Source organism: Azospirillum brasilense, assembly GCF_001315015.1.
Classification (GTDB): domain Bacteria; phylum Pseudomonadota; class Alphaproteobacteria; order Azospirillales; family Azospirillaceae; genus Azospirillum; species Azospirillum brasilense.
The window spans coordinates 392409-506884 of the sequence record NZ_CP012914.1 but is presented as its reverse complement, the minus strand read 5'-3'; the positions used below and the strand labels follow the sequence as shown (position 1 = coordinate 506884).

The 114476-nt window shown below is 68.5% G+C and carries 98 protein-coding genes and 1 tRNA gene (2 of these 99 cut by a window edge); 52 read left to right on the top strand and 47 right to left on the bottom strand.

Going from position 1 to position 114476, the window contains the following annotated elements; translation table 11 throughout:
• Positions 1-1269: the 3' portion of a DEAD/DEAH box helicase gene (locus AMK58_RS02295; RefSeq protein WP_059398561.1), read on the top strand. Its footprint begins 168 nt before the window's first position; 1269 of the gene's 1437 nt are visible here — the last part of the coding sequence; its start codon lies off the left edge, out of view; it ends in the stop codon at positions 1267-1269.
• 23 nt (positions 1270-1292) lie between these two features.
• Here the strand turns inward: AMK58_RS02295 and AMK58_RS02290 are convergent, their stop codons facing one another.
• From AMK58_RS02290 to AMK58_RS02245, 10 genes are all read right to left on the bottom strand, one after another.
• Positions 1293-1802 carry a hypothetical protein gene (locus AMK58_RS02290; protein WP_035669287.1) on the bottom strand — a complete coding sequence of 170 codons (510 nt, stop codon included), beginning with the start codon at positions 1800-1802 and terminating at the stop codon, positions 1293-1295.
• Positions 1803-2054: 252 nt separating this feature from the next.
• Entirely contained in the window at positions 2055-2684 is a 630-nt protein-coding gene (locus AMK58_RS02285) for a calcium-binding protein (RefSeq protein ID WP_051139976.1), read from the bottom strand.
• A gap of 446 nt (positions 2685-3130) precedes the next feature.
• Positions 3131-3565 (bottom strand): VOC family protein, encoded by a 435-nt coding sequence (locus AMK58_RS02280; RefSeq protein ID WP_035669290.1) that lies wholly within the window; start codon positions 3563-3565, stop codon positions 3131-3133.
• Between the two features lie 92 nt (positions 3566-3657).
• Entirely contained in the window at positions 3658-4263 is a 606-nt protein-coding gene (gstA, locus tag AMK58_RS02275; protein ID WP_035669294.1) for a glutathione transferase GstA, read from the bottom strand.
• Between the two features lie 102 nt (positions 4264-4365).
• Entirely contained in the window at positions 4366-5439 is a 1074-nt protein-coding gene (locus AMK58_RS02270; RefSeq protein ID WP_035669296.1) for a sn-glycerol-3-phosphate import ATP-binding protein UgpC, read from the bottom strand.
• Between the two features lie 3 nt (positions 5440-5442).
• Positions 5443-6315: a sn-glycerol-3-phosphate ABC transporter permease UgpE gene (gene ugpE / locus AMK58_RS02265; protein WP_104675446.1), complete on the bottom strand. Its 873-nt coding sequence runs from the start codon at positions 6313-6315 to the stop codon at positions 5443-5445.
• Complete coding sequence (gene ugpA / locus AMK58_RS02260; protein WP_035669298.1) at positions 6312-7196, bottom strand: sn-glycerol-3-phosphate ABC transporter permease UgpA; 885 nt, start codon at positions 7194-7196, stop codon at positions 6312-6314. Before ugpA ends, ugpE begins: the two co-directional genes overlap by 4 nt.
• 201 nt (positions 7197-7397) lie before the next feature.
• A complete protein-coding gene (ugpB, locus tag AMK58_RS02255; protein WP_035669300.1) occupies positions 7398-8735 on the bottom strand; it encodes a sn-glycerol-3-phosphate ABC transporter substrate-binding protein UgpB in 1338 nt (445 codons plus the stop codon).
• A 314-nt stretch (positions 8736-9049) separates the two neighbouring features.
• Entirely contained in the window at positions 9050-9442 is a 393-nt protein-coding gene (locus AMK58_RS02250) for a hypothetical protein (RefSeq protein ID WP_137165169.1), read from the bottom strand.
• A 205-nt stretch (positions 9443-9647) separates the two neighbouring features.
• Positions 9648-10778, bottom strand: coding sequence for a sensor histidine kinase (locus tag AMK58_RS02245; protein ID WP_059398560.1), 1131 nt, complete (start codon positions 10776-10778; stop codon positions 9648-9650).
• Positions 10779-10976: 198 nt separating this feature from the next.
• On the opposite strand from AMK58_RS02245, the gene AMK58_RS02240 reads away from it, so the two are divergent.
• Together AMK58_RS02240 and AMK58_RS02235 are read left to right on the top strand one after the other, a co-directional pair.
• Entirely contained in the window at positions 10977-11783 is an 807-nt protein-coding gene (locus AMK58_RS02240; RefSeq protein ID WP_059398559.1) for a M48 family metallopeptidase, read from the top strand.
• Positions 11784-11846: 63 nt separating this feature from the next.
• Complete coding sequence (locus AMK58_RS02235) at positions 11847-13031, top strand: multidrug effflux MFS transporter (protein WP_059398558.1); 1185 nt, start codon at positions 11847-11849, stop codon at positions 13029-13031.
• On the opposite strand, the gene AMK58_RS02230 is transcribed toward AMK58_RS02235, so the two are convergent.
• Positions 13015-13488, bottom strand: coding sequence for an MgtC/SapB family protein (locus AMK58_RS02230; RefSeq protein ID WP_035669305.1), 474 nt, complete (start codon positions 13486-13488; stop codon positions 13015-13017). The genes AMK58_RS02235 and AMK58_RS02230 overlap by 17 nt on opposite strands.
• A 442-nt stretch (positions 13489-13930) precedes the next feature.
• On the opposite strand from AMK58_RS02230, the gene AMK58_RS02225 reads away from it, so the two are divergent.
• Entirely contained in the window at positions 13931-15067 is a 1137-nt protein-coding gene (locus tag AMK58_RS02225) for a type III PLP-dependent enzyme (protein ID WP_035669307.1), read from the top strand.
• Between the two features lie 273 nt (positions 15068-15340).
• On the opposite strand, the gene AMK58_RS02220 is transcribed toward AMK58_RS02225, so the two are convergent.
• A complete protein-coding gene (locus AMK58_RS02220) occupies positions 15341-15559 on the bottom strand; it encodes a DUF1127 domain-containing protein (RefSeq protein WP_079285004.1) in 219 nt (72 codons plus the stop codon).
• 311 nt (positions 15560-15870) lie between these two features.
• On the opposite strand from AMK58_RS02220, the gene AMK58_RS02215 reads away from it, so the two are divergent.
• Both AMK58_RS02215 and AMK58_RS02210 read left to right on the top strand, forming a co-directional pair.
• On the top strand, positions 15871-16557 hold the full coding sequence (locus AMK58_RS02215; protein ID WP_014238562.1) for an HAD family hydrolase: 687 nt from the start codon (positions 15871-15873) through the stop codon (positions 16555-16557).
• A gap of 14 nt (positions 16558-16571) precedes the next feature.
• Positions 16572-16928 (top strand): cupin domain-containing protein, encoded by a 357-nt coding sequence (locus tag AMK58_RS02210; protein ID WP_051139979.1) that lies wholly within the window; start codon positions 16572-16574, stop codon positions 16926-16928.
• A gap of 150 nt (positions 16929-17078) precedes the next feature.
• Here the strand turns inward: AMK58_RS02210 and AMK58_RS02205 are convergent, their stop codons facing one another.
• The 6 genes from AMK58_RS02205 to AMK58_RS02180 all read right to left on the bottom strand — a co-directional run bounded on the left by AMK58_RS02205 (position 17079) and on the right by AMK58_RS02180 (position 20661).
• The gene (locus AMK58_RS02205) at positions 17079-17453 is read right to left on the bottom strand and encodes a hypothetical protein (RefSeq protein WP_137165168.1); all 375 of its coding nucleotides are present in this window, start codon (positions 17451-17453) and stop codon (positions 17079-17081) included.
• Between the two features lie 149 nt (positions 17454-17602).
• Positions 17603-18007, bottom strand: a complete 405-nt coding sequence (locus tag AMK58_RS02200; protein ID WP_035669310.1) for a gamma-butyrobetaine hydroxylase family protein — start codon at positions 18005-18007, stop codon at positions 17603-17605.
• Positions 18007-18243 carry a Trm112 family protein gene (locus AMK58_RS02195; protein ID WP_035669312.1) on the bottom strand — a complete coding sequence of 79 codons (237 nt, stop codon included), beginning with the start codon at positions 18241-18243 and terminating at the stop codon, positions 18007-18009. The genes AMK58_RS02200 and AMK58_RS02195 overlap by 1 nt, the downstream gene beginning before the upstream one ends.
• A gap of 48 nt (positions 18244-18291) precedes the next feature.
• The gene (locus AMK58_RS02190; RefSeq protein ID WP_035669314.1) at positions 18292-18981 is read right to left on the bottom strand and encodes an LON peptidase substrate-binding domain-containing protein; all 690 of its coding nucleotides are present in this window, start codon (positions 18979-18981) and stop codon (positions 18292-18294) included.
• 105 nt (positions 18982-19086) lie between these two features.
• The gene (locus AMK58_RS02185; protein WP_035669316.1) at positions 19087-20040 is read right to left on the bottom strand and encodes a thioredoxin family protein; all 954 of its coding nucleotides are present in this window, start codon (positions 20038-20040) and stop codon (positions 19087-19089) included.
• A gap of 54 nt (positions 20041-20094) precedes the next feature.
• Complete coding sequence (locus AMK58_RS02180; RefSeq protein ID WP_035669319.1) at positions 20095-20661, bottom strand: prolyl-tRNA synthetase associated domain-containing protein; 567 nt, start codon at positions 20659-20661, stop codon at positions 20095-20097.
• 149 nt (positions 20662-20810) lie between these two features.
• On the opposite strand from AMK58_RS02180, the gene AMK58_RS02175 reads away from it, so the two are divergent.
• From AMK58_RS02175 to AMK58_RS02155, 5 genes are all read left to right on the top strand, one after another.
• Positions 20811-20885: transfer RNA gene (locus tag AMK58_RS02175), tRNA-Gly, on the top strand.
• A 670-nt stretch (positions 20886-21555) separates the two neighbouring features.
• Positions 21556-22233, top strand: a complete 678-nt coding sequence (locus tag AMK58_RS02170) for an RraA family protein (protein WP_035669322.1) — start codon at positions 21556-21558, stop codon at positions 22231-22233.
• A 78-nt stretch (positions 22234-22311) separates the two neighbouring features.
• Entirely contained in the window at positions 22312-23241 is a 930-nt protein-coding gene (locus tag AMK58_RS02165) for an AEC family transporter (protein WP_035669325.1), read from the top strand.
• A gap of 546 nt (positions 23242-23787) precedes the next feature.
• Positions 23788-24771: a Bug family tripartite tricarboxylate transporter substrate binding protein gene (locus AMK58_RS02160; protein WP_035669327.1), complete on the top strand. Its 984-nt coding sequence runs from the start codon at positions 23788-23790 to the stop codon at positions 24769-24771.
• Positions 24772-24927: 156 nt separating this feature from the next.
• Complete coding sequence (locus AMK58_RS02155; protein WP_035669329.1) at positions 24928-26625, top strand: methyl-accepting chemotaxis protein; 1698 nt, start codon at positions 24928-24930, stop codon at positions 26623-26625.
• Positions 26626-26757: 132 nt separating this feature from the next.
• On the opposite strand, the gene AMK58_RS02150 is transcribed toward AMK58_RS02155, so the two are convergent.
• Both AMK58_RS02150 and AMK58_RS02145 read right to left on the bottom strand, forming a co-directional pair.
• A complete protein-coding gene (locus AMK58_RS02150) occupies positions 26758-27729 on the bottom strand; it encodes a Bug family tripartite tricarboxylate transporter substrate binding protein (protein WP_059399027.1) in 972 nt (323 codons plus the stop codon).
• 247 nt (positions 27730-27976) lie between these two features.
• Entirely contained in the window at positions 27977-29644 is a 1668-nt protein-coding gene (locus AMK58_RS02145) for an HD-GYP domain-containing protein (protein WP_035669331.1), read from the bottom strand.
• A gap of 219 nt (positions 29645-29863) precedes the next feature.
• Between AMK58_RS02145 and AMK58_RS02140 the strand changes: the two genes are divergently transcribed.
• The 6 genes from AMK58_RS02140 (at position 29864) to AMK58_RS02115 (ending at position 39460) form a co-directional block, all read left to right on the top strand.
• Positions 29864-34720: an NAD-glutamate dehydrogenase gene (locus tag AMK58_RS02140; RefSeq protein WP_059398556.1), complete on the top strand. Its 4857-nt coding sequence runs from the start codon at positions 29864-29866 to the stop codon at positions 34718-34720.
• A gap of 129 nt (positions 34721-34849) precedes the next feature.
• Positions 34850-36484 (top strand): tetratricopeptide repeat protein, encoded by a 1635-nt coding sequence (locus AMK58_RS02135; RefSeq protein WP_035669334.1) that lies wholly within the window; start codon positions 34850-34852, stop codon positions 36482-36484.
• 68 nt (positions 36485-36552) lie between these two features.
• Entirely contained in the window at positions 36553-36780 is a 228-nt protein-coding gene (locus AMK58_RS02130; protein ID WP_035669337.1) for a hypothetical protein, read from the top strand.
• A 100-nt stretch (positions 36781-36880) separates the two neighbouring features.
• The gene (locus AMK58_RS02125) at positions 36881-37654 is read left to right on the top strand and encodes a hypothetical protein (RefSeq protein WP_051139980.1); all 774 of its coding nucleotides are present in this window, start codon (positions 36881-36883) and stop codon (positions 37652-37654) included.
• Between the two features lie 174 nt (positions 37655-37828).
• Positions 37829-39139 (top strand): MFS transporter, encoded by a 1311-nt coding sequence (locus tag AMK58_RS02120; protein WP_035669340.1) that lies wholly within the window; start codon positions 37829-37831, stop codon positions 39137-39139.
• 81 nt (positions 39140-39220) lie between these two features.
• Entirely contained in the window at positions 39221-39460 is a 240-nt protein-coding gene (locus AMK58_RS02115) for a hypothetical protein (RefSeq protein ID WP_035669342.1), read from the top strand.
• 132 nt (positions 39461-39592) lie between these two features.
• Here the strand turns inward: AMK58_RS02115 and purH are convergent, their stop codons facing one another.
• From purH to htpX, 6 genes are all read right to left on the bottom strand, one after another.
• Complete coding sequence (gene purH, locus AMK58_RS02110; RefSeq protein ID WP_035669346.1) at positions 39593-41197, bottom strand: bifunctional phosphoribosylaminoimidazolecarboxamide formyltransferase/IMP cyclohydrolase; 1605 nt, start codon at positions 41195-41197, stop codon at positions 39593-39595.
• 217 nt (positions 41198-41414) lie between these two features.
• The gene (locus tag AMK58_RS02105) at positions 41415-43046 is read right to left on the bottom strand and encodes a heparinase II/III family protein (protein WP_103040417.1); all 1632 of its coding nucleotides are present in this window, start codon (positions 43044-43046) and stop codon (positions 41415-41417) included.
• Between the two features lie 148 nt (positions 43047-43194).
• Positions 43195-44511: an RsmB/NOP family class I SAM-dependent RNA methyltransferase gene (locus tag AMK58_RS02100; RefSeq protein ID WP_059398555.1), complete on the bottom strand. Its 1317-nt coding sequence runs from the start codon at positions 44509-44511 to the stop codon at positions 43195-43197.
• An 87-nt stretch (positions 44512-44598) separates the two neighbouring features.
• Positions 44599-45363, bottom strand: a complete 765-nt coding sequence (locus AMK58_RS02095; protein ID WP_059398554.1) for a hypothetical protein — start codon at positions 45361-45363, stop codon at positions 44599-44601.
• Positions 45364-45371: 8 nt separating this feature from the next.
• On the bottom strand, positions 45372-46304 hold the full coding sequence (locus AMK58_RS02090) for an exopolyphosphatase (RefSeq protein WP_035676730.1): 933 nt from the start codon (positions 46302-46304) through the stop codon (positions 45372-45374).
• A gap of 324 nt (positions 46305-46628) precedes the next feature.
• Complete coding sequence (gene htpX, locus AMK58_RS02085) at positions 46629-47519, bottom strand: zinc metalloprotease HtpX (RefSeq protein WP_035669376.1); 891 nt, start codon at positions 47517-47519, stop codon at positions 46629-46631.
• A gap of 168 nt (positions 47520-47687) precedes the next feature.
• Between htpX and AMK58_RS02080 the strand changes: the two genes are divergently transcribed.
• From AMK58_RS02080 to AMK58_RS30225, 3 genes are all read left to right on the top strand, one after another.
• A complete protein-coding gene (locus AMK58_RS02080; RefSeq protein WP_035669379.1) occupies positions 47688-47885 on the top strand; it encodes a DUF1674 domain-containing protein in 198 nt (65 codons plus the stop codon).
• Between the two features lie 162 nt (positions 47886-48047).
• Positions 48048-48545: a thermonuclease family protein gene (locus AMK58_RS02075; protein WP_079285398.1), complete on the top strand. Its 498-nt coding sequence runs from the start codon at positions 48048-48050 to the stop codon at positions 48543-48545.
• Between the two features lie 80 nt (positions 48546-48625).
• Positions 48626-48982, top strand: coding sequence for a hypothetical protein (locus AMK58_RS30225; RefSeq protein ID WP_035669381.1), 357 nt, complete (start codon positions 48626-48628; stop codon positions 48980-48982).
• Between the two features lie 68 nt (positions 48983-49050).
• Here AMK58_RS30225 and acs read toward each other — a convergent pair whose 3' ends face one another.
• Positions 49051-50991, bottom strand: coding sequence for an acetate--CoA ligase (gene acs / locus AMK58_RS02065; RefSeq protein WP_035669384.1), 1941 nt, complete (start codon positions 50989-50991; stop codon positions 49051-49053).
• Positions 50992-51302: 311 nt separating this feature from the next.
• Here acs and AMK58_RS02060 point away from each other — a divergent pair, with 311 nt between their 5' ends.
• Positions 51303-51638, top strand: coding sequence for a hypothetical protein (locus AMK58_RS02060; RefSeq protein WP_035669387.1), 336 nt, complete (start codon positions 51303-51305; stop codon positions 51636-51638).
• A gap of 45 nt (positions 51639-51683) precedes the next feature.
• Here AMK58_RS02060 and AMK58_RS02055 read toward each other — a convergent pair whose 3' ends face one another.
• From AMK58_RS02055 to tsaD, 5 genes are all read right to left on the bottom strand, one after another.
• Positions 51684-52097, bottom strand: coding sequence for an EVE domain-containing protein (locus tag AMK58_RS02055; protein WP_035669391.1), 414 nt, complete (start codon positions 52095-52097; stop codon positions 51684-51686).
• A 16-nt stretch (positions 52098-52113) separates the two neighbouring features.
• Positions 52114-52398, bottom strand: coding sequence for a YciI family protein (locus AMK58_RS02050; RefSeq protein ID WP_035669394.1), 285 nt, complete (start codon positions 52396-52398; stop codon positions 52114-52116).
• A 379-nt stretch (positions 52399-52777) separates the two neighbouring features.
• Positions 52778-53788, bottom strand: a complete 1011-nt coding sequence (locus tag AMK58_RS02045; RefSeq protein ID WP_059398553.1) for an NAD(P)H-dependent glycerol-3-phosphate dehydrogenase — start codon at positions 53786-53788, stop codon at positions 52778-52780.
• An 83-nt stretch (positions 53789-53871) separates the two neighbouring features.
• Positions 53872-54339, bottom strand: a complete 468-nt coding sequence (locus tag AMK58_RS02040) for a GNAT family N-acetyltransferase (protein ID WP_035669413.1) — start codon at positions 54337-54339, stop codon at positions 53872-53874.
• A gap of 13 nt (positions 54340-54352) precedes the next feature.
• Positions 54353-55426 (bottom strand): tRNA (adenosine(37)-N6)-threonylcarbamoyltransferase complex transferase subunit TsaD, encoded by a 1074-nt coding sequence (gene tsaD / locus AMK58_RS02035; RefSeq protein ID WP_059398552.1) that lies wholly within the window; start codon positions 55424-55426, stop codon positions 54353-54355.
• A gap of 75 nt (positions 55427-55501) precedes the next feature.
• Here tsaD and AMK58_RS02030 point away from each other — a divergent pair, with 75 nt between their 5' ends.
• The 5 genes from AMK58_RS02030 (at position 55502) to AMK58_RS02010 (ending at position 61455) form a co-directional block, all read left to right on the top strand.
• Positions 55502-56353 carry a class I SAM-dependent methyltransferase gene (locus AMK58_RS02030; protein WP_035669410.1) on the top strand — a complete coding sequence of 284 codons (852 nt, stop codon included), beginning with the start codon at positions 55502-55504 and terminating at the stop codon, positions 56351-56353.
• Positions 56354-56408: 55 nt separating this feature from the next.
• A complete protein-coding gene (gene hemC, locus AMK58_RS02025; RefSeq protein ID WP_059398551.1) occupies positions 56409-57335 on the top strand; it encodes a hydroxymethylbilane synthase in 927 nt (308 codons plus the stop codon).
• A 12-nt stretch (positions 57336-57347) separates the two neighbouring features.
• Positions 57348-58103 carry a uroporphyrinogen-III synthase gene (locus AMK58_RS02020; protein WP_035669407.1) on the top strand — a complete coding sequence of 252 codons (756 nt, stop codon included), beginning with the start codon at positions 57348-57350 and terminating at the stop codon, positions 58101-58103.
• 62 nt (positions 58104-58165) lie between these two features.
• On the top strand, positions 58166-60049 hold the full coding sequence (locus AMK58_RS02015) for a mitofilin family membrane protein (RefSeq protein WP_059398550.1): 1884 nt from the start codon (positions 58166-58168) through the stop codon (positions 60047-60049).
• Positions 60046-61455, top strand: a complete 1410-nt coding sequence (locus tag AMK58_RS02010) for a heme biosynthesis protein HemY (RefSeq protein ID WP_035674191.1) — start codon at positions 60046-60048, stop codon at positions 61453-61455. The genes AMK58_RS02015 and AMK58_RS02010 overlap by 4 nt, the downstream gene beginning before the upstream one ends.
• 87 nt (positions 61456-61542) lie before the next feature.
• On the opposite strand, the gene AMK58_RS02005 is transcribed toward AMK58_RS02010, so the two are convergent.
• A complete protein-coding gene (locus tag AMK58_RS02005) occupies positions 61543-62781 on the bottom strand; it encodes a pentapeptide repeat-containing protein (protein WP_236778160.1) in 1239 nt (412 codons plus the stop codon).
• Between the two features lie 43 nt (positions 62782-62824).
• On the bottom strand, positions 62825-63802 hold the full coding sequence (locus AMK58_RS02000) for a hypothetical protein (RefSeq protein WP_059398549.1): 978 nt from the start codon (positions 63800-63802) through the stop codon (positions 62825-62827).
• A 393-nt stretch (positions 63803-64195) separates the two neighbouring features.
• On the opposite strand from AMK58_RS02000, the gene AMK58_RS01995 reads away from it, so the two are divergent.
• Positions 64196-65296, top strand: a complete 1101-nt coding sequence (locus AMK58_RS01995) for a Do family serine endopeptidase (protein WP_059399026.1) — start codon at positions 64196-64198, stop codon at positions 65294-65296.
• A gap of 34 nt (positions 65297-65330) precedes the next feature.
• Positions 65331-66068: a hypothetical protein gene (locus AMK58_RS01990; RefSeq protein WP_236778159.1), complete on the top strand. Its 738-nt coding sequence runs from the start codon at positions 65331-65333 to the stop codon at positions 66066-66068.
• A 10-nt stretch (positions 66069-66078) separates the two neighbouring features.
• On the opposite strand, the gene AMK58_RS01985 is transcribed toward AMK58_RS01990, so the two are convergent.
• Both AMK58_RS01985 and AMK58_RS01980 read right to left on the bottom strand, forming a co-directional pair.
• Complete coding sequence (locus AMK58_RS01985) at positions 66079-66348, bottom strand: DUF2934 domain-containing protein (protein WP_059398547.1); 270 nt, start codon at positions 66346-66348, stop codon at positions 66079-66081.
• A 77-nt stretch (positions 66349-66425) separates the two neighbouring features.
• On the bottom strand, positions 66426-67091 hold the full coding sequence (locus AMK58_RS01980; protein WP_035683090.1) for an NnrU family protein: 666 nt from the start codon (positions 67089-67091) through the stop codon (positions 66426-66428).
• 204 nt (positions 67092-67295) lie between these two features.
• Here AMK58_RS01980 and AMK58_RS01975 point away from each other — a divergent pair, with 204 nt between their 5' ends.
• From AMK58_RS01975 to AMK58_RS01960, 4 genes are all read left to right on the top strand, one after another.
• The gene (locus AMK58_RS01975) at positions 67296-67826 is read left to right on the top strand and encodes a hypothetical protein (protein ID WP_059398546.1); all 531 of its coding nucleotides are present in this window, start codon (positions 67296-67298) and stop codon (positions 67824-67826) included.
• Between the two features lie 229 nt (positions 67827-68055).
• Positions 68056-68541 carry a DUF4398 domain-containing protein gene (locus tag AMK58_RS01970; RefSeq protein WP_079285278.1) on the top strand — a complete coding sequence of 162 codons (486 nt, stop codon included), beginning with the start codon at positions 68056-68058 and terminating at the stop codon, positions 68539-68541.
• A 26-nt stretch (positions 68542-68567) separates the two neighbouring features.
• Positions 68568-69308, top strand: a complete 741-nt coding sequence (locus tag AMK58_RS01965) for an OmpA family protein (protein ID WP_035669448.1) — start codon at positions 68568-68570, stop codon at positions 69306-69308.
• A gap of 274 nt (positions 69309-69582) precedes the next feature.
• Entirely contained in the window at positions 69583-70890 is a 1308-nt protein-coding gene (locus AMK58_RS01960) for a methyl-accepting chemotaxis protein (protein ID WP_236778158.1), read from the top strand.
• Positions 70891-70911: 21 nt separating this feature from the next.
• Here AMK58_RS01960 and AMK58_RS01955 read toward each other — a convergent pair whose 3' ends face one another.
• A complete protein-coding gene (locus tag AMK58_RS01955) occupies positions 70912-72489 on the bottom strand; it encodes a phospholipase D-like domain-containing protein (protein ID WP_035669437.1) in 1578 nt (525 codons plus the stop codon).
• 327 nt (positions 72490-72816) lie between these two features.
• Here AMK58_RS01955 and AMK58_RS01950 point away from each other — a divergent pair, with 327 nt between their 5' ends.
• A complete protein-coding gene (locus AMK58_RS01950) occupies positions 72817-73236 on the top strand; it encodes a hypothetical protein (RefSeq protein WP_137165167.1) in 420 nt (139 codons plus the stop codon).
• 78 nt (positions 73237-73314) lie between these two features.
• Here the strand turns inward: AMK58_RS01950 and AMK58_RS30220 are convergent, their stop codons facing one another.
• The 4 genes from AMK58_RS30220 to AMK58_RS01930 form a co-directional block, all read right to left on the bottom strand.
• On the bottom strand, positions 73315-75621 hold the full coding sequence (locus tag AMK58_RS30220; protein ID WP_051139984.1) for a sensor histidine kinase: 2307 nt from the start codon (positions 75619-75621) through the stop codon (positions 73315-73317).
• Between the two features lie 122 nt (positions 75622-75743).
• A complete protein-coding gene (locus tag AMK58_RS01940) occupies positions 75744-76457 on the bottom strand; it encodes a gamma-glutamyl-gamma-aminobutyrate hydrolase family protein (RefSeq protein ID WP_035669442.1) in 714 nt (237 codons plus the stop codon).
• A 10-nt stretch (positions 76458-76467) separates the two neighbouring features.
• On the bottom strand, positions 76468-77466 hold the full coding sequence (locus tag AMK58_RS01935; RefSeq protein ID WP_035669444.1) for an amidoligase family protein: 999 nt from the start codon (positions 77464-77466) through the stop codon (positions 76468-76470).
• A gap of 52 nt (positions 77467-77518) precedes the next feature.
• Positions 77519-79192 carry a sensor histidine kinase gene (locus tag AMK58_RS01930; protein WP_158283124.1) on the bottom strand — a complete coding sequence of 558 codons (1674 nt, stop codon included), beginning with the start codon at positions 79190-79192 and terminating at the stop codon, positions 77519-77521.
• Between the two features lie 233 nt (positions 79193-79425).
• On the opposite strand from AMK58_RS01930, the gene AMK58_RS01925 reads away from it, so the two are divergent.
• Both AMK58_RS01925 and AMK58_RS01920 read left to right on the top strand, forming a co-directional pair.
• A complete protein-coding gene (locus AMK58_RS01925) occupies positions 79426-79608 on the top strand; it encodes a hypothetical protein (RefSeq protein WP_035669446.1) in 183 nt (60 codons plus the stop codon).
• 326 nt (positions 79609-79934) lie between these two features.
• Positions 79935-82895, top strand: a complete 2961-nt coding sequence (locus tag AMK58_RS01920; RefSeq protein WP_059398543.1) for a PAS domain-containing protein — start codon at positions 79935-79937, stop codon at positions 82893-82895.
• Positions 82896-82919: 24 nt separating this feature from the next.
• Here the strand turns inward: AMK58_RS01920 and AMK58_RS01915 are convergent, their stop codons facing one another.
• Positions 82920-83141 (bottom strand): hypothetical protein, encoded by a 222-nt coding sequence (locus tag AMK58_RS01915; protein WP_035669461.1) that lies wholly within the window; start codon positions 83139-83141, stop codon positions 82920-82922.
• A 289-nt stretch (positions 83142-83430) separates the two neighbouring features.
• On the opposite strand from AMK58_RS01915, the gene AMK58_RS01910 reads away from it, so the two are divergent.
• The 3 genes from AMK58_RS01910 (at position 83431) to AMK58_RS01900 (ending at position 86160) form a co-directional block, all read left to right on the top strand.
• Positions 83431-84381: an ABC transporter substrate-binding protein gene (locus tag AMK58_RS01910; protein WP_035669463.1), complete on the top strand. Its 951-nt coding sequence runs from the start codon at positions 83431-83433 to the stop codon at positions 84379-84381.
• A gap of 192 nt (positions 84382-84573) precedes the next feature.
• The gene (locus AMK58_RS01905; RefSeq protein ID WP_035669468.1) at positions 84574-85362 is read left to right on the top strand and encodes an ABC transporter permease; all 789 of its coding nucleotides are present in this window, start codon (positions 84574-84576) and stop codon (positions 85360-85362) included.
• Between the two features lie 9 nt (positions 85363-85371).
• Positions 85372-86160, top strand: a complete 789-nt coding sequence (locus AMK58_RS01900) for an ABC transporter ATP-binding protein (RefSeq protein ID WP_059398541.1) — start codon at positions 85372-85374, stop codon at positions 86158-86160.
• Positions 86161-86238: 78 nt separating this feature from the next.
• Here AMK58_RS01900 and AMK58_RS01895 read toward each other — a convergent pair whose 3' ends face one another.
• Complete coding sequence (locus AMK58_RS01895) at positions 86239-86613, bottom strand: hypothetical protein (protein WP_137165165.1); 375 nt, start codon at positions 86611-86613, stop codon at positions 86239-86241.
• Positions 86614-87031: 418 nt separating this feature from the next.
• Here AMK58_RS01895 and AMK58_RS01890 point away from each other — a divergent pair, with 418 nt between their 5' ends.
• Entirely contained in the window at positions 87032-87259 is a 228-nt protein-coding gene (locus AMK58_RS01890; RefSeq protein WP_014238634.1) for a YMGG-like glycine zipper-containing protein, read from the top strand.
• Between the two features lie 299 nt (positions 87260-87558).
• Positions 87559-88842 (top strand): tyrosine-type recombinase/integrase, encoded by a 1284-nt coding sequence (locus tag AMK58_RS01885; RefSeq protein WP_059398540.1) that lies wholly within the window; start codon positions 87559-87561, stop codon positions 88840-88842.
• A gap of 360 nt (positions 88843-89202) precedes the next feature.
• Here the strand turns inward: AMK58_RS01885 and AMK58_RS01880 are convergent, their stop codons facing one another.
• The gene (locus AMK58_RS01880) at positions 89203-91260 is read right to left on the bottom strand and encodes a DEAD/DEAH box helicase (protein ID WP_035669476.1); all 2058 of its coding nucleotides are present in this window, start codon (positions 91258-91260) and stop codon (positions 89203-89205) included.
• Positions 91261-91653: 393 nt separating this feature from the next.
• Positions 91654-92631 carry a HamA C-terminal domain-containing protein gene (locus AMK58_RS01875; RefSeq protein WP_035669478.1) on the bottom strand — a complete coding sequence of 326 codons (978 nt, stop codon included), beginning with the start codon at positions 92629-92631 and terminating at the stop codon, positions 91654-91656.
• 350 nt (positions 92632-92981) lie between these two features.
• Between AMK58_RS01875 and AMK58_RS01870 the strand changes: the two genes are divergently transcribed.
• Genes AMK58_RS01870 through AMK58_RS01815 form a run of 12 tightly spaced genes read left to right on the top strand, consistent with a single transcriptional unit; the run spans position 92982 to position 110523 of the window.
• Positions 92982-94367 carry a restriction endonuclease subunit S gene (locus tag AMK58_RS01870; RefSeq protein ID WP_035669481.1) on the top strand — a complete coding sequence of 462 codons (1386 nt, stop codon included), beginning with the start codon at positions 92982-92984 and terminating at the stop codon, positions 94365-94367.
• Positions 94364-94744: a hypothetical protein gene (locus AMK58_RS01865; protein WP_051139991.1), complete on the top strand. Its 381-nt coding sequence runs from the start codon at positions 94364-94366 to the stop codon at positions 94742-94744. Before AMK58_RS01870 ends, AMK58_RS01865 begins: the two co-directional genes overlap by 4 nt.
• Before the next feature lie 16 nt (positions 94745-94760).
• Positions 94761-96827, top strand: a complete 2067-nt coding sequence (locus tag AMK58_RS01860) for an HsdM family class I SAM-dependent methyltransferase (protein WP_035669487.1) — start codon at positions 94761-94763, stop codon at positions 96825-96827.
• Positions 96828-96833: 6 nt separating this feature from the next.
• Positions 96834-98348 (top strand): restriction endonuclease subunit S, encoded by a 1515-nt coding sequence (locus AMK58_RS30215; RefSeq protein WP_144026804.1) that lies wholly within the window; start codon positions 96834-96836, stop codon positions 98346-98348.
• The gene (locus AMK58_RS01850) at positions 98345-99535 is read left to right on the top strand and encodes a hypothetical protein (protein WP_059398538.1); all 1191 of its coding nucleotides are present in this window, start codon (positions 98345-98347) and stop codon (positions 99533-99535) included. The genes AMK58_RS30215 and AMK58_RS01850 overlap by 4 nt, the downstream gene beginning before the upstream one ends.
• Positions 99532-100602, top strand: a complete 1071-nt coding sequence (locus AMK58_RS01845; RefSeq protein WP_137165163.1) for a hypothetical protein — start codon at positions 99532-99534, stop codon at positions 100600-100602. Before AMK58_RS01850 ends, AMK58_RS01845 begins: the two co-directional genes overlap by 4 nt.
• A complete protein-coding gene (locus AMK58_RS01840) occupies positions 100599-104837 on the top strand; it encodes a hypothetical protein (RefSeq protein WP_051141020.1) in 4239 nt (1412 codons plus the stop codon). Before AMK58_RS01845 ends, AMK58_RS01840 begins: the two co-directional genes overlap by 4 nt.
• A complete protein-coding gene (locus tag AMK58_RS01835; protein WP_035683411.1) occupies positions 104834-105652 on the top strand; it encodes a hypothetical protein in 819 nt (272 codons plus the stop codon). Before AMK58_RS01840 ends, AMK58_RS01835 begins: the two co-directional genes overlap by 4 nt.
• Complete coding sequence (locus AMK58_RS01830; RefSeq protein ID WP_035683413.1) at positions 105649-106797, top strand: hypothetical protein; 1149 nt, start codon at positions 105649-105651, stop codon at positions 106795-106797. Before AMK58_RS01835 ends, AMK58_RS01830 begins: the two co-directional genes overlap by 4 nt.
• Before the next feature lie 12 nt (positions 106798-106809).
• Positions 106810-108495 (top strand): ATP-binding protein, encoded by a 1686-nt coding sequence (locus tag AMK58_RS01825; protein ID WP_035683415.1) that lies wholly within the window; start codon positions 106810-106812, stop codon positions 108493-108495.
• A 1-nt stretch (position 108496) separates the two neighbouring features.
• Positions 108497-109066 carry a hypothetical protein gene (locus AMK58_RS01820; protein WP_059398536.1) on the top strand — a complete coding sequence of 190 codons (570 nt, stop codon included), beginning with the start codon at positions 108497-108499 and terminating at the stop codon, positions 109064-109066.
• A complete protein-coding gene (locus AMK58_RS01815; RefSeq protein ID WP_035683419.1) occupies positions 109063-110523 on the top strand; it encodes a serine/threonine-protein kinase in 1461 nt (486 codons plus the stop codon). The genes AMK58_RS01820 and AMK58_RS01815 overlap by 4 nt, the downstream gene beginning before the upstream one ends.
• Positions 110524-110849: 326 nt before the next feature.
• Here the strand turns inward: AMK58_RS01815 and AMK58_RS01810 are convergent, their stop codons facing one another.
• Positions 110850-111953, bottom strand: a complete 1104-nt coding sequence (locus AMK58_RS01810) for a M48 family metalloprotease (RefSeq protein ID WP_035683420.1) — start codon at positions 111951-111953, stop codon at positions 110850-110852.
• On the bottom strand, positions 111950-114476 hold the 3' portion of the coding sequence (locus AMK58_RS01805; protein ID WP_051141022.1) for a UvrD-helicase domain-containing protein. The gene runs 161 nt beyond the window's last position; only the last 2527 of its 2688 coding nucleotides appear in the window; its start codon lies beyond the right edge, outside the window; it ends in the stop codon at positions 111950-111952. Before AMK58_RS01805 ends, AMK58_RS01810 begins: the two co-directional genes overlap by 4 nt.

The following is a 114476-nucleotide window of genomic DNA, read 5'->3' as shown; positions in this document are numbered from 1 at the left end:
ACCCTGCCGATCCTGCAGCGGCTGTTCCAGAACAAGAAGCGCGTGCAGGCCAAGGCGCCGCGCACGCTGATCCTGACGCCGACGCGCGAGCTGGCGCTGCAGATCGGCGAGAGCTTCCGCACCTACGGCCGGCACCTGCCGATCCGCCGCACGGTGATCCACGGCGGCGTCGGGCAGAGCCCGCAGGTCGCCGCTCTGGCCCGCGGCACCGACGTGCTGGTGGCGACGCCGGGCCGCCTGCTCGACCTGATGGCCCAGAAGCAGTGCGTGCTCGACCAAGTCGAGATCTTCGTCCTGGACGAGGCCGACCGCATGCTCGACATGGGCTTCATCCGCGACGTGCGGAAGGTGGTCGCGGTCCTGCCGAAGCAGCGCCAGACCCTGCTGTTCTCCGCCACCATGCCGGAAGCCGTGGTCGAGCTGGCGCACAGCATCCTGACCGACGCCGAGCGGATCGAGGTGGCGCCCCAGTCCACCACGGTGGAGCGCATCGCCCAGCGCGTGCTGTTCGTGGACCGCGCCGACAAGCGCCGCCTGCTCGCCGACCTTCTCCAGGAGGGTGCCATGGAGCGGACGATCGTCTTCGCCCGCACCAAGCACGGCGCCGACCGCATCGCCGACCATCTGAAGAAGGCCGGCGTCCCGGCCGACGCGATCCACGGCGACAAGTCGCAGTCGGCCCGCGTGCGCGCCCTGGAGTCCTTCCGCAGCGGTGACCTCAAGGCGCTGGTGGCGACCGACATCGCGGCGCGCGGCATCGACATCGACGGCATCACGCACGTCATCAACTTCGACCTGCCGAACGAGCCGGAAAGCTACGTCCACCGCATCGGCCGCACCGCCCGCGCCGGTACCGACGGCAGCGCGGTGTCCTTCTGCGACGCGGAGGAGGTGGCCTATCTGAAGGCCATCGAGAAGACCATCCGCCAGCCGGTCCCGGCCGACCACGACCATCCCTACCACGCGTCGGTGGTGGCGGCGATCCATGCCTCTTCGGCCAAGCCGCCGAAGCCGGCGCCCAAGCAGCCCCGTCCGGGCCGCGGCCAGCCGCAGCAGCAGGCGGGCGGCAACAAGCCGCAGGGCCAGAAGCCGCAGGCGCCGAAGGCCCAGGGTGCGAAGCCGCCGGCGCCGCAGGGCGCGCGGGTTGCCGGCGCCACCGGCGACCAGCCGCTGAAGGCCAAGGTGTCGGCCAACCAGCAGAACCGCCACAACCGCCGCCCCGCCCCGCACGGCGGCCAGCCGGGCGGGAACAAGCGGTCCGCGGCCTAAGGTCTGTTCGATGCGCGGCGGGATCACCGCCCGCCGCGCACCGCTTGGTTTGCCGCAGCCTGCTCGTCGATCACCGCGCCACGGGTCGGCGCGGCGCCGCTGTCGCCGTAGCGCTGGACCTGGATGCCTGCGCCGAGCTGTTTGGCGATGGCCGCGGCGATCACGTCCCGCCGCTGCGCTTCGGACATGGCGGCGGTCTGCCGCTCCAGCGCGGTCCAGTCGAGCCGCGACGCAAGCCCGTTGCTCATTTGCGTCTGGCCGTCCCGCCAAACGGCGGCGACGACCTGACCGCCCTGCCGGAACACGGTGTGGGCCTGCACGGCGCGGCTGCGCGCCGCAACCGCCGGGTCCACGGCGTTGGGATCACCGGCGATCCTCATCTGCTGCTGAAAGGCGGAATCGCCGACCCCGACCCGCGCCATCATCTCCGGCGTGGCCTTGGTCGCCGCCGAAAAGCGGGTGACCCCGCCACCGTTCAGCGCGTACGCGCCTGACGGGCCATATCCCGGCGCGGAAACGGACAGGCTGCTCATGAAACACCTCCTGGTTGATCTTTCGCCTCCCTTCGGCAACCCACCCCTTAGCAGTTTCCATGCCATCACCGGCGGCGCCTGATCGCAGGCAACCGCCGCGGCGGAAGTGGGCGGCTGAACCGGATGCGCAGGGCTGAATTTTCCCAGCGAGGGTGAAAGAAATGCCGATGGCGTCGAACCATTTCCTTGCCCATCAAAGAAAAGCCGCCGCGATGGCCGCGGCGGCTTTGCCGTTTCGTGACGATGGGCCGGTCAGAGCAGCGTCGTCAGATTGAACGCGTAGGAGTCGGAGCTGTACAGATACTCGATGGTGTTGTTGCCACCGAGATAGAAGTCCTGGATGATCACGCCATCATTCAGATAGCCGTCGCTGAAGTCAGCCACGCTGGAGATCCACAGGTCGTTGCTTCCCGTCGGACGGAAGAAGGCAAGATTCGCCATCGTCACATCGGTGAAGTACACGACGTCGGACGTTCCGCCGCCGTAGCCCGGCATCCCGGCTTCCGACTTGTCGTCGTTGATGAGATCGACGCCGCCATTCGCCGAGTGATAATAGACGTCGTTGCCCGCCCCGCCATACAGCGTGTCGTCGCCGGCTTCGCCCAGCAGGTGATCGTTCCCCGCGCTGGCCAGGAGGCTGTCGTTCCCGTTGCCGCCGTACAGCGTGTCGTTGCCGTCGTCGCCGACCAGAATGTCGTTTCCGTTGAAGCCGTAGAGAAGATCGTTTCCGCTCCCGCCCTGGATCACGTCGGGATAGCTGCTGCCATACACGGTGTCATTGCCGGCACCCGCCGCGGAGCCGTTGCCGGTCTCGTACGGCCCGGGGACCAATCCCCGCAGATCGATCACTTCGGACGCGGACGTTCCATTGATGACGCTCATGTCGAATCCTCACTTATTTTATGCATCTTCGAATGAATGCTCGGAAGGTTTTCTTGTTTGGTCGACCGCGCTGCTTTCGCCGGATCGGCCGATCATGTTTTCCGAACAGAGGCCCTTCAGGTGCGCTTGCCCATGCACACCACAGCATGCGGTTGAGCGCAACATCTGAAATGCTCTCAAAGCGAGATCTGTCATGGGAAAAGCAAACAGTCAACAACAATAAAATACACACGAAAGCATTAACTTCATTACTTATCTATCTAGTCAAAAACAAAGCAGAAACTGAAGCGGCGAAAACCACATTCGGCCCTGCGCCTTTCATCCGTGTTTCTATTGACACACGAACAGAACAGGGTAGAGGGTGCAGATCGACAGGAAAAGCCCCTCCACCCGGTGAGGAGGAGGGGCAATATTCCCTTGAAAGACAAGCCGTCCCTACGCGCCCATCACCGCGCGAAGATCTGCCCCATGTCCTGGAAGCTCTTGAACTCCAGGGCGTTCCCGCTCGGGTCGAGGAAAAACATGGTGGCCTGTTCGCCCGCTTGGCCCTTGAAGCGGATCTGCGGCTCGATGAGGAATTTCATTCCCTCCGCCTTCAGCTTGTCGGCCAGCGCGTGCCAGTCGCCCCAATCCAGGATCACGCCGAAATGGCTGGCCGGCACGTCCTCGCCATCGACCGGGTTGGTGGCGCGGGTTCCGGCCTCCTCGGTCACATGGGCCACCACCTGATGGCCGTACAGGTCGAAGTCGATCCAACGGTCGGATTCCCGTCCCACCCCGCAGCCCAGCAGGCCGGCGTAGAAGGCGCGCGCCTCTTCCTTGTCGCGGACGGGGAAGGCGAGGTGGAAGGGCGGAACGGGTTTGCGGTCGGTTGCGCTCATGCTCACGGGGGCTTGAGCCCCCCTCCCTGCTGGTGATTGCCCGAGCAGTCTACTCGGGCAATCACCAGCTGTCCCGGGATCGAACAGGTGAGTCAGGCGATCCCTTCCGCCGCCAGCGCTGCCGCCACAGCCGGACGCCCGGCGACGCGGGCCATGTAGGCGGTGATGTTCGGGTAGCCGTCCAGCGGCAGGCCGACCCGCGGCGCCCAGCGCAGCACCGTGAATCCATAGGCGTCGGCCACCGTGAAGCGGTCGCCGGTCAGATAGTCCTTGCCGGCCAGCCCGGCCTCAACGGCCGCGAACTTGGCCGTCAGCGTCTGCTTGGCGATATCCTTGTAGGCGTCCGGCGTGGTCGGGCGGAACAGCGGGCTGAAGGTCTTGTGCAACTCCGTGCCGATGAAGTTCAGCCACTCCAGAACGCGGTAGCGCTCCATCGTCCCGACGGCCGGCAGCAGACCGGTCTCCGGCACGCGGTCGGCGACGTACTGAACGATGGCGGCGCCCTCGGTCAGGATGGCGCCGTCGTCGAAGGCCAGCGTCGGCACTTGGCCCTTCGGGTTGACGGCCAGGAAATCGCTGCCGTCCTCCAGTTTCTTGGCGGCGAGGTCGACGGCCGCGACGTCGAAGGCCAGACCGCTTTCGCGCAGGACGATGTGCGGCGACAGCGAGCAGGCGCCCGGCTTCAGGTAGAGCTTCATGACGTTTCTTATCCTTGTTTTCGGCGGGACATGACGGATCGACAGTGGGACACGTGCCACGGGCGATTGCAACCGCCCCACCCCGTTCAATCCGGCACCCAATCAATCTGACAGGCGCCGTCCGCTCTCCGAGTCGAACAGGTGCAGGGCGTCGGATGGCGCGCCGACGCGCAGGGTTTCGCCCTCGCGGCAGAACGGCAGGCCGGCGACTCGGACCACCATCCCCTCCCCGTCCGGCAGGCGGCCGTAGACCACCGTGTCGGCACCCAGCGCTTCCACCAGATCGACCGTGACGATCAGCGGTCCGTCGCCGGACGTGACGGCCAGATGCTCCGGCCGTACGCCCAGCTTGACCGGCCGCCCGGCCATGTCGGGCCGCGGGCGCGGCAGGGCGAAGGCGGTGCCGCCGGGCAGCGCCACCGCTTGCCCGGCACCGTCGAACCGCGCATCCAGAATGTTCATCGGCGGCGACCCGATGAAGCCCGCCACGAACAGGCTGGCCGGACGCTGGTAGACCTCCAGCGGCGTGCCGACCTGCTCGGCCACTCCGTGATTCATCACCAGGATGCGGTCGGCCAGCGTCATCGCCTCCACCTGGTCGTGCGTCACATAGAGGCTGGTGATGCCCAGCCGGTCCTGGAGCCGCTTGATCTCGACGCGCATCTGGGTGCGCAGCTTGGCGTCCAGGTTGGACAGCGGCTCGTCGAACAGGAAGGCGGCGGGCTCGCGCACGATGGCGCGGCCCATGGCGACTCGCTGCCGCTGCCCGCCCGACAGCTGGCTGGGCCGGCGGTCGAGGAAGCGGTTCAGCTCCAGGATTTCCGCGGCCTTGGCGACGCGGGCCTGGATATCCGCCTTGGGCAGGCCGCGGATCTTCAACCCGTAGGCCATGTTGTCGAACACGCTCATGTGCGGGTAGAGCGCGTAATTCTGGAACACCATGGCGATGTCGCGGTCCTTGGGCTCCAGCCCGTTGACCACCCGCCCGCCGATGGCGATCTCGCCGCCGGTGATGCTCTCCAGCCCGGCGACCATGCGCAGCAGCGTGGACTTGCCGCAGCCCGAGGGGCCGAGCAGCACGAGGAACTCCCCGTCCGCGACGCTGATGTCGATGCCCTTGATGGCCTCGACGGCGCCGTAGGACTTGCGGACCCGATTCAGATCGACCGTTGCCATTTCTTATTTCTCGCTGTCCACAAGGCCTTTGACGAACCAGCGCTGCATCAGCACGACCACCCCCACCGGGGGCAGCATGGCCAGCACCGTCGTCGCCATGATGAGGTTCCAGTCGGTCGCGGCCTCGCCGTTGCCGATCATCTTGGTGATGCCGATAACCACGGTCTCCATCTCCGCGCTGTTGGTGATCAGCAGCGGCCAGAGATACTGGTTCCAGCCGTAGATGAAGAGGATGACGAACAGCGCCGCGATGTTGGTGCGCGACAGGGGCAGCACCACGTCCAGGAAGAAGCGCAGCGCCCCCGCCCCGTCGATCTTCGCGGCCTCGACCAACTCGTCCGGGATGGTCAGGAAGAACTGCCGGAACAGCAGCGTCGCCGTGGCCGACGCGATCAGCGGGATGGTCAGCCCGGCGTAACTGTCGATCAGGCCGAGGTTGGCCACCACCTCGTAGGTCGGGATGATGCGCACCTCCACCGGCAGCATCAGCGTGATGAAGATCATCCAGAAGAAGACCATGCGCAGCGGGAAGCGGAAGAAGGCCACCGCGTAGGCCGAGATGATCGAGATGGCGATCTTGCCCAGCGCGATGACCAGCGCCATGACGAGGCTGTTCCACATCATGATGCGCACGGGCGTGTGCATGACGCGGTTGCCCTGCGACTCGCTCCAGGCCGAGGCGTAGTTGTTCAGCATCTCCCCGCCCGGCGTCAGCGGCAGGTTGCCGCGCCCGATGGTGGCGGCGTCCCAGGTCGAGCCGATGATCGTCACGTAGATCGGAAAGGCGAAGATCAGGACGCCCAGCATCAGGATCAGGTGCGGGACCATGTCCATCAGGCGCCCGCCGGAGCGCGGGGTGTCGCGGTCGCGGGTCATGAGTAATGCACCTTGCGCTCGACGAAGCGGAACTGGATGGCGGTCAGCGCGATGACGATGACCATCAGGATCACCGACTGCGCCGAGGAACCGCCCAGGTCGTGGTTGACCACGCCGTCCTGGTAGACGCGGAAGATCAGCGTCTCCGTGGCCTTGCCCGGTCCGCCGTGGGTCAGGGCGTGGATCGTGCCGAAGGTCTCGAAGAAGGCGTAGACGATGTTCACCACCAGCAGGAAGAAGGTGGTCGGCGACAGCAGCGGGAAGGTGATCGTCCAGAAGCGGCGCACCGCCCCCGCCCCGTCGATGCTCGCCGCCTCCAGCACGGAGCGCGGGATGGCCTGCAGCCCGGCCAGGAAGAAGATGAAGTTGTAGGAGACCTGCTTCCAGCTCGCCGCCAGGATGACCATGGTCAGCGCCTGCCCGTCGTTCAGCCGGTAGTCCCAGGCGTAGCCGAGGTTGTTCAGCGCGCGGCCCAGGATGCCGATGTCCGGGTTGAAGATGAACATCCACAGCACCGCCGCCACCGCGGGCGCCAGCGCGTAGGGCCAGATCAGCAGCGTCTTGTAGGCCGCCGCCGCCCGGATCTTCGAATCGGCCATCACCGCCAGCCCCAGCGCGGAGGCCAGCGACAGGACGGTCACCGACGCGCTGAAGACGATGGTGGTCTTGACCGTCTCCAGATAGTTCGGGTCGCTCAGCACCGCCTGGAAATTCTCCAGCCCGACGAACTGGCTGCGCAGGCCGAAGGCGTCCTGGAGATGCACCGACTGCCACAGCGCCTGCGCCGCCGGCCAGATGAAGAAGATCAGCGTCACCGCCACCTGCGGCGCCAGCAACAGGTAGGGCAGCGCCCTGTTGTCGAAAATCACGCGACGTTGCATGGAACCCCTTTCAACCCTCTACCCTCCGCTCACGCGCAAACGAAGTTTGCGCTGACGCGACAGGCGGACCTTCGGTCCGCCGAAAGCGGGGAGAGGATGCCCGCGAAGCGGGCGGTGAGGGGGGTGCGCGTTCTGGCACGTCCGGCACAAGCGCATCCCCCTCACCCCTGCCCTCTCCCCAGAGGGGAGAGGGAGTTACGCTCAGTTCTTGTTGGCGCGCTCGAAGTTGCGCAGGACCGTGTCGCCGCGCTTCACCGCGTTGTCCAGCGCCTGCTGGGCGGTCTGCTGGCCCTGGAACGCCTTCTCCATCTCCTCCTGGATGATGTTGCGGATTTCCGGCAGGTTGCCCAGCCGCAGCCCCATGGTGTTCTCCGTGGTGGCGGTGCGGGTGAGCTGCTCAGCCGGCACCTCGGCGCCGGGGTTCTTCTCGTAGAAGCCTTCCTTCTTCGCCAGCTCGAAGCCCTGCAGCGTCACCGGAACATAGCCGGTGTCCATGTGCCACTTGGCGTCCACCTCCGGACGGGCGAGGTAGCTGAAGAAGGCGGCGACGGCCTTGTACTCGTCGGCGGTGCGCTTGGGCGAGGTCATCACCCAGAAGGCGGCGCCGCCGATGATCGAGTTCTTCGGCGACGCGATGGCGTCCGGCCAGTAGGGCAGCGGGGCGGCGCTCCAGCTGAACTTGGCCTCCTTGATGATGCGCCCGCGCAGGCCGGAGGAGGCCTGGATCATCGCGCATTCGCCCGACGGGAACAGCGAGTCCGCGGCGTTGTCGCGGCCGCCGTAGCGCAGCGCGCCTTCCTTCTGCAGATCGATCAGCGTCTGGAGATGCTTCACGAAGAACGGGTCGTTGATCTTCAGCGTGGCGTTCAGCCCGCCGAAGCCGTTGGCCTCCGACGCGAAGGGCTTGTCGTGGAGCGCGCCGACCTGCTCGAACTGCGTCCAGGTCGGCCAGGAGAAGGTCATCGGGCAAGTCACGCCCGCCGCCTTCAGCTTGCGCGCCGCGTCGGCCACCTCCGGCCAGGTCGCCGGCGGCTTGTTGGGGTCGAGGCCGGCCTTCTGGAAGGCGTCCTTGTTGTAGAAGGTGATGGTGGTGGAGCTGTTGAACGGCAGGGCCATCATCTTGCCGTCCTTGGAGCTGTAATAGCCCCGCACCGCCGGGATGTAGGCCGCGGCGTCGAAGCCCGACCCCGTCTCGCTCATCAACTGGTGCACCGGCTTGATGGCCGGGCCGGCGGACAGCATGGTGGCGGTGCCGACCTCGAACATCTGCACGACGTGCGGGGCGTTGCCGGCGCGGAAGGCGGCGATGGCCGCCTGCATCGTCTCCGGATAGCTGCCCTTGAAGGTCGGGTTGACCTGGACCTTGTCCTGGCTGTCGTTGAAGCCCTTCACCACCTGCTCGAGCTGGCCGCCGAGCGGCTGGGGCAGGCCGTGCCAGAATTCGACGACGGTCTTCTGCTGGGCGTAGGCGGCGCCGGTGAAACCGGCGGCGAGCGCGAAGGCGGCCGTCGAGACGGCGAGCTTGCGGCGGGTCAGCATGGTGGTCTCTCCCTGGAACCAATCGATTGCGTGATGTGCTGACATGCAGGGCGCGGGTTGCGGTCCCGCGACGGTCTTGTGAAGATTTGGTGACGTGTCCGGAACACGCGCGCAGGGGCGCGCCGCATCCGCTCCTCGCGGTTGCAACGTCGGTCCTGCGTAAGGCATGGAACGGGACTTAAGTCGGTGGCGGATGTTGCGCCGGCATCGATGGTTTTCCTCCCCGCATGCGTGTTTCTTTTTTGCAAGCCTTAAGGATAGAGGGGGAGGCTGTCAATCAGCCGTACGTATCAGTACGGACTATCACCATAACGTCATCTCTCGGGGTGCCATGTTTGGGCGAGCGCCCACAGCGCGGCGTCGTCGCGGCACAGGGACCCGGCCAGTTGCGACAGGCTGTCCCCCATCAGGCCGGAGGAGCGCAGCAGGCAGTATGACCGGCTCGGCGCCGACAGATAGTGCGACGCCGTCGGGGCCGCGACCGGCGGCGCGGGGTACAGCGCGGCGGGCGGCGGGCAGTAATAGGGCTGCGCACCGGGGTTGTAGCCGGGCACCAGCCGGTCCAGGCCGGGCCGGGGACCGAAGACGCAGCCGCGCTGGTCCCAGTCCAGGCTCGTCGTCTGCGCGGCGGCGGGCAGGATGACAAAGGCGGCCATCATCATCCCCGCCAGACAACCGGCCAGCCGGCACCCTGCTTCGCGATGCATGCTTCCCTCCGATCCCAGGCAGCGCCCATGGCGCACCCGGACCATGACGCCGGGGCCGGCGTGCCGTGAACGGCCCCGGCCTTCGGAGGAAGTATGCGCGCTCCATCGACGTCCGGCGCGGCGCCAATGGACGGGTCGGCCAGCGCAAGCGAGGACGGCGCTCTCTGTTCGTTCGGTTGGAAGGAGGAAACGCGCCCCCGCCCTGTCACGCCGCGCTGCTGCTCTCGACCGGCAGTTCCGCGGCACTCGCCGCCGCCAGCGGGACGTCCACCGCGAAGACGGACCCCTTGCCGGGCACCGAGCGCAGCGAGACCGGCAGGCCCAGCAGCGTCGCGAGACGCCGCACGATGGCGAGGCCGAGCCCCAGCCCATGCCGACGGTCACGGTTCGGGTTGCCGAGCTGGCGGAAGTCGTCGAAGATCGCCGACTGGTCCGCGGGGGCGATGCCGAGGCCGGTGTCCCACACCTCGATGCGCAACGCGCCGCCACGCCGCCGCGCCGCCAGCAGCACGCCGCCCGACTCGGTGAAACGCAGGGCGTTGGACAGGATCGGGCGCAGAAGCTGCTCCAGCAGCACCGGGTCGGTGCTCACCTCCGCGTCCGCAGGGCGGACGTTGAAGCGCAGGGCCTTGGCGTCGGCCTCCGGCGCGAACTCGTTGAGCAGGCGGCTCAGCGTCTCGTCGATGGGGAAGGTCTGCACCTGCATCCGGACCAGCCCGGCCTCCAGCTTCGACACGTCCAGCAGGGCGCGCAGGAGCGTCTCCGCCGCCTCGATCGACATCTCCAGCTTCTCGCCCAGATCCCGCGCGCCGGGATCGGTCAGGCGCCCCATCAGCAGATGGTGGAACAGATGCATGGCCTGGAAGGGCTGGCGCAGGTCGTGGCTGGCCGCCGACAGGAAGCGCCCGATGGCGGTGCGTCCCGTCTCGGCTTCCTGGCGGACCCGCTCGGTCTCGGCCTTCGCCCGCTCGGCCTCGGCGCGGGCGGCGGCCAGAGCGGCGGCGTTGGTGTCGGCGATGGCGGCGACCGCGGTGACGACCCCGTCCGCGTCGCGCACCGGGCTCAGCACCATTTCGCCACGGGGCAGCAGGCCGAAGGCCGACACCGGGGTCCCGGTGAGGACGACACGGCGGACCTGCGCCTCGACTTGGGACACGATGGCCGCCGGAACGCCCAACTCGGTCAGCTCCTTGCCATCCGCCTCCTCCGGCAGGCGGCCGAAGGCCGCGGCAAAAGCTTGGTTGACCACGAGAAGCCGCGCGTCCAGCCCAAGCAAAGCGTGAGCGGCGCCGTTGGCGGAGACCAGAGCCTCAAGCCAGATCGCACGATCAGTCATATGACCTTCGGTTGAGTTCTTCTGGGTATACTCGGCCACAACTTCACCGCAAAAACTGAGATTACAGCACACTTATCCGGCCACTTGGGCATCGGAGTCAAATATCACATGCAAAACTCACTTGGGACAAATTCCGTTTGAATGTAAACGAGAATGGGCCCATTGGCCCAGGCCGGCCATGCGGGCTATAAGTCAGGTATGCTCTTCCGCCGCAAATCCCAGCCCTCCAAAACCCAGTCTCCACGTCCCAAGGCCCCGCGCGCCCTGGCGGTCGCCGGCCTGCCCGTGCCGCTGGAGCTGCGGGAAAGCGCCCGCGCCCGCCGGATGACCCTGCGGGTGGACGCCGGGCGTGGGCTGATCCAGGTGGTGATCCCGGTGGGCGTCCCGGAAGCCGAGGCGCTGCGCTTCGTCGGGCGGCACGACGGCTGGGTCCGGGCGCGGTTGGCCGCCCTGCCGCCGCAGCTTCCCTTCACCCACGGGGCGGTGGTGCCCTATCTGGGAATCGACCATGTCATCCGGCACGCCCCGGACCTGCGCGGGGCGACCCGGCGCGAGGACGGCGCGATCCTGGTCGGCGGCCGGGCGGAGCATGTCGCCCGCCGGGTGCGCGACTTCCTGATGGCCGAGGCGCGGCGCGAACTGGCCGAGCGGTCGCGCGCCAAGGCCGCGCTGATCGGCGCGCGGGTCGCCGCCGTCACCGTGCGCGACACCAAGAGCCGCTGGGGAAGCTGTTCGGCCACCGGGCGCCTCTCCTTCTCCTGGCGGCTGATCCTGACGCCGGAGTCCGTGCTCGATTACGTGGTGGGGCACGAGGTGGCGCATCTGCGCGAGATGAACCACTCCCAACGTTTCTGGACGCTGTGCGCGCAGCTGACCGGCGACGTGCGCACGCCGCGCCTTTGGCTGAAGGCCAACGGCGCACGGCTGCTGCGCTACGGCGAGGGCGGCTTTGAGGGGACGGAAATGGTTTCACCTGCAAATGACGGTCATACCGAAACGCCGTGACGGGGTCGCGCCGAGCCTCTGCTAGAGTGCGCCTCCCCCATCGCTCCCGGCCCGACTCTCTCCATGCCCCGTCCCGATTCCCTGACCGTTCGCGTGCTGCTGACGGCGCTCGTCGCCTTCGGCCCGCTGTCCACCGACCTCTACCTGCCCTCTCTGCCGACTCTGGTCAGTGTGTTCGACACGGACATCGCCACGGTGCAGCTCACCCTGTCGGTCTTCCTCGCCGGCTTCGCGGTGTCGCAGCTCGTCTACGGGCCGGTGTCCGACCGCTTCGGGCGGCGGCCCGCCCTGCTCGGCGGCATCCTCATCTATCTGGTGGCGAGCGCCGCCTGCGCGCTGACCGACGACATCGAGACGCTGATCGTCGCGCGCTTCTTCCAGGCGCTGGGCGCCTGCTGCGGCCCGGTGGTGGCGCGGGCGGTGGTGCGCGACGTCTTCGGACGCGACCGGGCGGCCACCGTGCTGGCCTACATGGCGATGGCCATGACCCTGGCCCCCGCCGCCGGCCCCATCCTGGGCGGCGTCCTGACGGAGTGGTTCGGCTGGCGGAGCAACTTCCTGCTGCTGACCGGCTTCGCCGCGCTGATCCTGGCCGCCACCTGGACCTTGATGGGCGAGACCAACGCCAACCGCGACGAGACGGCGCTGCAGCCCGGCCGGCTGGTCGCCAACTACGCGCTGTTGCTGCGCGACCGCGGCTTCGTCGGGCAGATGCTGACGGTGGCCTTCGCCTACAGCGGCATCTTCGCCTTCATTTCCGGGTCCAGCTTCGTGCTGATCGGGCGGCTGCACCTGACGCCCGCGCAGTTCGGGGGAAGCTTCGCCGCGGTGGTGCTGGGCTACGCCGTGGGCTCCTTCCTGGCCGGGCGGCTGAGCGCGCGGCTGGGCGGGCCGCGGATGATCCGCACCGGCACGGCGGTGTCGCTGGCCGGCGGGCTGCTCGGGGTGGGGCTGGCGCTGGGCGGGGTGCTGCATCTGGCGGCGGTGGTGGGTCCCGTCTTCCTTTTCATGCTGGGCGCCGGACTGACCCTGCCCAACGCCATGGCCGGGGCGGTCGGCCCCTATCCGATGATGGCCGGGCTGGCCTCTTCGCTGGTCGGCTTCGTGCAGATGACCGTGGCGGCGCTGATCGGCGTGGTGCTCGGCCACACCCACGCCGACAGCCAGCTTCCCATGATGACGGCGATCGGGCTGGTCGCCCTGGGTGGCGCGCTGGCCCACCGGCTCCTCGTCAGTCCTCGGACTTGACCGAGTCCGGCATCCAGCGCAGGGCGTAGGAGAAAACGATGGTGACGGCGAGGCAGAGCGCCAGCGCCATCCCCGCCAGCAGGTAGAAGCCGGCCCCGCAGGCGATGCCCAGCGCGCCGGCCATCCAGATCACCGCCGCGGTGGTCGCCCCGCGCACCGTGGTCCCGGCACGGAACATCACCCCGGCGCTGATGAAGCCGATGGCCTGGGCGATGCCCTGGATGACGCGGGTGGGGTCCATGTCGCCCCCGCCCGTCCCCTTCCCGGCCATGCCCCAGTAAAGCTCCAGCGCAACCAGGGTGGTCACCGCCGCGCTGATGGCCACCAACGTGTGGGTGCGCAGCCCCGCCGCCTTGCCCCGGATCTCGCGGTCGAGTCCCAGCGCCGCCCCGCAAACCGCCGCCGCGGCCAGCCGGGCCGCCATGTCCCAGACCGGAATGGCCGTACTCAAGTCCATGTTATTCCTCCCTATTTTTACCTTTGCGTAACGCTTGCTACTTTTTTGCGCCCGGTCGCATTTTTCACTTTAAAAGGCGGCCCGTTCGATCTATGTAACCGCAACTCGCAAGCGCACGTGCCGCTGGCCCGCCCCTCGTCCTTTTCGAGATGTGGTTATGCAACGACGTAACGCGTGATCCCCGACCGTCCCTTAAGCAAGGCGGCGTCTTGGAGGTTACGATGGTTCATGTTGTTGTGGGTGGGCGCCGGCTCACCCGTCTCCGACTCTTTCCGGTTCTGTCCCGTTCAGCTCTTCCCCGCAAGGCAACACGGCAGTCCAGTATGGGCGGCCTGAGCGCCTGACCGTCTTTTCTTTTTGACCGGTCAGCAGCGCGCGGCCGCTCCGCCCCTGCTTTTTCACAATTCGTCCGACACCTTCATCTTGCGTCCGGGAGACTGAGATGACCGATAAGATTGCGCGCTTTTTCGAAGAGCAGCGTCCGCAGACCCCGTGCCTCGTCGTCGATCTGGACGTCGTGGAAGCGAACTACCACGACCTGGAGGAAGCGCTCCCGGACGCCAAGATCTTCTACGCCGTGAAGGCCAATCCGGCGCCGGAGATCCTCGGCCTGCTGACCCGTCTGGGCTCCGCCTTCGACACCGCCAGCGTCCCGGAAATCCAGATGGTGCTGGCCGCCGGCTGCGCGCCGGAGCGCATCTCCTACGGCAACACCATCAAGAAGGAAGCGGACATCCGCCGCGCCTTCGAGCTGGGCGTGCGCCTGTTCGCCTTCGACAGCGAGGCGGAGCTGGAGAAGATCGCCCGCGCCGCCCCCGGCGCCCGCGTCTTCTGCCGCATCCTGACCTCCGGCGAGGGCGCCGAGTGGCCGCTGTCGCGCAAGTTCGGCTGCGATCTCGCCATGGCGCGGGAACTGCTGCTGAAGGCCAAGGGCATGAACGTCGTTCCCTACGGCGTGTCCTTCCACGTCGGCTCGCAGCAGAAGGACCTGATGCAGTGGGACCACGCCATCTTCCAGGTGGCGCAGCTGTTCCGCGAGCTTGAGGTGCTGGGCGTCGACCTCGGCATGATCAACCTGGGCGGCGGCTTCCCCACCCGCTACCGCACCGACGTGCCGGAGACCACCGCCTACGGCCAGGCCATCTTCGAGTCCCTGCGCACCCACTTCGGCAACCGCCTGCCGGAAGCCATCGTGGAGCCGGGCCGCAGCATGGTCGGCAACGCCGGCATCATCGAGAGCGAGGTCGTCCTCGTCTCCCGCAAGTCGGCCAACGACGTGAAGCGCTGGGTCTATCTGGACATCGGCAAGTTCAGCGGTCTCGCCGAGACGATGGACGAGGCGATCCAGTACCCGATCCAGGTGATGGGGGACGACGGGGAAGGCGACACGGAAGCGGTCGTGCTGGCCGGCCCGACCTGCGACAGCGCCGACGTGCTCTACGAGCGCGCCGAGTACAAGCTGCCGATGGACCTGAAGGCCGGCGACCGCGTGCGCATCCACGCCACGGGCGCCTATACGACGACCTACTCGGCGGTCTGCTTCAACGGCTTCGCCCCGCTCCAGCAGATCTGCATCTGATCGGGCGGCGTTTCGGCTAAGCAAAAGGCCACTCTTCCTTCGGGAAGAGTGGCCTTCTTCATTTCCAGCTTCTGCTGCCCCCTCCCTAACCCTTCCCCTCTTCGAGGTGGAGGGGTCTGGCCGCCGCTTCGCAGAAGGCACCATCTCCCTCGCAGAGGGGGAGGGCCGGGGAGGGGGCAGACGCCGAAAACGGGACCCGAATGCGAAAAGGGCCGCTCCCTTACACGGGGGCGGCCCTTTTCCTTGCGGTCTCCCGCAGCCGTGACGGCGGCATCAAGCCTTCCAGAACGGCTTGCTGATCTCGTCTTCGACGTCGAACTGGGAGATGCCGATGTCGTGCAGCATCCGGTCGTCCAGCCGAGCCAGCTCGCGGCGGGTGATGGTGCGCTGCCGCCACAGGGCGAACGTGTCCAGAACGCTGTCCAGCACATACGCCACCGGAGCAGGGCGCAGGGTACGGCCGGCGGGGGCCGCGCGCAGAGCGATTGCCATGGTGGTCATCCTATCTTTGAAGGTCCCGAGGGGGCCTGCCGAAAGTGGCCGCCGCGCCCTCGCTTTGTGAGAAAGAATATTGCTCATCCCGCGCAAACCCGCCACCGCCATGTGGGTATGCGAGCCGTGAGCTTTCTCGATAGCTGTCGTAGGAATATCACCGATGCAAGAATAATGGACGAATGCACAGCTTTTGGGCGTCACAAATTGTGCAACCCACCAACAAACCGGGTTCGGAACGAAGCGCTGGACAGCCGCCGCGGCGCGTCCTACCTCTGGTTCCGACCGTCGTCCGACACCGAGTTCTTCCCATGATCGACACCATCGCCTTCGACGGCGACGACACGCTGTGGCACAACGAGTCCCTGTTCTCGATGACGCAGGACCGCTTCCGCGCGCTGCTCGCCAACCACTTGGCCGACCCGGCGGACATCGACCGGCGGCTGCTGCAGGCCGAGCGCGAGAACCTCCGCGTCTACGGCTACGGCATCAAGGGCTTCGTCCTGTCGATGATCGAGACGGCGGTCGACCTGACCGACGGGCGCATCGGCGGGCGGGACATCCAGAGTCTCGTCGAGTTCGGCAAGGCGATGCTGGAACACCCGGTCGACCTGCTCGACGGGGTGCAGGAGGTGGTGGAGGGGCTGGCCGGGCGCTACCGGCTGCTGCTCGTCACCAAGGGCGACCTGTTCGACCAGGAGAGCAAGATCGCCCGCTCCGGCCTCGCCGGGCGCTTCGACGCCATCGAGATCGTCAGCGAGAAGGACCCGGCCACCTACCGCCGCCTGCTCGACCGCCACGGGGTGGACCCGGCACGCTTCGTCATGGTGGGCAATTCCGTGCGGTCGGACATCCTGCCCGTGCTGGCCGTCGGCGGCCACGCCGTCCATGTGCCCTACCACGTCACCTGGGCGCACGAGGTGGCCGAGCCGCCCACCGAGAATTATCGACGCATTGACAGCCTGCACGGCCTGCCGCCGCTGCTCGCCGCTTGGTGAAAGGGAGACGTGTGATGAGCTTCGCCCTGCTGACCGACCCCGCCCGCCCCGCCGTGGAACCAGAAACCGGCGGTCCGGCCCCCGACCGCGTCCTGTCCGGCGCCCCGGTCTTCACCACCTGGAACGAGTACGAATCGGCGGACGGCAAGCGCTTCGCAGGGGTCTGGCGCTCCACCCCCGGTTCCTGGCGGATCGTCTACGACGAGTGGGAGTATTGCGAGATCCTGGAAGGGAGCAGCGCCATCAGCCACGCCGACGGGCGCCGCTGGCTGGTCGGCCCCGGCGACCGCTTCACGCTGGAGCCGGGCTTCGACGGCGTGTGGGAGGTGCTTGAGACCACGACGAAACGCTACGTGGTCATTCTTCCCTGAGCAGATCACGCCATCCTTAGCCCTCTCCCCTCCGGGGAGAGGGTGGCCCGAAGGGCCGGTGAGGGGGGTGCGCGTGGCGGGAAGTTCGGCAAAAGCGCAACCCCCTCACCCTAACCCTCTCCCCAGAGGGGAGAGGGAACATCAAGCGCTTCAGTCGCGCTCCCCGAACAGATGGACAGCGCCCAGGTCGGCGCGGTTCAGAACGACGACGGCCTTGCGCCCGATCTCCACGGCCAGCGCGGCGAGCGCCATGATCGACACCACCAGGACGATCCGCGCGATGTCACGCGCCCAGGCGCGCCGCTTGCGGCGGCGGGCCGCCAGATGCGCGGCCAGCTTCTGCCGCAGGGCGCTGCCGCGCCGCCCGTAGCCGCCCGCCCAGCCCCAGCCGCCCGTCGCCGGCGGCGCATCGTCCGGCGCGGGGGTGGTGGGAACAGGCAATCCGACGCCACCCGTGGGCGGCGAATCGGCGTCAGGACCGGTGGTCGGGCTGGCGGTCGCGCCGGTCGGGTCGGTCGCGGTCACGGCGGTCATCCTGCGGCGGAGGAACGGTCGATGAGCCGTTATCTACGCCCTTTTCATGAATGCGCAACACGTCGCACCCGAACGCCCGGAAAGGCGACACGAAAAAAAGCGGGGCCATGACCGAATGCCATACCCCGCCGCTCGTCCCGTCAGCGCCGGCCGCGCGGATCGCGGCTCAGGCCCTTGGCCTCCAGTTCCGCCAGATACTCCGCCCACAGGCGATCCTGGTCCTCGCCCAGTTCGTACAGCAGCTTCCAGGAGTAGATGCCGCTGTCGTGCAGGTCGTCGAAGACGATCCGCAGGGCGTAATGGCCGATGGCCTCCAGGCTCATGATGCCGACATGGCGACGGGCCGAGACGGTCTGCTTCTGGCCGGGACCGTGGCCCTGCACCTCGGCGCTCGGGCTGTGGACGCGCAGGAACTCCGCCGGGTAGGAGAAGGTTTGGCCGTTGTCGAAATCGACCTCCAGCCGCTTCTCCTCCTTCTTCAGCCGGACTTCCACCGGCCAATGCCTGGTGCCGAAGGCGTCCGACGCGAATTGCTCGTCGGACATCAGGCGGCCCCCGGCTTCCCGTCGAGGCTGCGGGCCTCGTCGATCAGCATGATCGGAATGCCGTCGCGGATCGGATAGGCCAGCCCGGCGCGGTCGCTGATCAGTTCGGCGCGCTCGGCGTCGTAGCGCAGCGGCCCCTTGGTCAGCGGGCAGACGAGGATCTCCAGAAGCTTCGGATCGACGCGCGCCTGCGTCTTGCCGTCGGCGGGCGTGTCGTCGTGGGAATGGGCGCTCATGGATCGGGCCTCGCAGTCGGAAAGTGCAGTGTCGGTCGAAGGAAACGGTCAGTGACGCAGCGCGTTGCCGCCGTCGCCCTCATGGCCGTCGAGAATGGCCATCTCGACCAGGGCGATCAAGAGCTTCGCGCGCTCCGGCAAATCCGGCGTTTCAAGAAGGGCCTGCTTTTCGCTGGGCGAGAAGGGGCAGATCATCGCCAGCGAGGTGACCAGCCGCTCGTCCGGCGTGCCGTCGATGGCCTTCCAGTCCACCGACAGCCCCTGCATCCTGAAATAGCCTTTCAGCCCGGCCAGCAGACGCGCGCGATCCAGCCCGCAGCCGTCGGCCCCGCCGCGCTCCAGCGGGTCGATCAAGTCGCCGGAGAAGCGGTCCCAATCCGCGGCGACACGGCGGTAGCCGCGCTGGCCCTCCAGTTCCCGCATGATGGCGAAGCGGCTGACTCCGGTCAGGGTGATGATGTAGCGGCCATCCTCGGTCTCGGCGAAGCTGGTGATCCGCCCGGCGCAGCCGGTGCCGTAGACCGCCGGCTCGCGCAGGCGGCAGGCCGGGTCGGTCGGCTGGACCATGCCGATCATGCGGTCGCCGGCCAGCGCGTCCTCGACCATCGCGAGGTAGCGCGGCTCGAAGATGTTCAGCGGCAGGCGCCCGCGCGGCAGCAGCAGAACCCCCGCGAGCGGGAAGATCGGGAGCTGCCGCGGGAAGCGGTCCGGTGACGGGTCGATGGGGTTCCGGCTCATGCGACGAATATAGAACCCCCGGACACGGCGAACAGAGCGCCTACGAACAGAGCGACGGGGAACGAAACGGCCGCGAACGAAAAAGGCTCGCGGCCGCCCCCGAAATCAGCGGAACAGGATCGAGGACAGCCGCCGGCGGCTCTGCACCGTCAGCGGGTCGGTCGGGCCGAAGGCCTCGAAGAACTTGACGAGCTGCTTGCGGGCAGCCTCATCGTTCCAGGCACGGTCGCGGCGCACCAGTTCCAGAAGCTCGTCCACCGCGGCCTCGCGCTTGCCGGCGGCGAACAGCGCGAGCGCGAGATCGAAGCGGGCCTCGTGGTCGTCCTGGTTGTGGGCGACCTTCTCCATCAGCTCCGGGATCGGGCCGGCGTTGGCGGCCTGCTCGGCGACCTCCAGCGCGCTGCGCACCGCGGCGATCTCCTTGTCCTTGGCGATCGGCTCCGGCACCTTGTCGAGCATCTGCTTGGCGCGGGCCAGCTCGTCGTTGACGATCAGGCAGCGGACCAGCCCGGCGTAGGCCACGGGGTTCAGGTTCTCCGGATCGGCCTGCAGGATCTCGCCGTAGATCTCCGAGGCGGTCTGGGTGTCGCCGGCCTCCAGCGCCTCCTTGGCCTGGGCCAGCGCCTCCTCCAGGATGTCGCCCTCGCCGCCGCCCGCGGCGCCGGCCAGCTTCAGCAGCTTCTCCACGAAGGCCTTCACCTGCGACTCCGGCAGGGCGCCCATGAAGCCGTCCACCGGACGCCCCTGGAAGAAGGCGTAGACCGCCGGGATCGACTGCACGCGGAGCTGCGAGGCGATCATCGGGTCCTTGTCGGTGTCGATCTTGACCAGCCGCACCTTGCCCTTCGCGGCCAGCACCGTCTTTTCCAGGATCGGGCCGAGCTGCTTGCACGGGCCGCACCAGGGCGCCCAGAAATCGACGATCACCGGCACGGACTGCGACGCCTCGATGACGTCGGCCATGAAGGCGCGGTCGCTGCTGTCCTTGATCAGGTCACCGGCGGCGGCGGGAGCGGCGCCGGCGGCGACGGGCTTGTTGGCGGGCGGAATGGAGAACATGGCGGTCACGTATCCCTTTGCGATCTCGCGTGATAGATGAGCGCACGGGGCGCGTTAAGCAAGCGTCGGCTGAGAGTCCGGCGGCTCCTCGCCGAAGGGCACGATCAGCGGCTCGTGCCCGCCGGCCCGGAGGAAGCGCAGCAGGTCCACGGCGGTGATGGCCGTGGTGCGATCGTTCAGCAGCGGATGGTAGTTCAGCGGATCGTGGGCCAGCATCTGCTCCTGCAGCACCACCCTCACCCGCTGCTCACGGTCGTTGACCACGGAGAAGGGCGTGACCGAGCCGGGCCGCACGCCGAGATGCCGCCACAGCCGGTCGGCGGAGGCGAAGGACAGCCGCGCCGATCCGATCACCTTGTCGAAGCGGTTCAACTCCACCCGCGCGTCCTCCAGCGCGACGACCAGCCAGTGCTGCTCCTTCTTGTCCTTCAGGAACAGGTTCTTGCAATGGCCGCCGGGGAGCGCGCCGCGCAGCGCCTTGCTCTCCTCCACCGTGTGCAGCGGCGGGTGACGGTGGGTCACGGTGCGAATGCCGAGCGCCGCGAGATGCTCCAGGAGCTGCTCCGGGCTCGTCGGCAGCGGCTCCTCGGCCCTGCCCTCGGGGGTGTCGCGGGTGTCCATGGCGCCATCTTTAGCGGTGCGGGGAAAATCTGTCGAGGCGCCCGAGAAAAGTGAAACATGACGCTTGCATTGCGCCGATCCATGAGTATAGTCCGCCGCACGCCGCCGGACGGCACCGAACAACGGTCCGAACGGCAGCGAAACGGAGCGCGGGCGTAGCTCAGGGGTAGAGCACAACCTTGCCAAGGTTGGGGTCGAGGGTTCGAATCCCTTCGCCCGCTCCATTCTCCCGACGAAGGCGGTGGTTCTTCGGAGGGAAACAGAACGGTTGATGGAAAGGCTGGACCCTCGGGTGCCGGCCTTTTTCGTTTTTTCCCCTCCCGACCGTCCCCTTCCCCGCGCGTTGCGAGTCCGCAACCGACGCCATCGCTTTCGAAGCCGAGTCTGCGCCGCAGCACTCCGCCGACCACAACCGATGCCTTGGCCCCCGACGTTCCCAACCTTGAACCAGCGCAGCCGTAAGGGCGGGCAATGCCAAAAATTCGCAACCATAAGGCGTTTCCCCCCGCAACCGACATGCCTTTGTAGGTCATTCCCGACGCACATACCCCATATGATGGCGTGAATAAATTTACTTCTTGGCAACCTACTTGCGTATGACCGTCCGAAAGACTAAGCTTCAAATACGAAACAAATAGAACTTCTATCCGGTTAGGGTTGTATGCACCATGGATGGTCTGGTGGCGTCGGACGGGCTGAGCCCGTGATTTTCCCGGACAGGACGTTCCTGTCCGGCCGGCGTCCGCCGTTCCGGCAACACCGGCCCTCCCCCGCCTGATCGTCATCGGCTCCGCTGTCGTCGCACTGCGACTGGCGGTGCCGCTGGTCGCGCTTCCAAGCCCCGCTTCGTACAGCCCAGACGGCAATCCGCCCAGACGACAAGAGGTCCTTCCCATGGCTATGCAACGCTACATCGTGAATTTTCCGCGCCTGTCCCCGGACATGCTGGAAATCTGGAAGACGGTCCCCAGCAGCATCGCGTCCGACGTGCAGAACCGCTGCCAGAGCATGGACGCCCGGATCAAGCCCTGCGCCCCGGGGATGCGCATCTGCGGGCAGGCCCGCACCGCCGTGTCGATGCCGGGCGACAACAGCATGCTGCTGACCGCCTGCAGCCTGGCCGAGCCGGGCGAGGTGGTGGTGGTCGCCGGCGCCGGCCTGGAGGAGGTGGCGCTGGCCGGTGAATGGGTGGTCCGCGGCTGCAAGTCGCGCGGCCTGGGCGGGCTGGTGATCGACGGCTCCGTCCGTGACCTTCAGGAAATCCGGACCATCGGCTTCCCGGTCTTCGCCAAGGGCTCGGTGCCGCGCGGCCCGCACAAATCCTTCGGCGGCAAGATGGACGTCCCGGCCGGCGTCGGCGGCATGGTGGTCAATCCGGGCGACCTGATCATCGGCGACGACGACGGGGTGACCGTGGTGCCGCTGGCCGTGATGGACGAGGTGCTGCGGCGCTGCCTGGAGCTGATGGCCAAGGAGAAGATCTGGTCGCAGCAGCTCGACGCCGGCAAGTCGCTGATGGAGGTGCTGGGCGTGCCGGAACCGGAAATCGTCGAGACGCCCACCCTGCGCTGACCCCCGGCATCCGCCGGACCACGCGAGCCGGCGAGCCGCACAGCCCTTCGAGCCGCCCCAAGACCGGTTTCCACCGCCATGACGCTCATCTTTCAAATCGTGCTGCCGATGTTCGTCCTGGTCGCGCTCGGCTTCTACGCCGGGAAATCGGGCAATTTCAGCAACACGGCGGCTCAAGGGCTGTCGCGCTTTCTCGGCATCTACGCCCTGCCGGCGCTGCTGTTCGCGGCGATGGCCAAAGCGAAGATCCCCGATCCCATCGAATGGGGCTTCGTGGCGTCGTTCTTCGTCGCGGCCTTCATCATCTTCGGGCTGGGCGCCGCCTGGATGCTGTCCATCCGGCGGCGGGACGAGGCGGCGATCGGCGGCTTCGCCCCCTCCTTCTCCTCCATCGGCCTGCTCGGCGCGCCGATCCTGATGGACGCCTACGGATCGTCGGTGGCCATTCCGGTGATGCTGCTGATCCTGTTCCAGTCGCCGCTCCTCTTCACCACGGCGACGATGATCGCCGAGGCGCAGCGGACGGCGGGCGGGCGGCCGGTGGTCGCCGCGGTCAACGCCGTCAAGGCGACCCTGCTCAGCCCGATGATCCTGTCGATCGTCGTCGGCATGGGCTTCAACCTGAGCGGCGTCCATGTACCGGACGCGGTCATGAAGGCGGCGGACTACGCCGCGGCCACCGTCCTGCCCTGCGCCTGCTTCACGCTGGGCACCTCGCTGTCCTTCGGGAAGCTGTCGGGCAAGTTCGGCCAGGCGCTGGTCCTGGCGGTGATGAAGACGGTCCTGCACCCGGTGCTGACCTGGGTGCTGGCGGTGGAGGTCTTCCATCTGCCGCCGGACTGGCTGGCCCCCGCCGTGACCGCGGCGGCGCTGCCCATCGGCGTCAACGTCTACGCCTTTGCCGAGCGCTATCAGACGGGGCGGGAGCTGGTGTCGATGTCGCTGCTGCTGTCCACCCTGATGTCCCCGATCTCGATTTCCGTCGCCTTCATGGTGGCGATGAGCTGACGCGGTCATTTCGACGCAGGCGACTTTCATTATGCGTCCATTTGACGCCCGTCACACACACCCGATCGCGCGGAACCCCAAGAAACCACGCCAGATAGAAAGCATTCGTCGAAAATCGCTGTGATTTCCGGATATTCAATTCGGTCAGCACGATTGATACACGAACAGAGACTCTGTATCTTCCACTTTGAAGCGTTAAAGCCGCTTCCATCGGGTCGATTTGACAGCGCTGGGCCTATGAACCGCTCTTTTTCGCGAGAATGGCAACCGAACTCCGCCGCAGTATCGGCAATGGGATCGGCCATCCACGAAGACAGACATACCGAAGTATGCGTTCATCCATTTCAAGGCGATGACGGATCCTCGTGTCGTTCATGACCCAAAATTTCAATGCTGCCAAAATCAATGACCATCGATCTTTACGAGAATTTCAGAAAAGGAGGCCCAGCCTGTGTCCGCATCGGGACGGGCGGGATCTCCCGGGACCCCACCGCGTCCGCGGCCAAGGGGGTCTTCCGCAATAACGCAGGAAAGAAGGGCATCCAGATGATCATTCGCAGCAAGTTCCTGGCGCTGGCGACCGGGACCCTGGCGCTGGCCATGTCGACGACCGCTCTGTCGACGGCCCGGGCCGCCTACCCCGAGAAGCCGATCACCGTGGTCGTCGCCTACGACGCCGGCGGTTCGACCGACGTGACCGCGCGCCTGCTGGCTCCCTTCATCGAGAAGCATCTGGGCGGCACCCGGATCGAAGTGGTGAACAAGCCGGGCGCCGGCGGCGAGATCGGCTTCGCGGCCATCGCCGACGCGGCACCGGACGGCTACTCCATCGGCTTCTGCAACACGCCGAACATGGTGTCGATCCCGATCGAGCGTCAGGCCCGCTTTTCGGCGGACCGGCTGGACGCGCTGGTCAACGTCGTCGACGATCCCGGCGTGTGGAGCGTTCCCGGCGACAGCGCCTTCAAGACGCTGAAGGACGTCGTGGAGCACGCCAAGGCCAACCCGAACACCGTCACCGTCGGCACCACCGGCGTGGGCTCGGACGACCAGCTCGCCATGCTGCTGGTGCAGCGCCAGGCGGGCGTGCAGTTCACCCATGTGCCCTTCTCCGGCTCCGCCGCCAACTACAAGGCGATGCTCGCCAAGAAGATCCAGATCAGCGGCCAGAACCTCGGCGAAGGGCTGCGCGGCCAGGCCTCCGACCAGATCCGCGTGCTCGGCGTGATGAGCAAGGACCGCTGGAAGGCCGCCCCGGACATCCCGACCTTCGCGGAGCAGGGCTACCCGGTGCTGATGGCCTCGCTGCGCGGCGTCTGCGCGCCGAAGGGCCTGCCCGCCGACGTCCGCGCCAAGCTGGTGGACGCCGTCACCAAGGCCGCGACCGATCCGGAGTTCGTGGCGAAGGCCGAGGCCAAGGAGACCTTCCAGCCGCTGCGCGTCCTCGGCCCCGACGCCTTCGCGGCGGAGCTGAAGCAGCTCGACACCGAGCTGAAGTCGCTGTGGCAGTCGTCGCCCTGGCTGAAGTGATCCGGGGCTGACGCGACCCGGGCGGGCTGGCCCGTCCGGGTCCGGCCCATCCGCGAAACCACCCGCCGCCGGCCGACCGGCCTGCGTCGGGTGCGGTTCAAGCCCCCCTGACCATCCGGCGCCAACGGACCGGCCAATGGTTGAAGCAGGTGCTCCATGACTTTCCTCAATCACCTCCACATTCCCACCAAAATGGGAATCCCGGCGGCGACAGCGATCCTGGGCATGCTTGCCATCGCGTTGCTCGGCGGCTCCGCCATCACGGAACAGTCACGCCTGCTGGACACGCTGTTCAACCGCTCCTTCACGCGGGAAGCGGATGTCCAGGCGTTGACCGACACGCTGACCGTCGCCCACGCCGGCCTCTACCGGACGGTGATCCTCAGCACCGCCAACGCCTCCCCCAAGGCGGTCGAAGATGAATCGAAGGCCCTGACCGAACAGATCACCAAGCTGAAGACCCAGGCGGACAAGATGAAGGGCCAGTCCGCCGCGACCGAGGAGGAGGGGCAGATCCTCCAGCGCTTCGGCTCCGACACCGCGGCCTATCAGGCGAAGGTGACCAGCTTCCTCGACCTGCTGAAGATGGGCGTCGATCCGCTCGACTTCCTGCAGGAGGTCCAGGCGGCCTACGGGCGCCTGAACGGCACCGCCCGCGACTACCTGACCTACCAGCGCCAGCAGTCGGCCGACGCCTACGCCAACGTGAACGCGTCGGTCGACGCGACCACCCAGGCCTTCATCGCCTCGGCGATCGTCGCCCTGCTCATCACGGTGGGCGTCGCGCTGTTCATCGGCTTCAACATCGCCCGTCCGGTGGTCCGCCTGACCACGGTGATGGAACGGCTGGCCCAGGGCCGGCTGGAGGACGAAGTGCCCGCCGCCGAGCGCGGCGACGAGATCGGCCAGATGGCCCGCACCGTCCGCGTCTTCAAGGAGAACGCCCTGCGCGTCCAGGAAATGGCGCGCGAGCAGGAGGCCATGCGCGCCCGCGCCACCGAGGAGCAGCGGCGGGCCATGAACAGCCTCGCCGCCGACCTGGAGGCGTCGGTCAAGGCGATGATGGGCGAGGTGGTGCGGTCCGCCACATCCATGCGCGGCGAAGCCAACGTCATGCTGGAGAACGCCCGCCAGACCAGCCACCACAGTGACTCCGTCGCCCACGCCGTGCAGGAGGCGACGAGCGAGGTGGAGAGCGTGGCCGCCGGGGCGGAGCAGCTCCGCGCCTCCATCGACGAGATCACCCGGTCCATCACCCAATCGACCCAGCTCGCCCGCGGCGCGGTGGACGAGGCCGGGCGGACCGACTCGATCGTCCAGGGACTCAGCGAGGCCAGCCGGAAGATCGAGGAGGTGGTCGGCCTCATCAACAACATCGCCGGCCAGACCAACCTGCTGGCGCTGAACGCCACCATCGAGGCCGCCCGCGCCGGCGAGGCCGGCAAGGGCTTCGCCGTGGTGGCGCAGGAGGTCAAGAGCCTCGCCAACCAGACTGCGAAGGCCACCGACGAAATCGGCGCGGAAATCGCGGCGGTGCAGGCGGCGACCACCGCGGCGGTCAACGCCATCCGCGCCATCGTCAACACCATCCGGCAGGTGGACGAATCGCTCAGCACCGTCGCCGCGGCGGTTGAGGAACAGGACGCCGCCACCCGCGACATCAGCGAGCGCTCGCAGCGCGCCGCCACCGACACGGTGGCCGTGCTCCAGGAGATGCGGCTGGTGCAGCAGGCGGCGGAGACCACCGGCCATTCCGCCGGCGCCGTCCAGACCACGACCGAAGAGCTGTCGCGCAGCTTCAACCGGCTGGACAACGAGATCGAAGCCTTCATCACCCGCATCACCGCGGCCTGACCCGGCCCGATGCGGGGAGGACGCCGTGGCGTCCTCCGGCACCGCCCATGAAAAAGGCCCCTCTTCCACATGGAAGAGGGGCCTTTTCTATACGGCCTGTCCCGTCCGCCTCACCCGATCACTTCAGCCCAATCACTTCAACCAGGGGAACTCGCGCCAGAGGTTGCGGAAATCGCCATCCAGCTCCTTCAGCTCCGCAGAGAAGGCTTCCGAATCGAGGATGCGCAGCGGCTGGTAGGTGTCGCGGGCCTTGCTCTGGAACTCCGGGTCGTTGGCGGCCTTGGTCACCGCATCGACCAATTTGGCGCGGATCTCCGGCGGCAGCCCCTTCGGCGCGCCGACGCCGCGCAGCGACGCCATGGTGATGTTGTAGCCCAGTTCCTTGAAGGTCGGCAGGTCGGGCGCCATGTCCCAGCGCTGCGTGCTCATCACGCCGAGGATGCGGACGTTGTCGCCGCCGGCCTTGCCGCGCAGCCCCTCGCCCAGGTTCTGGCCGCAGATCTGGGTGTGGCGGCCGAGCATGGAGCGGTAGTTCTCCGCGCTGCCGGGAAAGGGCACATGGGTGAAGCGGACGTTGGCCTGCCGCTGGAGCAGCAGCATGGCCAGATGGTCGTCCGACCCGACGCCGGTGGAGCCCAGCGTGATGGTGTTCGGATTGGCCTTGGCCTGGGCGACCAGATCCTCCACCGTCTTGTAGGGGCTGTCGCCGTGGACCGTCATGATGCCCGGATCGTCGACGACGTTGACCAGCGGGTCCAGCCGGTCGAGCGTGAAGCGGGCGTTGCGCTCGATCGGGATGGTGACGACGTTCGGCGTGTTGATGAAGCCGATGGTGTAGCCGTCCGGCGTGGCGTCGGCGATGGCCGCGAAGCCGATCTCCCCCCCGGCGCCGCCGCGGTTCATCACCACGATCCGCGCGCCGCCGCCCAGATATTTTTCGATGAAGGGCGCCAGCATGCGCGCGGTCACGTCGGTCGATCCGCCCGCCCCGTAGGCGACGATCATGGTGATCGGCTTGTCCGGGTAGGCGGCCTGGGCCGCTGTCGCGCCCAGCAACAAGGCACAGGAGGTCAGCAGGCTGGAAATGAAACGTCTGGCTTTCATGGTCGGCTCCGCCAAAAGCTGCCGCAAGATCACCACACCGGAGCGCCACCAAGGAACGCCTTTGTGGTGTCGGTTGCGCAATTCATAGTAACACGATTTTTTGTACACAATAGTATTTAAGACACAACCACAGTGAGAGGAACGGACACATTGCCGCGCCACCCATCCTCACCGAAAGGTGACGGCAAAACGGCCTTTCCACCAGGGAAAGGCCGCCCGGTCCCGTTCCGTCACGCGGCGACGGAATTCAGTTGATCGGCTCGGCGCGGTTGCCGAACAGGGCGCGCAGCTTGCGCCCGATGGCCGCCACCAGCATGCCCTGGTTGCCGCCCTCCGGCTTGGGGAACCAGTCCGGCTCCTCGGTCTGAATGCGGCGGATCACCGTCAGGAATGCCTCGACCACCAGCGGGTCGAAGTCCTTGCCCGCCCGCTCGGCGATCCAGGTGATGGCATGCTCCACCCCCCACGCCTTGCGGTACTGGCGGTCGGTGATGAGGGCGTCGAACACGTCGGCCACGGCCATGATCCGCGCCGACACCGGGATGGCCCCGCCGCGCAGCCCTTCCATGTAGCCCGACCCGTCGTAGCGCTCGTGGTGGTAGCGGGCGATCTCCGCGGCGATCGACAGCAGGCTGCGCCCGCGCAGGGGCAGCGCCGCCTCGCTGAGGATGCGGTGGCCGATCAGCGTGTGGCGCTGGATGGCCGCCATGTCGTTGTTCGCCAGCTCGCCGGGGATGCCCAGCGTCTCGTCCGACACGCTCAGCATGCCGACGTCGTGCAGAAGAGCGGCCAGCCCGACCTTCTCCACCAGCTCCTCGTCCAGCTCGTCGGCGAAGCGGCCGTGGACGCGCAGCTCGCGGGCGATGTCGCCGACCAGCCGCTCGATGCGCTGGAGATGGCCGGCGGCGGCGTTGTCCTTGTATTCGGCGAGCGACCCCATGGCCAGGACGGTGGCCTTCTGCGCGGTGTTCAACTCCTCGAACAGCAGGGCGTTCTCGAAGGCGATGGAGCATTTGTTGCGGAACAGCTCCAGCAGCTGCCACTCGCGGGCGGTGCCCTCGTTGTTGTGACCCTCGACGTAGATCATCCCGATGATCCCGCCATGGGCGCGCAGCCGCAGGGCGCAATAGCCCGGCTCCACGATGGTCTCGGAACTCGGGCTCAGCCGTTCCAGCGCGGCGGCCACGTTGGGCTCGCCCAGCTCGGCGACGTCCACGTCCTTCCACTTGGCGAAGCGCCCGGTGGAGGCGCGCACGCGGATGCGGCGGTCGCGCGGCAGCGTGTCGCCCTGGATGCACAACAGGGCGTGCCGCCCGATGCCCAGCAGCCCGACGACGCGCGGCAGGATGTTGGGGAACAGCACGTCCGGGGTGCGCATCTCCAGCAGGCCGGTGGTCGCCACCAGCATGCGGGCCAGCGCCTTGCGCCCGGCCGCCTGGGTCTGCAGGTTGAGGAAGGCGCGCAGCCGCGGGACCACCGCGGTGCGCAGCGTGCGCGCCGTCAGCCCGTCCTTCAGGCGGTAGTCGCTGACGTCGTGGCCCTCCACCACCACCTCCTCCGGCGCCCGCTCGGGATGGGCGGTGCAGACCAGGATGCGGGCGCGGCTGTTTCCCAGATCCTTGCGGATGTGGTCGATGAGGCCGAGCCCTTCCGGCACCCCATCCGCCGCGGGGTCCAGCACCGGCTCCAACAGGACGGCGGCGGTGCCGGGGTTGCGGTACAGCGCCTCGCGCGCCTCGGCGGCGGTCGCGGCGGTCAGCACCGTCACCGGCGCCCCGTCCAGCGCGAAGCCGTCGAGCGCGGTGCGCGTCAGCCCGGCCAGCGCCGGATCGGGATCGACCACGAGGACGTGCAGGCGGGGCTTGGCGGGCGGAACCGGGGTGGCCTCCGGCGGGCGGGCGTCGTCGTTGGGCATAACCGTCTCGATGGTTGCGCGCGATGCGCGCGCCTGCACAAAAAATACGCCCACTTCCCGATTCATTCAACTTTCATCGGTTTGGACACGAAGGGCTTCTCCGTAATAACCGCCTCTTCCGGTTACGCCCCTCCGCCTGTTGCCTGTGGCGGCAAATCGGCTACCCTCTGCCTACAACGGCGGCAAACCGCCGCAAAAAATCAGGGAAGGATTGGAGCGATGGCTCTCAGGGCCGAACAGCTCAAGGACGAGCTGACCGAAGAGGTCGTGCGGCAGGTTCGCGAGCGGCTGGGCCGCAGCCGCGCGGCACCGGCGGAGCGCTTCGTACGGCAGTTCTACGATAACGTCCCGCCCGACGACATCATCCAGGCTCCGGCGGAGCAGCTCTACGGCGCCGCCCTCGCCATGTGGCAATGGGGCCAGCAGCGTGAGGCGACGGACCGCGCCAAGGTCCGCGTCTACAATCCCCGGGTCGAGGAGCATGGCTGGCAGTCCCACCGCACGGTGGTGGAGATCGTCAACGACGACATGCCTTTCCTCGTCGACTCGGTGACCGCGGAGCTGAACCGCCAGGGGCTGACCGTCCATCTGGTCATCCACCCCGTGGTGCGGGTCAAGCGCGACGCCGACGGCCAGCTGGTGGAGCTGTACGAGCCGGCGGCGGCCCCCACCGACGCCGCCCCCGAGTCCTTCATGCATGTGGAGGTCGGCGCGGTCACCGGCGCCGCCGCGCTTGACCAGGCCCGCGAGGGGCTGGAACGCGTGCTGGCCGACGTGCGCGCCGCCGTCGCCGACTGGCGGGCCATGCGCCAGCAGGTGCGCGCCGCCATCGTGGAGGCCGACTGCGCCCGCGCCGCCGTCCCGGCCATCATCCCCGACGACGAGGTGGACGAGGCCAAGGCCTTCCTGTCCTGGGCCGACGACGACCATTTCACCTTCCTCGGCTACCGCGAATACCGCTTCGAGAGCGGCGCCGACGGGGTGGACTCCTCGCTGGGTCTGGTCGCCGGCAGCGGTCTGGGCATCCTGCGCGACGACTCCGTCACCGTCTTCGACGGGCTGCGCAACTACGCCACCCTGCCGCCCGACGTGCGCGACTTCCTGCGCAACCCGCGCGTCCTGATGGTGACCAAGGGCAACCGCCCCTCCCCCGTGCACCGCGCGGTGCCGATGGACGCCTTCCTCATCAAGCGCTTCGACGCCGAGGGGCGGATCATCGGCGAGCGGCTGGTCGCCGGCCTCTTCACCTCCGTCGCCTACAACCGCAGCCCGCGCGAGATCCCCTACCTCCGCCGCAAGGTCGCCGAGGTGATGGAGCTGGCCGGCTTCGACCCGCAGGGCCATGACGGCAAGGCGCTGCTGCACATCCTGGAGACCTATCCGCGCGACGAGCTGTTCCAGATCCAGGTGCCGGAGCTGCTGGACATCGCCGTCGGCATCCTGCACCTGCAGGAGCGGCAGCGGCTGGCCCTGTTCGTGCGCAAGGACCCGTTCGAGCGCTTCGCCTCCTGCCTCGTCTACGTGCCGCGCGACCGCTACGACACCACGCTGCGCCGGCGCATCCAGTCCATCCTGGAGGCCGCCTACGACGGCACCTGCACCGGCTTCACCACGCAGCTGACCGAAAGCGTGCTGGCCCGCCTGCATTTCATCATCCGGACCGAGCCGGGCCGCGTGCCCGCCGTCGACGCCACCGATCTGGAGGCGCGGCTGGTCCAGGCCTCGCGCGGCTGGGACGACCATCTGCGCGACGCGCTGGTCGAGGCCCATGGCGAGGAGCAGGGACGCACCCTGTTCCGCCGCTACGCCGACGCCTTCCCCACCGCCTACCGCGAGGAGTTCAACGCGGAGGCCGCCGTCTTCGACATCGACCGCATCGAGAAGGCGACGGCCCAGGGCACGCTCGGCATCAACCTCTACCGCCCGCTGGAGGCCGAAGGGGACGAGCTGCACGTCAAGATCTACCACGAAGGCCGACCGGTGCCGCTGTCCGACGTGCTGCCCATGCTGGAGCACATGGACCTGAAGGTGATCACCGAAGCGCCCTTCGAGATCGCCATTGCCGGCCACGCCGCCCCGGTGTGGATCCACGACTTCACCGCGCGCTCGCAGAACGGGCTGCCCATCGACTGCGCGATGGTCAAGGAGAAGTTCCAGGATGCCTTCGCCGCCGTCTGGGACGGACGGATGGAGGATGACGGCTTCAACCGCCTCGTGCTCCGCGCCGGCCTGACCGCCCGGGAGGTGACGGTGCTGCGCGCCTACGCCAAGTATCTGCGCCAAGCCCGCATCCCCTATGGGCAGGACGTGGTGGAAAGCACGCTGGCCGGCCATCCGGCCATCGCGCGCAAGCTGGTCGCCCTGTTCCACAGCCGCTTCGACCCGGCCCGCCGCCCGCAGAACGATCCGGGGCTGGCCGCGGAGATCGAACGCGCGCTCGACGGGGTGAAGAACCTCGACGAGGACCGCATCCTGCGGCGCTTCCTCAACCTGCTGTGCAATACGCTGCGCACCAACGCCTATCAGAACGGCGCGGACGGGCGGCCCAAGACCTACATCTCCTTCAAGATCGACAGCCGCCACATCGACGACCTGCCGCTGCCCCGCCCGATGGTCGAGGTGTTCGTCTACAGCCCGCGGATGGAGGGCGTCCATCTGCGCGGCGGCAAGGTGGCGCGCGGCGGCATCCGCTGGTCCGACCGCCGCGAGGATTTCCGCACGGAGATCCTCGGGTTGATGAAGGCGCAGATGGTCAAGAACACCGTCATCGTGCCGGTCGGCTCCAAGGGCGGCTTCGTGGTCAAGCGCCCGCCGCCGCCGTCCGCCGGGCGCGAGGCGGCGCTGGCCGAGGGCATCGAGTGCTACAAGACGCTGATGCGCGGCCTGCTCGACATCACCGACAACCTCGACGCCGAGGGCGCGGTGGTGCCGCCGCCCGAGGTCGTCCGCCACGATGGGGACGACCCCTATCTGGTGGTGGCCGCCGACAAGGGCACGGCAACCTTCTCCGACATCGCCAATTCGGTGTCGGTGGACCACGGCTTCTGGCTGGGCGACGCCTTCGCGTCGGGCGGCTCCGCCGGCTACGACCACAAGAAGATGGGCATCACCGCCCGCGGCGCCTGGGAATCGGTGAAGCGCCATTTCCGCGAACTGGGGCACGACACCCAGACGCAGGACTTCACCGTCGTCGGCGTCGGCGACATGTCGGGCGACGTGTTCGGCAACGGCATGCTGCTGTCGAAGCACATCCGCCTGCTCGCCGCCTTCGATCACCGGCACATCTTCATCGACCCCGACCCCGACCCCGCGCGGAGCTGGGAGGAGCGGCAGCGCCTGTTCGACCTGCCGCGCTCCTCCTGGGCGGACTACGACGAGTCGCTGCTGTCCGCGGGCGGCCGCATTTTTGACCGCTCCGCCAAGTCGCTGGAGCTGACGCCGGAGATCCGCCAGCGCTTCGGCATCGCCAAGGACCACGTCACCCCGCTGGAGCTGATGCAGACCCTGCTGAAGGCCGAGGTGGACCTGCTGTGGTTCGGCGGCATCGGCACCTACCTGAAGGCGGCGGAGGAGACCAACGCCGAGGTCGGCGACAAGGCCAACGACGCGCTGCGCATCGACGGGCGCGACGTGCGGGCCAAGGTGATCGGCGAGGGCGCCAACCTGGGCGTCACCCAGCGCGGCCGCATCGAGGCGGCGCAGCACGGGGTGCGGCTGAACACCGACGCCATCGACAATTCAGCGGGCGTCGACACCTCCGACCATGAGGTGAACATCAAGATCCTGCTGAACGACGTGGTCGTCCGCGGCGACATGACGCTGAAGCAGCGCGACCAGCTGCTCGCCGCCATGACCGACGAGGTGGCCGGTCTGGTGCTGGCCGACAACTACCTGCAGAGCCAGGCGCTGACCGTCGCCCGCGCCCAGGGCCCCGGCGCGCTGGAGGCGCAGGCCCGGCTGATCCGCTCGCTGGAGAAGGCGGGCCGGCTGAACCGCGCCATCGAGTATCTTCCCGACGAGGAGGAGCTGTCCGCCCGCATGGCCAACCGCGAAGGGCTGACCCGGCCCGAGCTGGCGGTGCTGCTGGCCTACGCCAAGATCACGCTCTACGACGATCTGCTGGCGTCGGACCTGCCGGACGATCCCTTCATGGCCGACGACCTCACCCGCTACTTCCCCAAGCCGCTGCGCAAGGCCCATGCGGAGGCGGTCGGGCGCCACCGGCTGCGGCGGGAGATCATCGCGACCAGCGTCACCAACAGCCTCGTCAACCGCACCGGCCCGACCTTCGTCAAGGAGATGATGGAAAAGACCGGCATGGGGCCGGGGGACGTGGCCCGCGCCTACACCATCGTGCGCGACGCCTTCGGCCTGCGCTCGCTGTGGACGGGGATCGAGGATCTGGACAACGTGGTTCCCGCCGCGCTCCAGACCAGCATGATCCTGGAGACGGTCCGCCACATGGAGCGCGCCGCCGCCTGGTTCCTGGCGAGCTGCCAGCAGCCGCTGGACATCGCCCGCGAGACGGAGGCCTTCCGGCCCGGCATCGAGACGCTTCTCGCCGGTCTCGACAACGTGCTGGACGCCGAGGAGACGGCCCGCCTGACCGCCCGCGTCGCCTCCTACCAGGAGCAGGGCGTTCCCGCCGAGCTGGCCCGCCGCATGGCGGCGCTGCCGGTTCTGGCCGCCGCCCCCGACCTCGTCCGCATCGCCGGACGCACCGGGCGCGGGGTCGCGGACGTCGCCGCGGTCTACTTCATGCTGGGCCGCCGCTTCGGCCTGGAGTGGCTGCGCGACAAGGCCGCCGCGGCGAAGGCGGAGAACCATTGGCAGAAGCAGGCGGTGGCGGCCCTGGTGGACGACCTGTTCGCCCACCAGACCGCGCTGACCACCCGCGTGCTGGAGGCGGTGGACCAGCTTCCCGCCGACGCCCCCGTGGAGGCCTGGATCGCCCACCGCCGCCCGGTGGTGGAGCGGGTGGAGCAGCTCCTGTCCGAGTTGCGCACCCAGCCCAACGTCGACCTGTCGATGCTGGCGGTGGCGAACCGGCAGCTCCGCGGCCTGACGGCGGGGTAAACGGCTTGAAAACCCCTCGTCCGGCCCCCTTCGGGCGGGTCCGGACGAGGGTTTCCCATGCGTCCCGCCCGCTTTCCGGCTATGGTGCGGCCAATCCAAGGATTGTCCGCCCAACCGGAGCCCGCCGCGATGACCGACCCCCAGCCGACCCTGAACGACGCCATCCGCCTGCTGCGGACGAACGATCTGGGCGGAGCGGAGTCGGCCTGCCGGGCGATCCTGGCGACCGACCCGCACAACGCGCAGGCCCTGCACCTGCTGGGCGTCGTCGCCGCCCACACCGGCCATCCCGACGGCGCGCTCGACCTCTTCGCCCTCGCCATCGCCGAGGACGGCAAGGACCCGTCCTTCCACAACAGCCGCGGCAGCCTGCTCTTCCAGCTCGGCCGCGCCGACGAAGCCGAGGCGGCGTTCCGCGCCGGCATCGCCCTCAACGACCGCCTGCCGGAGCTTCACGGCAACCTTGGCAACGCGCTGAAGGCGCTGGGCCGGCTGGAGGACGCCGAGGGCGCCTTCCGCGCCGCCCTGGCCCTGCGCGGCGACGCGCCGGAAATGCACAATTTCCTCGGCACCACCCTGCGCGAACTGGGCCGCCTGGACGAGGCGGAGGCCGCCTTCCGCGCCGCTCTGGAACGGGCGCCGGACTATCTGGAGGCCCGCTACAACCTCGCCGAGGCGCTGAGCACCCGCGGCGCCCTGGAGGAGGCCGAGGAGGCCTTCCGCGTGGTGATCGCGGCGGCGCCCCGCTTCGTCCCCGCCCATGTCGGCCTCGCCCACACGCTGCAGAGCCTCGACCGCGCCAACGAGGCGGTGGAGGCCATCGAGGCCGCCCGCGCCATCGCGCCGGACCATCCGCTGGTGCAGTTCACCCGCCGGCTGATCCATTCCAACGCCGTCCCCGGCTGGCACCTGCCGATGATCAACGACTTCGAGCGCAACGACGCCTACGAGGCGGCGCTGAAGCGCGCGGTGACCCCGGACTCGCTGGTCCTGGAGATCGGCACCGGCTCGGGCATCGTCGCCATGATGGCGGCGCGCGCCGGGGCGCGGAAGGTGGTGACCTGCGAGGTGAACCCGATCCTCGCCCGCATCGCCAGTGAGACCGTCGCCAACAACGGCTACGCCGACCGCATCGACGTGGTGCCGAAGCTGTCCACCCGCCTGTCGGTGGGCGAGGGCGGCGACCTGCCGGAGAAGGCCGACGTCTTCGTGTCGGAACTCATCAACATCGGCATGCTGGCGCCGCGCATGCTGTCGGTGCTGCAGCACGCGCGCACCCATCTGGTGAAGCCGGGCGGCGCGATCATCCCGCGCGCCTCGACCGTCTACGCCATGCTGGTGGAAACGCCGGAGCTGGCCCGCATCAACCCGGTGAAGCGCATCGGCGGCTTCGACATGTCGGCGTTCGACGTGTTCCGCTCCCCCGGCTACCAGCAGATCGACCTCGGCGCCGACACCCACACGCCGCTGTCGGCCGCCTTCACCGCGCTCGATTTCGACTTCACCCGCAACATGCCCGAGGAGGGCGCGCGCGAGATCGACGTGGAGATCACGGCGGAGGGCACTTGCCATGGCGTGGCCTTCTGGTTCGACCTGCAGATGGACGAGGAGGTCACCTACCGCTCCGAAAGCCGGGCGCGGACGAACCATTGGAAGCAGGCGATGACCTATCTGGAGACGCCGATCCAGTTGCGCCCCGGCGACCGGCTGACCATCGTCGCCCGCTACGACAACAACCAGATTTCGTTCGGCGTGGGCGGTTGACCGGACGCGAGCCTTCGGATTTTCCCGTTGGCCAAAGCCAGCCGATCGACGCCGAACCGGAGAGTCCCATGAGCACCGAAGAAAGCACCGGCGGCATTGCCGTCCCGCCGCCCGACCTGTCGGATCTTGAACGGCAAAAGGCGGAGATCGCGGCGATCCAGGCGCAGATGGCGCAATTGCGCGCCCGGATCGACCAACGGTTGGACGACGGACGTCCCACCATCGATCTCGTCCCGACCCACCTCGACGGCCCCCCGCCGGACGGGGCGCCTGCGGCCATTCGCCAAAAAGAATAGAACGCCCCGTTTTGACAACCCTGACCTGAACGCGTTACGCTGCCGTCAACGAACGGCGGCAACATAACGACGCCCGCCGGGATGGTCGGGAGGGCTCCTCATGTCGATCACGACGCCAAACGCGCAAGCGTCCGGCTTCAGCCTCGCCGGTTTCAGCCTCAAGGCGGCCTTGACCGTGCTGGGCGCCGACAAGGGAGCCCCGTCGCAGCCCGCCACCGGTCAGGCGGCGTCGGCTTCCGGCGGCTCGGCCGTCTTCGTCACCCTGTCCATCGAAGCCCAGGCCTTCATGGCCACCACCACCGCGTCCAAGGCCGGCAAGACCGGAAGCGGCGGGGCGGCGGCGGGCCCCTACGCCGCCTATTTCCCGACGCGCGACGGCAAGAACGCCACGGCGCTGGCCAAGGCGGTGTCCGATCCGGGGGCGGTGTCCAGCTCGGCGGGGCTGAGCGGGCCGGCCATCGCCAAGGACGCCCGCGCCCGCATGGACGCGCAGTACGAGGCCATGAAGGCCGGCGGCAAGCCCTTCGACTTCGACAGCTTCGAAGGCCGGGACTGGTACTCCCTGATGGGCGATCTCGACCGCCGCTCGCTGGAGGCGGTGCGCAGCAACGCCGGCGGCCAGTTCAGCAAGCAGGAGCAGGACATCGCCCAATCGATCATGGCGCAGCAGGAAGGACTCGCCATGGGACTCTACAACGGCCCGATCAGCCAGGAGGCCACCTTCACCGATCCGTTCCGCGGCGACGAGGCCGCGCGGCGCACGGCGAGCCTCGCCTTCCTGGACGCCGTGAGCGCGGAGGAGAAGAGTTCGACCGAATGGGCGACGCGATGGGCGGCGGTGCGGGGCGTCGACGAACCCATCATCGGGACATAGGGCGGGGAGCCGGCGCCCGAGCCGGGTGATTGCATCTGAAGTCCCCTCTCCCCCTGGGGAGAGGGCTACAGAGGCCAAATGCGATAACCCTGGCGCGGCGCCCCCCGGGTTGGCATTCCCCGCCGCTTTGCCTAGAGTGGGCCATCCCGGACAACAGACGGCCGAACCTTCAGCATGCCCCACACCGCCGAGGCGCCGAGCCGCCGTGCCATCGCGTCCTGGTGCCTCTACGACTGGGCGAACTCGTCGTACAACACCATCATCACGACCTTCATCTTCTCGGTCTATTTCGCCCGCGGCGTGGTCGGGGACGAGGTGGCGGGCGCCTCGCGCTGGAGCGCCGCGCTGACCGTCGCCGGGCTGATGATCGCCCTGCTCAGCCCCATGCTGGGCGCGGTGGCCGACCGGACGGGGCGGCGCAAGCCGTGGATGGCGCTGTTCACCGCCCTGACCGTGGTCTTCTGCGCCGCCCTGTGGTGGGTGAAGCCAGACCCCTCCCACGCGCTGTTCGCCCTGGTCTGCGTGGTCATCGGCACCGTCGCCTTCGAACTGGCGAACGTCTTCTACAACGCCAGCCTGACCGCGCTGGCGCCGCCGCGGATGCTCGGGCGGATTTCCGGCTGGGGTTGGGGCATCGGCTATTTCGGCGGGCTGGCCTGTCTGGTGGTCGCGCTGTTCGTCTTCGTGAAGTCGCCCACCCCGCTGTTCGGCCTGCTCGACACGGCGGAGCAGGCGCCGGTGCGCGCCACCGCCCTGCTGGCCGCCGCCTGGTACGGGCTGTTCGCCCTGCCCTTCTTCCTGTTCGTTCCGGACGTGCCGGCGACCGGCCTCGGTATCCGTCAAGCCGCGCGGGAGGGCATGGCGACGCTGCGCCGGACGCTGTCGGAGACGCGCAAGTACCGCAACACGTTGCGCTTCCTGATCGCCAGCGCGATCTACCGCGACGGCATCAACACCATCACCGCCTTTGGCGGCATCTTCGCCGCCCACGCCTTCGGCATGAGCTTCGAGGAGATCCTGCTCTTCGCCATCGCGCTGAACGTGGTGGCCGGCGTCGGGGCCATCGGCTTCGCCTGGGTGGACGACCGGATGGGGGCCAAGCCGACCATCCTGGTCAGCCTGATCGGCCTGACCGCCTTCGGCGTGCCGCTGCTGCTGGCGACGGAGAAGGCATGGTTCTGGGTGTTGGCCCTGGGGCTGGGCGCCTTCTTCGGGCCGGCGCAGGCGGCCGGGCGGTCGATGATGGCGCGGCTGGCTCCGCCGGGCATGGTGGGCGAGATGTTCGGGCTCTACAGCCTGACCGGCCGCATGGCCGGCTTCGTCGGGCCGCTCGCCTTCGGGCTGGCGACCACGCTGTTCGAGAGCCAGCGGGCCGGCATGGCGAGCGTTGTGGCTTTCTTCGTCATCGGTTTTGGGCTTATGCTGGCGGTTCGGGAGCCGGCACCGGGCGATGCGAACGGGGTGCGACAGTCCGCCGCGGCATGACGGCGGATTCACCCAGCGGAAGCTGCTAACTTGCCTTTTGCTGCGACGCACAACGAATTTTGCGCGGAGGGCGGAACGGACATGTTGCACATCAAGGACATCGAGGCCTTCGCGCACATCAACGAGGCGCTGGCCCGCGACCACGCCGCGGCGCGTGGGGAAAACGATTCGGCGCCCCATCACCCGGCGTTGCATCCGGCGATGCTGATCGCCATGGCGGCGACCGGGCGGCTGAAGCCGGACGACAATGCGGACGGGAATTCTCAAGCCGAAGCCGCCGCCTTGCTGGCGCGGCTGATGGGGGCGCGGCGGGGTTCGTAAGCGCGCTGGGGACGTCGGCGTATTGCCCCCACCCCGGCCCTCCCCCGCTCACGCAGGGGAGGGAGAATGGTCCCCTCCCCTGCGCAGCGGGGGAGGGTTAGGGAGGGGGCAATGGATGCGCCCCCACCCGTCTCAGTGCCGGAAGTGGCGCATCCCCGTCAGCACCATCGCCAGACCCTTCTCGTCGGCGGCGGCGATGACGTCGTTGTCGCGGATCGAGCCGCCGGGCTGGATCACCGCCGTCACGCCGGCCTCCGCCGCGGCCAGCAGGCCGTCCGCGAAGGGGAAGAAGGCGTCCGAGGCGACCACCGACCCCTTGGTCAGCGGCTCCGACAGGCCGGCGGCCTTGGCGGCCTCCGCCGACTTGATGGCGGCGATGCGCGCCGAGTCGACGCGGCTCATCTGGCCGGCGCCGACGCCCACCGTGGCGCCGTTCTTGGCGTAGACGATGGCGTTCGACTTCACATGCTTGGCAACGCGGAAAGCGAAGAGCAGGTCGGCCAGCTCCTGCTCCGTCGGGGCGCGCTTGGTCACCACCTTCAGATCGTCGAGCGTGATGCGGCCGTTGTCGCGGTTCTGCAGCAGGAAGCCGCCGGACAGCTGCTTCACCATCATCCCCGGCTCGGCCGGGTTCGGCACGTCCTTGGTCAGCAGGACGCGCAGGTTCTTCTTGGTGGCGAGCAGGGCGCGGGCCGCGTCGTCGGCGTCCGGGGCGATCACCACCTCGGCGAACAGCTTGGCGATCTCCTCGGCCGTGGCGGCGTCCAGTGGACGGTTGACGGCGATGATGCCGCCGAAGGCGCTGACCGGATCGCACAGCAGGGCCTGCTTGTAGGCGTCGAGCAGGTTCGCCCCCTCGGCCACGCCGCAGGGGTTGGCGTGCTTGATGATGGCGACGGCCGGACGCTCGAACTCGGCGACCAGCTCGAAGGCGGCGTCGGTGTCGTTCAGGTTGTTGTAGGACAGCTCCTTGCCCTGGAGCTGGATGGCCGTCGCCACACCCGGACGCTGCTCGCCGGTGACGTAGAAGGCCGCCTGCTGGTGCGGGTTCTCGCCGTAGCGCAGGGTCTGGCTGAGCGTGCCCGACAGGGTGGTGCGCGGCGGGAAGGTCTCGCCGAGCTGGCCGGCCAGCCAGGAGGAGATGGCCGCGTCGTAGGACGCCGTGCGGGCGTAGGCGCGCTGGGCCAGCGTGCGGCGGAGCGTCAGCGTGACCGCGCCGTCATGGGTCGCCAGCTCGTCCAGCACCGCCTCGTAATCCTCAGGGTCGGTGACGACGGTGACGAAGTCATGGTTCTTGGCCGCGGCGCGGATCATCGCCGGGCCGCCGATGTCGATGTTCTCCACGCAGTTGGCGTAGTCGGCGCCCTTCGACACCGTCGCCTCGAACGGGTAGAGGTTCACCACCACGAGGTCGATCGGCGGGATGTCGTGGGTGGTCATCGCCTCGGCGTGGATGTCGCGGCGGGCCAGGATGCCGCCGTGCACGCGCGGGTGCAGCGTTTTGACGCGCCCGTCCATGATCTCCGGGAAGCCGGTGTGGTCGGAGACCTCCTTCACCGGGATGCCGGCCTCGGCCAGCCGCTGGGCGGAGCCGCCGGTGGACAGGATCTCCACGCCCTTGGCCGCCAGCGCCTGACCGAGCGCGACGAGGCCCGTCTTGTCGGACACGGAGATCAGCGCGCGCGTGATGCGGACGAGATCGGGGGCGGGCGAGTGGGCGACGTTCGGCGGGCTCATCGGGGCATCCTGGCTGTCATGGAACCGGCTGCGGCGAACCGGGCATGGGAAGACGGGGCCTGAGAAGACGGGACCCGGAAAGCCGGAAAAGCGAAACACCCCGCTTCGTCACCCCCGCCCGGGCGGGGATCACGGTCGCAGGGCGAACACTCCACAGACTCTCGAAACAGGCACCGATCCGTATTCCCACGGCCTGTCCGCCGCGGATGCGCGCGGTTTACCCCCCCTTGCGCTCGCGGCGCAAGGCCCATTTCACCGTCTTGATGGCGGGACCGGTATGTCCGGAGACGGCGATCTGGGTGGTCCGCCGCGGCTCGTCGCCGCTGCCCAGATAAATGCTCTCCTCCAGCTCCAGCGTGGCGCCCGACGCGCGAAGCCGCCAGGCGGCCCCGCTCGGCAGCTTCAGCTGGACCTGCCCGCCCTGGACGAGGCTCGCCTGGACCGCGGGGTGCAGGTGGAAGCGGATGGTGAAGGGCCGCGGCTCCGGCGTGGCGCCGATCACCGGCTCCAGCATGTCCTCGCCGCGCAGGTCCTCGCCGTTCTCCGCCAGATAGACGCGGCGGCGGTGCAGATAGCCGAAGTTGCGGCTGTAGCCGTTGTGGGTGGCGACGACCAGCACCGCCCCGTCGTTCTCCTGCCGCTCGCAGCCGACATGGGAGGGGCGGCGGCCCAGCCCGCCCGCCTCGATCACCTCCGACGAGTTGGTCTCGGCCAGCACGACGGTGGAATGGGCGGCGGTGCCGGCCAGCGCGGCGCGCCAGGGGCCGGTCTTCACCGGATGGGCGCCGCAATTGACGATCAGCCGCTCCTTGCCGACCGACATCTCCAGCGACAGGGTGCCGGCGTGGGCGGTGGCGTCCAGTCCGGTGACCGGCGGAACGCCGGTGTCCATCAGCACCATGGTGCGCCCGGCGATCAGCCGCTCGAAGCCGGTGTGCGGCGCGCTCTTCAGCGGGCGCCCGCGGGCGTCGGCCTGGGCCAGCACCGTGTCGACCAGCGCCGCGTCCTCCTCCCGCCCGCCGTTGAACAGGGCGAGGCCACCGTCGCCGTGGCGGAAGAAGCGCAGGGCCGGGGTCATGCGGTCGATGGCGTGCTGCAGCGCCTCCGGCACATCGGCGCGGGCGGTGCGCAGGACCGACCGCATGTCGATCAGGTCGCGCAAGATGCGCAGCTGCACCGAGGGGCAGCGCTCGATATGGCCGCCGTCCGGCAGGATCTGGCGCGGCAGCTCGCGCTCCAGCAGCTTCAGCGCGTCCTGGCCGATCCGCTCATGCTCCGGCAGGCAGAAGCCGCCATAGACGAGGCCCTTGGCCGCGGTGACCAGCGCCTTGCCGTCCAGCGCTCCGGGCACGACGCGGGTCAGATGCTTGACCTGCCGGGCGAGGCTGTCGAAGACCGCGGCGCGGAACTCGTCGTCGGCGGAGGCGCAGTAGAAGTCGTGCAGGCCGATCCAGGCGGCAATGCGGGCGCCCAGCACCTCCGGCGCCCAGGTCTGGGCGTTCCAGCTTCCGTTGTTGTCCAGCCAGGACAGCACCAGCGCGCGGGCGCGCCGCCGCGCCGTGTCGCCGCCGACCGCGCGCAGGTCGCGCAGCCATTCGAAGCCGTGCAGGGCGTCCTGCCAGACGGCGCTGCCGGCCCGCCAGTTCGGCGCGCCGTGGGCGTCGGCCGCCGCGGCCTGCCCGCCGAAGCGGAAGACGCCGGCCAGGATCGCCGAACCGTCCCCGGCGTCGCCCGGCCAGGGGTCCGGCGGCACGGCGGACAGGGCGGTCGGCGCGCGGCCGCCCAAGGTCAGCTTGTAGATCGGGTTGCCGAAGGCGATCTGCGCGACGCCGTCCCGCAAGCGGCCCATTTTCCCACGCCCGGCGCTCATCGGCTCACCCCGTCACACGGCAGGGGGAGGCGATGGCCGGCGCTTCGCTGAAGGCATTCGGGCGATCGGGGGGATGCATCCTGTTGTCGTATCAAATTCGCCTCGACCCCCGCAAGCCGGTGGTGCCCTAATCGTGCAACCGTCGCAGCCGTGCCACGAAGAACCCGTCGATGCCGCCGAGGTCCCCGAGCATGCCCGGCAGGGATCGTACCTCACCGCGCTCGTTGATCAACTCGGCCAAATTGCCATCCCCCGCATGGCCGCCACCCAGATCAACCGGTGTGATGGGCAGGCGCTCGACCCGCTTGTCGCGGGCCAGGATGCGGTCGATCTGCGCCTCGCCCTCCTCCGGCTGGATGGAGCAGGTGCAGTAGACCAGCGTGCCGCCCGGCTTCACCAGATCGACGGCGTGGGCCAGCAGGCGGCTCTGCGCCTTGGCCAGCTTGCCGATGTCCTCCGGCGTCTTGACGCGCAGGATGTCGGGATGGCGGCGGATCGCCCCGGTGGCCGAGCAGGGGGCGTCGAGCAGCACCGCGTCGGCCGGCTGGTCGGGGGTCCAGGTGGCGGCGTCGGTCGCCAGCACCTCCGCCGACAGATTGAGGCGGGCCAGATTCTCCCGTACCCGCTCCAGCCGCTTGGCGGAGCGGTCGACCGCCGTCACCTGCGCGCCCTGCGCGACGAGTTGCGCGGTCTTGCCGCCGGGCGCCGCGCACAGGTCGTAGACGCGCTTGCCCGCCAGATCGCCGAACAGCTTGGCCGGCAGCGAGGCGGCGAGGTCCTGCACCCACCAGGCGCCCTCGGCGAAGCCCGGAAGCTCCGTCAGGTTGCCGCCGGCGGCGCGGCGCAGCGTGCCGGTGGGCAGCAGCCGGGCCTCCAGTCGCTCGGCCCAGGCCGCGGGGTCGGTCTTGACGGTGATGTCCAGCGGCGCCTCGTGCAGGTGCGCCTCGACGATGCCGCGGGTGCGGCCGATGCCATAGGCCTGCCGCCAGGCCAGCCACAGCCAGTCCGGCGTGTTCAGGCGCCCGGCGTCCTGCTGGGCGGCCAGCTCCACCCCCTCGCGGCCGATGCGGCGCAGGACGGCGTTGATCAGGCCCTTGTAGGGTTCGGCCCCCTTGGCCGCGGCCAGCTCCACCGCCGTGTCGACGGCGGCGTGGGCGGGCGTGCCGAGGAAGACGAGCTGGGCCGCGCCCAGCCGCAGGATGTCGTGCACGGTGGCCTTGGGCAGGCCCGGCTTGGCGAGGCTCCCCTGGATCAGCGCGTCGATCTGGCCGAGCCGGCGCAGCACCGTGGCGGTCAGCAGCCGCACGAAGCCGCGGTCGCGCGGGTCGAGCGCGCGCAACTCCGGATGCGCGTCGAACGCGTCATCGAAGGGGATAGACTTGCGCAGCACATCGCGCAGAAGGTCGAGCGCGGCGGAGCGCGCGGCAAGGGAGGCGTCGGACATGCCGCTGGATGTAGCGCGCCGGACGGCGGGTGTCGAGTAGCCGCTGCACGCGGCCGAGCGGAATCGGACGCTGTTCAGCAGAGCGCCTCAGCGGGCCAGCGCGCCGCGCCGTCCGCCCTCGTGGTCGGGATAGGGACCGACGTCCTCGACGAAGAAGCAGACGACACCCCGCAGCTCGCCCCGGCGCAGGATGAAACGGTTGCCGTTGCCGGCCTTCATCCCCCACAGCGCCGCCCCCTCCAACCCTGCCCCCTCCAGCGGGCTCAGCTCCAGCTCCGGCGGCACCGGGTCCTCGCCCAGCCGCTTGAGGAAACGGTCGGCGCGGACGCGGTCGTCCGGCGGCAGGCTGCGCGCCGCACGGGCGTCGTAGCGGTCGCTCTTGACGTAGCGGGTCCCCGTACCCTGGATGGGGCTGGACGGCCCGCCGGGGTCGGCGGCGGCGCGCTCCAGCATCAGCGCCCAGCGGGCGTCCCGCGCCATCGCCAGGGCGCGGCGGTGGACGGCGCGGCACCGCTCGGCCAGCTCGTGGAAGCGGGGCATCAGGTCGCGCTTGCGGAAGCCGACCTCCATCATGACGCGCTCCACCGCCCCGCCCGCCGCAGCACCGGACGCCGGGATTCCCCGCGCCTCCAGCGCCAGCAGGGCGTCGATGCGCCGGTCGCGGTCGGCGGCCGCACTGGAAGCCGGAAGTCCGCCCTGGGTCAGCGTTCGCCCAAGTTGCTCCAGCGCCGCCTCGGCGCGGCGTTCGGCCTCGGCGAGGCACAGAAGCACGTCGTCCCGGCTGGCGGCGGCGGACACGCCCAGCCACCCCGCGTCGAACAGCGGAGTCTTGTCGAGAAACAGGTCCGGCACGATTCCCGTCAGCCGTCGGCGCGCATGCGTCCGACGATCTCCTCCAGCACCGTTTCGGCCTTGTCGTTGTCCACCTGACAGGTGCCCGCCGCCTCGTGCCCGCCGCCGCCGTACTCCAGCATCAGCGGACCGATGTTGGTCCTGGAGCTGCGGTTGATGATCGACTTGCCGCAGGCCAGCACCGTGTTCTGCTGCTTCAGCCCCCACAGCACGTGGATCGACACGTTCGCTTCCGGGTACATCGCGTAGATCATGAAGCGGTTGCCGGCGTAGATGGTCTCTTCGCGCCGCAGGTCGACGACCACGACGTTGCCGCGGATCGTGCTGCAGCGGGCGAGCTGGTCGGAGAACTTCGCCTCGTGCTCGGTGTAGAGGTCCACCCGCTCCTTCACGTCGGGCAGGGCGAGGATCTCGTCGATGCCATGGCTGCGGCAATAGTCGATCAGCTCCATCATGAGCTGATAGTTGGAGATGCGGAAATCGCGGAAGCGGCCGAGGCCGGTGCGCGCGTCCATGATGAAGTTCAGCAGGGCCCAGCCCTGCGGCTTCAGGATGTCCTCGATGCCGTATTGGGCGGAGTCGGCCTGATCGACCGCGGCCATCATCGCGTCGGAGATGGTCGGGAAGCGCTCCTTGCCGCCGTAGTAATTGTAGACGACGCGGGCGGCGGAGGGGGCATCGGCCTCGATGATGTGGTTGTCGCGCTTGCCGACGCGGATCGTCTCCGACAGATGGTGATCGAAGGCGAGATGGACGCCGGGCACATAGGGCAGATTGGTGGTGATGTCGCGGTCGGAAATCTCGACCTTGCCGTCCTGCATGTCCTTGGGATGCACGAACTTGATCTCGTCGAGGATGCCCAGCTCCTTCAGGAGCACGGCGCAGACCAGCCCGTCGAAGTCGGACCGGGTGACGAGGCGGTATTTCGTGACGTCGGACATGCGGTGTTCCCCCTGAGCGCCCCACAATCGGCAAGCGGAGGGAAAGTAGACTTGCACCTTTCGGCGTGCAACCGCGAACCGCCCGGGCCGGAAACGCCCGCCTGAACGCAGCGTCCGGCGAACGCGGGCAAGATCGACACGGATTTCACGGATCAAAACCGGATTTCACGGAGCTGCTCGGCCCGGTTGCGGCTGGCCCGGTTGCGGCTGGAATGAGGCACGGATCGAGGATTCCGTGAAATCCGTGCCCAAATCCGTGAAATCCGTGTCGATCTTGTCACCCGCCCTCGCGGCGCATCGGGTTGCGCGATGGTCCTGGCCGGCTCACCCCCAGGGGCTGCGCGGCATGAAGGAGGGGCCGGCCATGCCGCGCAGGCGGCGGACCCGTTCCTCCATGTTCGGATGGGTGGAGAACAGGCTGTCCAGGCTGCGCCCGTGCAGCGGGTTGGCGATGAACAGGTGCGCCGTGGCCGGGTTGGATTCCGCCGCGTAGTTCGGGATCTGGTGGGCGTAGTTGTGGATGCGGGTCAGCGCGTCGGCCAGCCACAGCGGGCGCCCGCAGATCTCCGCGCCGATGCGGTCGGCCTCGTACTCGCGGGTGCGGCTGATCGCCATCTGGACGATCATCGCGGCGAAGGGGGCCAGGATGGCGATCAGGATGCCGCCGATCAGCCCCAGCGGGTTGCCGCCCTGCCCGTTCTGGCTGTTGCTCTGCGACGCGCCGAAGAACATGCCGAAGTTGGCGAGCATGGAGATGGCGCCGGCGATGGTCGCGGTGATCGTCATGATCAGCGTGTCGCGGTTCTTCACATGAGCCAGCTCATGCGCCATGACGCCGGCGATCTCCTCCGGGCTCAGCAGGCGCAGCAGGCCGGTGGTGGCGGCGACCGCGGCGTTCTCCGGGTTGCGTCCGGTGGCGAAGGCGTTGGGCTGGTCGTTCTCCATGATGTAGACGCGCGGCATCGGCAGGCCGGCGCGCTCGGCCAGTTGCTGGACGATGCCGTAATATTCGGGGGCGGTGTAGGCGTCGACCTCCCGCGCGCCGTACATGGACAGCACCATGTCGCCGGAGTTCCAGTAGCTGAACAGGTTCATGCCCAGCGCCATGACGAAGGCGATCATCATGCCGCCCTTGCCGCCGATCAGATAGCCGATGCCCATGAACAGGGCGGTCAGGCCGGCGAGGAGGATGGTGGTCTTCACATAGCTGGTCATGGCGGTGTTCTCTTGGCGATGTTCCGGGCGATCTTCTGGACGGTGTCACTGTTGGTTGGACAGGATGGCCCCGGCGGGGCTTTCCGCCGGGCCTGTCTGGTGATATGGGCTTGGCGGAAGGCATCGTTCAAGATGGCCAAGCACCGCACCCGACCCCAGAGGACGGCCATGACCGAGACGAAGACCACCAGCCCGGCACCGCAGGACGCTGCAAAGCCCGACGCCGCGAAGCCCGACGCCGACACAACCCCCGAATCCGGCGCCAAGGGTCCCGAGCAGATGCCCGGCGAGATCGGCGGACCGCAGGGGCCGGAGCCGACCCGCTTCGGCGATTGGGAGTTCAAGGGCCGCTGCTCGGACTTCTAAGCCAGCGCCCTTAGGATCGATTGCCTCTGCACTCCCGTTTGAGAATTGAACACATACGCATTCAGGACACAATACCTAGGTTGTGCTTGATGCGTTCTGGTTCGCGCGCTACTCTGTGACCGGTTCGCCGCTTCGCGAACCGGTGCCCGGAGAGGTCGCGCCATGGGATCGCCCAAGTCCATCACCCCATGCCCGCGCCGCACCGCCGGGCTGTGGCTGGCGCTTCTCTCCACACTGCTGGTCCCGCTGCTGGCCGGCACCGTCCAGGCCGCTCCGCCCGCCCTGCCCGGCCCGATCCCGGCGGAGGTGCTGGAGGTTCTGGACGGCGACACGCTGCTGGTGCGCGCCACCATCTGGCTGGGTCAGGTGGTGGAAACCCATGTCCGGGTGGACGGGCTGGACGCGCCGGAGATGCGCGCCCGCTGCCCCCGCGAGCGGGAACTGGCGGAGACCGCCCGCGACCACGCGCGCCGTCTGATCGGGGCCGCCCCGGTGCGGCTGCTCGACATCCAGCCCGACAAATACGGCGGGCGGGTGCGCGCCCGCGTGCTGACGATCGGGGGTGACGACCTGTCGGCCGCGCTGATCGAGGCGGGGCTCGCCCGCCCCTATCACGGCGAACGGCGCCAGCCCTGGTGCGACGGGACGGGCATGGGCTAACCCGGTTCCACCAACGGGTGAGCTGGGAACCCGCCGTCTCGCTCCGCTGTTGCCCCTCCCACCAAGGAGGAGAGCGAACCATGACGACCCAGGCCTCGTCTTACGTCCCCGGCGCCATCGCCTTGCTGGCCGCCAGCCTTGCCCTGACCGGTGCCGCCGTGGCGCAGGACGCCAAGACTATGGAGGGCGGTCTCGGCGCCGCACCGCCGTCCCAGGGCGAAGCCTGGATGGAATCGACCGGCGCCCAGGACCCGACGTTGGGCGAGCGACGCACCGAGAAGCAGAAGAACGCGGCGGAGACCCGCGCGCAGGGCCGCATCGGCGCCGTCCCCGACGCGGCGAGCGGCGAGTCCGGCCTGAAGCCCGGCACCGCCGAGTCCATGAAAAACCAGCCCGGCAGCGGCGCCTCCGACGGATCGGACGCCACCCCAAAGTAACGGCTCCAAAACGAAACCGGGGGCCACGAAGGCCCCCGGTCCGTAGACAGATCCGATGAACGCCGCGGTCAGGCGTTGTTCATGCGGTTCTCGATCAGGTCGGTCACGACGGTCGGATCGGCCAGCGTCGAGGTGTCGCCCAGGCTGTCGTGCTCGTTCGCGGCGATCTTGCGCAGGATGCGGCGCATGATCTTGCCCGAACGGGTCTTCGGCAGGCCCGGCGACCACTGGATCAGGTCCGGCGAGGCGATCGGGCCGATCTCCTTGCGCACCCAGGCCACCAGCTCCTTGCGCAGCTCCTCGGTCGGGCTTTCCCCGGCGTTGAGCGTGACGTAGGCGTAGATGCCCTGGCCCTTGAGGTCGTGCGGGTAGCCGACGACGGCGGCCTCGGCGACCTTCGGATGGGCGACCAGCGCGCTTTCCACTTCCGCCGTGCCCATGCGGTGGCCGGACACGTTGATCACGTCGTCCACGCGGCCGGTGATCCAGTAATAGCCGTCCGCGTCGCGGCGGCAGCCGTCACCGGTGAAGTAGTAGCCCGCGAAGGTCGAGAAGTAGGTCTGGACGAAGCGCTCGTGGTCACCGAACACCGTGCGCATCTGGCCCGGCCAGCTGTCGGCGATGCACAGGTTGCCTTCCGTCTCGCCTTCCAGCTCCTTGCCGTCGTTGTCCACGACGACCGGCTTGACGCCGAAGAAGGGCTTGGTCGCCGAACCCGGCTTCTGGCCGATGGCGCCCGGCAGCGGGGTGATCAGGATGCCGCCGGTCTCGGTCTGCCACCACGTGTCGACGATCGGGCAACGGCCCTCGCCGACCACGTTGTAGTACCACAGCCAGGCTTCCGGGTTGATCGGCTCGCCCACCGACCCCAGGATGCGCAGCGAGGAGCGGGAGGTCTTCTTCACCGGAGCCTCACCCTCGCGCATCAGCGAACGGATGGCGGTCGGGGCGGTGTAGAAGATGTTGACCTTGTGCTTGTCCACCACCTGCCAGAAGCGGGAGATGTCCGGATAGGTCGGCACGCCTTCGAACATCAGCGTGGTCGCGCCGTTGGCCAGCGGGCCGTAGACGATGTAGCTGTGGCCGGTGACCCAGCCCACGTCGGCCGTGCACCAGTAGACCTCGCCGTCCTTGTAGTCGAAGACGTACTGGTGGGTCATCGACGCGTAGACGAGATAGCCGCCGGTGGTGTGCAGCACGCCCTTCGGCTTGCCGGTCGAACCCGAGGTGTAGAGGATGAACAGCGGGTCCTCCGCGCTCATCTCCTCCGGCGGACAGTCGGCGGAGACCGACGCGATCTCCTCGTGGTACCAGAGGTCGCGCCCCTCGGTCCAGGCGACGTTGCCGCCGGTGTGCTTGACGACCAGCACATGCTTGACGCCCGGCGCCGCGGCGACGGCCTTGTCGGCGTTCGCCTTCAGCGGAACCTTGCGGCCGCCGCGCAGACCCTCGTCGGAGGTGATGACGAAGTGGCTGTCGCAGTCGACGATGCGGTCCTTCAGGCTGTCCGGCGAGAAGCCGCCGAACACGATGGAGTGGATGGCGCCGACGCGCGCGCAGGCCAGCATGGCGTAGGCGGCCTCGGGGATCATCGGCAGGTAGATGGTGACGCGGTCGCCCTTCTTGACGCCGTTCTTCTTCAGGACGTTGGCGAGGCGGCAGACCTGCTCGTGCAGTTCCTTGTAGGTGATGTGCTTGGAAACGCCCGGATCGTCGCCTTCGAAGATGATGGCGGTCTGGTCGCCGCGCGTCGCGAGGTGGCGGTCGACGCAGTTGGCGGAGACGTTCAGCGTGCCGTCGTAGAACCACTTGATGTGGACGTCGCCGGTGTAGCTGACGTCCTTCACCTTGCTGTAGGGCTTGATCCAGTCGATGCGCTTGCCCTGCTCACCCCAGAAGGCTTCCGGATCGTTGATCGATTGCTCGTACAGGCGGGTGTAGGCGGCTTCGTCCACGTAAGCGGTCTTGGCGATTTCCGGCTTAACAGGAAAAAACGAATTGTCGGACATTGGCTCGCGATTCCCCCGTAGTGCTTCTGGTTACGCCCTGAAGGGCTGTTGGGGAGCGGTTTCCGGCCGCTCCTGTTGCGGGACATTATCCACACAAGTTCCCGTCACCACAAGCAGAACGGCTGATTGTCCGCCCTCTCCATCGGGGCTTTCGGTTCCACTTTGTTGCAGCGCACCGCCCGTTCTTTTGAATTCACCGGCATCTGCGACGACACGACAGCGCGACTATTTGTCGCGCATAATACGAAAGCATGATGACACCCTTCGGCAAGCCGCTTAACCCGGCCTTAACCAGCGCATCGTTAGCGTGCATGGCGTTCACCCAACAGCAGGGCACCGGCATGGCCAGCACGACCAGCGCGGACGGCACCACCGGAGACGGCACGACTGGCGGCGGTGCCGGACAGGGCCTGGAGCTGGCCGGACGCCTGTCGGAGATGGGCAGCCGCACCAGCCTGATGGTGATCGACGCCGCCCTGCGCACGGCGTCTCTGGCGGAACTGGATGCGTCCGGCTCGGCCGCTCTCGCGCCATTCGGGGAGGACGCCGGTTTCGCCGGAGCCGCCGCGGAGATGCAGGCGTTGGCCCGCCGGATGCTTCAGGCCACGCAGGATTTCCAGGCGGCCATCTGCGAACCGGCGGACTGATCCGCCGCCGCAGACGGCCGCGCTCTCAACACGTCCGAAGAACCGTCACGCCTCGATCCCGGCCAGCGCGCAGACATGCGCCCATTCGGCGTCCGACACCGGGCAGACCGACAGGCGCGACTGCTTGACCAGGGCCATGCCCTGAAGCAGCGGGTCGGCCTTCATCGTCTTCAGCGTGACCGGCGTCTTCACGGGCAGCAGCGCCCGCACGTCGACCATGCCGAAACGGCCCGCCTCGTCGCTCGGGTCCGGGTAGTATTCCCGCGCGATCTCGACGACGCCGACCACCTCCAGCCCCTCGTTCGAGTGGTAGAAGAAGGCGCGGTCGCCGACCTTCATGGCCTTCAGGTTGTTCGACGCCTGATGGTTGCGCACGCCGTCCCAATGGGTGGTGCCGTCGGCGACCATGCGCTCCCACGAATATTTGAAGGGCTCCGACTTCAGAAGCCAGCGGGCCATTGCCGTCCGCCCCCGCTCAGGACTTCGGGTAGACCCGGCGCCACGCCCGGATCTCCACGCTCTCGAACAGCCCGGCCTGGGCGTAGGGGTCGTTGGCGGCGAAGTCCTTCGCGGCGGCCTCGTCGGCGCACTCCACGATCAGCAGGCTGCCAGCCATGCCCTGGCCGTCATCGGACAGCAGCGGGCCGGCGGCGAACAGACGGTCGGCGTGCGCCTCCAGATAGGCCAGATGGGCCGGGCGGTTGTCGGCCCGCACCTGGGCGGCGCCGGCCTTGTCGGTGCAATGGAACATGTACAGCATGGGAAACCCCTTCCGTTCGGTCGGGCGGGAGCCTAGCGCAGCCGTGACCGCTGCGGAAGGTGCCGCGACGCGCGGCCTTCCGCAGACGCAGGGTGCCTCAGCGGTGCAGCCAGAGGAACGGCGCGCGCAGCGGCGGCGGACGCCCGGGACGCGCGGGACCGCCATCGCGGCGGTGTCGTTCAGGCGCCGCGCTGTTTTCGCCCGTCCCCGCTCCGTCGGGCGGCGATCGTCCGCCCGGCAGCCAGCAGTGCGGCGGCGCGGAGCGCCAGCAGGGCGAGCGGGTGCGGCGGGGCGAACATGGAACGGACTCCGATTGTGAGGGTGCAAAGCCTCGCACAACCCATCCGATCTTGCAACCATTCCGAAGACGGCCGCGCCCTCAGCGCCCTTCCTCGCGGAACGGCCGCGACAGCAGCCCATCGATCGTCGCGTCCAGCCCGGCGCCGCGGTTCAGGATGGCGTCCACGGCAGCGCACAACGGCATGTCGACGCCCTTCTTCCCGGCCAGCCCGACCACCGCGGCGGCGGTGTAGACTCCTTCGGCGACGGAGCGGCGCTCCGCCAGCACCTCGGCCAGCGTCCGGCCGGCACCGAGAGCGGCGCCCAGCGACATGTTGCGCGATTGCAGGCTGGAGCAGGTCAGCGTCAGGTCGCCCAGCCCCGACAGCCCCATCAGCGTCTCCGGCCGCCCGCCGAGCGCCAGGGCCAGCCGGGTGATCTCCGCCAACCCGCGGGTGATCAGCGCCGCCCGCGCGTTGTCGCCCAGCTTGCGGCCTTCCACCACGCCGCAGGCGATGGCCAGCACGTTCTTCACCGCCCCACCGATCTGCGAGCCCACCACGTCGTCGGACAGGTAGGGGCGGAAGGTGCGGCTGCCCAGCGCCTCGACCAGCCGGGCGCCCAGCGCGGCGTCGGCGCAGGCCAGCGTCACCGCGGTCGGCAGGCCGCGCGCCACCTCCGCCGCGAAGGTCGGGCCGGACAGCACGGCCAGCGGCGTCCCCGCCGGCAGCGCGGCGGTGGCGGCCTCGCTCATCAGGGCGTGGCTTTCCAGCTCGATCCCCTTGGCGCAGATGACCAGCGGGGTGCCCGGCCGCAGATGCACGGCGAGGCTGGCGCAGGCGCTGCGCAGATGCTGGGCCGGGGTGACGAGCAGGATGGCGTCGCAGGCGGCAACCTCGGCCAGATCGCCGGTCGCGCGCAATGCGGCGGGCAGGGTCACGCCGGGCAGATAGTCGCGGTTCTCCCGCGCGGCGTTGACCGACTCGACCACCGCTGGCTCGCGCGCCCACAGCAGGGCCTCCCGCCCGGCACGCAGGGCGGCCAGAGCCAGCGCCGTGCCCCAGGCCCCGCCACCGATCACGCCGATGCGCCGGAAGTCCGTTGCCGCCATGGATGCCCCCTGTTTTTAAAATTTGGCCTGAAGGATTTGGCCGCCTGTTTAGGCGGAGCGTCCCCGGTCCGCAACCCGGACGGTCACGCCTCCGGCGTCAGCATGAGCTTCATCCCGACATGGCTCGCCCGAAAGCCCAGCCGCTCGTAGAAGCGGTGGGCGTCGGTGCGCCGGGTCTGGCTGGTCAGCTGCACCATCACGCAACCCTCGGCGCGGGCCAGCGCGATGGCGTGCCGCATCATGGTGCTGCCGATCCCCTGGCCGCGCAACGCGCCGTCCACCTTCACCGCCTCCACCGTCGCCCGCGCCGCTCCCCGGCGGGCCAGCCCGTGGGTGACGGTGAACTGGAAGCAGCCGACGATCCGCCCGTCCTGTTCCGCCAGCACGATGGAATTGCCCGGCTGGGCCGCCATGCGGTCGAAGGCGTCCCAATAGAGCGGGTCCAGCGGCTCGGCATAGACGTCGCCGCCGGTGGACAGGGCGTCGTCGGCGGTCAGCCGGACGATCGCCGGCACGTCGTCGCGCCGGGCGGTGCGGAAGGTCAGGGCCATGGCGGACTCACTCTCAGGCCTTCACGCCGGAACCGACCCCGGCCTTGCCGATGGCCGGCTTGGCGGTGGGGTCGAGCGGCCAGCGGGGACGCGGGGCGAAGTCCAGCGGGTCGGTCTGGCCCAGCCGCAAGCGCTCGATCCCCGCCCAGGCGATCATCGCCGCGTTGTCGGTGCACAGCCGCAGCGGCGGCGCCACGAAGGGCATGCCCTCGCGGTCGGCCAGCGTCTGCAGGCGGGCGCGCAGCGTCCTGTTGGCCGCCACGCCGCCGGCCACCACCAGGGCGCCGCCCTGCGGGTGCATCTCCTTGAATTGGCGCATGGCGCGGGCGCAGCGGTCGGCCATCACCTCGGCGACCGTGTTCTGGAAGGCGGCGGCGAGGTCGGCCCGGTCCTCCGCCGAGAGGGGCGTTCCCAGCTCCTCGACATGGCGCCGCACCGCGGTCTTCAGACCGGAGAAGGAGAAGTCGCAGCCGGGGCGCCCGACCATCGGGCGCGGCAGGTCGAAGCGGCCCGGATTGGTCGCCAGCGCCGCCGCCTTCTCCAGCAGCGGCCCGCCGGGATAGCCGAGGCCGAGCAGCTTGGCCGTCTTGTCGAACGCCTCGCCCACCGCATCGTCGATGGTGGTGCCGAGCCGCCGGTATCGGCCTACCCCCTCGACCACCAGAAGCTGGCAGTGCCCGCCGGACACCAGAAGCAGCAGGTAGGGGAAGGGCACATTGTCGGTCAGCCGGGCGGTCAGCGCGTGGCCTTCCAGATGGTTCACCGCGACGAAGGGCAGCCCGCGCGCCGCGGCAATGGCCTTGGCGGTCATCACGCCGACGATCACCCCGCCGATCAGCCCCGGCCCGCCGGTCGCCGCCACGGCGTCGAGGTCGGCGAAGCCCAGCCCGGACTCCGCCATGGCGCGGCGGATCAGCCCGTCCAGATGCTCCAGATGGGCGCGCGCGGCGATTTCCGGCACGACCCCGCCATAGGGCGTGTGGTCGTCCAGCTGCGACAGCACCACGTCGGCGCGGATCTCCCGCGCGTCGGTCACGATGGCCGCCGCCGTCTCGTCGCAGCTCGTTTCGATTCCAAGAACGATCATGATGGCTGTCAAACTAGCCGTCTCCACCGCTCTGGTATAGGGTCTTGACCCGGCTTCTTCAGGGTTTTGCCCTCCATGAACAAAGACGTCCCCGACGACGACGCCAGCATCGTCTATTACGACGGCGACTATCCGTCGCTGGAGATCGGGGAGGCGCGGGCGGATCACGCTGCGACGCTCGCCCGCCTCGGCATGCTGGGCGACGTGCCCTTCTACAAGGAACGCGCGGCGGAGACCGGCGGCCCGGTTCTGGAGATCGGCTGCGGCACCGGGCGCCTGACCATCCCGCTGGCCCGCGCCGGGCACGAGGTGTGGGCGGTGGACGTCTCCGCCGCCATGCTCGACCAGCTCCGCGCCAAGCTGGCGCGCGAGGCGCCGGAGGTGCAGGCCCGCGTTCATCCGGTGCGGCAGGACGCCACGGCGCTTGATCTGCCGGTGCGGGACTGCCGGCTCGCCGTCATTCCGTTCAACGTGCTGATGCTGATCCCGGAACTGGCGGCGGAGCGTCGCACGCTGGCTGCCGCCGCCGCTCATCTTGCGCCGGGCGGCACATTGGCGCTGGACGTGATGAATCCGCTGACGCTGCCAATGGACGCCGAGACGAAGCCCAGCCCGTCGGAGCCGCGGCGCAGCCCGCACAACGGCAACAGCTACATCCGCAACACGATGGCCTCCCGCCTGGACGAGGGGCAGTGCCAGCGCATTCACGGCTGGTACGACGAGCTGCTGCCGGACGGCAAGATCGCGGTGACCGAGTACGGCTTCACCTGGCGGATGATCTTCCGCTACGAACTGGAGCTGATGCTGGAAAGCGCCGGCTTCACCATCGAACGGCTGGCCGGCGATTTCGAGGATGCCCCCTGGACGGTGGACAGCCGCCGCATGGTGGTCACGGCGCGGCGCGCTTCCCCCGTCACCAAAGAGTAGCGCGCGCGTCACCAAGGCTTGCAAACCGCGGTGGATCGCCTAGAACACTGGCCTCATGACCCAACCGCTCCGCATCGGCACGCGCGGCAGCCCGCTGGCGCTGGCGCAGGCCCACGAGACCCGCGACCGGCTGATCGCGGCACACCCGCATCTGGCCGCCCCCGGCGCCATCGAGATCGTCGTCTTCAAGACGACGGGCGACCGCATCCTGGACCGCACGCTGGCCGAGGCCGGCGGCAAGGGCCTGTTCACCAAGGAACTGGAGGACGCGCTGCTCGACGGCCGCGCCGACCTCGCCGTCCATTCGATGAAGGACGTGCCGACCTGGATGCCGGACGGGCTGGAGATTTCCACGCTCCTGCCGCGTGAGGACACGCGCGACGCCTTCTTCTCGCGCGGCGGCCACACGGTGGACACGCTGCCCGCCGGCTCCGTCGTCGGCACCGCCGGCTTGCGCCGTCAGGCCCAGATCCTGGAGCGGCGGCCCGACCTGAGGGTCGTGCCCTTCCGCGGCAACGTGCAGAGCCGCCTCGCCAAGCTGGAGGCCGGGGAGGTGGACGCCACCCTGCTGGCGCTCGCCGGGCTGCGCCGTCTCGGCCTGACCGACCGCATCACCGCCGTGCTGGAGCATGAGGAGATGCTGCCCGCCGTCGCCCAGGGCGCCATCGGCATCGAGATCCGCAGCGCCGACGAGGCCACCCGCGCCCTGCTGGCTCCGCTGAACTGCGCCGCCACCACGGCCCGCGTGACGGCGGAACGCGCGCTGCTGGCCATGCTCGACGGCTCCTGCCGCACCCCCATCGCCGGGCTGGCCACCCTGGACGGCGACCGGCTGCACCTGAAGGCCAAGGTGCTGTCCAACGACGGGCGGCAGGTCTTCCGGGCGGAGCGCAACGGCAGCGCAAGCGATGCTGCCGCCATCGGCGCCGACGCCGGGGCGGAGATCAAGGCGGTCCTGCCGCCCGACTTCTTCAAGAGCTGACGGCGGCCGGCGATGGCGGCCCCTCACATCCTGGTCACCCGTCCGGCGGAGGATTCCGAGCCTCTGGCGGCCCGTCTGCGCGCGCTGGGCTTCGCCGTGTCGGCGGAGCCGATGCTGGAGATCCGCTGGCTGGACGGGCCGGAGCCGGACGTCGGGAACGTACAGGCCCTCCTCTTCACCAGCGCAAACGGCGTACGGGGCTACACCAGACGTACGAGCCGGCTTGACCGTCCGGTCTATGCGGTGGGCGACGCCACCGCGACCGCGGCCCGCGCGGCCGGTTTCACGCAGGTGGAAAGCGCGTCCGGCGACGTGTACGCGCTGGCCGATCTGGTGCGCCGACGCTGCACCGCAGCGGCGGGTCCGCTACTTCATGTCGCAGGAACCAAGCTGGCCGGCGACCTGTCGGCCATGCTGGGCGAGTCCGGATTTTCCATCCTGCGGGAAACGCTGTACGACGCCGTTCCGAGCGCGCGGCTGTCGGACGGCACGGCGGCGCTGTTGCGTACGGGAACACTGGACGCCGTGTTGTTTTTCTCTCCCCGTACCGCCCGTTCGTTTGTTAGGCTTGTCGCCGAGGCCGGGCTCATCGACCGCTGTCGTACAGTGGACGCGCTCTGCCTCAGCCCCGCGGTCGCGGAGGCTGCCCGCGCGTACGGTGAGCTGGGAGTGACACCGTGGCAGAACGTACGGGTGGCGCCACGGCCGGAGCAGGACTCTCTGCTCGGCCTGCTGCCGGAAGCATCCGGCGGCACGGGCCGGGCTTGAGCGCATCCGCTTGGGGGCTTGTGTGGCGTTCGTTGAGAACAACTGCGACCAGAAGGCACCCAATGACCTCTCGCCCAGGCTCCGAACACGAGGCTGACCCGAACGGCCACACGCCGTCCGACCAGAACCAGACGCCCAACCAGAACCCGTTGGCCGACCAGAACCAGGTGCCCGGCGGCCCCGCCGTCGAACGCATCATCGAGCGCTTCGGCGGCATCCGCCCCATGGCCCACAAGCTGGACATCCCGGTCACCACGGTGCAGGGCTGGAAGAAGCGCGGCGCCATTCCGCTGGCCCGCCACGCCGACCTCCGCGCCTCCGCCGCCAAGCACCGGATCAAGCTGAGCGAAGCCGACCTGGAAGCCGCGACGCCGAGCGAGGACCGCAACGCTCCCGACGCCGCCGGCTCGGTGATGCCGCTGCCGCCGCCGGACGCCGCCATCATCGCGCCGACCGCTCCCCTTTCCGAAGGCGCCGAGCCGTTCAAGACCGAATCCGGCAAGGCCGAGGACACCCTGCCGGGCGCCGACACGCTGCCGGGCGGTGGCCCGGTGCCGGCCACGGACCTGCCGCCCTCCACGCTGCCGCCGGTCGCGGACACTCTTCCGCCCTCTGCTTTGCCGGGTGCCGCCGACACGCTGCCGGGCGGCGACGTGAAGGCCGAAACGATCAAGGGCGATGAGATCCGCTCCGAAGAGAGCAAGGACGAGGCCAAGGCCGATCCCTTCAAGGCTGCCCCCTTCACGTCGGACGAGGTCAAGAGCGAGACGCCGCCGGTGGAGCCCCCCGCCCCCGCCCCCGCCTACACCGCCTCCTCCTACGAGCCGCCGCGTTACGAGGCGCCGCGCGAGGAACGCAAGTCCGGTGCCGGTTTCGCCACCGCCGTGTCGCTGATCGCCCTGCTGGTCGGCGCCGCCGCCCTGTCGCAGCCCTGGTGGGGGCCGCGCGTCCCCGGCTGGCCCACCGCCGGCGGGACTGCCGCCGGTCCGGCCGCCACGGCGCCCGCGCCGCAGCCCGACCCGGCTCTGCGCAACCAGATCCAGCAGCTGTCCGAGCGCCTCGCCAAGCTGGAGCAGCGCCCTGCCGCCGCCCCGGCCGAGGGCAACGCAGCCGCCGCCGGCATCGACCAGCAGACTCTGGACAACGCCGTCGGCCAGCTCACCGCCCGCATCCAGCAGCTTGAGGAGCGTACGCAGGCCGCCGCTGCCGCCGCCCCGGCCGAGCCCGACCCGCGCGTCGCCCAGTTGACCGAGCAGCTTGGCCAGGTCCAGCAGCGCGTCGACGCGGTGGGCAACGAGGCCCAGGCCGCCGGGCAGATCCGCCAGGAGGTGGACGCGCTGAAGCAGGAGCTTGCCGCCGTCAACCAGGCGGTGGAGACCCGCCGCGACGCCGCCACCGCTGCCCAGACGCTGGTGCTTGCCGCCGGGCAGCTCCGCTCCGCGCTGGCCGCCGGGCAGCCGTTCCAGCAGGAACTCCAGGCCGTCCGCGCCGTGGCGTCGGGCGACGCCCAGGTGACGCAGCCGCTGGAGGCCGTGGCCGGCTACGCCGCCAAGGGCGTGCCGACGCAGCCGCAGCTCACCGACCGCTTCTCGGCCATGGCCTCCGACATCGTGCGCGCCGACAACCAGGGCGAGGGCAACGACTGGGTGGAGCAGGTCACCGGCAAGATCGCCACGCTGGTCACCGTCCGCCGCTCGGGCGGCGACGCGGTCGGCGACGGCGCCTCGGCGGTGGTCGCCCGTGCGGAAGCCGCCCTGCAGGCCGGCAACCTCGGCGGCGCGGTCAAGGAGCTGTCCGCCCTGAAGGGCCCGGCGGCGCAGGTCGCCGCCCCGTGGATCGCCGATGCAAAGGCCCGTCTGGCCGCCAACGAGGCCGGCCAGCAGCTCACCAACCGCGCCATCGGCCTGCTGTCGCAGTCCGCCGGGGTCAAGGGAGCGGCCCAATGACACGCGCCATCTGGTTCATCATCAAGGTCGCCATCGTCGTCGCGATCGCGGTCTGGCTGGCCAACCATCCCGGAACCCTCGCCATCAACTGGCAGGGCTACGTCGTCGAGACCGGCATCGGCATCGCCATCCTGATCGGCGTGGCGGCTCTGGCGGCTGGCATCGTCCTGTACCGGCTGGCCCGTGCCATCCTCGGCGCGCCGCGCAACTACGGCCGCTACCGCCGGTCGCGCCGGCGCGAGCGCGGTTATCAGGCGCTGACCCGCGGCATGGTCGCCGTCGCCGCCGGCGACGCCACGACCGCCCGCAAGATGGCGCGCAAGGCCGACGGGCTGCTCAACGAGCCGCCGCTGACCATGCTGCTGTCGGCCCAGGCCGCCCAGCTCCAGGGCGACGACCGCGCGGCGAAGGAATACTTCACCGCCATGCTCGACCGGCCGGAGACCGCCTTCCTCGGCCTGCGCGGCCTGCTGACGCAGTCGCTGAAGGCCGGTGACCGGGTGGAGGCGCTGCAGCTCGCCCGCCGCGCCCAGTCGCTCCAGCCCAACACGCCCTGGCTGCTTGGCACGCTGTACGACCTGGAAGCCCGTTCGGGCGAATGGGCGGCGGCGGAAGGCACGCTGCAGCAAGCCGTGCAGGCCGGCGCCATCAACCCCGACGACGGCCGCCGCCATCGCGCCACCCTGCTTCTGGAGCGCAGCTTCGAGGCGGAGCGCCGCGGCCGGTCCGACTCGGCCCTGTCGCACGCCCAGGCGGCGCACGACCTGCTGTCCGGCTTCGTCCCGGCGGCGGCCCGCGCGGCCCGGCTGCAGATGGCCATCGGCAAGCACAAGAACGCCGCCAAGACCATCGAGCGTTGCTGGCGCGTCAACCCGCACCCGGACCTGACCTCGGCCTACCGCGAGGTGGTCTCCAGCTACGACCCGATGACCCGCGTCAAGCTGTTCGAGAAGCTGCGCAACCACGCCCCCAACGACGTCGAGTCGCTGCTCGCCGTGGCCCGCGCCGCCCTCGACGCCCAGCTGTGGGGCGAGGCCCGCGCCCATCTGACCAAGGCGCTGGAGATGCGGCCCTCCCGCCGCGTCTTCCAGCTCCTGGCCGAGCTGGAGCGGGCGGAGCGGCAGGACGAGGAGGCGGCGCGCGCTTGGTTGGCCCAGGCGGCGAACGCCCCGGCGGACGCGGCCTGGACCTGCAGCGCCTGCAACGCGGTCAGCCCGAGCTGGGGCGGCCTGTGCGGCCATTGCGGCGCCTTCGACAGCCTGGAATGGAAGACCCCGACCGTCAGCATGTCGCTGATGAGCCCGGAGTCGGCGCCGGCCGCCATCACCCATCACGCGACGGAGCCGGTCACCGGCCAGCCGGGCGTCGCACCGGGAGGCCAGATCGCTCCGCAGGGAGCAACCTAGTCCCGCGTCGGTCGCAGCACGAAAAAAAGCCCCTTCCCGGTTCGCCGGGAAGGGGCTTTTTCTTTGTGGTGAATCGGCCCCGAACCCTTACGCGCTGCCCAGCCGGGCGCCGTCCAGGATGGCCTCGTCGAAGATCGCGCCGCTGCGGTCGCAGCCGGTCAGGTCGGCCAGCGTCAGGTCGCAGCCCTTCATGTTCGTCGCGCTGAGCGAGGCGCCGGCCATGCGGGCGCGCACCAGCGAGGCGCGCATCACCTTCGCCCCGGCGCTGATCAGCAGCATCCCCAGATTGGCCCCGTCCAGGCAGCCGTCGATGAGGATCGCGCGGTCCAGCTTCGCGCCGCGCAGGTCGGCGCCGCGCAGATCGGCGGAGCGCAGATCGGCGCCGTCGAACTGGGCCGCCTGGAGCTGCGCGCCGTTCAGCCGGGCGTGGCGCAGCCGCACACCGGAGCCCTTGGCAAGCGTCAGCACCTTGCCCGACAGGTCCGCCCCGTCGAGGTTCAGGCCGGTCAGGTCGAGCTGGCGCCCCTTCTGGCCGCTGGTGCCGAGCCACAGCAGGTGCTGGTGCAACAGAACCTCGATGTCCGCCGCCGCGATCGCCGGACGGCCGAGCTCCGCCGCCGGGTCCTCGTCCGGCTCCGGGATGGGCTGCGGCGCCTGGGCGGCGACCGCGGCTTCCTCGTCGGTGCGGATGGAGGTGATAAGGTCCAGCTCCGACACCTTGGCGCCGTCCAGGATGGCGCCGCGCAGGTCGGCGCCGTTCAGGTCGGCCCCCTGGAGGTCGGCGCCGGAGAAGTTGCAGTCGCGCAGGTCGGTGCGCTGGAGCCGCGCCCCCGACAGGCGGGAGTTGGTGAAGTCGGCCGCCCGCGCGAAGCTGCCCGACAGCTTGGCCCGCGCCATGTCGGCGTTGGTCAGCTTGGCCGAGGCCATGTCCGCCGGTCCCGGCTCGAACCCGACCACCTTCAGCTCGCCGGACGCGCTGCGGTTGGCGACGCTGCCGTCGCGCAGGTCAACCTCCACCATCACCGCGCCGTCCAGGATGGCGCCGCGCACGTTGGCGCCGCGCATGTCGGTGCGATAGAGCCGCGCTTCCGACAGGTCGGCGCCGCGCAGGTCCGCGCCGTAGAGGTCGGCGTGGTCGAGGATGGTTCCCCGCATCCGGGCGTCGCGCAGGATGGCGCCGGACAGATGCGCGCCGGTCAGGTTGCGGCCCGACAGGTCGAGCCCGGTCAGGTCGAAGAAGGGAAGGTTGGCGCGGGCGCCGTTGGGCCGCCCCTCGGTGAAGCGGACATGGCGCTCGCACACCCGGTCCAGCTGCTCCTGGCTCAAGCGTATCCGGGATTTGTGGGAGCCGTCGTTCGCCATCGGCGCCTCAGGCGAACAGCGCGTCGATGTCGGCCTGCGAAATCTCGCTGCCGCCGCCCGACGGTTCGGGCGCCGGGGCGGCGGGTCGCGGGGCCGGCTTCGCAGCGGCAGGAGGCGGAGACGGAGGCGGAGGGGGCGGTGCCGGCGCCTCGGCCGGCTCCGCCCGTTCCAGCACCTGGGGAATCTGGGTGGCCAGCGTGTCGAACAGGGCGTCGATGTCGTCCTGGCTGACCTCCGGCCCGCCGAGCTGCGGGCCGTTCAGCAGATGCGCGTCGGGCCGGGTGTCGCCCAGCTTGCGGTGGGACGCCCCCTCGCCCATGGACGCGGTTTCCGAGGCGGTGGCGATGCGGTCGACGCCCCAGATCTCGATCATCGTGTTCACGCGCTGCTCGATGTAGCGCAGCGTGTTGACCACCTTGGTGGTGCGCTGACCGGTGATGTCCTGGAAGGCGCAGGCGGTCATAATCTCGATGCTCCAGGCATCGATGGCGTCGACCATCTCCGCGATGTCGGGATCGGTGCGCGGGATGCCCTGGGTGATCTCCTGGATCTTCTCGGTGGCGTTCAGGATGTCGGTGGTCGCCCGCTCCGTCGCCGCGACGATCTCGTCCAACTCGCCGGTCGCCGCCTCGATGCGGTTCGACCCGGTGTCGGCGGGGCGCAGCGCCGCGATGTCGCTGCGCGTCTCGCGCACCACCTGGGTGATCGACATCAGCTCCTGCTGAAGTTGCAGATTGTCCCCCAGGCCGCTTCCCGAGCCGCCGGCCGGCGCCAGACGGAGCAAGGCGCCGGTGTCCACCCCGCGCAGCCGGTTGACCTGCTGCTCCAGCGCGCCGGTCAGCCGGTGGAACTCGTCCACCGCGACCACACGGGATCGCCGGTCGCGCATGCGCAGGAACGCGCGGCCGCGCGCGGTCTGCGACAGCGCCTCCTCCATCTGGAGGTAGTCATGCTCGGTCAGTTCCATCAGAGGAACATCGCTCATCGTCGTCACCGTCGGCGGGCCGCTGTTGAGAATCCGCCATGGAGGAAAGCACGTCTTAGGAAAACTGAGGTTACACCAGACATGGTCTGGATTTCAGGCAAATCCTGCGCACCTCTGCCTCGCAGATCCCGCTGAACAAAGTCTTAATGAAGTCATGGGCGGCGCGCGATGCCGCACCCCGGCCTCATGCAACCAATCATGGAAGTCCACCACCGGAGCGGAGCTTGGAAGACGGCGGAGCTACGGCATTGAGGATTCTCCCGTCGCCGCCGCTGCCCTATACTCCGGCGCGGGGCGGGGCAAAGGGTGCGCAGGCTTGACCCACGGGCGCCGCTCGCCCACATCAGCCGCGCCAACGCGGTACGGAACAACAGGAACGGGGACAAGATGCCGATGACGACGACGCTTCGGTTCGCGGCGCTTCGGTTTGCAGGGGCGGCGTGCGTGGCCGGGCTTTTGGGGATCGGCGTTCCGGGCGCGGGTCTGGCCCCCGCCGCCGCGGCCTTGCCCGCCGGGGTCACCGGGGTGACGACCATCGCGCCGATGCTGGAGCAGGTGACCCCCGCCGTCGTCAACATCGCCGTTCTGTCGCGGGCGCCGCAGGCCGAGAATCCGCTGCTGCGCGACCCCTTCTTCCGCCGTTTCTTCAACGTCCCCGAGCAGCAGGCCCGCCCGCAGGTCAGCGCCGGGTCGGGCGTGATCGTGGACGCGCGGCGCGGCTACGTCATCACCAACGCCCATGTGGTGGAGAACGCGCAGGAGATCGCCGTCACCCTGAAGGACCGCCGCCGCCTGCGCGCCAAGCTGGTCGGGCGGGACGCGGCGACCGACATCGCTCTGTTGAAGATCGAGGCGGAGAAGCTGACCGCCCTGCCCTGGGGCGATTCGGACCAGCTCAAGGTCGGCGACTTCCTGGTCGCCATCGGCAACCCCTTCGGGCTGGGCCAGACGGTGACCTCCGGCATCGTCTCGGCGCTCGGCCGCAGCGGGCTGAAGATCGAGGGGTATGAGGACTTCATCCAGACCGACGCCTCCATCAACCCCGGCAACTCCGGCGGCGCGCTGGTGAACTTCAACGGGGAACTGGTCGGCATCAACACCGCCATCATCGGCCCGGCGGGCGGGTCGGTCGGCATCGGCTTCGCCGTTCCGGTCAGCATCGTCCGCTCGGTGATGGAGCAGCTGGTCGAGTATGGCGAGGTGCGGCGCGGCCGGCTGGGGGTCTCCATCCAGGACCTGACCCCCGATCTGGCGGACAGCATGAATCTGGCCGGCGACGCCGGGGCGGTGATCGCCCAGGTGGAGCGCGGGTCTGCCGCCGAGCGCGCCGGCTTCCGCAGCGGCGACGTGGTGACCGCGGTGAATGGGCGCCCGGTGCGCAGCGCCACCGACTTCCGCAACCGCATGGGTCTGGTGCGGGCCGGCACGCCGCTTCAGGTGACCGTCCTGCGCGGCGGCAGCGAACGGGTGCTGAACGTCCGCACGGCGAACTAGACCCGGCGAACCGGATCGGGATAACCATGGTCTGATGATCGGCCGCCCCTCCCCTCCCCGCCGGCAGGCACCGCCCGCCCCCATGGTCAGCGCGGCCCAGCGCCAGCGCGAAGTCGCCCGCATGCTGATGCGGCTCGACGACATGCTGAAGACGTGCGCGGATCTGGCGGCGGCGGCGCGGGAGCGCGTGTCGGTCGGCGGGATGGGCCGCTACCGCAAATTCTCCCGCAAGGTGCGCGACTTCTTCTCGCTGGCGGCGGTGACCCAGGAACGGCTGGACGCCGCCCCGTCGGAGATGGAGGAGCTGATCGGTCCGATGACCACCGCGCTGGAACGCCTGCACGCCCGCATGGTGATCCTGTTCGTGGAGGAGAGCCTGGGCTTCTTCAACACCTTCGCGCGGGTTAAGGCGCTGCCCATCGGCACCCACGAGACGGTGGGGGTGGAGTTCCGCGCGCTGATGGAGATCCGCAAGTTCCTCGACGACCCGCTCTACGACGGGGAGCGCGGGCAGGGCCTGCGCAAGCAGACGGACCGCGTCGCCGTCCTGATGCGCGCGGTGATGGACCGCTGCCCGCCCCTGCCCGACTTCGGCGACGAGCCGAGCATCGGGCCGCGGGGGACGGTGAACAAACCGCTGCGCCCGCCCCGCGCCGCGCCGCCTCCCGCCGCGGGCCGGGCGGCGGAGCCGCGCCCGCTGCCGCAGCCCAATTCCCAACGGCCCGATCCCCGGTTGGAGGTTCGCCAGCTGTCCCTGGACGACGAGGACTGACGGGCCGCCGTCAGCCTTCCGCCGGCGACGACTGGCGGTGGTGGCTGTGCGTGTCCACGCCGCGCAGATGCTCGGCGGCCTCGTGCAGGGCGCGCTCGCTGGCGCTGTCGGGGGTTTGCAGCCCGGCTTCCGGACCGGGCACGGCGTCCTCCTCGGCGATCTCGCGGGCGGCCTGCTGCCAATGCGCGATGTGGCGCCCCTCGGGACGGCCCTCGCGCTCCCAGATGGCGTGGGCGCGCTCGCGGACGCGGGGGTCGTCGGGGCCGGTGTGATGCTCCATGGCGCTGTCCCTCCTCGGTGGTCTGTTGTCTTGACCGTCAACAGGCGGACCGCACCGGCGTGCCGCAGGCCTTTCCGCTACAGCCAATAGAGCGGGCTGACTCCGAACAGCCAGGGATGAACCGCGATCATCGCGGCATAGGCGGTCAGCGCCCCCAGAACACGGCCCCAGCCGATCTCTCCGGGACGAAAGCTCTGGCGTCCGGCCAGGATCGCGGCGAAGGGCAGAGCGGAGGTTTCCGCCCGGTAGGCCCGCCCGGCAGCACCACGGCGCAGCAGCCAATCGTTCTTGACCATGGCGAACAGGGCGATGGCCGCCATCGCGACGAACAGCACGACCCGCCGCCCGTCCCCGGTGGCTTGCAGGTGCAGCAGCGCCCACAGCAACAGCCCCATGCTGCCGGGAAAGCGGGTGATCCGATAGATGCCCCGCGGCGGGTTGGGGGCGTCGGGCGCGCCGGCCTTGCTGGTGACGCGGGCGGCGATCAGCAGGAAGGACAGCGGCATCAGCGCGACGACCAGCGGCGCCGCCCAGCCGGCGGGAACGAACAGCGGCTCGCCGCCCCCGGCCTCGCGGTAGGCCCAGACGAAGAGGCCGAGCGCCAGCAGCGAGCCCAGCGAATGCAGGGCGACGAACCCGCCCCACCCCAGCCGGGCGATCAGCCACGGCCGCACCCCCGGCCAGGACGGCACGGCGTGGGTGGCGAACAGGAACAGGGCGGCGAGAAGAAGGTCGGTGGTCATGGGACGCGAGGAAACACCGCTTTGCCGGACGGAGTCTTGATGAACGTCAAACTTGGAGCTGCGAAAGCAAACCGCGTCCGAGTGTGGCGCAGGCCACAGCGGGGATGGGCGGCGGGGCGTAGTGTCTGGTCATCGGACAGGCCGGGCCCCGACGCAGACGGAACCGGCAGCCAACTCCCCCCAGACACCGGAAGGAAACACACCATGCGCCGCACCACCCTGATCGCCACCGCCGCCGTCCTGCTCTGCTCCGCCGCCTCCTTTGGCCCGGCCTTCGCCGGCGACCTGATGACCGGCGGCATCCCGCTCGGCAACGCCAGCAACCTGGGGGTCATCTCCAACACCGCCGCGGGCATCCAGAACAAGGCGCAGCAGCAGGTGATGGGCGTCCAGGCAGGCGGCGGGCTGGCCGGGCCCTTCGGCACCGCCTCCAACCTGGGCAACGTCTCCAACCTCGCCGCCGGCGTCGGCAACACCGCCAAGCAGCAGGTCTTCGGCATGCAGGCGGGCGGCGGCGGTGTGAAGACGCCCTTCGCTCTGGGCGGCTTCAACAGCAACGCCGGCACCGTCAGCAACAGCGCGGTCGGCATCGGCAACACCGCCCAGCAGCAGGTCAAGGCCATGCAGTTCGGCGCGCCGGGCGCCCTGTTCAACCAGAACCTCGGCACCGTCTCCAACCTCGCCGCCGGCATCGGCAACAAGGCCCAGCAGCAGGTCATCGGCATCCAGAAGTAACCCCCTCCCCATCCACCCTCCCATCCAGGCAGACCTTGCGGCCGGGGCACTCCCCCGGCCGTCTTTTTGCGCGCAAGCGGAGCGTTTCCCGGCGCGGATGTGCGGAGAAGGAACCTTCCACCCGGCGGCGCGTTGGAGCGGCGAACACTCTCCCGCGGCCGTGTGCCGCGGTCATTCGGGAAGCCGCAGCATGAACCGCAACAGCAATTCGACATTGGGATGGCCCAGGGTGGGTTGGAGGGCCGTTGTCATCCTGTCGGCGTCGCTCGGGCTGGCCGCCTGCGCCGGCAGCGTGCCGCCGCCGACCGCCCAGCTCGGCGCGTCGGCGCAAGCCATCCAGCAGGCCGAACGGGCCGGCGCCCTCCAACACGCCCCCGCGGAGTTCCAGTCCGCCCGCGAGAAGCTGGCCGCTGCCGACGCCGCGATGCGCGAGGACGAGCGGACCCAGGCCCGCCGTCTCGCCGAGCAGGCGCAGGCCGACGCCGAACTCGCCACCGTGCGTTCGCAGCGCGCGACAGCGCAGCAGGCCGCCAGCGCCGTGCGCACGCTCGCCAACCCCAACGCCGGGCTGCCCAACGCCGGTATGCCGGGCGCCGGTATGCCGGGCGCTGCGGGCCGGGCGCCCGCCGCGTCCGCCACAGCTCCCCTGGCCCCGTCGGGCATGAGCGGGACCTCGACCTGGGATTCCCCGCGCACGCTGGAGGGCACACCGTGATGCACACCCAAAAGAAGGCCCAAACGGTGAGAAAAAGCCTGGCCCTGGCCTCGCTGGGCGTCGTCGCCCTGTCGCTCGGCGCCTGCGCCACCCCGGACGACACGCCGGCCCTGGCCCAGGCGCGCCAATCCTATTCCAGCGCCGCCGCCAACCCGCAGCTGGCCAGCAACGCCACGCTGGAGCTGCGCCGCGCCGAAGAGGCGCTGCAGCGCGGTGAGCGGGCGCGCAGCGACGGCAACACCGCGGAGATGGATCATCAGGCCTATCTCGCCAACCGGCAGCTCCAGATCGCCCAGGACGTGGCGGCGATGAAGGGCGCGCAGCAGGTCGTCGCCAACGCCGAGACCTACCGCCTCCAGGACCAGATCCGCGCCCTCCAGGCAGAGCGGACGGAGCGCGGTCTGGTGATGTCGCTGGGCGACGTTCTGTTCGCCACCGGCAGCGCCCGCCTGACTCCGGGCGCCGACGCGCGTCTGAGCGAACTCGCCAACTTCCTCCAGCGCAATCCGGAACGGACCGTGCGGATCGAGGGCTACACCGACACCACCGGTTCGTCGGCCACCAACCTGCGCCTGTCCGAGGAGCGGGCCATGGCGGTGCGCGACGCGCTGACCGCGCGCGGCGTCAACCCCAGCCGCATCGCCGCCCAGGGCCTGGGGTCGGCCCAGCCGGTCGCCTCCAACAGCACGGAGTCGGGACGCCAGCAGAACCGCCGCGTCGACATCGTGATCTCCGAGCCGGGCTCGGTGGCGGAGACGCGCTCCTGACGGGCCATGCTGCCATTTGACGCACATTGCGCTTGAACAAGAACGGGCGGGCCGGAAACGGCTCGCCCGCTTCGATTCCGGCCCGATTTCCGGTCGTTTTTCCAGCTCCGACTTGCCCGTCCCGCTCCACCACTCCGCCGGAGTCGCGATCATCCGAAAAAATTGTCTCGAATGCAGGGCAAAATCAATGCTTCTTTACCTTTTACGGTGTGTGGTTTTACGATGCGCGAACATGAGGGGCCACGGTGTCCTTTTGATTGCGCGGGGATTCGGTATGACCACTGGACAGGGTGACGAGGGAGCGATGCTCAGCAGGGGATTTTTGAAGGCGCAGGCTCTGCTTCTCCTCATCATCGGCCTGCCGGTGATCGTGGTGGTGGTTCTCCTCAACCCGCTGTGGAACGCCACGCTGCACCGGTTCGGCGTGCCGGAGGGGCCGGCGGCGGCGCTCGGCATGATCGTCACCATCATGGTGGTGATGGTCGTCCAGTATTGGGTTCTGGAAACACGGCGGACCATGGTCACGTCGCTGTTCAACTTCATCCCTCACGAGCATCTGACCTTCGACGGCGAGACGCTGACGACGGACGAGGCCAACCGCCTGTTCGTCACCCTGCACCGGGATTCGGAGGAGTGGCGGCGCCTGCTGCGCGACAACGGCATGGACGGCCCGCTGGACGAGTTCGGCAGCCTGTGCGCCGCCCGGCTGGCCTTCGCGCGCCGCCCCCAGGGCATCCCGCCGGAGGCGGAGCGCGCCATCGCCGAGGTGCCGCAGGCGGTGGAGCTGGCCAAGGCCCGTGTCGGCGCGGCGCTCGATCAGGCGGAGCGGGAGGTGCAGGCCCTGCGCGCCCGCCTGTCCGACACGCAGGACGCGGTGGCCGCCCTGGTCGGCTTCATCCGCGACAGCGGGGTGCAGATCGCCGGCCGCCACGACGACGCCCAGCGCTGCGCCACGGAGAACCACACGCTTCTCGCCAGCCTCCAGGAGCATCTCGACCGCCGCCGGGCCGAGGCGACCTCCGACCTGACACGCTTCGAGCAGATCGTCGCGGAATCCCGCGCGCTGGAGGATTCGGTCAACGCCATCACCCGCATCATGTCCGCCACCAACATGCTGGCGCTGAACGCCGCCATCGAGGCGACGCGGGCCGGGGAATACGGCCACGGCTTCCGCGTGGTGGCCAACGAGGTGCGCGATCTGGCCCGCCAGTCGAACGAGGCCATCCAGGTGATCCAGAAGGGCATCGACCGCATGCAGCAGGCGATCGCCCAGCAGATCGCCGGGCAGGACGCCCAGGCCAAGGTGGCCGCCGAGCACGCGCTGCTGTCCGATCTGGCCGATCGCCTGCAAAGCCTCAGCGCCGGCCAGCAGGACGTCGCCGGGCACGAGCGGCGGCTGATGGGCGAGTTGGACCGGCTGGGCGATTCCCTGGCCGACACGCTGGCCGGTTTCGCCGGGGACCTGCGTGTTCCCGAAGGGCTGCGGCGCGAGCTGGACGCGATCAGCGGCGGGCTGGGCCGGCTGAACGGTCTGGAGGAGGATCTGCGCAGTGTGTCCGGCGTCCGGAAGCGCGCCGCCTGACGACCGGTTGCGGCGAACCGTTCAGCGGTCGCCGCGCTCGGTCTCGACCATCGCCTGTGCAACGGCATAGACCCCGGCGATCGCCCCGGCGGTGAACAGGGCCGCCCCCACCGCGCGGGTCAGGGAACGGGCCGGCGCCGGGGCCGGGGGCATGCGTTTCCACACGGCCCAAGCCTCTTCCGGACGGTCGGGATCGGCGATGCGCAGAGCGGCGAAGGCCTGCTCGGTCAGGCCGGGGTCGGTGTCGGGCAGCGGCGCCAGACGGCGCCCGGACGTTTTGTTCAGCCGGTCGATGGCGGCCACCAGACGGCCCGTGGCGCGGACGGCGGCGGTCATTTCCGACGGGTCCACCCCCATATGCTCGGCCAGCAGGCGGTTGCGCACCGCGCCGATGGCGTTGGCGGTGCTGCGGTCGCCGGGCTGGGCCTCCACCGCCAGATCGCATTCGGTGTCGTAGCCCATGGAGCGGTTGTTCAGATTGCTCGACCCGATGCGCAGCAGCCGGTCGTCCACCACCATGAGCTTGGAATGCACGACGATGCCGTTGCCGCCCTCGGTCAGCGGCGTCATGGCGCGCAGGCGCCCGTGGCGGTCGGCGGCGCGCAGCTCCTGAAGCACCACGCCGCGCGGCGTGTCCATGGCCATGCGGTCGAACCAGCTCGGGCTTTCCATGGGGACGACGACCACCACCTCCGGCCCGTCCGGCTCGCGCAGCCGCCGGGCCAACGCCTCGGCCACGCGGAAGGAGGCGAAATACTGGTTCTCCAGATAGATGCTGTGGCGCGCCTCGGCGATGGCGGCGAAGGTCAGCGCCTCGTTCTCGCGGACCGGACGGCCGACCAGACAGTCGGGAAGGGTGCGGGCGATGCCCACGGCCGCGTCGGTGATCAGCGGGTGCAGGCCCTCCGGCCAGGGATCGCCGCCCGAGAAGCCTTCCGGCGGCGGGGGCGGCAGAACCTGTCCGGTGGCGTGGCTCCAGCGTTCGCGCGCCATCACTCCCAGCGCGCGGGCGGCGGGGCCGTCCACCGCCATCATCACGTCGTGGCGCGGCGCGTGAAGCTCCCCGGTCGGCCAGCGGCGGCGCGGGTCGTTGTCCCGATGCTCCGGTGTGTCCCAGCGGTCGCCGGCCAGATCGATGCCGCCGCAGAAGGCCAGCGCGTCGTCGACCACCACCAGCTTCTGGTGCTGCGCCGCCCCCACCGGCAGGGCGTCGTCCAACTCCAGCGTCAACCGCGGGCCGGTGCGCCGGTTCAGCCGCTCCAGCGGCCCGTGCGGGTGCTCCAGCGAAATCGGGAACGGCATGTCCCACTTCAGCGCGTGGATCTGCAGCGACGGGTGGCGGCGGATCAGGCGGGCGAGGAAATCGCCCAGCGTTTCCGGGTCGTGGGGGTCGAGGCGCATCCGTGGATCGATGTCCCAGCCGAGCAGGATCACCGACCGCCGCGCCCGCAGCAGGGCGGCGCGCACAGCCGCGAAGAAGGCGGCGCCGTCGACCAGCACGGCCACCCGGTCCGCGCGTTCGGTCCGCCAGCAGGTGGCGCCGGGGCGCAGGATGGGCCCTGCCCCGGCAAGGTCCGCCGCATCCCGATGATCGTTCATTCCTGCCTCGACGTGCCGTAGCGGTGCTTGCGTCAACTCATTTGGCGGCGGCCTGTTCCGCGGGGCGCCCGGCTGCTCCGGAATCGCCCGGCGTCCGCACCTGGATGGGAGCGGACGGAAAGTCCGGACGGTGGGCGGTTCGCCAAAAGATCGGGCCAAGAGATTGGATGACCGTTCGGTTTTGCCGCAACGATGTGCCGGGCCTCCTGTTGGGGATGGGCGAATGGGGGACGGGCGCGCCGCAGGGCGCCAGACCGAGTCACCGCCCGAACCCCCGCCAGGAGGGCGCCCGGCCAAAGGGCGCCGCCACCAGATGGAGAGATGAGGATGCGTACCCTTATGATCGCCGCCGCGTCGGCCCTCGCCCTGATGGCCGGCTCCGCCGTCGCCCAGTCGGGCGGCACCGCCGTGAGCCCGACCGTTCCCAGCACCACGACCTCGCCGTCCACCGGATTGAGCACCTCCGGCCCGGGCTCCACCCCGGGCAGCGTCACCACCCCGGGCACCGCCGGCTCGACCGGCACCATGAACAGCCCGGGGACCACCGTGCCCGGCTCGTCGGGCAGCACCATGGGCAACGGCACCACGGGCAGTGGCTCTTCGGGCGGCACCTGGCAGGGCCAGACCACGGCACCGTCGGGTATGGGCAGCGCCACCAGCAGCAACCCGGCCCGCGACAACCAGACCGCGACCGGCACCCATTGCCCGCCGGGCACCCCGAACTGCGGCCCGGACGGCAGCAAGTAACTGTCTTCAAGGCAAGTAACTGCCTTCAAGGATTGCAGCGAAGGGCGCGCCGGAACCTCCGGCGCGCCCTTTTCCGTTTCAGGCCACCGGCTCCGGCCTGACCGCCGCCGGTCCGCCGCTGTCCACGGCCGGAGGGGCCTCGGCGGGAAAACGCAGAACGAAGCAGGTGCCCCCATCCTCCCGGCTGTCCACCCGGATGCTGCCGCGCAGGCGGGTGGTCACGATGTTGTAGACGATGTGCAGGCCGAGCCCGCTCCCCCCCTCGCCGCGCCGCGTCGTGAAGAAGGGGTCGAAGACGCGCCCGAGATTCGCGGCGGGAATGCCGCAGCCGTCGTCGCAGAAGCGCAGTTCGACCTCCTGCGGGTTGGGGCGGGTCGCGGCGACGGTCAGCGTGCCGGCCCGCCCGTCCGGATAGGCGTGGACCACGGCGTTCATGGTCAGGTTGGTCAGGACCTGGAACAGCGCGCCGGGATAGCTGTCCACCCACAGCCCCGCCGGACAGTCCACCACCACCCGGTGGGGGGTTTGCTTCAGCCGCGGGCGCAGGCTGGTCAGCACATCGTCCAGATAGGCGGCCAGATCGACGCGGCGCCGCTCCTCGCTGGTCTGGTCCACCGCGGTCTGCTTGAAGCTCTGGATCAGCTCGGCGGCGCGGTTCAGATTGCTCTCGATCAGCCGGCAGGCCTCCCCGGCGGTGGTCAGATAGCCGGTGAAGTCGGCGCGGCGCAGCGTGTTGGCCTCGACCTCGCGAACCACCTTGCGGGTCTGGTCGGCCAGATGGGTGATGCCGGTCAGGGCGATGCCAACCGGCGTGTTCACCTCGTGCGCCACCCCCGCCACCATCCCGCCGAGCGAGGCCATCTTCTCCGCCTGGATCAGGTGGGCCTGGGTGTCGCGCAGATCGGCCAACGCGCCCTCGGCGCGCTGCTTGGCGGCCTCCGTCTCCTCCTCCGACCGCTTGCGCAGGGTGATGTCGTTGACGGCGATGAGGATGGCCGGCTCGTCCACGTCGTGAATCTCCACGGCGGAGATCATCGCCCAGAAGGACCGTCCTCCGGCGGTGCGCATCTCCATCTCCAGGTCGCTCGCCGCCCCCTGCTCGGCCACCAGACGGGACAGGCGGGCGACGTCGGACGGGTAAACGAAGAAGCGCGCGTTGCGCGTCAGCGCCAGCCGCGACCCCTCGGTCCCGAACAGCGCCTCGGCCTGCGGGTTGGCAAACAGGACGGAATCGTCCGACCGCCGCGCGATCACGATGGGAAAGGGCGAGGCCGCCAGGATCGCCCGCATCCGCCCCTCCCCCGCCTTCAGCGCCTCGGCGTAGGCGTGGGTCTCCACCAACGCCGTTCCGAACCGCTCCACGCTGGTGGAGATCGCCTGAAGCTCCGCGAACAGAGCGGGCGGCAGGCGGACGGCCCGGCGCTCCCGCTGCACCATGGCCAGCGCCTGCGAGGCGCGACGGATCGGGCGGACCACATGGACGCGCAGCAGCACGTAGAGCACCGTCTGCACCGCCGAGGCAATGCCCAGCCCGATCAGCACGATCCACAGCCCGCTGCGCGCCTGATCGGTCAAGGTGTCGGCGATGCGCCGCGTGTTGGTCGCGGCGGCGTCGGTCAGGCTGCCGCTGAGGTCGTTCAGCACGCCGTGAGCAATCTCCGTCTCCAGCCCCATCAACCCCGCCTCGGACAGGATGGTCCGGCGCAGGGTGAACAGCTCGCTCAGCCCGTCCAGGTCGCGCGCGGTGCGGGCCAGCGGTGCCCGCTCTCCCGGTTCCAGCGGGATCAGCGCGTTCACCACTTCGGCGGCGTGCTCGTGGAAGCGGGCGACCTCACCGGCGAGTTGCACCGTGTCCGTCGCGGCCAAGCCCGCGGCGAGCGCCTCCAGCGCGCGGTGGTAGGGCTCCTGCACCGCCAGGGGGGCGCCGGAGCGCAGCAGGCTGAGGAACGCCTCGTCCCCCTTGCGCTGCAGGGCGACGGCCTGGGCCGCCAGGACGTCGATGGCATCGGCCCGCTCCGCGGTGCGGCGCACCGCCTGGATGGCCATTTCGAGCCGCTCGAGAAGCGCTGGGGCCGCCGCGTCCGCCGCGAAGCGCTGCGACACGCCTTCCACCTCGGCCAGGGCACCGGCGCGCTCCTCCGGCGAGCGGGAGCGCAGGACGGCCTCGGCGAGCTGGCCCATGCGGGCGGCGAAGACGGCGTATTGATGCTGACGGGTGATCTGGGGAACGATGGCGCGGTCAGCCTCCTCCGCGAGGTCGAGCACCCGGACGAAGGCGCCGCCCACCCCGAGTGTCAGCCCGGCCATCAGAAACGCCGTGGCCAGCGCGGTGAGCATCGTCACCGTGTGCAGCCGAAGCCGCCGGCCCGCCTGTTTCTCCGTCACGCCCTTGCCCCTCCGCCGTTGCGGCGGCCCGATCGCCAATCCCCGACCGTTCGGCCCGATCGTTAGGATAACCGCTTCCGCACGCCAGGGAAATGGTGGCACAACGAACAGTTAAGAAGCCGTCACAGAGCTGCGACGTCCTCCAGGCTGGCGGTGCCGGCGGCGGTGGCGGCGAGGGTCCGGAACAGCGCCTGCTGGCGCGGGTCGGCCACCAGATATTCGGGATGCCACTGCACCCCGATCAGGAAGGGGTGATGGACCGCCTCGATCCCCTGGACGATCCCCACCGTCTCGCGCGCCACCACGCGCAGGCCATCGCCCAGCCGGTCCACCGCCTGATGGTGCAGCGCGTTCACCCGGCATTCGGCGATGCCCAGGATGCGGTAGAGATGGCTGCGCGGGTCGATGCGGATGCGCTTGCGCGGCAGCACGGTGCGCAGGCGCGGGGCCTCCTCGTAGACCTCGTGGATGTCGGTGAGAAGCGAGCCGCCGCGGTGCACGTTGATCATCTGCGACCCCCGGCAGATGCCCAGCACGGGAAGCCGCCGCGCCGCCGCGCCGTCCAGCGCGCACAGTTCCAGCCGGTCACGCTCCGGGTCGATGCGCATCTTCGGGCGGGCGGTCTCGCCGTAGAGGGCAGCGTCGATGTCGTCGCCGCCACCAACCACCAGCCCGTCCAGCCGCTCGATGGGGAAGGGGTCGCGCGCCGTGATGCGCACCGCCCGCGCCCCGGCACGGCGCAGCGCCAGACGGTTCGCCCACCAAGCGATGCGGCTGCCATGCACCGACGCGGTGACTCCGATCAGGGGGCGTCCCCTTGCGATGAAGGCGGCCATGTCGCCCCCGTCAGACGGCGATACGCCGGCCCGCCTCGGCGGCCCAGCCGTCCAGCGCCTTGCGCGCGGCGAAGGCGCGGAAGTCAGTGCCCAGCGCGTCGAGCCGGTCGCGGTCCGCCGCCAGTTCCTCCACCGCCACCCAGCGGTTCCAGTCCTGGGCCAGGCTCCAATCCGGATCGCCCAGCCGGGCGTTCGGCAGACGGTAGTGGAAGGTCGGGCGGGGCCGCACATGCGGATCGGCGAGCTTGGCCGCCATCGTCTCCGGGGCGAGATGGGCGAACAGCGGGAAGAGGTCCAGTTCGCGGTTGCGGGTCGGGTTGGCCTCCAGATAGTCGCCGATCAGCCCGTCGAGGTCCGGACGGTAGGCGGGATCGACGACCTTCACCGCGTAGTCCGTCGGGAAAGCGGCGATGAAGCCGGTCAGGCGCCGGGTCGGGTCCACGCGGATCTCGCGGCGCAGCCAGGGGGCCAGCAGCAGAAAGGCCTTCAGATGGTCCAGCACATACTCCCCGTCGGTGCGCGCCACCTGCGGGTTCAGATGCAGGCCAAAGGCGAACAACGGGCTGGCGTCCGTGCCGGCGGCTCCCTGGGCGCTCAATGCGGCGAACAGGGGTTCCAACTCGGCCAGCCGGGCGATGGGAATGGGCGGGGCGGCGATCTCGAACGGCATGACGAGGCTGCCGATGTTGCCCCACCAGGGCCGCAGAGCCTCCACCACGTCGTCCACCGCCTTGCTCACCACCTTTCCCAGCGGGCCGGCGTCGGCCTCCTCCGCCTTGCTGGGGTGCGCGGAGCGCATGTCCAGCTCCACCGCGAAATCGCCCAGCCGCGTGCCGGTCACCCGGCAGCGATGCGCGCTCTCCGGTTTCAGCACGCCGCCGTAAAGGCTGCGCACCACCGCCGCCGCGGAGGGGGCGTCAAGGTTGGCGAACTCGACCTCCACGCCGACCGTGCGCGGGGCGCCGTCCGTCGTGGTGGAATGAGGGGGCGTGCGGAATGCGGTGTTCATGGCGCCCGTTCAACACCGCGCCCGGCATGGCGGTTCCCCAGCCGCCGACCGTTCAGCCGGGGATGTCGCCCGCCGCCCGCGGCAGATAGAGCGTCACGGTGGTGCCGGCCCCGACCGTGCTGGTCACCGTGACCGTCCCGCCCGACTGCCGGGCGAAGCCGAAAACCTGGCTGAGCCCCAGCCCGGTTCCCTTGCCATCCGGCTTGGTGGTGAAGAAGGGTTCAAAGATTTGACGCAGATGCTCCGGCGGAATGCCGGTGCCGGTGTCGCGGACGGCCAGCGCCACGAAATCGCCTGACAGCCCGGTGTTGTCGCCCCGCCGACCCGGCAGGCCACGGTTTTCCGCCATGACGGTCAGCGTGCCACCGTCCGGCATGGCGTCGCGCGCGTTCACCGCCAGATTGAGCAGCGCCACCTCCATGGCGTCCGGATCGGCGATGATGGGCCAGAGGTCGTCCGGAACGATCAGGGCAGTGTCCACCGCACTGCCGGCGGAGCGTGCCAGCAGGGCCTCCAAAGACGCCTTGCGGTCCTGAAGGCGGAAGGGCACCGGCTCGTAGACGCTGCGGCGACCGAAGGCGGCCATCTGCCGCATCAGCGCTTGCCCGCGCACCACCGCACCCTCGATCTCGGGCAGCACGCGGGTGATGCGCTCCGGGTCTTTGGGACGGCTGCGGATGGCGGCGATGCCGCTCATCACCACGGTCAGCAAATTGGCGATGTCATGGGCGACGCCGCCGGTCATGCGGCCCAGAGCCTCCAGCCGCAGGCTTTCCTCCCGCGCCACCTCCTCGCGGCGGCGCAGCCGCCATTCGCGGGCGAGGAGCCACAGGAAGGCGCCGGCCATCATCAAGCTGGCCAGCGCCCCGGCCCCGGCCAGCCACAGCGCGTTGGAAACCGGCGCCCGATAGGCATCCCGCGGGATGGCGAAGTGAACCGACCACCCGTAATCGGGCAGCCCGCGGAAGGCGACCACCGTCGGCGTGCCCTCCAGGCTCATTCCGTCATAGACGCCGCTGCCGGCGGCGCGGCGGGCGCGGAGCGCGTTTTCGCTGGCGTGGCGCCCGATCATGTCCGGTTCACCGCCGGCCCGTGCCACCACACGTCCTTCGGCATCGATGACCGCGGCGATCCAGCCCGGTGGCAGACTGTTGCCGAACAGCAGGCTTTGGAAACCCTCCGGCATCACCACCGCCGATAGAACGGCGACCGGCGCGCCGTTGCGCGTCACCGGAACGCGGATGGGAAAGGCGTGGACGCCGCGCGGGCCGCGCAGGATCGTGCCGACCGCCGGCTTGCCCGTCTCCACCACGCGCCGGTGGCTGTCCATGTCCAGCACCTTGCCCCTGACGCCAGCAACCAGGAAAGGGGCATCGACCAGCCGGTTTCCTCCGACATCGCTGAGGACGATGGTTGTCCACAGCGGAAGCGCGCCCTGCACCCGCTCGGCATATTCGAAGAAGGCCACGGCATCGACCTCACCGCCCGCGGCCAAGCCGTCCAGCAGGGGCGATGCCGCCACCGCCTTCAACGCGTCCATCTGCGCGGAAAGTTCACGGTCCACCAGGGCGGACAACCGATCAACCAGTGCGACGGCATTGGCCTCCATCGCGCTCTGCTGCCCCCGCAGCCAAGCGCCGCCGAGAACCGCGGACAGAACCACCAACGGCAACAGCGCGGCCAGCACCAGAAGAATTAGCGGACGGTGATGGGACTTCGACGGCAAGCGGGTCTTCCGGATCGGCGGGGCGTACACTGTAGCACGACCGTGCTCCGCTGGAAGCGGGCGATCCGATTCAGCGGCGCCACGCATCCCGCATGGCCCATGGGTTGTGGCGGAGACCTCCATCCACCCAAGGTAGCGCTTCGCCAAAGGGTTGCGGAAGAGTATTTTCCGGACGCCGCGCAGAGCCGGACCGGACAGGACAGGGACATCCGCGCAAGGACATTCGCGACGGCATGCATCTGTTGAAGGACGCCGTCACATCCGGCGACCTCGGTTGGATCCAGAGCGCCCATGATTCGCGGTCCAAGGTGCAAAGCATGAGCGGCGCGCGTCAGTCGGGTGATCTGTCGGGCGCGCAGAAGGCTTTTTCATCTCTGGCCCCGCGTGGTTCGCAGGGCTTGGATACGCTGGCCTGATCCGCCACGACACACCGGGTGCCTTGTCCTGGAGGCGCCCGGTACCGACCTGCGTCTGTTCCTCCATCGAAAGGATTGGTGATTACCCCCTTCGGTGACAGGAATTCAAAAAATTTTAGGAGAAATGCAAAAGTAAACCTTCAACATCATCACCCAAACTACCTCTTTATTGCCTGCGGAAATCCAACGTGTTTCCGGTCTGAAAGAAAATAAATCCCACCCATTAACTGCGATTTAACCATGCAAAGGTTATTCGGAACACAGGCGAAACGATAGCGGACTTTTGGTTCCGGCTGCTTTCCCCCCCGATGGGAGCCTGTGACACGATGACCTTGCTGGCCCGCCTTTTCCTGCTGGTGCTTCTGGCCGTCCTGCCGGCCCTGGGCATCCAGGCCTACAGCGTGTTCCAGTTCCGTGCGGAACGCGCCGAGGAAGTCGCGACTCAGGCCGAGCGGCTGCTGCATCTGGTCGAAGGGGAGCAGGCGCGGATCGTCGACGGTGCGCGTCTGATGGTCACCTCCATCGCGGAATCGGCCGCCCTGCGTTCCGGCGACTATACCCAGTGCCAGGCCCATCTGATCCGGCTGGCCCAACGCGCTCCCGAATACCGCAACCTGACCGTCCTGGACCGCGACGGCGCCGTCCTGTGCAGCGCCACGCCCGACCGCGCCGCCACCGCCGGTGCCAACCGTCCTTATGTCCGCCGCGCGCTGGAGGAAGGCCGCTTCGTCGTCGGCGAATGGACGACCCCCGGCCCGGCGGCGGAGCCCGGTACCGCCATGCTGCCCTTCGCGGTTCCCTTCCGCGACGAGGCCGGCACGGTCGCCGGCGTGGTGACGCTCGGCCTCGACCTGCCCTGGCTGGCCACCAATTTCGCGGCGCGCCCGCTGCCCGAGAACGCCAGCCTGCTGGTCACCGACCGCAACGGAACCATCCTGGTCAAGCTGCCCAACGGCATCGCCCAGCGCGGGGAGCGCGTGCCGCAGCCCTATCTGGACCTGCTGGGCGAGTCGCGCGGCGGCGTCACCACCCTGCCGGGGATGGACGGGGTGGCGCGGGTGCTGGCCTATTCGCCGTCCCGCCAGGGCACGCGCGACCTGTTCATCAGCGTCGGACTCGACCACACGGCCGCGGCCGGCACCATCGACCGCGCCACCCGCCAGGGCCTGCTGATGACGCTGACCGGGCTGCTGGTCGCCATCCTGGCCGCTTGGGTCGGCGGCACCCTGTTCATCCGCCGCCCGGTCGAGGCGCTGATCCGCGCCACCCAGGGGTGGAGCGCCGGCAATTCCAGCGCGCGGGCCGGTCTGGTCGACCGCAAGTCGGAGATCGGCCAGCTCGGCCGCGCCTTCGACGCCATGGCCGAGACGCTGGAGGCCCGCGAGCGCGCGCTGCGCGGCTCGGAGGAGCACCTGCGCGCCGTTCTGGACGCCCTGCCGACCTTCGTCGGCGTGCTGAGCCCGGATGGCGACGTTCTGCAGGTCAACCAGACCGCCGTCCAGGCGGCCGGCCTGCCGGTCGAGCAGATCGTCGGCCACCCCTTCCACGAGGCCTGCCGGCGCGCCTTCGCCGGGGCCGCGGGCGACCGCCTGCGCACGGCGGTGGAGCGCGCCGCCCACGGCGACTCCGCGCGCTTCGACGCGCCGGTGCGCATCGCCGGGGACCGCGCGGCGATCATGGAAATGCGGGTCACCCCGATGCGCGGAGCCGACGGGCGGATCACCCACCTGATCGTCTCGGGCATCGACATCACCGAGCGCAAGTCCACCGAGGAAGCGCTGCGCGTCGCCAACGAGCGCTTCCGCACGGCGCTGCGCAACTCCGGCGTCGTGGTGTTCAATCAGGATTGCGCCCTGCGCTACACCTGGATGCACAACCCCGCCCCCGGCTTCACGGCGGAAGGCGTCGTCGGGAGGACGGATTTCGAGGTGTTCGAGGACGCCGCCGACGCCGAGGCCCTGACCGCCGTCAAGCGCCGCGCGCTGGAGTCCGGCGAGGGTGTGCGCGAGGAGGTCCGCATCCGCCACGCCGGACAGGACCATTTCTACGACATGACCATCGACCCGCTGCGCGGCCCGGACGGCGCGCTGGCCGGCATCACCTGCGCCGCCGTGGACGTGACCGGCCGCAAGCAGGCCGAGGCCGACCTGCGCCGCGCGCGGGAGGAGGCGGAGCAGGCCGCCGCCGGCAAGTCCAAGTTCCTGGCCGTCGCCAGCCACGACCTGCGCCAGCCCGTGCAGTCGCTCTATCTCTTCGCCGCCGCGCTGGGCGACCGCTTGCAGGGCCACCCCAGCCTGCCGCTGCTCGACAACATGCGCCAAGCGCTGGACACGCTGAAGGGCTTGCTCGACGGGCTGCTCGACATGTCGCGGCTGGAATCCGGCAAGATCGCCGCCAACCCGGCGGAGGTCCGGCTGGGTCAGGTCCTGGGCCGTCTGGTCGCCGAATACGCGCCGCGCGCCGCCCAGAAGGGGCTGGAACTGCGCGCCGTCCCGACGCGGGCCTGGGTGCGCACCGACCCGTCGCATCTGGAGCGCATCCTGCGCAACCTGATCGAGAACGCGCTGCGCTACACCCGCCAGGGCCGCATCCTGATCGGTTGCCGCCGCAGCGGCCCCGACCGGCTGCGCGTCGAGGTGTGGGACAGCGGCGTCGGCATCCCCGCCGACCGGCTGGAGGATATCTTCGAGGAATTCACCCAGATCCAGGGCAGCGGCGACCGCGGGCTGGGCCTCGGCCTCGCCATCGTCAAGCGCTTGTCGAAGCTGCTCGACCACCGCGTGCGCGTGCGCTCGAAGGAGGGGATCGGCTCCGTCTTCTCGGTGGAGATGCCGCGCGTCGTCGTGGAGAAGCCCCGCGCCGCCGTCCCGCCGCCCGCCATGGACCTCTTCCGGCAGGCCGCCAACGACTGCGCGACCAAGGGGATGGTGCTGGTCATCGACGACGAGGCGATCATCCTGCTCGGCCTGAAGGCGATGCTGGAAGGCTGGGGCTACAGCGTGCTGACCGCGCGGTCGGGCGACCAGGCGCTGGAACGGCTGCGCGCCGACGGGCGCCGCCCGCAGATCGTGCTGGCCGACTACCAGCTCCAGCAGGGGCGGACCGGGCCGGAGGCTCTGGCCGCGGTGCAGGGTCTGGTCGGCAAGGACGTGCCGGGCATCATCCTGACCGGCGACACCGCCCCGGAACGGCTGGACGAGGCCCGCCGCAAAGGCTTCAGCATCCTGCACAAGCCGGTCTTCCCCAACGACCTGCGCAAGATGATGGCCAACGCCGGAGCGGCGTAAACGGCGGACGAACGTGCGGCAGCGTCAGCGCCGCCGGACGATCCGTCGCCACAGCGGCACGGGGCGTTCCTCGGCGGCCTTCTCGGCCAGCCACTGGTCGGCCAGCTCGCGCACCTGCCAGCCGCCCAGGTAACGGTCGCAGTCGATGGCGCTGTACAGCCGCACCTTGTCCCGGCCGAGTCGTTCGAAATAGTCCAGCGTCCGCTGGCGGTCCATCGCGGTCATCGGCGGGTTCATCGGGTCCATGGAACGCATCCTGTCCGCCCTCCCCTCTGTGGTGCCCAAAAGAACGGCATACACCCGTCGCGGTTTGTTCAGTTGGTATATGGATTGGGCACGCAAGCATCCCAATAAGCCTTTGGTTGCAAGGGTTTCCATTCGCACCATCCGACGAAGGTCAGCTCTGCGGCCGAGCTGGTGCCCATCCCTTCCCACCCACCCCGCGCGCGTGCACAATGCGGCACACGGATGCGTGGGCGGCGGTCCGCCGCCGGGCGCGATCAAAAGGCACCTTCAGAACGGGGAGCGGGGGATCATGAGGAAGACGTCGTGGATGGCCGGAGCCCTGGCGGCGGCGGTCGCCGGGCTGTGCGCGGTTTCCGCCTCGGCGCAGACCAAGGTGACCGTGGCGATGAGCGGCTGGACCGGCTTCGCGCCGATCACGCTGGCCAAGGAAACGGGCATCTTCAAGAAGAACGGCATCGAGGTCGAGATCAAGAAGATGCCGACCTCCAACCGCCACCAGGCGATGGCGGCGGGTGAGGTGCAGGCGATCACCACCACGGTGGACACCCACCTGCTCTACGCCTCCTCCGGCGTGGACGTGACGCAGGTGCTGGTGCTCGACAGCTCGCACGGCGGCGACGGCATCGTCGTGCGCGACGCAATCAACGGCCTCGCCGATCTGAAGGGCAAGCAGGTGGCCGTGCAGTATGGCGGCGTGCCGCAGTTCTGGCTGGCCTACGTGCTGAAGAAGAACGGCATGTCGATCGGCGATTTGCAGACCGTCAACCTCCAGCCGCCCGACGCCGCCAACGCCTTCGTCGCCGGCCAGTTCGACGCCGCCGTGACCTATGAGCCGTACCTGTCCAAGGTGCGCGAGGCCAATGGCAAGATCATCGTCACGTCCGACCAGACGCCGGGCGTCATCATCGACACGCTGGCCTTCCAGCCCGACTACATCCAGAAGAACCCGAAGGTCGTGAAAGCCTTCGTCGACAGCTGGTTCGAGGCGCTGGACGCGATCAAGGCGGACGAGAAGAAGGCCTTCGAGATCATGGCCCGCGACATCAACCAGACGCCGGAGGAGTTCGCCACCTCCGTCAAAACCGTGCGCTGGTACGACAAGGCCGGCAACGTCGAGTATCTGACCAAGACCATGCCGACCTTCATCAAGGAGGTCCAGGACGTGATGCTGGAGGCCAAGCTGATCCGCAAGGCGCCGCCGAGCCTGGACAGCATGATCGATACGTCCTTCGTGAAGTAAGTCCTTGCCCCCTCCCCAGCCCGTTCCCCGCCTTCGGCAAGGGAGGGAGCTATCCCCTCCCCTGCGCAGCTCTCGCGCAAACCAAAGGTTTGCGCTGATGCGACAGGCGGACCGAAGGTCCGCCGAGAGCGGGGGAGGGTTAGGGTGGGGGCCCGTGTTTTCATAAGATTCCGACAACGGTCCACCAATCCCATGTCCCCCCTCTTCACTCCGCTGAAGCCGGTCGCTCCGGCGCTGCGCACGGTGCTGGGCATCGCCTGTTTCGTGCTGTTCTTCCTGGGCTGGGGCATCGCCACCTACGGCGGCTTCGTGAAGCCGCTGTTCCTGGCCTCGCCCGGCGACACGCTGACGGCGGGCATCGCGCTGTTCCGGGAGTTCGGCTTTGCCGAGGACATCGCCGTCACCGTCTGGCGCGTCTTTGCCGGCTTCGCCATGGCCGCCGCCCTGGCGGTGCCGCTGGGCATCCTGATGGGCGCCTTCAAGCCGGTGGAGGCCTTCTTCGAGGCCTTCGTGTCCTTCGCCCGCTACCTGCCGGCCTCGGCCTTCATCCCGCTGCTGATCCTGTGGGCGGGTGTGGGCGAGTTGCAGAAGGTCCTGGTCATCTTCATCGGCTCGGTCTTCCAGCTCGTCATCATGGTGACGGTCATCGTGTCGGGCATCCGCAGCGATCTGGTGGAGGCCGCCTACACGCTGGGCGCCAAGCGCGACGGCGTGGTGCTGCGCGTCCTGCTGCCCGCCGCCTCGCCGCAGATCTTCGAGGCGCTGCGCCTCGTGCTCGGCTGGGCCTGGACCTACGTGATCGTGGCGGAGTTGGTGGGCGCGTCGCGCGGCATCGGCCACATGATCATCGACGCCCAGCGCTTCCTGGACACCGGCCAGATGATCTTCGGCATCTTCGTGATCGGCGTGATCGGCCTGATCACCGACCTGCTGTTCCGGGCGCTCAACGCCCGTCTCTTCCCGTGGGCCAAAGGACGATAAGCGCCGGCCATGAGCAAGCTGTCCATCCGCAACGTCGAGAAGACCTTCCCCGGCCGCAACAGCACGGCGCCCACCCGCGCGCTGGTGCCGACGAGCCTGGAGGTCGCCGACAACGATTTCATCACCATCCTGGGGCCGTCGGGCTGCGGCAAGTCCACGCTGCTGCGCATCGTCGCCGGGCTGGAGACGCCGAGCGCCGGCGAGGTGCTGCTGGAGGGCGAGGCGGTGTCCGGCCCCGGCCCCGACCGCGGCATGGTGTTCCAGTCCTACACGTTGTTCCCCTGGCTGACCGTGCGTGACAACGTCTGCTTCGGCCTGCGCGAGCGCGGCCTGCCGCGGGCGGAGCAGTTGGCGATCGCCGACCGCTTCCTGGCCCAGGTCGGGTTGAAGGGCTTCGAGAACCACCACCCCGCCCAGCTGTCCGGCGGCATGCAGCAGCGCACGGCGCTGGCCCGCGCGCTGGCCAACGACCCGAAGATGCTGCTGCTCGACGAGCCGTTCGGCGCGCTGGACCACCAGACGCGCGAGCTGATGCAGGAGTTGCTGCTCGGCATCTGGGAGGCTGACCGCAAGACGGTGATGTTCGTCACCCACGACATCGACGAGGCCATTTTCATGGCCAGCCGCGTCGTGGTGATGTCGGCCCGCCCCGGCCGCATCAAGTGCGACATCCCCATCGAGTTGCCGCACCCCCGCTCCTACAAGGTCAAGACCACCCCGGAATTCGCCGCCTACAAGGAACGGCTGACCGAGGAGATCCGCGTCGAGACCATCAAGGCCGTGACGATGGAGCGCTGACCAGCGCTCCCCACCGGACCCGAGAACGCGAGGGAGCGGCGCCGGCGGGCGCCGCTCCTTTCTTTTTCCACCACCGGATCAGAGCTGGTGACCGGTGTTCACGACCAGATCGGACAGGACGACGCCGGCGCGCTCGGCGTCCGACGCGAGCGTGCGCGGGCAGTTCCAGTGCAGCCGCCCGTCAATTTCAAGCATCCGGCCATGGCGCTTCACCACCCACACGCCGGTGGTCGCCAAGCGGATGACACGGGCCAGCGGTTCCCCGCCAGCGCGAACCGGGGATGTGGATTGGCTTACGGCCGGAACCGCTGGATGGATCGCCGCATCCGAGCGCTCGAAGGCCGGCGCGCAGGGATGGGCGCTGACCGGCTGCAACGGGTGCCGTTCACGGCGGTCACTCGGACGGCTCGCCGGGAGAGCCGCAAGCGCCTGCGGTCGGGAAAGATGCAGCATGGTGGGCATCCTGGGACGTTTCCGATGAGCCTGCGTCCTCAATGTCGCGCAGGTCGTTAGGACACTGAACGTTCCACGCGCCCTGAATGAAGTAAAGAGGAAACACCCCCAAATCAGTGCAACCATTCGACGCGGGACAATGGTAAAAAAGGCAATAACCAGATTATTTTTATAGTTATCGACCGTTCACCAAGCACCGCTCCCCCTGGCTTTGCAGAGCGCTCACAAATTCCTATTTCGAGGGAGAGGGAGGAGTCAGGCCCACTTTCTTAGGGATGAAAAGGATGGCTTTCTGCCCCGGAATAGTCACACGCAAATGCGTGTTCATTCCGTAAGCATGCGACGCAAGCGCAGGCTTGGCCGCTGGCTTCCGAGGCTGGCGGCACCCAAAAATGCAGGGAAGAAAACGGGTAGGATCATGGTGAAGAAACTGGCAGTGATCGTGGTTGGCGGCCTTGTTCTGACGGGTTGCTCGAACCTCAGCCACCGCGAACAGCGCACGCTGTCAGGTGGCGCCATCGGCGCCGCGGGCGGTGCCGCGGTCGGCGCCCTGACGGGGGGCAGCGCCGTGATGGGCGGTGTGATCGGCGGCGCGGCCGGCGCCGCGGTGGGCGCCCTGACCTCCAACAACGGCAAGCACCGGTAAACACCGGTTTCACAACGGGAATTAGGCCGCCGGACCAGTGTCCGCGGCCACCCCGCACGCCTGCGCGCCCTCAATGTCAGGGCTTCAGCAGACGTCTGATTTTCAAGGAGATGTTGGAGCGGGTGAAGGGAATCGAACCCTCGTCGTAAGCTTGGGAATGGCGGAACAAGACCGGAACGGATGCCAGCGGACGTTGGCGGACTGTGGAATTTCAATGGCTTAGCAAACGCCTGTCTGCTATCATCCGGGCCCGACCGCCGACGCTTTTTCGTACCGATTCCGTACGAGGAGACCCGTTCATGGCCCGTTCCGCCGCCCCCGACACCCGCTCGAAGACCGCGCGCGCCAAGCTCGCCCCGCGCCGCGAGCCCTACTGGGCGCGCCTGGCCAAGGGCAGCTACCTCGGCTACCGGCGGCTGAAGGAAGGGGCCGGCAGCTGGCTGGTGCGCCACCGCGACGCGTTGGGCACGCAGCACTTCGACGCGCTCGGCCAAGCCGACGACGCGCTGGAGGCGGACGGCGCCGGCGTCCTCACCTTCGACCAGGCGAGCGCCCGGGCGCGGCGCTGGTGCGAGGCCAAGGCCGCCGCCGAGGCCGGCGTGCGGCGCGGCCCCTACACCGTGGCGCAGTGCCTGGAGGACTACCTCGACTACGTGAAGACACACCGCAAGTCGGTCAAGCATCTCGACACCTACGTCAAGGCTTACATCCTGCCGCGCCTCGGCGCGCTCGACACGGCGGCGCTGACCTCGGCGGTGATCCGCAAATGGCACCGTGCGATCGCCGAGGAGCCGCCGCGCCTGCGCACCGCCAAGGGCACGGCGCAGCGCTACCGCGCCGAGGACCCCAACCCCGAAGAAGCCCTGCGCAAGCGCCGGCTGCGCGCCAACCGGCACTTGGTGACGCTGCGCGCGGCCCTGAACCGCGCGTGGCGCGAGGGGCTGATCCCAAGCAACGACGCTTGGGCGCGCGTCCAGCAGTTCGGCGGCGTCGAGCGCCAGCGCTCGCGCTTCCTCGACCACGACGAGGCGCGCCGTCTGATGAACGCCTGCCCGCCCGACCTGCGCAATTTGGTGCAACTGGCGCTGCTCACCGGCGCCCGCTACGGCGAATTGTGCCGGCTCGAGGTGCGCGACTACCAGGCGGCGAGCGGCACGCTGTTCATCCGCGACAGCAAGTCCGGCAAGCCGCGGCACGTGGTGCTGAATGAGGAGGGCATGGCGGCCTGCCGCCAGCTGACACTCGGCCGTTGCATGGGCGAGCCGCTGCTCACGCGCGAGGACGGCGGGCGCTGGGACCGCGACCTGCACCAGCGCCCGTTCAAGGAGGCGGTGCGGCGCGCCGGCCTCGACCCGGCCTTCACCTTTCACGAGTTGCGCCACACCTGGGCGAGCCTGACGATCATGGCCGGGGCGCCGCTGATGGTAGTCGCGCAGAACCTCGGCCACCGCGACACGCGGATGGTCGAGCAGCACTACGGGCACTTGGCGCAGTCCTACGTGGCTGACATGGTCCGCCAGACCGCCCCATCGTTCGGCTTCGTTCAGGATAAGAATGTTTTGCCTCTATCTGCCGGGGGATGAACAAAAAAACTTTTTCAATTTCATCTTACTGAAGCGAGCGCCGCAGAGATAAAGTCGACAGATAGCAACAGATCCAAACCCATAGGGCTCGGCTTGCTGGGACGCAGCAGACGAGCGCCGTTGGGTCGCTGGCGTTGCTAGACCGCACACTGAAGCGTTTAAGCCAGTTCGCGTGGCCAGATGACCGGGGTATTGAGGCCGGATCACCATAAGCGTTGGGAGCATCAGGCGGCCCGCAGCGCCCGCTTGATCTCGCGAATGATGATCGGCGATACGCCAAGAACGTCCAAGTCCTGCATTCGGACCCACGCCTTGGTCTCGGCCAGCCCCATATTCTGCCGGGCAGCCTCCCCCGCAAGCTTACGCGCCGAAATGCGCGAAAATGCGCGACAGGCCCATGCCGATGAACGACTTCATCGTCTGGGAGCAGGCGCCGACTTCCAAGAACATCGGTATAGGAACGATGCGCTCGGCGAGCTCGGCGTGCCCCTTCTCGACTAGCGCACGCTTCAACAGCGTGTTGTAGCAGCCAGTCAGCCGCACATACGTGAATCGCACGTCCTCCTCGATCGCCTTGAGTGTGGCGAGGATCGCGTTGGAGGTGGTGTACCGCTCGTTCCGTCTTGATTCGTACTCGAAATGAGCGTCGATGATCTGCGGCAGCGGCGCGCCGCGCATCCAAGGGTGGGCGAAGGCCGCAGCCCGTAGGTGGCTTCGATCCGCGGCAGGCCACTGGAAGATGTGGGTGTGGCATCGCTTAAAGATGGCTACCAGCCTTTCGTAGGCGCCAGGGCTGAGCGGATGGACCGGCATCAGGTACTCGGGCCCCTCTTTGGCGATCTTCGCCAGCATGTAGTCGTACAGCCGCTGCTGGCGGTAGACCGACACCGTTGGGCTGGCCCGGACGACGGAATCATCCAGGCGAACGAGCTGCTCCGCCGCGCGCAGGGCATCGGAGAGCTGGATGCGCACCTCGGATCGCGGTGGCACCTCCAGGCGATTCAGCGCCTCGTCGAGATGCCCCGCACGGTGGTCGGCATAGAGTTTTGTAAAGGTGTTCTCGAACTCATCGGCGCCCGAACGGTCAGGCTTCCGGTCCGGCTCACCAATGTAGGCGATCAGCTCCTCCGGCCGCTCGCGCACGTGCTCCTCCAGGGTCGAGCGGATCTCCACTTTGCGGCTCCCGGTCAGCGGCTGGCTGGGCCAGTCATCGTAATCGATGAGGTAGACGTCGCCCTCAAACTCCTTGCCGAGCCGCCCGGCACGCCCCGCCAGATTCCAAAAGTCAACGGACTCGAGAGGGGACTTGTTGCCGCGACGAGGCCGGTTGAGGAACAGGCTGCGGGCCGGGAGATTGAGCCCATGCAGCAGTGTGCTGGTGCTCACCAGGAACTTTAACTCGCCATCTCGGAAGGCGTCCTCGATGGTCCGCCGCAACAGGGGCGGCATGGCGCCGTAGTGGAAGCCGACCCCACTCAGGACGGTCTCGGCCAAGGCGAACTTGGGGTGCACGCTCTCCCGGATGAATGCCGACAGCTGTCTGCGCTCCGCGCTGGGCTCCGGCGAACCGGACGTCTCGGCGCGGGCAGCCTCGAGCTGCATCAGACCGGTCGCCAAGCTCTGGCAGTCAGCCGCGCCCTTGGCATAGACAAGGCTCTGACCGCCTTGGCCGAACAGGTTGGCGAGGTGCACCGTCGCCTGCTTGACCCCGGTCAGGTCGTCGCTGGCGATCAGCTCCCCGAGCGGCTGCTTCGCGCCGCCCATGTTGAGCGAAACCCGGATGCGGCGGGGATCAGCGCCCGAGGTATCCAGGTGGATGAGGTTCTGTGCCACCGCGACGTCGCGGCTTTTGTAGTGGCGGTAGTTCTTCAGGCCGAACAGACGACCGAAGATCTGCGGGTTGGACAGGTTGGGGCTGGCGAAGAACATCTGGACCGCCGCGTTCCGCCGCGTGAGCTCCTCCAGGACGGCGGTGAGGATCACGCCGCGCCCGCCGTCGCCCACGGCCTGCGCCTCGTCGACGATCACCAGATCGAAGGCCGCTTCCGGGTGGTTCGTGAGGATGAGCTGCAGCCGCTCCTGCGTCATAACGAACAGCGCATCGTTCGGGACCGGCTGGTCGGCCGTCAGGGGCACGGTAACGACACCGACCTCATCGGCACCGTCGCTGCGCAATGCGGCGACGAGCTCGCCCGACACCTGGTTGATCAGTGCACGCGTGGGGACGATGTAGACCACCCGGGGACGCGGCGGCGCCGCCCAGAGCCGCCGGATGAACGCCTGGAGCAGGAAGCTCTTGCCGGCCGATGTCGGTGCCGACGTCCCGAGCGATGCCCCCTCGTCGAGCGCGCCCCAGACATCCCATTGGAAGTCGGTGAGCACGATTTCGGATGAGCCGAGGGCCGTCCGCCGCACCATGACGGTGTGCCGATCAGGCGATGGCCGGCCTCGATCGCCACTGGGAGCGGAAGTCCTTCAGGCGCCTGCACCGTTCCATGGCTGAATCGGATCGCCGGAAAATTTCCCAGCCGTGACAGGACGAGATAGAGCAGCTGCGGCAGCTGGTCGTACGCCGCGCCGTACAGCGTGTAGATCGCCGTGGCGATCCGATAGGCGGCCTCCTTGTGCGCCGCCTCGGCGGACTGCGCGAGCACCGCAGCGGACTGCAGGAGGCGGGCGAGCGCATCGTCATCGAGAGCATCCGCGCCGTCAGCGGCGGCCTCGCCCAGGGCGGACCGCCGGACACGAGCCGCGATCAAGGTCAGCAGTTCCTTCTGGAACCTGGGATTGGCCCAGATCCGGTCGGCCAGTTCATCCAGCATCGCCGATGCCCGTGTGCTTGAAGAACGCGGTGCGGAACGCGTTCACCGAGGGGAAGGGGATCAGGAAGAACTCGAAATTCACCACCTCCATCCCCACAGCACCGAGCCTGCGCCGCAGCAATTCCACGGCTTCGGCCACGCGCTTCTCAAAGAATTTCCGGAACTCATCCTCGACTTGGTCCGGATGCAGCTTTCGCAGCTGTTCATAGCGGGCGTAATCGAAGCCGACGAAGCAAGCGAACACGTGCCGCCTCTGATTGCCCTTCTCCGAATAGGGGTCGAGATAGTCGAGCAGGGTATCGCGCAACGCTTGCTGATCCTCTCCGAGATTCATGTGGTCACGCACAATGTCGATCTCGCGATTCCGCTTGCCGTCGTCCTTGATGAAATCCCCCACGGACTCGAAGACAGCGTCAAGCGCATCGGATAGGTCGGCGTAGAGCTTGGACTCGCCCCAGTACAGAAGCAGGGTCATGCCGTCGTCGTGCAGACCGACATGGATGCCGTCGGTGCCATGCACCGGCATCTCCCGGGATGTCTTCAGGTACATCTTCGAGATCAGCTGCGGCGCCCGCAACGCCCACTCCAACAGGACGAACAGGATCAGTTCGCCCGGCTCCCCAGCCTTCTTCTGCTGCTCCTTGGCCTTGATGAACAGATCGCGCGCCTTCTCGAACTGCTCGAGCACCAGCCGTTCGGCCTCGTCGGGGTCGGCCTGCATCTGCGCCCGCACGCGCATGCGGTCCCGGCGCGGAATGCAGAACGCCACCAGCTGGTGCTTCAGGTACTTGACGAACTGTTCGATCGTGGGGAGGCCGTCCTGGAAGGCCAGGTAATAGAAGCTGGCCTTGACGCGCGGGAACCCGTCCACGGGGATGCTGGACACCGTCCGCACCCGCGCGTTGAACTTGTCGTGCTTCCCGGCGAGGAGGTCGAGGGCCTCCTCAAGGCTTATGGGCGTGTCCATGACAACTGCATCGAACACATGCCGTCACCGATCTGCCGGCTTTCGACGTGCTTGGCCTCCACAGCGAGCATCGCGCAACCTCACTTTCCCCGGATGGTATATTACCGCACCTCCGCCACACGACTTCCGCTTGTAACAAGCGCTCCTGTATCATTTTAAGCGCCAATCGCGCCATGATCCGGCGTACCGCGCTGTCGGGTCCCGCCGATCCTTCGATGCGGCTGCGCCGCATTGGCCGCGAATGCACGATCGGGTGAGCGTCACCCCAGCACGTGAAAGCCTATCATCGATACGTGCAACCTCACAAGTTCCTTGACCGCGCTTGACCAAGCTGTCAAAGTAACATTGTGATGTCGCACGTACCGTACAAAATCATCTCGCCCGAGCTGTTGGAGGCCGCCGCCGGCTGGGCGCCGAGGTATTTTGTCGGGTTGGCGGCAGCGGCTCTTCGCGCCGGCCGCGGCGGGCGATCGATCGGCGATTTGCGAGGGTGGATCCTCGAAGGTTGGCGGGTAAGCGACACGCCTGGCGCCCTCACCTACGACTCCAGAGCGGCGGCGACGCCGATTTACCGCCAAGCCAACATCGGTCACCTGCGCCTGCTGCCTTCGGAGCAGCATTGGTCTCCGCCGCGGATCGCCGGTCGGTGGTGCGCGCGTCCCGACGATGTTGTGCTGAACAAACTCGTCCCCGTGCGAGCTGCGTTCGTCTCGCCTAATGCGAGGCGACACCCGGTCGACGGCAACGCGCTCATCATTCGAGGGCTCACGACGTCAGCGGCGGTGTGGGTCGCTCTTTGCCTCAACCACCCCGGCTACGAGCAGCTTTTGCTCGTTGAATCGGGCGTGTTGAAGCGGGTCGGGCTCGGTGCGCTGGAGGCGTTGCGGGTGCCGCCCGTTCCGCCGGAAATGGACGGGCTGGCGGCGCGCGTTCGTGACATTCTCGACGACGCTACGCTGGTCAGCGAAGCGCTGCACCGGACGCGCGAAGAGGCCAACGCCGCGACGACGACGACGTCCCGCACCGAACATGACCTTGCCGGAGGTTCGTTCTTCGCCCGCGACGCGGTCTCGAACGAGAGCTGGCTGCCGTCCGCCACGGCGCTTCGCGCGGAACAGTCGGCGCTTGAAGAGGACTCCGGATGGGTCGCCCTGGACGAGCTTGCCAGCTTCGATGACCGCACCCGTCTCTGCCACGCCCCGGATGGCGCGCGCGTTCTACGGTTGAGCGACGTCGGTGACGACCTTCTCGCACCCTCGGCGGCCGATGCACACGCGTCGGAGTTGATCCCCAGCCGGACGCTGGCGAAGCCGCTCGTTGCGGGCGACGTTCTCCTTTCGACCCTCGGCACCAGCTTTCGCGCGGCCTATGCCGATGAGGACATGCCGCCGAACACGCACCCCGTGGACGGCTGGGTGCGGCTCCGTTTCCGTGAAACACCCGCGGCCTGGGCGCTGCTGCTAACGACGGCGGCACTGCGCTCTCAGGCGGCCCGCCTCACGGTCGGGTCCGCCCAGCAGTTCGTCCCGCCCGATGCCCTGCGGTCGTTGCGAGTCCCGGCGCCGTCGCGCGACGTGCGCGACCGCTGGCAGCGTGCCATCGAGCAGCACCATGCGCAGCGCCGCTCGCTCGATCGCCGCTGGTCGTCGCTCATGAACGAGCTCGCCGCGCTGTTCGACGCCGTCCACGCGCCGTTCATGCCATCTCCCGTGCGTATGAAGGAGGCGCTCCGGTGACGCTACGACACGCCGAGGACCTGCTGGACACGCTGAAGCGCAAGCGTCTCAGCCTCGATGAGTTGCACGAGCGCGCACGGCTGTCGGGTCTGGACTGGAGCCGCGATCAGGTCGAGCTCTTCCTCCTGTGCGCGCCGGGGGTCGAGCGCGACGAGTCCGGCACCTTCCACGTGGGCGCCTCCCGCCCCGAGGAGGCGCTGGAAACCGCCATCATCGACGCCGTTCGCTCGTTCGCCGGCAAACCGATCCAGGCGGCGCAGGTCCGCGCCCGCCTCCCCGCTGACTTCGTGACGACGAACGAGCAGATCCTCGCCATCGCCCGGCGCGCCGCCGGGCTCGACGTCTTCGGCCCGAACCTCATCCGCATTGCCCCGTAGGCTCAGGTAAACACCCATGGCACGTCCCAAGAAGGTTTCGCCCGACACCACGACGAAGGAGGCGGCATCCGTCGGCTCCGAGGAGAGCAACGTCCTCGCGTCGCTCACCCATACGCTCGCGGTCGCCGGCTTCGATCAGAAGCATGACCTCAAGGTGAGCGAGCCGGGAATGGCGGCCGCCATGGTGTGGGGCCGCCACGAAGGCGTGGAGACCGCGCGGGTGCTGGCTCTTGTGCTGCCCCCCGGCGCCTGGAACCGCAGCAACGCCGACGACGTGGCGGCGCTGTCATGGACGTTGCCGCCCTCCGACACAGCGGCGGACCATTACCCGCAATTCGCCGTGGTCAAGGACGCCGAGGGCAAGCTGGAGGCGGTCTTCGACGTGACGCCGGGGACGCCGCATCAGATCGACAAGCTGCCGGGCGTCCGTGAGATCAACGACTACGAGCGCATCAAGGTCGACCCGACCTACCGCTGGTCGATGCGCATGTACGACCGCCTGATGAAGGGCTTCAACGCGCTGCACGAGCGCATCTACCAGACGCACAAGGATCGGGTGAACGGCAAGAACGACATCATCGAGGAGGTCGCCAAGCTCCTCTTCCTGGAGTCGTTCCGCCTGCACCACCCTCCCCCGCTGTCCTTTGAACACGAAGGACGGACGCTGGATCTGATGAACGTCTTCTCCGCAGCGCACGTGAAGGCGCACGGCCGCGCCGCGGTCGCCGAGATCCGCTCGGCCTTCGCGCATTTCAAGCTGCACCCCGACTACATTGTCACCGACGACGCCGGCGAGGAACACCCCATCTTCGACCGGCACAGCTATCTCCGGCTCGAACAGCCGGGCAACTACGAGGCGGTCCTGTCGCTCATCCAGGATCTGGGGCCGGTGACGGACAACCGGAACCAAGTCCTGAAGAAGCAGGGCACGCTCGCCGACATCGCCGCCGACGTGCTCGGCCGCGCGTTCGACGTGTTCCTGCGCGCCAACTTCGAGTCGAAGGGCGGCCTCGGCATCTATCTCACCCCGGCGCCGGTGAAGCAGGCGATGCTGGCTATGGCCTTCCACGACATCAAGCGGAGCACCGAGGACGCGGCCAAGCTCGTCGCCCACGACAAGGGGCGGCCCGCCTTCCGCTTCTGCGATCCGGCCTGCGGCAGCGGCGGCTTTCTCTCGGTGGCGCTCAACCAATTGCGGCGCACGTTGGACGAGCTTAGCGGCCGCCGCACCGCGACCGAGGACGACCGCCGGAAGCTGTTCGCGGAGATGTGCGAGCACAGCTTCGTTGGCGCCGATTCCTCGCCCCAGATGGTGATGCTGGCGCGGGTCAACATGGCGCTTCTCGGGGCGCCGAAGGCCCGCATCTTCTACACGCAGAACTCGCTGACCAGCCCGCAGCTCGAACCCGGCAGCTTCGACCTGATCTGCACCAACCCGCCCTTCGGCACGCCCAAGTTCAGCAAGGGCCAGGACACGGCGAAGAAGGCGCACGAGGAGGCGATGCAGGCTATCCTCGCGACCTACCGCTCCGACCTCGAACCGCGCACCGGCCGCGGCGGCGGCTACGACTATTCGCCGACGGTCACCGGCCTTGCCATGGGCGGCTCGCCCAACAGCAAGGGCGTGTGGAAGGAGGCCTCCACCAACACCGACCCGGCGGTGCTGTTCCTCGACCGCTGCCTGCAATTGCTCAAGCCCGGCGGACGGCTGCTGATCGTGCTGCCCGATGGTGTACTCTGCAACTCCGGCGAACGCTACGTGCGCGAGTACATCATGGGCGTGAAGGACGAGGCGACGGGCGAGTTCCACGGCGGCAAGGCCATCGTCAAGGCGGTCCTCAGCCTGCCGTCCGACGCCTTCAAGCTGTCGGGCACCGGCGCCAAGACCAGCGTGCTCTACCTCCAGAAGCGCCACGCCCGCAAGGACAACCCGGAGAAGTTCCAGGACGAGCCGCAAACCGATGTGTTCATGGCCGTCGCCGAGACGCTCGGCTACGTCGTCAAGAACAACGTCGAGGATTACGGTGCGGGCGTTCCCAACGACCTTGCCGCCATTGTCGGCGCGTATGTGCGGGGGGAGTAAATGGTCGTGACCACGCGGATTGGGTCTCTCGGCCTTACACCCAATCGACTTGATCCTACATACTATCGGCCAGAACATCTCCGCGATTGCGAACTCCGTGCTTTGTGGGCACGAGAATCGCTCGATGAATTGAGGGCATCATCAGCGCCTATTGTCTACGGAGTTCTCAAGCCAGATGACCGCGGTGCGAAATTTCGCGTTGCGAAGGCAGAACGCTTCGACGGAATGTTTGTTTCCGCCGCTGACTGTGATCCGGTCAGTGAAGAGTTGTTCCGTGAGTTCGGGCGGGCTGAGGCAGTCGATGGCGACCTACTTGTCGCCATTGGCGGTTATGTCGGGCGCCCTGCGATGCTGCGTTTAGAAGACGGGCTTCGTGTCGTGGTGAACCGACATCTCGCACGCGTTCGCATCGATACCGGTCGGGTCGACTCTGGTTGGGTTCTTGCGTATTTCTCGTCTCCTCTTGGAGAACGGCAGCTTGCGCGCGAGATAACTGGTTCAGTTCAGGCTGGTATTAACCTGTGTGATTTGCGCCTTGTTGAGGTTCCTCTGCCTGCTTCGGAAGCCCAACGCTACATCGGCGACAAGGTCCGGCAGGCCGGGCGACTGCGTGCGCGTGCGAGGACGATGCGCCACCGACTGAACACGCTGCTCAACCTTCCTCACGTGACCGATGCCCTTCGCACTGCAGACCGGCGGGCAAACCGTGTTCCTTCAGCAAACCTTAACAACCGGCTTGACGCAAAGTACTACGGGCGACGAGCGATGAACGTGCTCGAGTCGGTCTCAAGGAGCAGCGTAGAACTTGGATCGCTCGTAGAAAATGTGAGCAACGGGTTCGAGCACCGCAATTTTTCTGATCTTGGCACCCCGTACATCACCGTGGCCGAGGTTTCTGGTGGGCGCCTTGCACTAACAACCGCACCTAGACTTGGGCCGAATGTTCCGATTCCGGAGAAGGCGAAAATCGATACACGGTGCGTGTTGGTGGTGCGCACGGGGAGCATCGGAGTTGCAGTGCCCGTCTTTGAAGATGACACATGCGCCGCGATCAGCAGTCACCTTATTCGTTTGAGGTACAAATCCGAGCAAGAAGCTGCTGTTGTTGCGGCATTCCTCAATTCTGATGCGGGCCGAGTGCTCCTGCAAAAAATCTCGTATGGTGCCGTGCAGCCGCAAATAGGTCAGGACGAATTGCTTTCGCTGCCTCTACCCAGGGCTTTGATAGAGCAGTCTTCGGCGATTCACGTCGCGCTTAAAGCCGAGGACGCTTGTCTGAGAGCGGTTGAGCGTCTTGTCTCTTCTGCCAAGCTCCTCGTCGAATACCTCATCGACGGCCGCCTTTCCGAAGCCGACCTGATCGCCGCGCAAAAGGGGCTGGAGGCCGGCAAACGTGACGCCGACCGGGCCGTCCTCCAATCGCTCCGGCAGGGCGATGGCGCCGACGCCCCGCCGCTGATCCCCGACCTCGACGGTCTCTATGCGCTCCTTGACGAGCCGGACGAAGGGAGCGGCCCATGACCGTCGCCGCCCTCCAGCGGCGTGCGCTCACGCGCACGGTGGACGCGGTGCGGAGCCTGCTCGCGCAGGGCGAGGTGCCGGCGTCCGCCCTCGACGGCCTGGAGGGAATACAGTCCGGCGGTCTGTGGAGCGAACGGGGAGCGGTGCTGGTGGCGACCCCGCTCGCCGTGGCGCTCGCCGACCGGTTGCCCGACGCGGCGGAGGCGGCGCCGGCGGTGGTCTCGCTGCTGTCCGATGTGCGCGCCGCGTGGCTGCGCGTGCTCCGCGCCCGCTTCACCGAGATGAGTGAGCGCGGCGACGTTGCGGCGCTGGCCGAGGCCGTGACCGGCGCAGGCGACCTCGCCGGCGCGCTCGTGGCGGTGGAGGCTCCGTCGCTGTCGCCGACTCCCTTCGGCGAACTGGAACGCTCCGTGCTGCCCGCCGCCGCCCATGAGGCTCCGGCCTTTCCGGTGCTGCTGCGCGCGCTGGCCGCGACCGCCGGAATGGCGGACGGCGCGCCGACGCCGCAGCCGTTGCCCGACATCGTCTTCGACGACCCGTCAACGGCCTGGCGGCCCGGGCGGCTCCTGCGCCTGCCGGAGGCGACCGACACCGCGCCCGCGACTGTGGTCCTCAGCGGCGCGCTCGACGGCCGCGGCGGCGAAGGCGACGTCATGCGCTGGGCGCTCCATCATCCCTGGGCCTTCCTGCTCGCCCAGATGGTGTTCACCAAGGAGGCGTGGGAGGCCGAACGGGTGTCCGGCGGCATCGCCTTCGAGCTGGAGCCGGCCCACCTCCCCCAGTTCCAGAGGCCGCCGTGCGTCGAGGTGGTCGTCACGCGGCCGAACGGCGAGGAGGTCCGCTGCGGCTCCCTCGGCGAGCTGGTGCGGCGCGCTCTGGCGCAGCTCGGCGTCACGCTTCTCGGTCATCGCGTCACGGCAAGCACGCTCGACGACCGGCTCGGGCTCGTTGTCGACGCCGTGCAGCGGCGCGGAGTCTGGCGTTTTGAGCATGGGACCGGCGCCCGGCACCCCGCCTATGCCATCGATCCCGCCTTCTCCGACGCTTGCTACCGCGCGCTCGGCAGCCGGGCCTTTTACCGGCTGGGTTCCCCGGTGACCGCCGCTGTGCGCCGGGCCGCCGAGACCTGGGCCGCCGAACGGATCGCCCGCGCCGGCGCCGGAACGAGCGGCGAGGTGGCGTCATGACGGCACCCTCCGAGCCACTGCTCCACCTCGAACGCCCCGCTTTCTGGACCGAGCCGGGCGACCCAGAGTCCTGGTTTCGCGCCCTCGACGCGCTCGCGGCACAACGGAGTGCCCCACTGACCGGCACGCCGCGTGCGGTGGCCGACCGCTGCCTTTCCGGGGTGATTTCCCGGCGCGGTGCGGTCGGTCTGTTCGGCCTTTTCCGGCGGGAGGACCGCACGCTGTTGCCCGGCGTGGGCCTTGTCGCCCGCGACGCGGACGACCGTTGGGAGCTGACCGACGATGCCCATGCGCTGCTGCGGCACTGGAAGGACGAGCCGGCGCGCGGGCTTGAGCGGCTCTCGGCCTTGCTCCTGCGGGAGAGCCCGTGGCTGCGGCTGCTGCTGCTGCGGCTCCAGCGGGGCGACTGGGAACTCAGGCATTGGGCCGCGGTGCGCAGCGGGCGCGCGGGGCTGAAGGCAGGCGTCTCGCTCCTCCTGCACCGCCATGGCGAGCCGGCGGCTTGGTTCGCCGGGCTCGAGCAGCGGACGGCGGGACGTTGGCTTGCGCGGACACGCAGCGTGGGAATGGCGTACGATCCCGACGTCCTGAAGCGCAGGAAGCGCAAGGACAACCTCTCGCTGGCGCCGCTCGCGGCCCCCCTGCATCTGCTGGAGTCGGTGGGCTGGCTCAGCCGCACCGGCGACGTGACGCTGCCCGGCGCGCTGGCGGCCGACCTCGCCGGCACGTCCACGCCGGCGCAGGCGCTCAGCGACATCACAGCCGGACAGGCGGATCTGCGTGGCTTCGTCGCCGTCGAGCCGGTGCTGCGCGCGTTGCTCGCGACCTACGGTGTGAGCCCCGGCGACGACACCTTCGCGCGCTGGATGGACACGCTCATGGAGTTGGCCATGGCGCGGGGCGCGCTGGAACTGCTCGACGCGGAGCCCGGCCAAGCGCGCCACGGACGGGGCCTGCACGCCGACGCATCGCGCAAGCTCGTGCGCTGGGTCGTCCACTCCGAATTCAACGATGCCTTCCACAACGCCTGGGCCGCGCTGGGGACTGAACGGGAGCAGACACGATGACCAACAAGGCGAAGCACCAGTGGGCCGCAACCGGCGTGTCGAGCTACCCGCTCAGCCACCCCATCGTCGGCCAGGGCCGCTTCTTCGAGGCGTTCCGACACTTCATCCACCTCGTCGACGACGAGGCGGAGAAGTTCGCGCACGTCTTCGCCGTCGTCGCGCGCTGGGGCATCGGCAAGTCGCGCCTAGGTTACGAGCTGGTGGCGCAGATCAACGATACCTCGCGCGGCTGGTGGGTGCGCGGCGACGATGGCGCCTTGAGCAAGGCACAGCTCTTCCACGACGACCAGGACCGGGACCAGTACCTCGGGCTCTACGTCCGCTACAGCCAGGTCGCGAACGACTACAACAACGTCGATAACTGGTTCGCCTACGGCCTCTACAAGGCGCTGCTGCCGCTGGCCCGCGGCACGTTCGACGGCTCGATCCAGGGCCAGATCGCGAAGGAGGCGGCCGACCGCCTCGCCGTCGCCGGCTTCGACGCGCAGAGGCTCGCGGCGGCGCTCGAGGTTTCGGCCAACCACTCCGACGAGACGCTCTACGTGGACCCGGAGCTGGCGACCCGGCTCTGCCAGGCGGCCTACGCCTACCTTCAGTCGCTGGGCATCAAGTACGTGCTCGTGGTGCTGGACGAGTTGGAGACCGCCGCCGAGGCGGCGACCTTCGGGCTCGATTCGACCGACATCAAGCACCTCGACGGCCGTGCCATCAAGCTGATGGGCAAGGCGATCAAGGAGGAGGATCCACGCCGCAAGCTTCCCTGGCTGCGCTACGTCGCCCTCTGCTCTCCGGCCATCGGCGACGAGCTGCGCGAGATCCAGTCGACCGTGCGCCGCTTTGAGATGGAGGAGCTGCAATCGAACGCCTTTTCCGACGTCAGCGACTTCGTGCAGGCGTTGGGTGACGACGGGCGGCTTGCCGAGTCCTACCCGCAGGGGCTGGTCGAGGCCGCGTATGCGATGAGCGCGGGCAACTTCGGCTGGTTCAACGTCATCATGGCGAGCATCGACGAACGCCTGCGCGACAAGCGGCTGCGGGGCGAGACGGACACGCCGACGGTGGGCTCCCTGTTCGACGAGCTGGTCCGGGTATCGGGGCGGGTGCGCCAGCACGTCCTCGATCACAACGCCATCGCCATGCTGAAGATGCCGGATCGGTCGCATTTGGCAACCGCACGCGACCTGCTGTACGGCCAGCTTCCGGTCCCCCTCGACGCCTACTCCGCTGAGACGCGCGCCGCCGTGCTGGGCGCCCGCAACGAATACGACGAACCCGTCGTCACACTGTTCAGCCGCGTTGCGTGGGACGGGTTAGAGGCGGCCGAAGCGTTGCGCGTGTCGAAATTCACCCGCGACCGCGGGATGTGGCGGCTCGGCGGCGTCGATCAGCCGCTCGACCTCGGCCAGCTCCTCTCCAACCTCGGCACCTACGCCATCCATGAGACGAAGGGACGGCCGCGCACCGATGGCAAGCACACACTGGTCGTCCCGTTGCGCCAGACCGACTTCGTCCACCTCGTGTCGCTCCTCTATCCGCACCCCGCCGCCGAAGACGCGGCGCGCGCCCTGTGGCGCCGCTTCCTCGGGGCGGAGGATCTCGAACCGGACACGGCCACGCACGTCGGACCGAGCGTGGAGATGATCGCCCGGCTCGATCTGCGGCACCGCAAGCAAGGCCAGACATCGCTCATCTTCCGCGACCCCGACCAGAACGCCGCCCACGAGGCGGCGCTGTCGGCGCTGCGGGCGCAGACCGAGCAGCAGCGGGCGCGGCAGATGCTGGTGGGCGCGATGCGCGTCATCGACCAGCATTGGGCCTACGACGCCGTGGCCTCGGGCATCCGCGACGAGTCGCTGACCGTCATTGGCACGGCGCCGCGAAGCCGGGGAGCCTCGGGGGGCCTGGTCACGTTCGACGGCCTGAAGCTGCATCCGAGGGGGCGCGTTCTCTTCGCGTGGGTGAAGAACGACGACGAGCTGGTGAGCCTGTGCAAGGCGGCCAGCACCCAGTTCGGCGAGGAGGGGCGAACGCCTGTGGTCGCCTTCACGGCCTCCCGGGCCTTGGCAGACCGGATGGCGAATCCGTCCGTCCAAACGCTGAGGGATGCGAAGGGCTACCTGCTTCTGTATCAGCTCACCTCCACCGAGGAGCACATCCTCCACCAGGTCGGCGTCGCGACGTCGGCGTGCGTCGGCTTTCGCCTTGATCACCACGGATTCACGACGGCGTTCAACAACCGCCTGCAAAGCCTCGTGCGCCAGTTTTCGGACGAGGTGGGGCGCTTCCGCCGTCAACTCGACGATCTCGGCCGCATCGCGTGGCCGTTCCGGCCAGCGGGTCGGCTCAAGGAGGCGGAGGAGGAACTGCTCAGGAGAGCTTGGCGCGTCCTTGCCATCGACAAACAGGAGTCGGTCACCCTCGCCGATCTCGATGATAAGTCAAGGGTGGACGTCGAGGCGCTGAAGGCGCTCCTGGCCAAGCTTGGGGTGTCGCCGAAAGCCCGCGCCGCCGGCTACCTCGACAGCGAACGGGCCGGGCTGTTCTCGCGCCTCGACGATTCGGCCGAGCCGCTGTTCCCTGCCTTCCTCGTCGGCACGATCAAGCGCGTGCTGGATGGCGAGTGGTCGTTTGCCCATGCCGAACACGAGTGGTTCTGGGGCTACATCTGGGAGGGCGTCAAGCCTAAGGAAATCTACCTGGAGTGGATGTCGCTCATCTGCGAATTGGGATTCGGAAAGCCGAAACCCGGTGCGACGACCAACGACGTCTACACGCCGACGACCCGCTCCGAATTGCGCGGATCCGTTCAGGAAGCGGACAACTGGCTGACGACCGAGTACCCGACGCTGGTCAGCGACATGGAAACGGTCTTCGGCGCCGGGCTCGTGAAGGAGCTGTTCGCGTCGGAGAGTTCCGGACCAGGGACTAAGACACTCAAGGCCCGCGAGAAACTCAAGGAGAGCCGCACCGACCTCGACGCGCTCGATGCGTTCGAGACCCGGTCGGCAACGGCTGAGAGCTACCGCATTGCCGCGCAGCGCCGGCGGCGCGTCCTGGACGCCGTCAACTGGGTCTACCGCCGCGAGGACTTCCAGGCGCTGCAGCAGGATGCGAACATCCGGACCCTCGACATCCATCTCGACGATGTGCCTTTGTGGCAACGTATCCGCCGCGCGTCCCTGTTCGCGGGGTTTGTCCGCCGTGCCGAGGAGCGCATCCGCGTGCGGACCGTGTCATTGGCCGACGAGATCCGCGTGGACGTGGCGTCGCTTCGGGGGTTCCCGATCGCCCTCTTCACGCTCTCCCTGGAAAAGATCGTGCACATTCTCGATGGTGCCCTCGCACCGACCGCCACGCCCGGGGCGACTGAGGTCGGTCAGGCGAAGGAGCCCGGCACACTGAGGCAGCACCTGCGCGACTTCCAGGTCGCGGAGGCAACCCTACAGCTGGAGAACCTCGCGCGTGAGGTGGGCCTCGACTTGGTGACCTGGAAGGAGCATCCGCTCGACCGGTGCGAGGGCCAGATCATCACCGCGTTCCGTGAGCTGAAAGGCGTTTATGAGAAACTGCGGACGGACCTCGATGACGCGACGAAGCGAATTTCAACCCTTCAGACGGTGCTGACGCAGGCGCCGGCCGACTTTCGCTACCCATCCTCGGCGATACCCTTCGACAAGCTGCAGAAACGGCCAGCCCTGATTCAAGAGGCCTTGGAGAATGCGCAAGCGGAGGACGTGGAACGATTGCGTTCCGAATACGACGGCCCGGCGCGGTTGGGAAACTTCCAACCCCTGATGTTGAAAGCCCGCGATCTGCTCGAAGAGCCGCGCAAACCCCTGATGCTGTTGCTGAGCAGCGTCATAACAGTCGAAAACGCCGTGACCGAGTACCGGAAGCGCCTTCTCGAGGACCCGCAACTGTTCTGGTCGCAGCGCAGCCGCGAAGCTCTCGCGCATGCGCTTGGGGTGGCCGGGCCGAAGCCATTGACCTTCACGGACATTGAAGACGCAGGCTCGCTCGTCGCGGCGCAGGCATTGGTCAAGGCACACACCCAGGGCAACAGCGCCGAGGGCGAGGCGCTGCTCCATGGAGCCGGCGTGAGCTTCGACCGCTGGTGCGCCATCGTGGCCGCGCTCGATGACGGGCGCGATCCCGACTTGGCGCTACAGGAAGCGGACGCGCTGGTGCGACGCGGGCTCATCCAGAGAACCTATCGCCTGGGGGAACGGCCATGACCGTCCCGGTTTTTCTCCACGGAGCCCTCGCCACCCATCGTCGCGGCCGGATCCTGCAGGAGGCGCTGGCGGCGACGGCAACGTCGGAGCTGCCCGGCAGTCGCGCCGCCGTCCTTGCGTTCGCCGACGGCTTCCAGGGTGCCGACGACGGGGAGCAAGCCCGGCTAGTCGAGTGGACCCGTGCGCCGGGGCACCTTCTCCTCCTACTGCCCCCCTTCGCCGTTGCGCCCAGCGAGCGTCCCGTCTCCTGGCGGGCGGAGCGGATGGAGTCCGCGCCCCGTGGAGGCGAAGGGCTCGCCACGGTGCTGGCGCCCGAAGTCTCGTACCGGCTGACCGGCAGGCTCCAGGCACCGGCGATGCCGGGTGCGACGTGGAGCGATCTCAGCGTCTGCGTGGGCGCCTACCGACTCCACCCCGCAGCCGGGCTCTTCGCGGTCACCTGCCTGCCGCTGTGGTCCCTCGCCGTGCTGGATGTGCCCGCAGAGCTTCAGAGCTGGCTTGGAAACCTCGTTGCGCTTACCGGGGAAACCCAAGCCGCTCCGACACCCGCGACGGCTTCGCTGCAGCCCGACCATTACGGCTTCTTGGTCTTCCTGCTCAGCCGGCCGTTCACGGACGAGGAGGAGGTCGTCGCGGCGCTTCGGTCCTCGCCGGTGTTCCGGTTCTCCACCGAAAAGGCGCGCGCGCTCCTGACGGAGCTGCGCAAGCAGGGCCTCGTTCTTGGCGTCACGCCGACGGCCGACGCGTACGATCTGGTGATGCAGAGCCCATACGCGCCTTACGTCAGCGCGCTTCGCGAAGGGTCCAGCCGATGAAGACCGCCAACCGTTCGCTCGCACAGACGCTCGCGGTACAATCCCAGGTCCGTCTGCCCGGGACCGTTGGGCGACTGCTCAAGCAGATCCGGGACCTTGAGCGCGTTGCGCCGCTGTTCGTGAAGGCGGGGCTCGTTCGAGCCATCGATCGTCCGAACCCGATCAACACCCGGGTATCCGGAATCGCGACGCATTCCGCGACCGCGAGAACGATCGGCGGCTTTCTGTACGGAGCAGTCGCAGCGCGATGCGACCTCCTGGTCGAGCACAACGCAATGTCGACGGCGGGCCAGGACAGCGCGTGCGAGATCGACGACATCAACTACGAGAACCAATCGAAACGCCTCGCCCTGGTGGCCATGCGGCAGGCCTACGAACTCGCCGAACGGGCGGTTTCGGAGGAGCGCGCGCGGCTCATCTTTCTCGACACGCCGCTGGTCATGGACCGGGGCATGGTTCCGCCGGTCAACCGCACCGGCGACGAGGGATACCAGGCGGCCTACGCGGCAACGCTCGACGCCATAGAAACGTTCTGGTCACGCCATCGGGAGCGCCTTTTCCCCTGGCAAGCCGGTGGACCCATTATCGTCGGCCTCGCCTCGCAGCGGTTCGGCGCCATCGTGCAGTCGGCGCAGCAGGATTTGCGCTCGCCGGAGGGGCGCAGCCAGCTCTTGCCGACCGAAGAGTTCGACCATAGCCACCTTGCCGCGCTCGACGGCGTTCGCGACGCGATCCTCGGCGTCGGTGAACGGCGCTTCGTCCACGGGATTCTTGGGAGCTTTACGAGAACGGCTGCCTTCCGGATGAACGTCCACGCTCCGCGTATGGAACCCGGGTCCGTCGTCGATCTGGGCGTCATCGGGCTTCACTTCCGGGCGGGACAGACCACGGAACCGCGCTTGATGCAGCTCGTCGGCGACGCGCCCACATGGACGGCCAAAGCCATCGACGAGGTTGTTGGCATGACCATGGCGCTGACGGCGGTGGGCGGCGCGCTGACGGCACCGCTGCCGGTCCAACTTGCGGAACGGGAACTGAACGCCCTTGGACCTTTCCTCGAAAACTACAGCCGAAGCGTCGTCGGTGAGCTGAAGCGGCGCGAACTCGAGAGCATCTGGCTTTCGGATTGGGATCTCGCGACGTAAGGAGAATTCGCCATGGCCACACACATGCTTGGCCGCCTGGTCGGCAACACCGGCGACCCGACGAACCTGTCGATGGTGCTGAACTCATCTTTCGCCGGCCGGCGGGGCGAGTTTGTACGCGTCCGACACCGCGAACAGGAAGACGGTGGCGCATCCGACGTCCTCGCGAGGATCGTCAGCATCAGCCGCAGCAACGTCCTGTACAACTCCGGGCTCGGCCAAGCAGTGACGGAGTTGGAGCTGCTGCCCGGCGCACATGTGACGGGCGAGCATATCATGGGCAAGCTCGAAGCGATCGGCTACCGGGATGCCGAAACGGGGCAGATCAAGATGCCCCGCCGCGCCCTCGATCCCGGCGCGCCGGTCGAACCCGTGGATTTCCAGTTCCTGAGCGCATTCTATGAGTTCCAGGAGCACTCGAGCCTGCACATCGGCAACCTTGTCGGCTACGAACGTGGGGCCACGGCGGTTCCCGTCTATCTCGACGTGAACCGCCTCGTGACCGAGCACCTGGCGGTTCTGGCCATGACAGGCTCGGGCAAGTCGTACACCGTCGGCCGCATCATCGAGCGCCTCGTCGCCCTCAACAACGGCACCGTCGTCGTCTTCGATCCCCACGGCGAGTACGGGCGTGCGTTGCAGGGCGGGCGCATGCACTTCAACGAGCGGCCCGACGAGCTCGAGGACCAGCGAGACCGAACGGTGCTGCCAGCGATTTGTGAGGCGTTCACCCGCCTTCGCGAGGCGGGCGCCGGCGTCTCGATCTACAGCCCACAGATCGCCTCCTTCCGACAGAAGTATGCCGGTGCCAATCAGGAGCTGTCCCTGCAGTTCGACCACTTCGAGATGGACGATCTCAGCGAGATTCTGCCGGGACTGACAGAGCCTCAGCAGCGTGTTCTGGACGTCGCCATTCGCTACTGGATCGCGCACGAAACGACAACACCGCGAGACATCAACCGCCTGCGCCACTATCTTGGCGACGGCATCGAAGACGTTCGGCAGTGGGATGAGCTGAGCCAAGCGGAGGCGGCGGCACTGAACGGTCGCAGCGCCGCAGTCGCCTCGATGAAGCTCTCGCGCGTGTTACAGGAGGCACAAAGCTTCTATCACTCGGGATTGGCCGGAGCGACGGACATTTACGACATGGTCGGCAGGCCCATGGATCGTCGCGGCCGCCTGGTCATTGTCGATCTTCAGGGGCTCAGCGATACGGCGAAGCAGGTCATCACAGCCTTGATCTCGAGTGAGATCTTGCGCGCGGCGTCGAGCAAGACCGACCGCATCCGCCCGTGCTTCATCGTCTACGAGGAGGCGCACAACTTCGCGCCGGCCGGCGAGCCGGCTGTGAGCCACCGCATCATTAAGAAGATTGCCGGCGAGGGACGCAAGTTCGGCGTCGGCTTCGCGGTCGTCAGCCAGCGGCCGTCGAAGCTCGACCCGGACGTGACGTCGCAGTGCAACACGCTGATCGCCATGCGGCTCCGGAATCCCGACGACCAGCGTTTCATCGCGAAGACCTCCGACATGGTGAGCGCGGCGGACCTCGAGCAGCTTCCCGGTCTCTCGACGGGCGAGGCGCTTATCTGCGGCCGATCGATCCCGGCTCCTCTGCTGGTTCGCGTCGGCACAAAGGCGCTGATTCACGGCGGCGAGTCGCCCGAGGTGCTCAATGTCTGGGGGAGGTTTGGTGGCTAGCGTGAGCGACATCTGCAGCCAGCTCACTATCAAAGCCGCGACGTTCCATCTGCCGATGTGGACAGAGTGGGGGGTTCGTGACGTTGGGCACTTGGTTCACAGCCTTGGCTGCACGTTCCTCACGGCGGCCGGCCGTGACCTCGGCTTCGCGGCGGTCTCCGAGGTGCCCGCGCCGCGCGAAGGACCGCTTGCGCACGTTGAGGAGGACGTGCGTTCGGATTCCGTCTGGTTCGATCGGACGACGAGGCGGGTGGCGCTGGTGGCCGAGTTCGAGCGCTACGCGGGGAAGCAAAAGGACTTGCGTCCAAAGGTCGAGACTCTGCTCCTCGCCCAGCAGCGGTGGGCCTGCGAGGACGCAATCCTGCTGTTGGCCTACTGGAGTGTTGGGTTCGTGACGCTGCCCGATCACGACAGCCTTCGCAGCATCGTGCGTGGAGGCTTCAGTGCGATGGGTGGTGTGCGCGTCCCTGGCAATCCGAAGGCGCGACTGATGTTCTACCAGTTTGTCGTTCGTGCCGGGCAGGACGGCCTGATTCGGCTCGAGAATATCATCCGACGAGGCGAACCATGACGACCAAGTTCTTCGTCCCAAGAGCCGATCGGCGCCTCGGTGAGCGCTACGAGCTTGTTGAGTGCCTGGGCGACGGTTCTTACGGGTGGGTCTGGCGAGCCCAGCGACTGTCGGACGGCGCCCTCGTCGCGGTGAAAATTCCCAAAGCACAGGGCAAGCGGAACGAGGAGCTGGCCGAAGGCTCGCCGCTCGTTGGTCAGCCCTCGCACCCGTGCGTCGTCGACGTCCACTGGATGGGGCGTGTTCCGCCGGAGCGCGAGTGGTACGCGATCGAGATGGAGTACTTCCCCTCGATCACGCTGGCGCAGCTCCTGGATAGGGGCGAGGAGGGCTTTGTTGCCAGTTATGATAAGCTGCTGGGCGTCTTCGAGCAGGTCGTTGAAGGCTGCGCTCACCTGCATCGCGTGGGCATGTCCCACGGGGACATCAAGCCACAGAACATCCTCGTCTCCGCGGAACGCGTGAAGCTGACCGACTTCGGTTCGAGCGTTCTACCCGAGGACATGTACGCGCGAACACGCGAGAATGGCGGGACGATTCTCTACTCCGCGCCGGAGATCGTCGGCGCGACGCTGTCGACGAGAGACAGCTCATCCCGGTTCCTCAGCGATATCTATAGCCTCGGCGTACTGCTTTACCACCTCGTCACCGCGCGGCTTCCGCACGACACGCTGAGCCAGGTGGCCCGTCACGTGCCGTTCCCAAGAGCCCGCGAGATCAACTCTTCGGTGTCACCACCGCTCGATGACTTCATCGACCGCTGCCTAAGGCTCGCACCGGAGGACCGCTGGCCGAGCGCCGACGCGATGCTCGACGCGTTTCGTGCGGTGCGACGCGCACAGGTTCAGTTCACGCCCACCCGCGCTCTCGCGGTCACGCGTGCGCCACACGAGGACTGGTCAACGCAGGCTATGCTCCTCGTTGAGCGCGGCGACTACCGCGACGCGGAGCTGGTGGCGCGCGCGGAATTCGAGTCGTCAAGGGACGCACAAGCCTTTCTCCTCATGGTCCAGGCGTCATACCGGGAGGGGCGCTACTTCGACTGCATCCGTGACCTCGAATCCCGGACCGATGTAGTCGAAGCCCAATCGTCCACCGGCGCCGAGCTCCGACGTCTCGCGCTTTCGGCATACCTGGAGGTACGCCAAGTGGATCGCGCCAGGACCTTCGTCGCGAAGTGTCTGACAGACGCGCCTGACGCACCGGAACTGTTGCTCAAGCATGCGTCGATTCTCGCGCTCGATGCGAAGTACGAGGCAGCAGCCGAGCAGCTCATGGCCTTGCACCGGCGACTGCCGGGCAAGCCGGCAATCCTCCGGAGGCTCGTCGCCGTATTTGAGCAGATGCGCGATACGGGAAAGGCTGCGGCCTTCCTGCGGGCTTACCAGAAGGCAGTGCCCGACGATCCATGGGCGGTCTCGAAAGCCGAGCAGTTCCGCGCGCTTGGGCTCACGTGAAGCAATAGCTAGAACAAACTCTTTTCGGCTCTGAAAGCTAAGGCCATGCGCTTGTGTAGCCGCAATGGCGGAACCAGCTGCGGGCATTGGGATTGGGGATTGGGTGGCGGCTGTTTCACCCGACATTAGCACAGCGGATGCGCCGCAGCTGTGGAATTCGTTGGAGTAGCTCATGTGAAGCAGCGTAGTCTGCGTCGTGGCCATCCAGCGCTTTGAGGTTATCACCAACGCCGGTGGGCGCCACGCCTGTTCCGCCGAAGAGAATATTTGGGCTGTCGGCTATGGCCCAAGCCTGGTGCGGTGCTGTCGCTGTGCACCAGCCTGATCTACTGCTTTTCCTTTTCTGAGCGCCGTTTGGGTTCCGGAATCTTTCCCCGTGCCATTCGCTCAACGAATGCTGCTGTTTTGGCGATCAAGTCGATGGAAATGCCAAGCGGAACCTGGTCATGACTAAGATAACGAGAGACGTAAGCTGCGCTAGTACCCGTGAGTTCAAGACGCCGAGTAACAATGAAGGCCACCGCTTCTGCTTCGATTTCCATCGACGCCTTATCAAGACCGGCGCGCCCCGGCCACCACCGATCAACGTCGGCGCCAAGGTGCCCTAGCATAACGTGCGCAATTTCATGACAGAGGATGCCGAACTGACTGGGAGGTGCCAGCTGGCTGTGCACCGCAATGCGCATTTTCCAGCCCTTCGCTTCGCTCTCTCGCATTGCGAAGCCGGCGTTGGTGGACGAGAGGGGCTTGAAATCCACTCGAATCCGATGCCGCCCCGCGTTCTCGATCAGCCGCTGAAGCCAACTTTGATCGAAGTAGCCCTCAAACTGGGCAAACGTTTCGAGCTCTTTGGGCAACGGTGGGCCGACCGTCTGATCCAAGTCATAAACCAGCATGACCGGGTGCATCGGTGCGAGAATGATCATCGGCTTAGCGTCTTCGACCAACTCGCGATTAAAGCGAATGCGCCAATCACGGGCCGTCGCATAGAAGTTGCAACTTGGATTTTGCAGTCGCACCAAAAGATTGTTGTATGGTGCGTAGTCCCTGAAGCCCGCCATGAAGTTAATCATCTCTTGGAACGCACCCGATTCACGATAAAGCCGACTCTCCTGAACCAACGCATCAATGGTTGATCGTGCCTCGAGCTCCGGTGGCGGGTTACGAAGCGCCGATTCGAGATCATTCCCTTGCAAGATCAATAAGCAGTAATCGCGATCGGCCCTTGTGAGTTTTCGTCTTTCGGCAAGCCGGCGCAGGAGGGGCGGCAGGAGGCGCGCTGCCTCAAGGCCCACTTGATTGCGCAGATCATTGACGAGCTCTTGGGCCGACGGGCGCCGACGCGTGCGCAGGAGGACGAGCATAAAATCCTCGACCGCCTGGGTAAGGTCTTCAGTCTCGAAAAGATCGCCTTGAGCGATGCCTATCACTCGTCAATGCTCCCGCCATGGTTGATTGCGCCCGCACTTCGAACTCTGCTTTGCGATGCCAGCGCGTTCGATTTCCATGCCTTCTCACCCCTGAGGCGCGGGTCGCCGTAGCGATCCATCAGCTCCCGCGCCACTTTGGGGCCAAATTGATTTCGAACGTAGGGATGCACGTGCAAGTGCTCCAACGCGTCCCGCACGGTGCGCCACGCAAGGTGTTGACTGTTGCGTTGTCGGCTACGTCCCTCGACCAGCGTGTCCAGCTTGTCCTGGGCCTCGAGCGACAGGCCCTGGGACTGCGGGAGGTACAGGAATGCGCGACCGCTGACCGCGAAGGGATCGCCGGCCGGTTGGGTGCCCGCCGCCTTCTCCTCCTCGTCCACCTGCGGCTGCGCTTCGGGAACCGGCCCCGGAACGAGGCCGCCTAAGTCGACGTGCTCGCTCCAGCGGTCGAACACGAAGTGCTCCTGCCTCGCGGCCACCCAGGGCGTCAGCGCACCGCTGTGGGAAATGACGAGCTGGTACTTGGCACGCGTCATGGCGACGTAAAAGCGGCAGGCGTCGCGGAACTGCTCCTCCTGCGGCATGTCGGCGGCGGGAAGCACGCCGTCTTGGCAGTTCAGAATGCACATCACGTCGAACTCGTAGCCCTTCGTCTGCTCAAGGTCCGACAGGAAAATGTGGCCGTCGCCGAGCGCGCGCGTGCCGTCGAGCACGGGCAGGCCGAGCCGCTCGCCGAACTTCTGCATGTCGCGCAGTGTGAAGCCGGCGACGGCGATGCAGACCTTGCGCGGCTTCTCGTCGATGTAGTCCTTGGCGATGGCCAGTGCGCACGCGACCTCCTGCTGCAGCGATGCGGCTTGCAGCACCAAGGGTTTCGGCGTCGAGAAGTTCGCGTATTCCGGTTCAATGATCTCCAGCTCGCCGTCGAACTGAACGTCGTTGGCCAGCGTGCCGACGAACACCTCGTAGGCGGCGCGCAGAATCTCCCGACTGTTGCGGTAGTTCCGCTCGAGCTTGCGCGACCGCGCCCCGGGGATGTCGATGCCGGCGTCGCGGAACGACTGGTGCTTGGCCTGGACCTGCTGCGCGAGGTCGCCGCAGAGGAACAGATCGTTCTCGCCGGGAGCGGCGAGGCGGCGCAGGATGGCCAGCTCAATAGTTCCGAAATCCTGCGCCTCGTCGACGAGCACGTGCGCGTATTCCGGCTCCAGCCGATCCACGTACCGGTGCAGTTGCACCGACAAGCCGAGCTGGTCGATCACCCCCACGTCCCGCATCTTGCGTTCCCACGCGTCCAGGGCGCTGACCACGGTGGCGCGCCACGGCGTGTCGAACGGCACGCCCCGCCCCCGGCGCTCGACGCTCTTGTCCAGGTAGCCCGACCGCCGCTCCCGCCCGAACGCGCTGCGCAGCCAATCGAATTCCTGGCGGATGTAAGCCTCCGGGCTGACGCCGCGGCTGTTCAGCGACTTGTGAACGCCGATGAGGCACGCCGCTGAGTCGTTGTTGCGCCAGCACCGGTAGTACTCGCGCCAAATTTCGTCGATGTGCTCGTTGAGCTTCCACGTGATGTCACTGTAGAGACGGTCGTTCTCAGGTTCGAAGCGATGCAGGTAGCGCTGGCAAAGCTCGAAGAACGAGGTGACCTGGATGCGCTGCGCCACGCCCTCGGATGGGGAGACGTGGTCGACGAGGCGGCGGATCAGGGTGGCCAGCGGGCGGTTCAGCGTGACGATGAGCACCGGCTTGCCCGGCGTGCGCTCGGCCAAGCGCACTGCGCGCTTCACCACGATGCAGGTCTTGCCGGAACCGCTGACTCCCGACAGCTTGGCGGGGCCGTTGAAGTCCTCGTCGACGATGGCCTGCTGCGCGGGATGCAGGAACAGCATCCAATCCTCGTAGCTGGCCGTCTGCATGAACCGCTCGATCCAGCGCACGTAGTCGTCCGACCCGACGCGAATGACGCGCACCGTCGTGCCATCGCGCACTTCGACCACCTCGTCGTCGTCGAGGTCGAGCAGCGGCTGAGCGTCGCCGGTGAAGAGCTGGATGCGCCGCACCGCCTCATCGAGGTCGCCTTCACGAAGCGCCGTGAGCACGTCGTAAATGGCGTGCGCCTGCTCCTGGTCGCCGACGCGCGTGGTGGCGTTCCAAATGTCCTCCGGCGAGCTGGTGCTCTCCAACTTCATCAGGCTCGTGAGCACGCTGGCGCTCAACCCTTCGGTGAGCGCGTCGAGTTGCTCCGGCGGCAAGCGCTCGGCCAGAGGACCGGGGGCGAGGTCGGTGCCGCCCTTGCGCGCAGCCGTTCCGTCAGCAGTCTCGGGCGTTCGGAACGTCACCTCAACCCGCCGCTCGGTGTCGATGGTGGGGGTGAGCCCCTTGTGCCCCTCCAGCCAGCGATCCGTCTCGTCATGAGTGCCGCAAAAGCATAGGAAGACGAAGCGCTCGTTTTGGACGGTGACCAAGCGGTAACCGTCGCCTAAGTCGTACTTCACGCAATGGTCAATGCGGCTCTCGCCGTTG

Bases quoted from the DNA above. Each gene is read 5' to 3' on its own strand.
- AMK58_RS01815 (WP_035683419.1), top strand. From the start codon at position 109,063: ATGACGACCAAGTTCTTCGTCCCAAGAGCCGATCGGCGCCTCGGTGAG.
- AMK58_RS02100 (WP_059398555.1), bottom strand. From the start codon at position 44,511: ATGTCCGACGCCTCCCTTGCCGCGCGCTCCGCCGCGCTCGACCTTCTG.
- AMK58_RS01975 (WP_059398546.1), top strand. From the start codon at position 67,296: ATGCGCCGCACCACCCTGATCGCCACCGCCGCCGTCCTGCTCTGCTCC.
- purH (WP_035669346.1), bottom strand. From the start codon at position 41,197: ATGAGCCCGCCGAACGTCGCCCACTCGCCCGCCCCCGATCTCGTCCGC.
- AMK58_RS01915 (WP_035669461.1), bottom strand. From the start codon at position 83,141: ATGGACCCGATGAACCCGCCGATGACCGCGATGGACCGCCAGCGGACG.
- AMK58_RS30225 (WP_035669381.1), top strand. From the start codon at position 48,626: ATGACGACCCAGGCCTCGTCTTACGTCCCCGGCGCCATCGCCTTGCTG.
- AMK58_RS02185 (WP_035669316.1), bottom strand. From the start codon at position 20,040: ATGTTCTCCATTCCGCCCGCCAACAAGCCCGTCGCCGCCGGCGCCGCT.
- ugpB (WP_035669300.1), bottom strand. From the start codon at position 8,735: ATGCTGACCCGCCGCAAGCTCGCCGTCTCGACGGCCGCCTTCGCGCTC.
- AMK58_RS01950 (WP_137165167.1), top strand. From the start codon at position 72,817: ATGCGTACCCTTATGATCGCCGCCGCGTCGGCCCTCGCCCTGATGGCC.
- AMK58_RS02135 (WP_035669334.1), top strand. From the start codon at position 34,850: ATGACCGACCCCCAGCCGACCCTGAACGACGCCATCCGCCTGCTGCGG.
- AMK58_RS02130 (WP_035669337.1), top strand. From the start codon at position 36,553: ATGAGCACCGAAGAAAGCACCGGCGGCATTGCCGTCCCGCCGCCCGAC.
- AMK58_RS02250 (WP_137165169.1), bottom strand. From the start codon at position 9,442: ATGCATCGCGAAGCAGGGTGCCGGCTGGCCGGTTGTCTGGCGGGGATG.
- AMK58_RS02050 (WP_035669394.1), bottom strand. From the start codon at position 52,398: ATGCTGTACATGTTCCATTGCACCGACAAGGCCGGCGCCGCCCAGGTG.
- AMK58_RS01995 (WP_059399026.1), top strand. From the start codon at position 64,196: ATGACGACGACGCTTCGGTTCGCGGCGCTTCGGTTTGCAGGGGCGGCG.
- AMK58_RS02215 (WP_014238562.1), top strand. From the start codon at position 15,871: ATGATCGACACCATCGCCTTCGACGGCGACGACACGCTGTGGCACAAC.
- AMK58_RS02160 (WP_035669327.1), top strand. From the start codon at position 23,788: ATGATCATTCGCAGCAAGTTCCTGGCGCTGGCGACCGGGACCCTGGCG.
- AMK58_RS01885 (WP_059398540.1), top strand. From the start codon at position 87,559: ATGGCCCGTTCCGCCGCCCCCGACACCCGCTCGAAGACCGCGCGCGCC.
- hemC (WP_059398551.1), top strand. From the start codon at position 56,409: ATGACCCAACCGCTCCGCATCGGCACGCGCGGCAGCCCGCTGGCGCTG.
- AMK58_RS01980 (WP_035683090.1), bottom strand. From the start codon at position 67,091: ATGACCACCGACCTTCTTCTCGCCGCCCTGTTCCTGTTCGCCACCCAC.
- AMK58_RS02240 (WP_059398559.1), top strand. From the start codon at position 10,977: ATGCTCTTCCGCCGCAAATCCCAGCCCTCCAAAACCCAGTCTCCACGT.
- AMK58_RS01845 (WP_137165163.1), top strand. From the start codon at position 99,532: ATGACGGCACCCTCCGAGCCACTGCTCCACCTCGAACGCCCCGCTTTC.
- gstA (WP_035669294.1), bottom strand. From the start codon at position 4,263: ATGAAGCTCTACCTGAAGCCGGGCGCCTGCTCGCTGTCGCCGCACATC.
- AMK58_RS01880 (WP_035669476.1), bottom strand. From the start codon at position 91,260: ATGGTGCGGCGGACGGCCCTCGGCTCATCCGAAATCGTGCTCACCGAC.
- AMK58_RS01925 (WP_035669446.1), top strand. From the start codon at position 79,426: ATGCATCTGTTGAAGGACGCCGTCACATCCGGCGACCTCGGTTGGATC.
- AMK58_RS02230 (WP_035669305.1), bottom strand. From the start codon at position 13,488: ATGGACTTGAGTACGGCCATTCCGGTCTGGGACATGGCGGCCCGGCTG.
- AMK58_RS01935 (WP_035669444.1), bottom strand. From the start codon at position 77,466: ATGAACACCGCATTCCGCACGCCCCCTCATTCCACCACGACGGACGGC.
- tsaD (WP_059398552.1), bottom strand. From the start codon at position 55,426: ATGATCGTTCTTGGAATCGAAACGAGCTGCGACGAGACGGCGGCGGCC.
- AMK58_RS01910 (WP_035669463.1), top strand. From the start codon at position 83,431: ATGAGGAAGACGTCGTGGATGGCCGGAGCCCTGGCGGCGGCGGTCGCC.
- AMK58_RS02060 (WP_035669387.1), top strand. From the start codon at position 51,303: ATGGCGTTCACCCAACAGCAGGGCACCGGCATGGCCAGCACGACCAGC.
- AMK58_RS01920 (WP_059398543.1), top strand. From the start codon at position 79,935: ATGACCTTGCTGGCCCGCCTTTTCCTGCTGGTGCTTCTGGCCGTCCTG.
- AMK58_RS01940 (WP_035669442.1), bottom strand. From the start codon at position 76,457: ATGGCCGCCTTCATCGCAAGGGGACGCCCCCTGATCGGAGTCACCGCG.
- acs (WP_035669384.1), bottom strand. From the start codon at position 50,991: ATGTCCGACAATTCGTTTTTTCCTGTTAAGCCGGAAATCGCCAAGACC.
- AMK58_RS01895 (WP_137165165.1), bottom strand. From the start codon at position 86,613: ATGCTGCATCTTTCCCGACCGCAGGCGCTTGCGGCTCTCCCGGCGAGC.
- AMK58_RS01875 (WP_035669478.1), bottom strand. From the start codon at position 92,631: ATGGACACGCCCATAAGCCTTGAGGAGGCCCTCGACCTCCTCGCCGGG.
- AMK58_RS02015 (WP_059398550.1), top strand. From the start codon at position 58,166: ATGACCTCTCGCCCAGGCTCCGAACACGAGGCTGACCCGAACGGCCAC.
- AMK58_RS02155 (WP_035669329.1), top strand. From the start codon at position 24,928: ATGACTTTCCTCAATCACCTCCACATTCCCACCAAAATGGGAATCCCG.
- AMK58_RS02270 (WP_035669296.1), bottom strand. From the start codon at position 5,439: ATGGCAACGGTCGATCTGAATCGGGTCCGCAAGTCCTACGGCGCCGTC.
- AMK58_RS02090 (WP_035676730.1), bottom strand. From the start codon at position 46,304: ATGTCCGACGTCACGAAATACCGCCTCGTCACCCGGTCCGACTTCGAC.
- AMK58_RS02290 (WP_035669287.1), bottom strand. From the start codon at position 1,802: ATGAGCAGCCTGTCCGTTTCCGCGCCGGGATATGGCCCGTCAGGCGCG.
- AMK58_RS02150 (WP_059399027.1), bottom strand. From the start codon at position 27,729: ATGAAAGCCAGACGTTTCATTTCCAGCCTGCTGACCTCCTGTGCCTTG.
- AMK58_RS01890 (WP_014238634.1), top strand. From the start codon at position 87,032: ATGGTGAAGAAACTGGCAGTGATCGTGGTTGGCGGCCTTGTTCTGACG.
- AMK58_RS02140 (WP_059398556.1), top strand. From the start codon at position 29,864: ATGGCTCTCAGGGCCGAACAGCTCAAGGACGAGCTGACCGAAGAGGTC.
- AMK58_RS02120 (WP_035669340.1), top strand. From the start codon at position 37,829: ATGCCCCACACCGCCGAGGCGCCGAGCCGCCGTGCCATCGCGTCCTGG.
- AMK58_RS01830 (WP_035683413.1), top strand. From the start codon at position 105,649: ATGAAGACCGCCAACCGTTCGCTCGCACAGACGCTCGCGGTACAATCC.
- AMK58_RS02235 (WP_059398558.1), top strand. From the start codon at position 11,847: ATGCCCCGTCCCGATTCCCTGACCGTTCGCGTGCTGCTGACGGCGCTC.
- AMK58_RS02105 (WP_103040417.1), bottom strand. From the start codon at position 43,046: ATGGGCCGCTTGCGGGACGGCGTCGCGCAGATCGCCTTCGGCAACCCG.
- AMK58_RS02165 (WP_035669325.1), top strand. From the start codon at position 22,312: ATGACGCTCATCTTTCAAATCGTGCTGCCGATGTTCGTCCTGGTCGCG.
- AMK58_RS02190 (WP_035669314.1), bottom strand. From the start codon at position 18,981: ATGAGCCGGAACCCCATCGACCCGTCACCGGACCGCTTCCCGCGGCAG.
- AMK58_RS01960 (WP_236778158.1), top strand. From the start codon at position 69,583: ATGACCACTGGACAGGGTGACGAGGGAGCGATGCTCAGCAGGGGATTT.
- AMK58_RS02045 (WP_059398553.1), bottom strand. From the start codon at position 53,788: ATGGCGGCAACGGACTTCCGGCGCATCGGCGTGATCGGTGGCGGGGCC.
- AMK58_RS01835 (WP_035683411.1), top strand. From the start codon at position 104,834: ATGACCGTCCCGGTTTTTCTCCACGGAGCCCTCGCCACCCATCGTCGC.
- ugpE (WP_104675446.1), bottom strand. From the start codon at position 6,315: ATGACCCGCGACCGCGACACCCCGCGCTCCGGCGGGCGCCTGATGGAC.
- AMK58_RS02210 (WP_051139979.1), top strand. From the start codon at position 16,572: ATGAGCTTCGCCCTGCTGACCGACCCCGCCCGCCCCGCCGTGGAACCA.
- AMK58_RS02195 (WP_035669312.1), bottom strand. From the start codon at position 18,243: ATGAGCGCCCATTCCCACGACGACACGCCCGCCGACGGCAAGACGCAG.
- AMK58_RS02030 (WP_035669410.1), top strand. From the start codon at position 55,502: ATGAACAAAGACGTCCCCGACGACGACGCCAGCATCGTCTATTACGAC.
- AMK58_RS02225 (WP_035669307.1), top strand. From the start codon at position 13,931: ATGACCGATAAGATTGCGCGCTTTTTCGAAGAGCAGCGTCCGCAGACC.
- AMK58_RS01900 (WP_059398541.1), top strand. From the start codon at position 85,372: ATGAGCAAGCTGTCCATCCGCAACGTCGAGAAGACCTTCCCCGGCCGC.
- AMK58_RS02000 (WP_059398549.1), bottom strand. From the start codon at position 63,802: ATGAGCGATGTTCCTCTGATGGAACTGACCGAGCATGACTACCTCCAG.
- AMK58_RS02285 (WP_051139976.1), bottom strand. From the start codon at position 2,684: ATGAGCGTCATCAATGGAACGTCCGCGTCCGAAGTGATCGATCTGCGG.
- AMK58_RS02080 (WP_035669379.1), top strand. From the start codon at position 47,688: ATGACCGAGACGAAGACCACCAGCCCGGCACCGCAGGACGCTGCAAAG.
- AMK58_RS02145 (WP_035669331.1), bottom strand. From the start codon at position 29,644: ATGCCCAACGACGACGCCCGCCCGCCGGAGGCCACCCCGGTTCCGCCC.
- AMK58_RS02200 (WP_035669310.1), bottom strand. From the start codon at position 18,007: ATGTCCGACGAGCAATTCGCGTCGGACGCCTTCGGCACCAGGCATTGG.
- AMK58_RS01850 (WP_059398538.1), top strand. From the start codon at position 98,345: ATGACCGTCGCCGCCCTCCAGCGGCGTGCGCTCACGCGCACGGTGGAC.
- AMK58_RS01840 (WP_051141020.1), top strand. From the start codon at position 100,599: ATGACCAACAAGGCGAAGCACCAGTGGGCCGCAACCGGCGTGTCGAGC.
- AMK58_RS01990 (WP_236778159.1), top strand. From the start codon at position 65,331: ATGATCGGCCGCCCCTCCCCTCCCCGCCGGCAGGCACCGCCCGCCCCC.
- AMK58_RS02020 (WP_035669407.1), top strand. From the start codon at position 57,348: ATGGCGGCCCCTCACATCCTGGTCACCCGTCCGGCGGAGGATTCCGAG.
- AMK58_RS01870 (WP_035669481.1), top strand. From the start codon at position 92,982: ATGTCGCACGTACCGTACAAAATCATCTCGCCCGAGCTGTTGGAGGCC.
- AMK58_RS02040 (WP_035669413.1), bottom strand. From the start codon at position 54,339: ATGGCCCTGACCTTCCGCACCGCCCGGCGCGACGACGTGCCGGCGATC.
- AMK58_RS02180 (WP_035669319.1), bottom strand. From the start codon at position 20,661: ATGGACACCCGCGACACCCCCGAGGGCAGGGCCGAGGAGCCGCTGCCG.
- AMK58_RS02220 (WP_079285004.1), bottom strand. From the start codon at position 15,559: ATGGCAATCGCTCTGCGCGCGGCCCCCGCCGGCCGTACCCTGCGCCCT.
- ugpA (WP_035669298.1), bottom strand. From the start codon at position 7,196: ATGCAACGTCGCGTGATTTTCGACAACAGGGCGCTGCCCTACCTGTTG.
- htpX (WP_035669376.1), bottom strand. From the start codon at position 47,519: ATGACCAGCTATGTGAAGACCACCATCCTCCTCGCCGGCCTGACCGCC.
- AMK58_RS02115 (WP_035669342.1), top strand. From the start codon at position 39,221: ATGTTGCACATCAAGGACATCGAGGCCTTCGCGCACATCAACGAGGCG.
- AMK58_RS01860 (WP_035669487.1), top strand. From the start codon at position 94,761: ATGGCACGTCCCAAGAAGGTTTCGCCCGACACCACGACGAAGGAGGCG.
- AMK58_RS02170 (WP_035669322.1), top strand. From the start codon at position 21,556: ATGGCTATGCAACGCTACATCGTGAATTTTCCGCGCCTGTCCCCGGAC.
- AMK58_RS02245 (WP_059398560.1), bottom strand. From the start codon at position 10,778: ATGACTGATCGTGCGATCTGGCTTGAGGCTCTGGTCTCCGCCAACGGC.
- AMK58_RS01825 (WP_035683415.1), top strand. From the start codon at position 106,810: ATGGCCACACACATGCTTGGCCGCCTGGTCGGCAACACCGGCGACCCG.
- AMK58_RS01905 (WP_035669468.1), top strand. From the start codon at position 84,574: ATGTCCCCCCTCTTCACTCCGCTGAAGCCGGTCGCTCCGGCGCTGCGC.
- AMK58_RS02010 (WP_035674191.1), top strand. From the start codon at position 60,046: ATGACACGCGCCATCTGGTTCATCATCAAGGTCGCCATCGTCGTCGCG.
- AMK58_RS02055 (WP_035669391.1), bottom strand. From the start codon at position 52,097: ATGGCCCGCTGGCTTCTGAAGTCGGAGCCCTTCAAATATTCGTGGGAG.
- AMK58_RS01985 (WP_059398547.1), bottom strand. From the start codon at position 66,348: ATGGAGCATCACACCGGCCCCGACGACCCCCGCGTCCGCGAGCGCGCC.
- AMK58_RS02125 (WP_051139980.1), top strand. From the start codon at position 36,881: ATGTCGATCACGACGCCAAACGCGCAAGCGTCCGGCTTCAGCCTCGCC.
- AMK58_RS02075 (WP_079285398.1), top strand. From the start codon at position 48,048: ATGGGATCGCCCAAGTCCATCACCCCATGCCCGCGCCGCACCGCCGGG.
- AMK58_RS02280 (WP_035669290.1), bottom strand. From the start codon at position 3,565: ATGAGCGCAACCGACCGCAAACCCGTTCCGCCCTTCCACCTCGCCTTC.
- AMK58_RS01955 (WP_035669437.1), bottom strand. From the start codon at position 72,489: ATGAACGATCATCGGGATGCGGCGGACCTTGCCGGGGCAGGGCCCATC.